Here is a 108,479-nt window from a genome sequence, read left to right as displayed (position 1 = left end):
GAATTCAGACATCATCGAGGTGCAACATCATATTATCCAAAAATGATGTTAAAAGTAGTTCTATATGTTTACACACAATCTGTATTTTCTGGTATAAAAATTGATGTGGAGCTTGTTTTTGGATTTATGAAGCTTATTTTGGGTTCCACTTGTATGTCCGTTCGAAAGAGAACTAGGATTTGTGCTAATGACACTTAATATAATAAAAGTAACAGCTCAACGAGCTGAGAATACTCAAAAAAGTTATAGAAAAGACAATTTCTATATTAATTCAATAGAAATTGTCTTTATTTACTTATCCTAGAACTTTATGTCGCAGCCTCTTTTATTTGTAGACAATATATAAAGTGAAACATCTTTTGAGCTTAGGTCATAAGTGATTGGATTAGGCATATTTTTTAGACAGTCTAATACAGAATTGAGAATATCTTTATAGCAATTTCCAATTTAAACACTTGATTCAATAAGAAAATGTCACTGAGAAATTTCACTTGTTATATAAGTTGTGTCGAACTCATATTAGGATAAAGAATTCAAAATGAATACCCTCGTCCTCCAACTGTTAATTCATATTAATTTTCAATATTGACACCTTTTCTTCATTTTATCTCTTTTATTTATTTCATTTTTTATTTATCAAGCCTATTACATTCTAATAAAACTCTTTCATTTTTATAATTATAAATAAAAATCATTTTGATTTAATTCTTTTTTAAATGTAGTTAAGAAACAGTTAATGGTTATGTTCACGTATTCCGATTAAACTATTCTTAAATAAAAACAGAAAAGAGGAATACATTATGAATACAAAATATTTATTAGCAGTCGGAGCAATTGTTACATCACTTACGTTAGGCGCATGTGGAAATTCTAACTCAGAAAGTGATCACGCTAATCACAAAGATAAACAACAAGAAGAGAGTAATGTAAAAACAGACACAACGAAAAAATTATCTGGTAATTTTGAATCTAAAAACGGAGAAAAAGTAGAAGGTAAAGCTAAAATTGAAAATGGCAAACTTATGTTAGAGAATTACAAATCTTCTAAAGGTCCAGACCTATATGTTTACCTAACTAAAAACGGAGATATTAAATCCGGTAAAAAGATTTCAACAGTAGACTACAATAAATCCAAACAAACTTTTGATTTAAAAAATGTAGATTTAGAAAAATACAATGAAGTAACAATTTATTGCGAAAAAGCACATGTCATTTTTGGTGGCGCTAAATTAAAATAATTTAGCTATTAAATGTAGACGTTTTTAACTATAGAAAGAGAGTGTTAATCATGAAGAAAATAAGTTTATTTATAATATTTTTAATTCGTGTAATTTCAGGCATTGTTATTTTCAGACAAGGATGGGAGAAATTTACAGGTGATTTTACATTAAACGGGCTAGTTCCAGTAATTAGAGATAACACAGACTCTCCACAATGGTATAAATGGTTTTTTGAACATATTGTTGCACACACAACAGGATTATTTAATATAATCGTGCCTTTAGGGGAAATGGCCATTGGTTTAGGTTTAATTTTAGGTATATTTGCATACGCTGCAAGTTTCTTTGGAGCCTTCGTTATGATAAATTATATTTTAGCAGATATGATTTTTACGTACCCTCTACAATTAGCTTTCTTTATTATTTTACTCATGAGCCACTCTTTATTGGCTAAGGTATCACTTAAAGAAATCATCGCTTATTTTAGAGACCGTAATAACCGAGGTGAAGATAAGCATGACCCACTTACTAATCGTGGATGATGAAAAAGATATTGTAGACATTTGTCAAACGTATTTCGAATATGAGGGATATCAGGTTACGACAACAACATGTGGTAAAGAAGCACTAAAATTATTATCTTCAGATATTGATATTATGATTTTAGACATTATGATGCCTGAAGTTAATGGATACGATATTGTCAAAAAAATGAAAGATATGCAACTTGATATACCTTTCATATATCTAACAGCAAAAACTCAAGAACATGACACGATATACGCACTGACATTAGGTGCTGATGACAATATTAAAAAACCCTTTAGCCCAAGAGAACTAGTATTACGTACTAATAACCTTCTCGCTAGATTGAGCAAATCAAATTATTCTAATAAAATTGAACAATTAGAATTTGATGGTTTAGTTTTAAAAAATTTAAGCAAGACGCTTACCATTAACAATATAGAGATACCTATGCGCATTAAAGAATTTGAATTGCTTTGGTATCTTGCTTCTAGAGAAGGTGAAGTTATTTCTAAATCCGAACTTCTAGAAAAAGTATGGGGGTATGACTACTACGAAGATGCTAACACTGTCAATGTCCACATACATAGAATTCGCGAGAAATTAGAAAAACATGATTTTTTACCCTACACTATTACAACTGTATGGGGACTTGGTTATAAGTTTGAAAGGAGCCGATAACTATTTTTTCAATAAGAAGTCAAATCATTATCGGTGTCATTTCAAGCGTTATTTTAACAACAATTATACTGGTTATTGCATATAAGCTCATGTGGTTTAATGGTCACATGACACTCACTTTAGCCATCACTACTATGATAACAAGCTGTTTAACACTTTCGATTTGTAGTATTTTTATTAATCCTTTAATTCAGAAGATTAAGCAATTCAACATTAAGACTAAGCAATTTATAAATCACGAAAAATTCATCGATGATGAAACATTCCAGTCTCCTAGAGAAATTAAAGAGTTGAATGATTCATTTAATAAAATGGCATATGAAATTAATAATCAAATGAATATGATAAAAAACGAGCAACAAGAAAAAACTGAAATTATACAAAACCTTGCACATGATTTAAAAACACCTTTAGCTGGTATTCGATCATATTCTGAAGGTCTACGAGATGGTGTCATTAGTAATCCTCAAGAAGTTCATGAAGCATATGAAACATTAATCAAACAAGCAAATCGTTTATCAATTTTATTTGATGACATTACACATGTGATTAATTTAAATACTGGACGTTCTTATCCTTTGGAATTAATACAGCTCGATCAATTACTTGTTAATATATTACAACCATACGAACAACACATAAAACAAGAAAATCGTACGCTTGAAGTTAATTTCTGCACAGATATTGATGCATTCTACCAGTATCGACCTCCAATCGAACGTATTTTGACTAATTTACTAGATAATGCATTAAAATTTTCTAATTCTGGTAGCCGTATTGATATTATTATTTCTGAGTGTAAAGAAAACGACGCCATTAGTATTGCAATAAAAGATGAGGGGATAGGTATCGTTCCAGAACTTCAATCACGTATCTTTGAAAGAACGTTTAGAGTTGAAGACTCTCGAAATACTAAGACTGGTGGTTCGGGGTTAGGGTTATACATTGCAAATGAGTTAGCACAACAAATTGACGCCTCTATCACAGTCCAAAGTGATTTAGACATTGGAACCACGATGACACTTACCTTAAAAAAATTTCAATTTAAAAAGTAATTTGTACTGTATAAAAAACCGAATGTAGCTGGAATGAGTTTGAACATTCCAGCTACATTCGGTTTTCATTAATGTACACGCTCTTTAAAGCCTTCTTCTTGAGAATAATTTGATGCATACGTATCACTATATGTTTTAACTTTATAAAAAGAACTTAATTTATATAAATCATTACTACGCTTGTTATTTCTATTTTTATTCAGGTTTAAAGCATTATATCTCATGTCGAGATTCTCAGTCTGAATATTAGAATTTTCAACAATATACTTCGGTCTATGTTTAACTTCATAATAAATACGACCGATATATTCTCCTACTACGCCAATAGACATTAATTGAATACCACCCAACAATAATATAGCGGCAATCGTAGTAAAATAACCAGGTATATTTATACCATTAATCAAAATATTTATTAACAAATAAATTATATATAAAATACTGATAGAAAACGTGAACATACCTAGGTATATCATCATGCGTAAAGGCTTATTGTTAAAAGAGATGAGTCCATCTATACCATAGTTGAGTAACTTTCTAAAAGTCCACTTAGATTCTCCATCTTCTCGGGTCACATTTTCATATTGAAATACTTTTGTTTCATAACCTATCCATTCAAATAGACCTTTAGAGAAACGATTATATTCATCAAGGGTTGTTAAAGCTTGAACTGCACGTCGACTGAGTAATCTAAAATCACCAACGCCGTCTTCAAATTGGATATCCTCTACAAATGCATTAATTAACTTATAATAACATCGAGACAACGTTTTACGTACAAAATTCTCTCCCTGACGATTCCTCTTAGCAATCACTTGATCGTAACCTTCAATGTAACCCTCTATCATTTGTGGAATATATTCAGGCGGATGTTGTAAATCTCCATCAATCATAATCACCGCGTCGTGCATTGTGCTATGCTCATAGCCAGCAATCATTGCAGCTTCTTTGCCAAAGTTTCGACTGAACGAAAGATATTTAACATGGTTATCATACGCAACAATATTCTTGATATGATGTATTGTTGTATCTATACTACCATCGTTAATAAAGAGTAAATCGTATTCATAGTTTTTGATTAAACTATCTTTCTTCATTATTTCAGTTAATTTGTCATAAGTTTTCAAAACGACTTCGCCTTCATTATAGCAAGGGACGATGACTCTGATTTTCATTAAATGACATCCTTTTCTCTGAACTATTTGCTATCATTTTATCAATTTCCTTGTCATACATTCTAGTTAAATACTGTGTATTTACATAATCTTAAATTAAGCTTAATAGTTTTAAACATTATCATTTATGAGGAACACATTAACTTTTAGTAAAAAGTATTTAATTATCTTTTAAAAGTTAACGCTAACTGGTTAATTATATTTATTTCAAATCTCCAATACTGACATCATCAGGATCTTTTCCTTGTCTAGCATTTTTATTTAAACTATCTATTTCTGCAACATCTGTTAACTCAAGATTAAAATCAAAAATATCAAAATTTTCTTTAATACGTTGAGGTGTTTGTGATTTAGGAATGATAATACGATTATGTGCGAGATGCCAACGTAAGACAATTTGTGCAGGTGTTTTATCATAACGATGAGCAATATCTGTAATAACAGGATCATCAAGCAATCCTTTATTACGCATTAAAGGCATCCAAGCTGTTACTTTAATATCATGTTCATCACAAAAGTCTTGTACATCTTGTTGGTTAAAGTACGGATGCAACTCAATTTGATTCACCTGTGGTGTAATTTTAGTTTCTCTCATTAACTTTTCTAAATGATGTATCTTAAAGTTACATACACCAATGGCTTTTATTTTACCTTCTTCATATAAATGTTCTAAGGCTTTATATGATTCAATATACAATTGATCATTTTCGCAAGGCCAATGAATTAAAAATAAATCTAAATAGTCTAACCCTAAATTGTCCAATGATTTATTAAAGTACTCTATTGTTTGGTCATAACCTTGATAATCATTCCAAAGTTTAGATGTTATGAATAGCTCGTCCCTCTCAATATTTGATTGTTTTAATGCACTACCTAACGCTTTTTCATTTCCATAAAAGTAAGCCGTATCAAATGCGCGATATCCTGCATCTAAAGCTGTACGAACAACCTCTTCCATCTGGTCATCCGCTATCTTATAAACTCCTAACCCAACTGCAGGCATTGGATAACCGTTATTTAAAATTTGAACATCATTTGTCATAGTACATTAACTCTCCTTATTTACATAAATATTATTCGCTTATTATCATTTTAATACCTTTTTTATTTACTGATAAAACAAACTTGATCTATTCATTTTGTTATTTTAATACAATGCAATTTATTGCTCCTTAAATGATGAGTATCTTCGTTACCCTCTACATTTTAATTATCCTTTTTCAAAACAAAAAGTGGGATAGAACTCACTTGGCATTCTATCCCACAACTTATCTTTTTAAGTATTAATCACGTTCGTCATCTTCTTGTTCTTCATCAACAGAAGGACGTCCACTATTAAATTCATAATTCAAATTGACCCAAATAATTTGATGATTGTCGATTTCTGTAATCGTCCAACGATCATATTCAGTATCAACGAAGTCATCTTTTTGCAAATTAGTATTTTGTGATTGTAACCAACCACCAATAGTATCAATATCCTCAGAATCTTCAAACTCTATGTCAAATTTTTCATTTAAATCATCAAGTAAAACACGACCATTAATTTGATAAGTATGATCATCAAGTTTAACTATATCGTTAACTTCATCATCATCAAATTCGTCTCTGATTTCACCAACAATTTCTTCTAAAATATCTTCCATTGTTAAAATACCTGCTGTCCCACCATATTCATCTATAATCAAACTAATATGTACATGCTCTCTTTGCATTCTTACAAGAGCATCACTTATTCTAGTTGTTTCTGAAATCATGGGTAATTCATGAATATAATTGGCGATTTTAATCGGTTTACCTGACGCATATTCTGTTAAAAACTCTTTAACATTTATAAATCCTTTTACATGGTCTTTATCACCATCTTCAGTGATTGGATATCTTGTAAACTGATGTTCTTTGATAGTATCTAATAATTCATCTACGTTAAATGGTTCGTTGAGCGTAACCATTTGTGTACGTGGCACCATAATATCTTTTGCATGACGTTCATCAAATGAAAAAATATTTTGCATATACGCAAGCTCGGTTTGGTTAATCTCTCCACCATTATAACTATTGTTTATAATAATTTTTATTTCTTCTTCTGACATTGCATCAGTTTGAGCATCTGGATCAAATCCAAACATTCTGACAATCACACGAGAAGAACCATTCATTAACCATATAAGTGGTTTCATAAAATTACCAAAATAAAATAGTGGTCTTGAATATAAAAGTGCAAGTTGTTCTGTATGTTGAATAGCAAATGATTTAGGTGCCAATTCGCCTAATACAACATGTAAATATGTCACAACAATGAATGAAACAACAAATGAAATCGTCGTTGTTAAAGGACTCGGTAAATGTAATAACTCGAATAGTGGGTGCATCATCTTTTCAAATGTTGGTTCACCTAACCAACCTAAGCCTAAAGACGTTACTGTGATACCTAATTGACAGGCAGATAAGTAATAGTCAAGATTGTCTATCATCTTTTTGACAATTTTTGCACTCTTATTACCCTCATCTACTAATTGTTCAATACGCGTTGATCTCACTTTTACTAATGCAAATTCTGACCCAACGAATACTGTTGTTAATGCAATCAAAAGAAAAAATATAACTAAACTAATTATGGTCGAAGTTTCCAATTAATTCCCTATTTCTAGGGATTCACCTCCATATATATTGTGTCACGCTTAGGTAACACGTATTTAAATCATCATGAATCAATAAGTGACAACTACATGCTAAGACCTTCCCATCGTGACACTCCCCGTAAAAAATGTGATTGGCTTCATTCTATCATAAATCTTTTGTTATATGTTAAACATATGCCAATGCTATATTGTAGACAAAATAATTTTTTTGTTCAACCAATGATAAATCATTTGAAAGCATGATATTTTCCATTTTTAATCGTCGTTTCAACATTACATGCATCATCTATGATAACAATATCTGCATCTTTCCCGATTTTAATACTACCTTTTACGTCATCTATGCCTAATGTCACCGCTTGATTTAAACTTGTTACTCTCCATAAATGCTCAATCGTGTCACCTGTAAATTGTATTAAGTTTTTAAGTCCTTCGTTCATTTTGAGTATACTTCCAGCTAAAGCCCCAGAAGACAGACGTGCTTCACTTCCCTTTACAATCACATCCTGACCACCTAAATCATAATGTCCTTCTGGCATTCCTTTAGCTCTCATCGCATCTGTAATTAAATAACAACTTTGATTCCCCTTAAGCCTATATGCAAGTGCGATGGATGCCGGATGTGAATGAATACCGTCCACAATCATTTCAGTATGCAATCCTTGATTTAACCAGGCTGCACCAAATACGCCCGGTTCTCGATGTTGAAAGCCGGTCGCTGCATTATACAAATGAGTGATATGTTTGGCACCATGACTTACAGCTGCATTCGCTTGATCAAACGTTGCCACCGTATGTCCGATTGAAAAAATGATATCATTTTTCATTGTCTTTAAAGTTTCTGTTGCTCCATCAACTTCAGGAGCGTACGTAATAATCTTAATTAGTCCATTCGCTACTTTCTGAAACGACTTTATTTTATCAACCGTAGGACGTTGTACGAATTGAGGGTGTTGTGCGCCTACTTTATGTTCTGAAATAAATGGACCTTCAAGATGTACTCCGACAATTTCGGCAGCATTTGTAACATCTTGTTGTTGAGTATATTTAGCAATAGTTTGAAGAGCCCGCTCAATGTTGACCGTTGACTGTGTCATTGTTGTTGCTAAAAAAGATGTTGTCCCCTCAGAAAGGAGTGATTCTGCTAAATGTTGTAAACCCTGTTCAGATGCATCCATGGCATCTTCACCATACCCCCCATGAATGTGAATATCTATAAACCCAGGCAGTATATGTCGTTTTTTTACATCAATAATGTCAATTGTATTATGAGACGATGACGGATGAAAAGGACACTTACCAACGTCCAAAATTTTCCCATCTTTAATATGAACATATCCATTGTTAATCATTTCATTTTCTGTATATACGATGCCATTCGTTAAAACATATTCTGACATGATTGAACCCTTCTTTTCTTTAAATTAATAGTAGTTGATTGAACTATTTTATTATATCTTTCTTCGTATTGAATATCACTTTTTCAATATTTTACTGGTTAACAGATGAATTTTACTATATATTCTTAATTTAATAACTGTATTTTTAATTTAAGATATTATTTTCATACACAATAACTATTTAATTATTAAACTTCTTAGTCTTTATTACAACGATAACATTCAATCTAACCAATGCAACATAAATTTCTATTAAAAAAACGGCAATTCCCATTTATTTTGAAATGGAAATCACCGTTTAATTCAATTAATTTTCTAAATATTTAAAGCATTGTTATTACTAATTATATGATTACTATTCATCCATAGCTTGAGATGCTTGAATTTCATTGTCTGTTACTTTTGGTTTCAAGAAACCATAAAGTAAAGCTGAAACTAACGTACCTACAACTAAAGCAATAAGAGTTTGAAGTATATGGCTAAAATCAGTACCAACAATGACGAAAATTCCACCGTGAGGGGCTTTGATACTTGATCCTAAACCTAAAGCTATTGCTCCAGCCACACCTGAACCAACCATCATTGAAGGAATCACACGTAATGGATCGGCAGCTGCGAATGGGATGGCACCTTCAGTAATAAATGATAATCCCATAACATAGTTTGGTACAATTGAGCCTCTTTGCTCTTTAGTGAATTTTCTTCTAAAGATTAACATTGCTGTAGCGATAGCTAATGGAGGAATCATACCACCAATCATCGCTGCAGTAATAGGAGCTGCATTACCTTCAGTTAGTGCAGCAGTAGCAAATACATAAGCTGCTTTATTAAATGGACCGCCCATGTCAATTGCCATCATAGCTCCAATCACAAGACCAAGTAACATAATATTAGAGCCTGACAAACTATTTAAACCATTTAATAACAAATGATTTAACCAAGCTGCTGGCGGATTAAAGACATACACCATTAATAATCCAGTAATTGAAACAGAAAGCAATGGATAGATTAAAGTAGGTTTCAAGCCTTCAATTGCTTGTGGCAATTTACGTGTAATATATTTAATTCCTTGAGTTAAATAACCTGCTAAGAAACCTGCAATAATTCCACCAATAAATCCAGAACCTCCAGAAATAGCTAACATACCACCAACTAAACCAGCTGCAAAACCTGGTTTATCTGCAATACTACGTGCAATGAAACCAGCTAAAATCGGAATAATTAAAGCAAAGGCACTATTTTTACCGATATTCCATAATTGTTCAGCAAATGCATTATATTCTGAACTATCAGGTTTAAATGAGTTTGCGCCGAATAAGAATACAATTGCCATTAAGATACCACCCGAAATAACAAGTGGTAACATATTAGAAACACCATTCATTAAGTGTTTATAGAATGCTTTTCCTGGACTTAACTTTTCTTCATTATCGTCATGTTTTTTCGATCCACCTTGCGCTACGAATGGTTTACGATTTGTATCTAATGCTGTATTAATTAGTTCTTCGGGGCGTTTAATACCATCAGCAACAGGAACCTCAACCACATTTTTTCCATCAAAACGATCAGTTTCTACATGGACATCTGCTGCAACAATTATTCCAGTTGCACGTTCTATGTCTTGTTCAGTTAAATGATTTTTAATACCACTAGAACCATTTGTTTCAACTTTAATTTTGATGTTCATCTTCTCAGCTTGCTTTTTCAAAGCATCACGTGCCATATATGTGTGGGCTATACCAGTTGGGCATGCTGTAACTGCTAAAACATAAGGCTCATTATTATCTTGATTTGAGTTGTCAGTTGAAACAGTTGCATTTTCATTCGCTTCTGCTTCTTCTTCTTTTGTTGCCTCATCATCCGCTTCATCGATAATGTTTAACACTTCTTCAGGAGATTCAGCATGAATTAATTTTTCACGTATTTTCTCATCCATTAATATTCCGGAAAGTTTCGCAAGTGCATCTAAGTGCGTTTGTGCTCCACCTTCAGGCGCTGCAATCATAAAGAATAAGTGTGCAGGTTGCATGTCTAAACTCTGATAATCCACACCTTCTTTAGATTTACCGAATGCAATTGCAGGTGTTTTAACTGCTGCAACTTTAGCATGTGGTATAGCAATACCTTCACCAATCCCTGTTGTACTCTGAGATTCACGATTATGAATTGCCTCTTTAAACGATACAGGGTCACTTAACTTACCTGCTTTATCCAATTGATTAACTAGCTCAGTAATCACCCCACTCTTATCAGAAGCATCTAAATCCATCGCTATTGTTTCTTTAGTTAACAGTTCAGTAATTCTCATCTTTTTCACTCCCCATCAAGTACAGAAATTGTCACTTGAGATTTAATATTTTCTATAGCATCTCTTGTCGCTAAATCTTCTGAAAAAGCAGTCGCTGTTCCTGAAGCTACGGCCTGTTGAAAAGCTTCATCTACATTAAGACCCATGGACAACCCTGCTACCATACCTGCCACTGTACTATCACCAGATCCTACTGTATTAACTACATGTCCTTGTGGATTCACAGCTTTAATACTTTGATGTTGATCAACATATATCGCACCATCGCCACCAAGTGAAATGATGACTGATTGTGCCCCCTTTTTTAAAATTTCTTTACCATATTTTATAACATCTTCATCACTCTTGACTGTAGTGTTAAACATTACTTCTAATTCATCTTTGTTTGGTTTAATAAATAATGGTCGATATGGTAATACTGTTTCAACAAGATCTTTTTCTGCATCAACAACTAGTTGCGCACCAGTTTTTTCAGTGATTTGTGCGATTTGTGCATAAGCATCACTTGGAATACTGTTCGGTACACTTCCAGCTACAATAACAATATCGTCTTTTGTAGTGCGACGTATTTGTGATAAAAGTTGTTCAAATTGCGCGTGTGTCACTTTAGGTCCGGGTGCATTGATTTCTGTTTCTTGACCTGATTTTAGTTTCACATTAATACGCGTATCCTCATCTACTTGAACAAAATCTGATTGAATATTACTGTCCTCAAGTGTTTGAGTAATAAAATCCCCAGGGAAACCTCCTGAAAATCCTAAGGCTGTAGAATCAACATCTAAAGTTTTAAGTACTCTTGATACATTGATCCCCTTACCTCCAGCAAATTTATACGTTGCTTTTGCCCGATTTAATCCTGCTATTTCAAATCCATCAGTAAAAATGATGTAATCGATTGAAGGATTGAAAGTAACTGTATATATCATGATTTCCCTCCTATAAAATTAAATTCATTCATGTAAGCTTCAGTCATCTTGCTTTGCATTGCCTTTTGCGAAGTTATGATGCTAAGCCCATCTAAAATTGGAACTCTTGCAAAATAAATTTGATTAAACTTTGATTGATCGACAAGCACATATTTATGATTTGATAGTTTCATAGCTGTTTCTTTAATCAAAGCTTCTTGTTCATCAGGGGTTGTTAATCCATATTTTAAATCAATACCGTTCATTCCTATAAAAGCGCGATCAAAACAATAACGTCTTAATGTTTCTAACGCGTTAGCACCAACTGTAGCCATTGTCGTAGGTTTAACTTGGCCACCAACCATTAAAGTTTTAATACCGTGCTTTAATAGTTCTTCAACATGTGTCATTCCGTTTGTTACAACAGTAATATCCTTTGCCTCAATATATTGAATTAACTCAAAAGTTGAGGAACCCGCATCTAGAAATATACATTCATGATCTTGTATATCACATGCAGCACGTTTAGCGATTTCTTGTTTTTCACGTAAATTCTGAGTTCTTTTTTCAGATAACTTAGGTTCCTTAACTCGATTTTGATGAATTGTAGCACCACCATGTACACGTTGTAATTTACCCATATTTTGTAACTTAGATAAATCTCTTCGTATAGTTGATGCACTACATCCTGTTCTATCAACTAAATCTTGAAGTGTTAAAAAGTCCTTTTGAGTTAATTCTTGTAAAATTAAATTCTGTCGTTTTTCTGATATCACTGCTATACCTCCCCTAACTCACTTATATTGTAATGGCTACGCTTACATATTTCAATCAAAATCTTCCATTTTCAATCAAAAACAATCATTTTGTGACAAAAATAAAAACACCTTTCCGATTAGGTGTTTAAAATGAATTACATCATCACAATTTAAGTCGTACATTTTAATTTTCAGAGATCATTTTCTAAGTATTTAACAATGTCTTTACAAATTTATTCAAATAATGTTGAAACATTAAATGTCTATACACGATTAATTCTGTGTAATAGATTCTACTTGAGCCTTCGTCATGTCAATTAAATCATTCACATGAATGATAATTTGCATTCCTCTTTGACCTCCGCTAATATAAACTTTTTCTAAATTTCTAGCAGAAGCATCAATCGTCGTTTTAAAGGAATGTTTCATACCGATAGGGGAACACCCTCCTCTAACATACCCTGTTACTTGTTTTAATTGATCGAGAGGCATTAAGTTCAATTTCTTTTCATTAACAACATGAGCAGCCTTTTTCATATCTAACGTTTCATTAACTGGAATGACAAAAACATAGTGTTCATGATTAGAATTCTCTAGTACAAGTGTTTTAAAGACTTCTTCTATTTTAGCACCTACGAGTTGAGCAATTTCTTCTCCATGTTGATGCTTGTCAGTAACTTCGTAAGTATTCATTTGATAATTAATTTTAGCTCTATCTAAAATCCGCATAGCATTTGTTTTTTTAGTTTTAGACATATACTCACCCTTTATAATGATCATTCACATTTCATTTTAACATGAAAACTTTATTTCATTTACTCTAACACTATTAAAAAACACCCTTTCTTATATAGTAGAAAGCGTGTTAATTAATGATAATTGATGTTTGATGCATGTACAGTCCCACTTTTATTGACTTTAACCTTAGTTTGATGAAGTTTATTTTCACTAGAAAATACATATACTGAATGAAGCGACTCGTTGAAGGTACGCTCTATATTATATTTTTTACTTAAATGATTCTCAGCGTAATTCAAAGCAATTACTTTACATTCTTGTGGATTGAAATCATAAGATGTTTGCGTTCTTACACTTTGTTGATTTGTTTTATTAACATTCTTTTGATAATCAGAGTTTTTTTCTGAAGCTTCAGCAACATGATTCATATTTAAGTTAGGGAATATATTGTTATGAGAAACTGTTTTTACTTTAGTAAAAGTGCAAATTGTTTTATGGACTTTCGCTAATGCATTTTGGTTTGTAGCTAAAAATAATAAAAGTACTAAACAAATTGACAAAATAATTGCAACAGAACTTAAAAATAAGTTTTTCAATTTCATCTCCTTACCCACATTTCTTTTAAGATTTATTCTATCTTAACACAACAACTTTTAATAAAAGATATGTAGATTACAATTTAAATAGATTGTAATATTTGTAACAATAACATTAATGTAGTTGTTATTTTTGTTACATAAACCACTAATAATTCATAATCTTTTAAAACTTATATTTAAGGTAAGATCAACTTTGCATTACAAGTTATAAAACAAAAGAAGTGGGGCACAGATTCCGTCTTGAACACTGTGTCCCACCTCGTCCGCCCAAACTTGCCTTGTCCGTAGAATTTCTCGGTGAAATTCTTTTTGTTGGGGCCCCACATTTCATATTGAGTATTAATTTGCTTCTTTACGACGTGACTTAAGTCCTTTTTCAATAAAAATAATGATAATTCCACTTAATGAAACCGCAATAGCCATATATAAAGGAAACTCTAAATTAACATCGAATAATGCACCAGCTACAAGAGGACCTATAAAGTTACCCATACTGGTAAAAGTTGAATTCAATCCACCTGCAAAACCTTGCCGTTTACCTGCTATATTTGAGAAGTAATTAGTTAAAGCCGGTCTAATCATATCAAAACCTATAAAAACAACAAAGCTAATCATCATAATCGTCCAATAACCATTTGCAAGCACTAACATAACGAGAACAATAGCTGAATATAGTAATGACCATGCAATAAAATTAAGTTCACTCATATGTTTCATAAATTTATCAAAGAAGAATACCTGGAATAATGCGCCAAACACGCCTCCACCGATAATAGCTATCGAAATATCTTTAGGAGTATAATTTACTTTGTCAGCTGTATATAAAGAAAACAATGTTTCAAAAGCAGATAAACCAAATGCTAATACAAGTGTTAATATAACTGGCGTAATAAATACTTTCCAATTAATTTTAGTGAATAATTCTGGTTGATATTGGTGGAATCCATCTGTGGTTGCTTTGTGAGGATTATGAATTAATAAAACTGACATAATGAATGCAACAACACCTAATGTTCCAGCAACATAGAAAGGTAATCTATGTGAAATTTCAGCTAAAAACCCTCCAAATCCAGGCCCTAATATGAAACCTGAATTAATAATTGCCGACATATAACCAAAGTTTTTAGCTTTATCAGCTCCTGGAGAAATATCTGCAATCATACCTGTTACACCAGGCATGACCATGCCTGCACTAAAACCACCTAAAACACGTGAAATGATTAAAATGGTAAAACTTTGACCGGCTGCGAACATAAATTCAGAGACAGAAAAGAATACTAAACCGATACATATAATTAATTTTTTCCCCAATTTATCAGCTAGTGTACCACCAAATGGTGAAATAATCATTTGTGATAATGCAAAGGCAGCAACTAGCATTCCTAAGTCACTACCTTTTAATCCTAAATCCTTTAAATATACAGGAAGTACAGGAATAACTAACCCAATTCCTAAAAATATAAGAAATATATTAAAATAAAGAATAAATAATTGCTTTTTCATAGGACACCCCCTTTTTCTAATATAGTAAGCATACCAATCATTTTGAATTTTATCGCAAGTTTATTTTTTAATTTTAATGTCCCGCATAAAAACTTTACTTTACTAAAAGTTTCTACATTGTATAACAATTTAACGTGGCATGACAATCATTTTGAAAAACTTTAATATTTAAATTTCACTAAACTCTATTTTTTAGTTAAAAATTTAACATATAATTAAACGAAACTGTATCTTCCTAAACTTTCGACAAAATCTTAATCAAATTTACCAAAGTCTAATGAATGTACGGAGTAATTTTTCTTCGCTTTCTCATCTGTATAAACAGAAAGCACCTCAAATTGTTTGAAATGCCTCACTGTAAAAGTTATCATTAACTCTCGACTATCAAACTCTATAGAAAGTAGTGCGTGGTTATGCAATCTCGTTACTTTGCAAGAATATATTTCATTATCTTATTTGCTATATCTATGACTGAATCACATATTTTTAACTTTATGACATTAAATTTATTTTTAGCATACGTGCCTTTTGAACTTTGTCTACTTTTAAAATTATTCAAACCAGTCAAAGCTTTTGAATGGCCCTTATTTATTGTTTTCGGACTCATATTTCTATTATTAGTTCCAAACACATTTTATATGATTACCGATCTCATACACTTAAACCAATTTCAATTTAACTTTTTAGCTGGATTAAACATCACAGAATGGATTTATTTCACCTATCTAATACTTGGCGTACTCTTAGCAATATACCTCACAATTCTTATATTTTTAGAAATTGCACATTTTACGTCTTATGTATGGTTAAATCGACTATTGATAGTTATATTAATGTTCTTAAATGGATTAGGTATTTACATCGGTCGATTCTTAAGATTACATACTGTCTATTTATTAAATGCACCTTTAAAAATTGTGAAAGAGGTTTTTTTAATCATAGATGTTAAAGCGTTACTATTTGTCATTCTAATGGTGCTCATACAAGCAACAGTCATATTGTTTGTTAAAGGGGTGAGATTTTACCAATGATGATTGAAGTAATATTAATGGTATGTCTCATCATGATTCAACTCATGATAGGTCATTTATGGCATCAAATAGGATGGAGCTATACTAAAGCTATTTTATTAATGTGTTTACCGTTGGGGATAGGATTATATTTGATGCAATTATTTTATTATGAGACCCGTTATACAAATTGGGAAGTCCCTTTTAAAACTAAATTAAACCTTAAATATATGTATATTTTAACTTTGTTAGAATATATTTTAATCTATGTTTGTTTTTTTATGTAACTAGATAAAGATCTGAACGCACGTATACTGTTGTTCAGATCTTTTTTCTTTAATCTAATGCTTTGAATTCTGACATTACACGTTGTCTACTTTCTTTGTGATCAATCATTTGTTTAGGATAGTCTTTACCTATTTCAACACCTTGACCCTTTATTTGTTGCTCGAATTTATGGGTATCGTGTAAATACTTAGCATCTATCTGATTTAATTTTGGAATGTAAGTTTTAATATATCGAGCATTATTATCAAAACGCTCGCTTTGTCTTATAGGATTAAACATTCTAAAGTATGGTACAGCATCTGTTCCAGTAGAAGCCGACCATTGCCATCCGTGAACATTTGAAGCTGCATCATAATCTATTAATTTTTGTTTGAAAAATGACTCACCCCAAATCCAGTCAATAAACAAATCCTTAGTTAAAAATTGAGAAACTACCATTCTCATGCGATTATGCATAAATCCAGTTGTTTTAAGTTCCTCCATTGCTGCATCAATAATGGGAAAACCAGTATTCCCATCTTTCCACAATTTAAAATTCTCTTCATTATAAGACCATTTCAATTGTTGGTATTTTTCTTTAAAAGCAACATGAGCTGTTTCGGGATAATTGGTCATTAATACATAATAAAACTCTCTAAAAATCAATTCACGTATAAAAGCTTCGTAATTTTGTTCATTTTTATCATAATTTTGAAGTAAATCGTTGAAAACTTGTATAATATCTATCATTCCATAAGCTAAGTAAATACTTAATTGGCTTGTTAATACTTCAGGCAAATATTCCCTGTTTTCTTTATAATTTTCGATATCTTGAGATAAAAATTCAGACCAACGATTTTGAACATCACGTTCACTTATGCCATATGAATGATAATCTTCTTTAATTTTATGTTGAGATTTCACTGCAACCTTTGTAATATCTTCTAAATGATAGTCATATTCATCTCTAATCATTAAGTAAGGACGCCATTTTCTATAAAAACTGGTAAATACTTTATATGGTTCACCTTGTTTATTATGTGTTTTGCAAGGTTTAAAATAATGGTTTGCCCTTAATGATATTACTTGAATATCAGCTTGTTTAAACCGTTTTCTTTGATGTAAAATATCATATTCTTCGTGATGATAACTCATAATATCACCTGCAACAACAACCTTGTCTATAGTTTGTTTTTTACAAAAATCTATTAATTTATCATAAGACATCAAAAAGGGTTCTATATCATATCGTTGTAGTTCATACATAAACTTCTGTATGGACCCATAATAGTATTGTGCTTTCTTTTTTGCTTCTTCTTCAAACTCTTCAGTTGGAATAATAAAATAACATTGATTTATAGATTCTTTATTTCTATATATATAATCAAATAAGGGATTATTATTTATCCTAAAAACTCTATTTAATATGACACCTATAGCCATTAGAAATTACCACCTAACATTAATTTTTTGTTATACCCTAATACTAAATTCTATTTACATTCATATATTTTTATACGCTTCATTTCAACTATTAAGATTAACTTGCCACGAATTTATAAAATATGTCTCGTAAAGTTAAAATATTAAACTTTACGAGACATTTATAATTATCATTTAAATACCTAAATCTTTTACTTACACTAAACCAAGCCATTTCCAATACGTCAAACTAAATACGATAACTAAAATATAACCTACTATCGTTAAAGGTATACCTGTCTTTAAAAAATCCTTTACAGTAAAAGTCCCAGTACCATATGCAAGCATATTTTGTGGTGCACTAACAGGTAGCAGGAAACCAAAACTAATCACAAATTGTTGTATTAATACAAAACCAATAGCATGATCACCTAAATTTAGCGTTGAAGTCAAAGAAATAAACACAGGTATTAACGCAGAGGCTAAGCTCGTTGCACTTGCAAAACCTAAATGTATTAATATATTAAATAAGGTAATTAACGCAATAGTTGCTATGATTGGTAAATGTTTAAGCCCCATTAAACCAAATGTTTGATCGCTTAACCATTGAGCGGCTCCTGTTTTAAGTAATACATTACCAAGTGAGATTCCTACACCAAATACTATAATCGTTCCCCACGGAATCTTCTTTTCAACACCTTTCCAAGTAATAACACCAATCTTTGGCATCAGCATAATACCTAGAGCAACTAGTGTAATCGAAGCTGAATCAATCGGATGTAATACTTTCTCAGTCGACCAGAAGAATAATAAAAGCACTGAAATCACAATTAGTCGCCATTCTCTATGACTGACTGGTCCTAATTTATTAAGTTCCTTTTTAATTAACTCTTTGCCACCTTCAATTTCATCATGTTCAGGTGGCATAAACTTAATCATTATAAAATAAAGAGCTATAGACATAATGATTGACCACGGCGCAGCATATAAAAACCACTCTCCCCATGATACATCATGTCCTAAATTTTGGTTAATAAAATTGATGGCTACAATATTTTGTGCTGCAGCCGTTTTAATACCTATATTCCATATCGAAACTGCTTGTACAGCAGTAATAATTAATAATGAAGCAAGTCTACTATCCTTACTCACATTAAATGCAGCAATCATTCCCAGTAATATTGGGACAACTGCACCAGCACGCGCTGTAGCTGATGGTACAAAAAATGCTAGAACAATAGATACTAAAATAGCACCAATGACTATATTTCTAGTTTTATTTCCTACAATTGATAGCACAAGTAATGCAAGTCGTTTATGTAAATTGGTTTCCTGCATTGCTGCTGCTAAAAATAATGCTGCAGCTACAAGTGCTACGGCTGACGTTGAAAAACCACTGAAAGCGTGACTAAGCGCGTTATTCGTTCCTAAAATATCGCTACCTTTTAGTATTATGTCGCCACTTTTAGGGTTTCCAAGTTTTTCGGATAAATCTTGAACTGGACTTAAACCTAGTAAAAGTATCATTAATCCTAAAATTAATGTTGCAGAAACTGGATAAGTAACTGCTTCTGTAACCCACATAACTACAGCGAAAGCTAAAATAGCTAATGCTGCTTTAGCCATTACAGGCAATCCTGCTGGTGTCGGTAATAACAAGATAGTAATTAAAATAATAAAACTAATGATAATCCACACAGGTTTATAATTTTTTTTAGACTTTTTATCATGATATTTTTCAGTATGCGCTTGATATTGGTCCCCTTTAGCCATTATCATCGTCTCCTTATTCTATGAATATATGTTCATTATATCAAGAAAGCGCTTTTATATATATCAACGACAAATACCCTTCACACAATTTTCACAAAAATCTAACAACTTCCGATGAAGGATTTCCTAGTTATTTATTTGAATTTTAATGAGTTTTTGACTTCACTCACAGCTTGCGCAGAGTGTTGTAGTTGTTGATATTCATCATTATTCATATCTACCTCTATAATCTTTTCTATTCCTTGATATCCTATTATAGTAGGAACACCAAAACAAATATCTGAGCATCCGTATTCTCCTTCTAGATAAGCAATACTTGGTAATAAACGTTTCCGATCATTAAAAATTGCATCTATAGTTTCATATATGGCAGTTGCTGGTGCATAATAAGCTGAGCCTTGACCTAATAATTCAACAATTTCTGCACCACCCTTACGTGTACGTTCAACAATTTGATCAATCTTTTCTTTAGAAATAAGATGTTTAACGGGAATCCCATTAATGTGTGTTGTATTTACCAAAGGTAACATCGTATCACCGTGTCCTCCTAACACAAACCCATTTACATCTTTGACAGACACGTTAAGTTCTTGAGCGATAAAAGTTCGATATCTTGCAGCGTCTAAAATTCCAGATTGACCAATAATACGTTCTTTAGGAAAACCTGATGCTTTAAATGCTGTATATGTCATAACATCAACCGGATTAGTCAGTACAATAATTATTGACTGAGGTGCATACGTTGCAATTTGTAGTGCAGTTTCTCGTACTATTTGTTCATTAGTTTGAACTAAGTCTTCTCTTGTCATTCCTGATTTCCTAGGTATACCTGCAGTCATCACCACTACGTCTGAGTCTTTAATATCTTCTATATTTACTGAACCATGTATAGGTGTGTCAAACCCCCAAATGGGTCCGCTTTCTAAAATATCTAACGCCTTTCCTTTAGCCATCCCCTCTGATTGCTGGCGTTCAATCAACACAATTTCTGCTAATTCCTTTTGTGCAAGAATGAATGCTAGAGTCCCTCCTGTATGTCCCGCACCAATAATTGATATCTTTCTTCTATTGACCATAAGCAATGCCCCCTTGTTTAATTTTCTCTTTAAAAATCAAAAAGCTTTGCCAATTCATGTTAATTATAACATTGAAATGACAAAGCGCTTGAAGACTTATGTGAAATAAATATTTATATAATGACTGACTATCCAAAAATATCATGATTTAATCCAAAAACATAAAGCAGTACAAAAAATGCTATACCACTTAATATTGTTAGTATTAAGGTTAATATAAGTGTACGTTTAAAATGTCTTATGAAGGCAATAAAAAGCATTCCTAAATTGTAAGCAAAGAATAGACCAAATAAGACCATTGTAATTTTTACATCGGTATAAAAGATATTAAATAATAAGACAACAAAGGCAAAACCTAAATATGGAAAAGTGATTAGGTTTCTTTCAAATTTAATTTGTTTGTTACGGTTATCTTCATTCATTTTTATCATACTCTCCTTATTTATGAGAATTGCAACATATCGAGTTTATTTTTTAATCTGTTAACATCAAGTTGTTCACCAATCAATACTATTGTTAACGGATAATCCCTATTAATAACTTCATAATCTGGCATACCAAATGAATATTGAAACTCATATGTCACATTGGGTTCATCTTTAAATTGTACATATCCCTTTAATCTTAAAACATTATCAGGCATACGCAAAATAAATTGGTAAAATAATTGTCGATCAATGGCTGTTGTAAATGTGTATTGCATACTATTTATACCATGGTGATGAGAATGTGTGTGTGTCATTACTAATTGATCACGAAATTGTGACATCTCATCGATATTAACTTGTCCATAAGTAGTATATATTTTTGAACTATATTTGTTTACTTCGTTAAGTTGTTTTTTTAAAGTATGTCTGTCTTCAACAGTTATTAAATCTAATTTATTAACGACGAGCACATCGCTTACCTCGAGTTGTTCTTCCATGAGACGCTTTGTGGAGTCAGTATACTGTTGTCTTTGTAAAAAGCGAAGTGCATCAACAATACTAACAACATGGGGACGTTCAACAAACTGAACTATGCGAGGATCTTGACACGCCATGATCAATTCAATAGGATGCGCGATACCAGTTGCTTCTATTATAATATGGTCCGTTTCATGGTTGTGACTGAGCATCTCAATTTGTTGAACTAAATCTGATTTCATATCACAACAAACACAACCATTCAATAATGGATATACTTTGACTAATTCACTCAAATGGTTACCATCTACATCAAATGATCCAAATTCGTTCATAATTACTGTTATTTTCTCATCAATTTTTAATAATTCATTAATATAATGTGTCAGGAACGTAGTTTTACCACTGCCTAAGAAACCGCTAACGATTGTGATTTTCAACTTTTCATTTTTATTATTTTTCATTTTAATATATCCTTTACTATTACAAACATTTTAATATATGATAACATAAATATTTAATTATCTTTTTACTTGATTTAATGTAAGATATCTTCTAAACTTTAAACATACTTTAATTTTAGCATGACATTGAATCATAGTGTTGTATATAAAACAAGCAACATAGATGGATTCCAATCCGAAAAAAAGAGAATACGGATAGAATGTCTGGAGGAGAACTTTAATGTCTGAACAACATAATTTAAAAGAGCAGCTATGCTTTAGTTTGTACAACGCTCAAAGACAAGTTAATCGCTACTATTCAAACAAAGTCTTTAAAAAGTACAATCTAACATACCCACAATTTCTTGTTTTAACAATATTATGGGATGAATCACCTGTTAACGTCAAAAAGGTCGTTACAGAATTAGCACTTGATACTGGAACTGTATCACCATTACTCAAGAGAATGGAACAAGTTGATTTAATCAAACGTGAACGTTCTGAAGTAGATCAACGTGAAGTATTTATTCACTTAACAGACAAAAGTGAAATGATTAGGCCCGAATTAAGCAACGCATCTGAGAAAGTTGCAACTGCTTCTTCTTTATCTAAAGATGAGGTCAAAGAACTTAATCGTTTATTAGGTAAAGTCATCGATGCATTTATCGAAACAAAAGAAAAGTAATGTGTTGCTGTCATGAAACTAAAGTTAAAGGTTAAGTTTTAAATACATTGTACACTCAAACATATTATATAATAAAGGTGTGGACAGAATTTGAATTAAATTCATGTTCTTCCTGTGGTAACGAGAACTATGACTGAGAAGACTGAATACAAGTTCTTTTTCATCTTAGTCATCGACTACCAATATATAACAAAATCCTGAGACAAAACTTAGTGTCTCAGGATTTTGTTATATATGATTTAATTAAAAAATTTCATTTCGTTTCTATTCATTTCTATTACTTTTTTTAAATAACCGTCATGCTGCATTAATTCTTGATATGAGCCATTTTCTATTATTTCTCCATCATTCATGACTATAATTTTATTAAATCTTGGAAGTATTTCTAAATCATGTGTAGCTATGATGAGTGTTTGGGATAAGGATTCAATCAAATTTATAATTTTTTGGGTATTATTAATATCTAGTGCTGTAGTAGGTTCATCTAATATCCAAAAATCGGCCGAAGGTCTTAATAGCAATCTCGCTAAACTTAGACGTTGAGCTTCCCCACCTGATAAATTATGACCGTCTAACGTAACTATTCTATCTAAATTTAAATATTCTAATCCAACATCTCCGAGAACCTTTTTGAGGTTATCATCTGATTGCTCAGAAAATAAATTATCACGAATTGTACCATCAAAAATATATTGAGATTGAAGCATTGCATTAAATGTTTGATATTTTTCATTGTCATTGATACTGTTCATATCTTTACCATTTAATCTCACTTTCCCCTCTTCTATTTGATATAGCCCAAGTAATACTTGAAGTAAAGTACTTTTACCTGATCCTGAAGGACCGATGATTGCTACCTTATCACCATATTCAACGGTTAGATTAATCTGTTTTAGAATAGAGTGATGTTGATGTTCATATTTAAATGTGACATTTTTAATTTCTAATAAATGATTTTGCGAACGCTTTAAGTTAGTACGTTCTGAAGGAATTTTATAATTAGGTACAATAACCTCGTGTATCTCTTCAAGTGCCTGGTCTGTATCCGCTTTATAATATGCCACATTGCTCATAGGTACTGCTTGTTCAAATAAAGTTAATATCATCAATATAATACTTGTAATATAAATAGCATTGAGCTGACCATCATGAATCTGTTGCGCGCCTAACACTAAACACATAAATATTGAGAACATTGCAATTAAGTTTAACAAGTAGTCATAAATTGAAAGAAATCGGCGTTCTTTAAGTTGCATATCATCAAATTGTCGTAAAGCATGGGAAACTGTATTTTTGAAGTCATCGCTACGATTGAAACGTTTTAATTCTTCATGACCTTCTTTATAATCATAATATCTTTTAAGAAATATTTTTTGCGTTTGAGTCACTTGTTGCTTTAATTTACGTGCTTTCTTAGCGCTTAACCAAGGAACAATCCATAAAGTTAATAACATACTTAAAGTAATCACTAATGCATGTAGAGGAGATAAAAACAACATAGTCATTACTGAAACAATTGCAGTTAATCCGATTACAATCGGTGGGTAATATACTCTCAGATATATGTTTTGTAAAGCTTCTACACGGCTTATCATTTTTGTAATAAGATCACTTGAATTAAATTTTCTATAGATATCTGGAACGACTGGATATAGCATTTTTAAAAATTGAACTCGTACATTACGTAACATTGTAAATGTCGTCTTGTGTGAAAGTAATCTTTCTATATAGCGTGTGATTGCTCTTAAAAATCCAAACAATTTAACAGATACAACTAAAATCATTAATGCATAGAGTGGCGCACCTAGCGCACTTTGAGTAATCATATAACCACTTAAAAAGAACATTGCTAATGCTATAATTCCACCTAAAACACCTACCATGATAGCGCATATTAAATCTCTATCTATACTAAAATGAATACGTGATTTCATTGATCTATCGTCACCTCACTACGCGAAACAGAAATGATCGAGTCATCTTTTATAAGATGACCACTTTCGAGATATATACGCCGTGCTGAACTTCGAATGGTTGAATCACGGTGTGCAATAATAAACACTGTCGTTGTAGAAAAATGATGCTCTAATACTTGTTGTATGACCTTTTCAGTTTCAATATCTAATCCTATCGCTGGTTCATCAAAAATAACAATATCAGGTTTCAATAATAATAAACGACTTAACTCAATACGTCTCATTTGTCCACCTGATAACATTTCCCCACCTTCACCAATAGAAGTATAGATACCATATTTCAATGAAAGTACTTTCTCTTTTAACCCCACTTCATCAAGCACTTGAATCACTTGTGCATCACATATCTCATCATCATACATTGCAATATTATTTTTGATAGAATCTGCAAATATATATGGGCACTGACTTAGAAATCCAATATTTAATGATGCTTGGTTAAATGAAAGTGTTCCATGTGTGGGTGTTACTGATTGACTAAGCAACTTAGCTAAAGTGGATTTCCCTGCACCACTCGGTCCCACAATAGCGACCTTTTCTCCTTTATTTACCGAAAATGAAATGTTTTTCAATGCCATATGATTACTATTAGCGTATTGAAAATCAACATGTTTGATTAAAACTTGTTCAAACTGTTTCTCATCCACTTTTAATGTAGGAGAGTCAGCTTTATCTTCAGATTCTAAAAATGAAAACACCACATCGCTAGAACCTTCACTTTGCTTACCTGTATGAAATGCTTGACCTAAGTCTTTAATCGCATTATAAAATTCAGGAGCTAAAATAATCGCAATCGCTGCAGTCACAAAGTTGATATGGTTAAACACAACTAAGCTTAAAGCCACTTCCAATGCGACCAATCCAATCCCTAACATACTTATGAACTCAAGCATAAGTCCTGATAAAAAGGCACTTTTCAAAATACGCATTGTTAAATCTCTAAAACGTGTACTGTCTTTATAAAGTTGTTGCTCAGAATGTTTCGTTTGATTTAAAAGTTTAAATGTAATAAGACCTTTAGCAGTATTTAAAAAACGTTGACTAAACTGGTTTAAATATGTCATTTGATCCTTCGACTCATCTCTTGTTTTAAGTCCAAAAATAACATAAAACAATGGAATAAAAGGTGCGGTAACTATCATAATAATAGCAGTAGGTAAATGAACAAAACACATGGTAATAATAATAACGATGGGAATTAACATTGATTTAAAGACTTGAGGTAAATAACTCTGAAAGAACGGACCGATACCATCAATACTTTCAGTTAAAATATTTATTTCTTCACCAATTGAACGGACACTTTTCTTCAAAATCATTTGTTCTCTAAGCATATGTTTTATTTTAAATGCCAAATGATCTCCTAAAAATTGAATCAGCATATTAAATGTTGCCCTTAAAATAAGGGAGATAAAAATAACTGATAACAATAATAATAAAGATTGTTGTTGGTAATACAGTAAGTGATTTAAAAAGTGTGAAATTGAAATGTTTTGCACAACGACCGTAAAAGATAAAAAAACGCTCATGATTAACATGAGTGCGGGGTATAATTTATAACTTAAAACCATTTTTGTTAGTTTTTTCACAATAATCTCACCTACATATATTATAGAGTGTTTACAAAAAATTAAAATCATTTCGCTCACAGAATAATTCTAGTCATAACTTAATACATTTATAAGACTTTGGTCTAGTATTTAGATTGTAAACACCATCAATATGATTTTCTATGCTATGATAATATGGTATTTTGAGTACTAGTAATAAATTAATAGAGATAAGAAAGTGGGTAAAGTATGTTTTTACTTGAATTAATAAAAGGCATCATCTTAGGTATCGTAGAAGGACTTACCGAATTCGCCCCTGTTTCTTCTACTGGGCACATGATACTTGTCGATGATATGTGGTTAAAGTCAACTAATTTTCTCGGTTCTCAATCAGCATTCACATTTAAAGTTGTTATACAGTTAGGTTCGGTATTTGCGGCTGCTTGGGTATTTAGAGAACGCTTCTTAGAAATTTTACACATTGGTCAACATAAACCTGAACCTTCCACTGCGGGAGATAGACGTTCAAAACCACGACGTCTGAATTTAATACATGTATTAGTAGGTATGGTCCCAGCAGGGATTTTAGGATTTTTATTTGATGATTTAATTGAAAAATACTTATTTAGTGTACCAACAGTCTTAATTGGTTTATTTATAGGTGCCATTTATATGATTATAGCTGATAAATATTCTAAAACTGTTCAGCATCCTCAAACAGTAGATCAAATTAATTATTTCCAAGCATTTGTCATTGGTATCTCTCAAGCAATAGCTATGTGGCCTGGATTTAGTAGATCTGGTTCAACGATTTCAACTGGTGTTCTTATGAAATTGAATCATAAAGCTGCATCTGATTTCACTTTTATTATGTCGGTACCTATTATGTTAGCTGCAAGTGGGTTATCTTTACTAAAACATTATGAGTACATTCATTTAGCACATATACCATTCTACATTTTAGGATTTTTAGCGGCATTTATTGTTGGATTAATTGCAATTAAAACATTCTTACACTTAATTAATAAAGTTAAGTTAGTCCCTTTTGCCATTTATAGAATTGTCTTAGTTATTTTTATAGCAATCCTATACTTCGGATTCGGTATTGGCAAAGGAATTTAATAAAACACACGTATGAAATACATTAGTCTATTTCAACAATGTAGAAATGGTTGTATATCAACTTATTTTCAGTATGTTTACCATCATTACGTATAAAATTGAAATATTGTAAGATGTTTAAGGTTTTACTAGGTAATGAAAGTTACCTATCATTAAACTCTCGCCAGACAGGTGAGAGTTTTTTATTAAACTTATTGTTCCTTATATTTTCTTTATTATAAATAAAATGTACTTTGTTGCTATAAAGGTTTTTTAGTATGAGTACTAAAAAATATCGAATTTGTCTATTTTTTTAATTTACTTCATAGATAGGCACTAACATTTCACACACTTTATCTGTTCCCTCTTCCTCAATGTATCTCTCTATAATTGGTTCATTTCTCATACGCAAATGAGTTTCATTTAAAATATTTTCTAAATGACTAAAGAAATTCTCTATATTTCTTTTTGTATGACTAATTTTAAACACAGCATAGATGCCACCTATAAAATTTCTTTTAGATATTGTCTGATCATTTACTGTTTCATCTATTCTCAAAACAACGTCATATCTACATTGATTACTTTGAACGTGAAGAGGATTATCTAATGCTATACCTAACACACCGTATTTCTCAACATATTTCCAATAATGATTAGTATGAATCCAATGCTTAAAGGTCTTCATCATTTCAAAGTTTTCATCACTTTGATAAGTACCTATCATTCTCATATAAACGACGCTACTGTCATCCAATTTTTCAATCTTATATTTCATATTATCGCCTCCACTGAGAAAGTAACCCGAGTTAAAATTTTTTGCAATATGAATTTTAAAATTTTGTTATACAAAAAACGCTTTATGATGTTAATATGAAAAATTCATTTTCAACCATACAACTAGTATCAATCGTTTATTTTCATGTATCATAGGGTATGAAAAAGAATAGTAAAAGTTATGGAGGCAACGTGTATGGACAAAAAGAAACTCATTAAAACACTTATCAATGTATTACCAATCGTTATCGTACCATTAGTAACTGAACGTAAGCGTATTAAAAAACATCCAGATGTACAGAAAGTAACTAATGCTACATCTAAAGCAACTTCAAAAACAACATCTGCAATTTCAAATAAAGCTTCAGACGTCAAAGAGTACGTAGGAGATAAAAAGCAAGAATTTGATAATAAGCGTGAATTGAAGAAAATTGCGAAGGAAAATGATCCAGCTTACATTGAGAAAAAAGGCGAAAAATTAGCTAAACAAAATCGTAAAGAAGCAGACAAAATGGATAAAAAGCTTCAAAAGAATATTGAAAAACGTCATAAAGAAGAACAAAAACAACGTGAAGCTAATCAGAAACAACGTATTAAAGACATGAAAAAATCTCAAAAATACGAAGAGCAAGTTGGCTTAACTCCTGGTAAAATAGATCACGAAATTGAGAAAAAAGGCGAAAAACTAGAAAAAGATAATCGTAAAGATATTAAAAAACTAGACAAAAAGCTTCAAAAGAATATTGAAAAACGTCATAAAGAAGAACAAAAACAGCGTGAAGAAGCAGAAAAAGCTAGAAAAAAAGAATTTAAAAAATATGAAAATTACGTGGCTGACAGTGTCGTAAAACAACATAAGGAATCAAATCATTCTTAACCATGAAGACTAACGTAATTATAGATGGAGATGCTTGTCCTGTTGTTAATTCTGTCATTGAATTGACGAAAGGGACAGGCATTTTTGTTACGATTTTAAGAAGTTTTAGCCATTTTTCACAACAAATACAACCCGAACATGTAAAAACTGTATATGTTGATGACGGTCCCGATGCGGTAGACTATAAAATAGTCGAACTTGCTAGCAATAATGATATCGTCATCACACAAGATTATGGACTTGCCAGTCTACTGATAGATAAAGTACATACCGTCATGCATCATAAAGGAAATATTTATCACTCAGACAACATCCAAAGCTTATTAGATCAAAGATATCTAAATGCTCAAATAAGAAGACGAGGTGGTCGTCACAAAGGCCCTCCTCCCTTCACAACAGAAGATAGACTTAAATTCGAGCAGGCTTTTAGAAAAATCATTAATCAAATCTAGGAGGCATAATATGAAAAGAATTGCTGTTTATTGTGGTGCAAGTAAAGGAAAAGACCCGTCTTACGTTAAAGAGGCATACGAATTAGGAAAATATATGGCTGAACAAGGATACGAGCTTGTATTCGGAGCAGGATCAGTCGGCATTATGGGAGCGATTCAAGATGGCGTACTTGATCATGGTGGTAAAGCTATCGGCGTCATGCCTAAAATGTTAGATGAACGAGAAATAACAAGTCAAAAAGTAAGTGAGCTTATATTAGTAGATTCTATGCATGAGCGAAAAAATAAAATGACTGAACTTGCCGATGCTTTTATTATGGCTCCAGGTGGCGCTGGTTCATTAGAAGAATTTTTTGAAATGTATAGTTGGGCTCAAATTGGTATACACCAAAAGCCTATTGGTGTATTTAATTTAAATGGTTTTTTTGAGCCACTACAACACTTAATCGACCATATGATTAAAGAAGGATTTATTGATGAGAAATATCAAAAACTTGCCCCATTATATGATACTAAAGAATCACTCATCGAAGGACTTAAACATTACAAACCGTTAGGTGTACGTACATACGATTAATAACGTAAAAAGTAGAGAACCCACAAATGATTTCCTCTAAAGAAACATTTGTGGGTATTTTTCAATAAAATTATCAAACTCTTTCATCTTTATTAAAATTTATCTTAAAATTAAGTATCAAATAAACATAATCGTATCTTATTTAAGTAGAAATTTGGTAATTAATAACTTTGTAGTTTATATTATTAACTTATTATTCTTCAGTTCTTTATTATATGGATGATCATTTTCAATTATACAAAAACTACAAATCCCATTTCATGTAGGCGCTTTTATGAATCATAATTTTCATTTTTACAAGAACTACTAACTTTCCTTTCAAGAAGGAAGTAGCTCTTTATAATATCTTACATGACGTTTAAGGGGATGGTATTTACTAAGATTCGGATATTCAAAATTGTCTAAAAAAGTCATTCCTAATTTTTCCATGACTTTTCTAGAGGGCAAATTATTTTCAGAAGTAAAACTATATAATTCTTTAATTCCTTTATCTCTAGCATATTTCATTACGGCTTCCGCCCCTTCTGTAGCTAGACCATTTCCCCATACTTCTGGAATTAGCCTCCACCCTATTTCATAAAACGGTAACTCTTTAAAAGGGTAATGGCTATCTTTTGATACGTAATTCACACCTATAAAACCTAACCATTCTCCCGTCTCTTTCAACTCGACAGCAAATAAACCTAGGCCACTTTCTTGTATTATGCTATCCATATTTTCCATGTCTATCTCAGAACGACGATAACTAAGTAAACTAGGGAAGTATCTACGTACTTGCGTATTAGCATTCATTTTTTGAAAGGGTAATAAATCTTCGGTTTTCCAATCTCTTAAGTTTAAACGTTCAGTTTCAATATAAATAACCATCTTAAACACTCCATTTAATCGAAAATGTTTATTTTGCCTATATTTTAATATAAAATTAACGCGTTATGAAGTTTTTAACTCTACTCATATCGCGTTATTTAAACATATATTCTTTTTTATATTTATTAGTTTTTAGAAATATAACTAATCAGTTTAATGTGTACCGGTATTTCTTTCAAACGATCACTTTGATTTTTAGGTGCAACAAACGTCGCATCAATAAAATCATTTTGGTGATTAAGGTGGTATGTTGCCACAAATGTATCTGTATCTGATTCAAAGTTAGGCAAATGTGCAATGACTCGTTTAATATCACCTGTTGTATCTTTAATAGTTCGACCAGTCAGATTCTCTAACTCACGACCTAACTCTACTAATGTCATCTTTTTACCTTCTAAAATATTAAAATCTTGTTCATGCATCGTTCTTCTCTCCTCTTAAAGCTATCAACTATTCGCTATCTTCCAATCTAAATGTTTGTTAAACTCACTAATACCTATTCGCCACATATAATACCCTTCTCATTTCGTATTCAAACGTTAGGAATAACTACTATCATTCTTGTCGATGATTATTTTTTCTATTATCCTCTGATGGCTTCTGCTGTGTATGTGGTTTAGAGGATTGACCGTCATGTTCATCTTGATTGCTTTTTATTTTGTTAGTTTGATCATCATGATTAGCAGATGTTGATTGATTATTTGAAGACTTTTCTTTTGCATCATGATTATCTTTATTTTTCTTATCTCGGGATGTGCTTTTAGCAGGTAATTCGTTTACATCTTCTTGGAGACTATCCTGTTTGTGTTTAAGCTTATCCTTTTGCTCTTGTAACTTTTTCTTCTGCTTTTTTAAATCTTTATTTTCTTTTTTTAATTGGTCAATGCTTTTTTCTAAAGAAGCTTTTTCGTTACTTTTACCACATGCAGTTAACACCAATGTTGTAATTAATAGTAAGGTTAACCATTTTTTCATGATAGACTCCTTTGTAGTTACTTATCGATACACTTTATTTTAACATGGTTTTTTGATTTAATCATTTTTTAACATAAAATATCAATTCATTTCATTACATTTAATTTCACAAAGTAACATATATATTTAATGGGAAATTATTTACTCTTTATTTATAAAAGTTTACTTTTATTAAAGCTATATTTTTAGTTATGATATCATTCGCGCTTTTTTATCAAAATTAAACGATATTTGTGTGAAATAGAAAAAAGATTTACAATTCTTATCATTTTGTGCAATAGCCGTTTGAACTTGTATAAGAGTAATGATATACAGGTAATAATTATGATATGATTGTGTTTATCATACTAATCATCATGTTTTTAAATGATAATTTAGCTTAGTTATCCTTTTTAAAGTAGTATTTATTTATGAATTTAAAATTTAAGGGAGTATTTTATTATGAAATCCACTGCGCAATTAACAAAGGAGAATAATGTCAAAGCTTTACGACTGAACAATACCGATCGTGAAATATTTGAAAATTACATGACATATGTGCGTGCTGACTTACGTGTTAACCCTCATGATTCAGAATTAATGTTAAACCGTACTTTGAAACACTTAATTCGTGCAGGTGACACTGGAATGCTTGCGATGGAGTTTTTCAACCATGATCCTAAAGCACATGCTAAAAAAGAGATAAGAGCACTCCCAAATGAAACATTTAAAAACATTTTTAAATATATAAGTCATAACTTCATTCTTTTAATAGGTATTTTTTGTTTTCTCAAAGGATTGATTGGCTTTTTTATAGGGGGCGATAGTAATTTACTATATTTTTATACGTTTCCCCTAACTGTCATTATTGGTTTAGTAATTATATTTTTATTTATTTGGATGAACTTTAAAACGGTACAATTACAGTGCTTTAACAACTCTTATTGGACCTGGTGGCTCACTTATGGTGTCATTGCATTATTATTAATCACTCTTTTTTATGTTTTTTTTATACCACAATCCTTTTTAGCGTTTGGACCATATATTAAAGTTAGTAATTGGACTTTCATCATTATTGCGATAATAATCATCCCTATTTCATTTTATGTGAATCATCACTTTTATAATAAAGAAGCAAATACACGCATATAAAAAGACTTACACTCAAAACGTTTATTTTGAGTGTAAGTCTTTATTTAATCTCAATTTAATTTATTAGAAAGACATCTAAAAAGAACCAAATAATCATCACAATCATTATTAGACCTTGAGCAACTGTACTCGCTAAAAATGCAATCACTGAGCCAAAACTCACCTTTATAGCTTGTTGAAAGTTAAATCCTTGAACCAATTCAACAATGAACACAGCAACAAAAGGAATAATGATAATACCAAAGGGAGGAAAAACGAAACACCCTACAATCACACCTATGAGCGCTGTGTATTCACCTATTTTACTTCCTCCAAAACGATTGACGAAATATTTATTCATCACAAAATCGGCTACTAATATCATAATGGTAAAGATGATCATTGCAACATAAAAAATCCACGATAATCTTCCATCATGAAAACCAAATTGATAAATTAAAAACCCAATCCATAGCATTAAAAGTGATGGTATCACCGGTTTAATTAAACCAATAAATGCTAATGCAAAGGCTATAATAATTAAAATCCATAATATCGCTGTCATCTCTATCTACTCCACATCTTCTATTGTAATTTTTTGATCTTTCGTAAACAAGATGAGTATCATCCCTACGAAGATAGAACTTGCTGAGACAAAGAATACATTTTCCAAACCAACCCAATGACTCATCACACCACCTAGCAAATTACCACCAAGTTGTCCTATTACCATGGCATTGGCAAAAAGTGTTGATGCATAACCTGGAAAATCAGGAAGAATATCTTGAAAATAACTAATCCCAAGACCTAGTAATATTGCTAGAAAGATGGCTAAACATATTTGTCCAACAAGCATCATATGAAAATTTTTAAATACACCAATACTAAAGTAAAATGCGCCACCAAATACAGAGCCAATGATTAATAAAGTTCGAGTTGGCAATTTAGCAGATAATATACCTAAAATAACCATAAACGGCACTTCTAAACCCGCACATAAACTCGCTAAATAGCCTACATATCTTTCCTTTTCATTTAAATAATCTGTCACAAAAAGTGGCATATTCATCGTATACATCCATTGCCCAATATGAAGTAATATAAACGCTATAAATGGAATAAATAATGATTTATCTTTAAACATATTTGGTGCAATTTTCTCAATATGCTGTTGTTCAGAAATTTGATTTTTCACCGGTAAATTTTTATAAAAAAACACTTGTAAAATTAAAGTAAATAAAATAATAGCTATTGTGCCACCAAATAATCCAGAATAACCTTTTAACTCAATAAGTTGCGCACCTATAAATGGCCCAAATAAAAAACCAAGTGAAAACATTGAACGTAAAACAGTATTAGCAAACTTAGCACGATCACGTGAACTTGAAGCATTGATTGATTCCCTGGCAGAGGCATACAATTGTGGCATTGCTGGTGCAAATAAACCTTGAAACAGCGCATATAGCACGATGAACAACCATATTTGATGAACGTAGAAATAAATTGAAAAGCTCACTGCCCCCATAAACAAAGCAGTGATGATTAGAATCTTTCTATTAAGGTGATGTGTATCAGAAAACCTTGCAATAATGGAATTGACTATAAACTGACTTATCGCAGCAAGTGCAAGTAGCAGTCCATATTGTGTCGTCGTCATCCCCAAATCTTTTGTAGCAAATAAAATTAAATAAGGTACAGTCACTGCTATTCCCATACCTAGTAACAACATATTGACCACAAACAATTTATAATTCTTTATTTGCAATAATGCTGTAAACATCTTCTCGACCTCTATCCTATTTTTAGATTGCAGTTACACAACAAAATTTAGCCTCAATTACCTAATAAAGTTCAACATTAAATTTACGAATGCGTCTACTTGAGGAAGTTGTAGCATACTTGCGTCATAACTCATGTATGTTGACCGAATAAGCGGCTTTTTATCAATAGTGACTTTTTCAAATTCAAACATGTTCTTGTCGATATTTTTTATCATAATTTTTGGTAGTATTGTTACCCCTACACCACTAAGCAACATTTCTTTACATGTGGCAACTTGATCAACTGTGATCGTCGCGTGATAATCATGTCCCAAATGATTGTTATACCATTGTTTAATTTGATTAATATAAATTGGATCTGCTTGAAATTCAATAAAAGGCAGTTTAGTTACATCTTCCTTACGATCCTTAGGATATATAAAATAATGCTCATCGTTAAATAAATGTGTATTCGATAAATTCATTACTTTATTTCCACGTGTAATCATCACATGGTAGTCTCGATGATGCGCTTTTATTTGTTCAGTAGATCCTACTTGAACCTGAATCTCCACATTAGGAAATTGCGAATTATAAAGACTCAATACTTCAGGAAGTAATGTTTGTCCAATAAGCGAAGAGCAACCGATTGAAATTGTACCGTTCACTTCACCGATATGTGCTTGTATTTTATCAAAAAATAAACGCTCACGTTTGAGCATATCACGCGCATGTTCAATAATCATTGAACCTTCAGTCGTAGTAATGAGCTGTTTTTTGGTACGAATAAAAATCTCAACTCCAAATGCTGCCTCAATTGCTTTTAAACGTTGAGTAACTGCAGGTTGAGATATATATAGAATTTCTGCTGCTTTGCGCAAAGTTTTTGTCTCATCTAAAGTAATGAGCAAATGATAATCATCTATTTTCATAGCGTCCCCCTACATATGTTTATACTTTAATCTTAGTGAAACGACTTAACTTACCATCATCGATAAATTGATTAAAATAGTTAATGTCGTCGATGTGATTTCTTTTTAGCTTTATAGGGACGTTTATGTTTCATTTTCTGTGCTTTATGATTGATTTTATGATAACAACGCATAACCTTATCTTGTATTTCTGAAAAATTATCTTCTATTTCAATCATTAATTGATGGGCGATAATATAAGCCTCATGATATTGCTTCTTTGAAATTTGTTTATTTTGTAGTGCGTACATTAAATCATCTTCATCTACAAGTTCATACTCACCATTAGGTAGAACGAGAACGTCTAAACATAAATCGATGGTACGTGCATTTCCTTTTTGAGTAATGTTCTTTATATTAATGTCAAAATAATATTCTAATGGATTACCTTTATTATCAAACATGACAGTTATACTATACCGCTTCTTATCCGGTAGTATCTGTAACCATTTATAATTGTCATCTGCAACTATTATGTTTTGTCCAACTACCGTCACCTCTAAAGGCTCACGAACCTTTTTCATCGTGACCAAGCCTATAATACCTTTAAATCTATTATTATTAACTTTAACCTCTGTATATTCTCTCTCTACCAGGCGACGCCAGTGACGTTTGTCTATATATTTTACTTTCACAGTCACCAACTCCTTGCTTTTATTATATTAAACTAGGGTGTCAATGTCATCTTAAGTCTCAGATAAATGCTGTTTACATAAATGTTCTTATTAAATCATTAAGACTATTCTACTATAAATAGATGTATTTTACTTAAAATAGATAGAAATACTAGGTTTTATCACATGAATATTGAAATTAAAAAAACAAATGTGAACATAAAAATAAGCAACGAGTGACAGAGTCATAAACACTGTTACTCGTTGCTTGATAAAATACCTATTTTATATAATGGTAAAACAATCATTAAAATTCTATTGCGCTTGATGTTGTTTTTTCTTAATAGTTAAGTACTTTAACCCTAATGCAAATAAACCATAACCTAAAATGCCTTGCATTAATGTTTTGCACAAAGATTTCTTCGTCGTTAAGCGATCAGAAATAAATGTACTTACTAAATAAAGAAAAAACACTTTGACATATCTTGGATTCATTTTCATTATATGACCTTCTTTAAAACTATACTTGAACACTTAAACGAGGAATAAATGTTTCAAAATGAACATGATTCATATCATAATTTAATTCTTTAAGGGAATTTATAATTGAATGTAAGAAATTCGTACCACCGCAAATATAAATTTCAGGTTGTTCACTTAAATATTGTTCTAATTCTTTAGCTTCTAAATAACCTTCTTTATCTTTCACGTGTAAATGTAACTGTGCTTGCTCATGATTAGCTGTAATACTATCAAGTTTTTGAGCAAATGGTCGTTCATCTTCTGTTACAACCGCTTGAATCATTTGAGTTGGAACGTTTAATGAAGCAACTTTTTTAAACATTGAAACTAATGGTGTCATACCTACGCCAGAACCAATAAACAATTGCGGTCTTTCAGTATTTTCTATTGAAAAACCACCAACAGGAGCAGATAGATTAATCATGTCACCTTCTGATATTTCATCATGTAAAATTGTTGAAACTTCACCTTCATGTTCAGTAGTCACATCACGTTTCACACCAAATATTAAGTGATTTTCATCTCCATCTATGATTGAATAATGACGTTTAGCTCTATATGGTAACTTTTCACTAGAAACATCTACGGTAATGTATTGACCCGGTTCGAATTGACTTAAATCATATTCGTCAGATTCAACTGTGAAAGATTTGATGTCACTTGTTTCTTGTGTAATGTTTGTGATTTTAAATGGTTTAAAACCTTTCCATAACATATGGTTGTATATTTCTTGCTCTAATTTGATAAATACATCTGCAATTTCTCCATATGCTTTTGCCCACGTTTGAATTACTGGGTCGTCACTTTCTAACCCTGTCACATCTTGAATTGCAGCAAGTAAATTTTCACCTACAATTGGATAATGTTCGGGATAAACTTGTAAAGCACAGTGCTTATGTGCCACAGGCATAATTGCTGGCTTAATTGCACCTAAATTATTAATGTTCATTGCTGCAGCTAGTACTGCTTGTGCTAATGCAGCAGATTGCATACCTTTCTTTTGGTTTGTTTGGTTAAACATATTTAATAATTCTGGGTTAGCCTCAAACATCTTTGGATAAAAAATTGAAGTAATCTCAGTTCCTTTATCTTGTAATAATGGTACAGTTTGTTTAATAATATCTTGCTCTTTTTCAGTTAGCATGATTCATTCCTCCCTCATTTCTAATTATGATAGTTATTATGCTATTTTTCAAAGTATAAATTTATGAATTGTAAACTTTTTATTATTATTTGAATATTTTATGAAGTTTATCTTTATGATTGATTCAATTTTTTACTTTTCATTTATACTAAATATTAAGGAGGAGTTTTTATGATTAAAAAAGAAGATATTGTTGCAGATGTTGTAACAGATTTTCCTAAAAGTGCAGATATATTTAGAAATGCCGGAATAGATTTTTGTTGTGGCGGGCAAGAGAGTATCGCTTCAGCTGTCAATCATAAACCAAATATTGACTTAAATTCCTTGTTAAATAAGTTGAATCATATTGATAATACAGAAGGTAACAGTACCATTAATCCTAAATTTTTAAATGTTGAATCTCTTATACAATATATACAATCAGCTTATCACGAAACGCTTAAAGAAGAATTTAAGAACCTTACACCTTACGTGACTAAATTGGCAAAAGTACATAGTCCTAGTCACCCATACTTATTAAAATTACAAGACTTATATCGCGAGTTTCGTGATAGTATGTTGGATCATATACGTAAAGAAGATGAGGAGGACTTTCCTAAACTCATTCAATATAGTCAAGGACAAGATGTACAAAATATTAAAATCATATTAGAAGATTTAATTAATGACCACGAAGATACTGGACAATTATTAAAGGTTATGAATCAACTAACCTCTGATTATCAAGCACCAGAAGAAGCATGTGGAACATGGAAGCTTGTTTACCAAAGATTACAAAATATCGAACATCAAACACACCAACATGTACATCTTGAAAACCATGTGTTATTTAAAAAGGTAAGTTAATTAATTAAGACTTAGACTTCATTTAATTAACTGCGTGCACATGTCAAAATTCAAATTGAATTCGTTGCCACACGTCCAGAAGCCCGAACCCCAACTTGCTTTGCTTGTTGAATTTCCCGATGAAATTCTCTGTGTTGGGGCCCCGAACCCCAACTTGCTTTGCTTGTTGAATTTCCCGGTGAAATTCTCTATGTTGGGTTCTAAAAAAATTGAAATTGTCATATTTTAATTTAGTTATCGACTGTCAATATATTAAAAAACCTGAGACTATTACCGATGTCTCAGGTTCTTCTACTTAATACATATTCTATTAATCATCTTGAGATATAGCTAATCTTTTTATTATGTTTTCATATTGCGGATATTGAGGAATCAAAGATTCTTGTGTTAAAAGTTCAAAATGCTCGTATTCAAATCCAGGTTGACACATACATCCAACTAAACTATATCCTTCTGCGTTATCTAATGTAGAGGCAAAAATTGTCCCTTTAGGCACACAGTATTGTAAACACTCACCACAATCTATATCTCTACCTAATTTAACAGTTTGATATTCACCTTTTGGGGTTATCATATGAATCTTCAACGTCTGGCCAGCATGATAATACCATACTTCATCTGCATCTATTCTATGAAAATGTGATATATCGTGCTGTGTTAATAGAAAATAAATACTGCTAAAAGACGCTCTTCCATTACTGTCGCCTCTCATTGTCTCTTTAAAATATCCGCCTTCTGGATGCGAAATTAATCCCAACCGATTTATCCAATCATTAGCAGTCATCATTATTTTAAATCTACATTATGGAAAACATTTTGAACATCTTCCAAGTCTTCAAGTGCATCGATTAATTTTTCAAAAGTAGCTTGATCCTCTTCAGACAACTCAATATCAGTTTGAGGTAACATTTCAAACTCTGCTACTTTGAATTCCTCAACGCCAGCTTCACGTAATGCATCCTGAACTTGTGCAAACTGATCTGGTTCTGCGTAAACAATAGTCAAGCCATTGTCATCAATTACATCTCTGACATCAATATCTTGCTCCATTAGTGTTTCTAAGACTTCATCTACAGATTTGCCTTCTACACCAAAGGTTGCAGTATGGTCAAACATATAAGCTACAGAACCAGATACCCCCATATTTCCTCCATTTTTACCGAACGCAGCACGTACATCTGATGCTGTACGATTTACATTGTTTGTTAATGCGTCAACAATAAGCATTGAGCCATTCGGACCAAAACCTTCGTATCTTAAGTGATCGTAGTTTTCATCACCAGCGCCTTTAGCCTTATCAATAGCTCTATCAATAATATGATTAGGTACTGAATATGTTTTTGCACGTTCTAATACTAATCTTAAAGTTTGATTTGACTCTGGATTAGGCTCACCTGATTTTGCAGCTACATATATTTCTTTACCAAATTTGGCATATATTCTACTAGTATTTTTATCTTTTTGGGCTTTTTTCTCTTTAATGTTGTTCCATTTACGTCCCATAATGTCATCTCACTTTCATCATCTATGTACCATATTATATATTTAGCTACCGCCTTTGTAAAATCTGTGAATATGTTACAAACATTGTTAAATCAATCATTATAGATACCTATTGTTCAGCATAATACAATAAACATTCTTAATAAAAAAACTGTCATCAAAATAAAACTTTTGACGACAGCAAACTCATTTTATGTAGCTTGATTCATTTCGACACATCTCTATACATTTTGTATAGTGATTAAAATGTCGTTAACAACTTAAGAATTTTTCAACATCTTCAAATAAAGCATCAAATTCACTCATATTATTTTCATCCATATATAGAAAAATTTTTCTTTCATCTCTATTCGATCTTACTTTATTTAACTTTTCTTTGTCTATCAATCTTCTAATAGACATCAAAATCTTAGTTCTACTAATATCTAACTCTCCAGTAGCCAGTTTTAGAAAAGTTTGCATAAGAATTCGCTCATCTAAGCAATATTTTTTAGCTAAATATAGTACAGCAAGATCGTTTAACGTCAACTTATATTTTTTATCTATATATCCAGATAATGCTTTATATTGTTTGTAAAATTCTAGTAATTTAATTAATTTCTGCTCATTCAAAATCTGCACCTCCAAATATAAGTGACAATGCATATATCATTATCTTAAATATTTGGATAATTATCTTTGACATTTGTTTTTAAACAATTGTCAAAATTACGAATAAACACAATTTAAGTTGTGCTACGCCTTTTATTTATTTTACCTTTTTTATATATTTCAACTAAATATACTGCATTATATTTCATTCTGATTTTCAACGGGCCCTTTTTGAAGTCATGTTCCATAATGTTCATGTATGGTCTAAAGTTCTCCTCAACTCTCATCAAGAACGGTGTAGACCAAACATATTTATGACGTAAATTTTGAGAAATCATATGATTAATATTGCCACCTTCATCATCAACTTTAGCAATCACACAAATATATTCATCTATTAACGCTTCATCTTCAAAATTAATCCATATATCAACATCTTTAAAGTCGCTCTCATTCGATTCACTTTCAATCACACGCCAATCATATAAGTAGAGATAATATTGATCAGTATTTTCAATAATATTATAGAATCGTTTTTGAATTTGATTTTGATTAACCATCCAACTCAAATGATTAAAAATCAGGCCAAAAGTTGTTTTAAACCCATTCTCATCAAATAAATGTACAGCGTTAAAGACTTTAGGATTTGAAAATACATTTAATCCGTAGCCTTTAAAATGTTTTTTTAGTTTTGAAATTGCTTGAAATAGTAATGGTGCACTATTACTTAAATCAATTTCATTATTATTCAGTAATTGATGATTGTATAAATTTAGAAAAATTAAATTTTCACTACTAAAGTCAAACTGCTTTAAATCATCTATTAAATGCTTAAGTTGCAGGATATTTTTGAGTAATAAACCTTCCTCATTATCAAGTAAATAGGGTGACTTTAATCTAGCATTATCAATATAAAGATAGTCAAATTTTAAACGCTTTATTTGTGAAGCTAATGATTTAAATTGTGCAGTGTCATTAAACATACAACTAATATCTAAACCTATTTTATATTCCAATTTGATGTTTTGTATCTTCAATATATTACGATAAATTTCTCGAATACTTTTTTCGTCCAAATTAAATATAAATTGCACATTGTAATCTGAAACAAAACGTTTATTCATATTTTTTAAGTTGTCATATTGATATGTAAAAAGTTGATTGAGTTCATATATTTGCTCGATTTTATCGATGCTAAATGCAACGTGCAAGTGATATTCAATAATAATTTTAATGATATCATTCATCTCTTCTTGAGAGAACGTATTTTTATATTGGCATAAGTTAGGCATAATACAAAAAATAATTTTTGAACCTTCATACCCTATTTTTTTATGAATACCTTGCAAAAACAACATTTTAATTTCGTCAATTGAATTAATTTGAACGACAGAATAAAACGTTGAAACATTAGAAGTTGGATATTGGTCAATAACAATTTCATCATAATTATCTAACTCATTCGTTGGCATTTTAGAACATATTAATGATTGGACACGTGATTTTAAGTGTTCTGAAACATCATCATCAGAACATCCATTATACTTATCATATTTTTTCATTGCACGATATGCATTGGGTGTTACACTTAAATAATTTTTGAATTGTCTGGAATATGTAGATGCATTACTAAATCCTAACGTTTCACTAATTTGGCTTATCGTTTTAGTTGTCGTAAGTAGCATCTCTATAGATTTACTAATTTTAAGTGTATCTATATATTTTTTAAATCCCATACCTAATAACAAATGAAACTGCGTAGAAAGATTGGACTTAGAAACATACAACTTATTAGAAATATCTTTTAGGGTAAGTCTTTCTTCGATGTGATTATATATATAATTCAATTCATCCTTTAACTCACCATAATAATCATACATATATTGGTCTTCAGCAATTTTTTTGTCAATAATAGCTTCATTAGCAAGAATATGAACAATTTTATTGATAATATCTTGTTCTTTATCCACATCACCATCTAAAAAATTCAACGTAAGTTGAGCAACTAGTTCTTTAATTTCGTTCTTAGATTGTATTAAATCCGAAGTATAATGGTAATTGAAAAAAGAATAGCCTAACTCTGTAAACCAATCACTAGAAATATATACTTCTAGTGTGATGCCATTGTCACTGATACTAAACACATCCATATTATTCACAATATATAACTCATCTGTGAGTATCCTTTCTTTCATAAATTGTTGAAAGTACATACTCCCTTCGATAGGCCAAAATAATAAAATGCCGTCTTGACATCGTGTTGCCGTATATTCTTTTTTTGAAAGTATATGCAAACAAGAATTTGCCATATCTTTACCTCTTTCCCTCAGTCTTTTATGCCCATACCAATTCATGTAAATTTTCACAAGTATCAGAAAACAATCTAACACAACATAAAAAATAAATCAAAAAGAAAAATGATGTATTTAATCATTTTTTTATTTTTGTTCTTTACCTTTTCTAATTAGATACAAAAAAGATGTGTCGTGTTGAGAGTTCAACATTAAATGAAAAACTCAGAAACTCTCTGATAGAGAAACACGATCACATCTTTTAATTCCTTCATGATCTCTTTAGTTTTTAAAGCGATTTGCTAAACTAAGTATATCTTCGATGATATTTAATAAGTTGATAAACAAATTAAATCCCATTTCTCTTGGTGAGAATTGACCTCTTTTCATTCTATTAAAATCGTATAAAGTATAAAGGAGAAACAATAATAAGCTCACTATTGTAATAACAGTATGAAAAATTGGATTATTAATAAATATCCCTATAATCCCAGCTATAATTAGCGCAATTAATGTCACAAACAGATATTTTCCCATACTCGAAGCGTCTTTTATTAAAAAGTAACCCACAATACCAAAAGCTATAAATGCACCAATAGCAAGAATAATATTTTTATAGAATACTTCTGCTCCTAAATTTTGTAAGTAAGTCGTAAAAAGAGCATACGAAAGCAACCCTACAATAATGGCGTATATATGGGAGATCACTAAACCATATTTTCGCGCACGTTTAATAAATAACGTTGCTAATATCAGAATTAACAATCCTAGAGACAATGGTTTTCTCCATGACATGGGAAGATATTGTCCAAAATAACAACCAATCCCAAAAATTATCCAATAATACATAAAATATAACCATACTTTTGCATAGGCATGTGTTTGGTTCTTATCTTGAGATTGTCTTTTATGATCAGTTGATTGGTGTGTCGATTGTGACATTATAATAACTCCTTTTCTATATTAAATAATTGGGTAATAAAAATTTTACAATACTATAAAGAATTACAAAAGTATTTAAGTTCATAAATTCTAAATATATAGAAGTTTTAGAAAACTCATTACAATGAACTTTACTTTATTACAATTTATCTAATAAATATTAAGAAAAGTAAAGAAATATGTCTTATAAATAGCGATATATCAACTTTCTTTAATAAATGTTCAGAACAATACATTATTTTAACAATGTTACAAGATAATAACAAAGCCCACAAAGTCAAATATTTTTGTTAGTATGGGGTACGTAATAAAAAAACAAAAAGTTAATGTACGGAGACTTGTCGGGACAATTATCTAAATCATTAAACTTAAATCAATTAAATCTTTGTTATATTTAAGGAGGAGTTACTTTGAAAAAGTTAGCCTTTGCAATTACAGCCGCTTCAGGCGCAGCAGCAGTTCTATCACATCATGATGCTGAAGCTTCTACACAACATAAGGTTCAATCTGGAGAATCTTTATGGACTATTGCTCAACAATACAATACTTCAGTAGAAAGCATTAAGCAGAATAATAATCTTAGCAACAATATGGTATTCCCAGGACAAGTTATTAATGTAGGTGGAAGTGCTTCACAAAGTACTAGTTCAAACACTTCTTCAAGTTCAGCATCTTCACATACTGTAGTAGCAGGTGAGTCATTAAATATCATAGCTAATAAATATGGTGTTTCAGTTGATGCATTAATGCAAGCAAATCATCTAAATGGTTATTTAATTATGCCTAACCAAACATTAACTATCCCTAATGGTGGTTCTGGTTCAGGATCAGGTGGTACAGCAACTCAAACTAGCGGTAATTATACTTCACCTTCATTCAATCATCAAAACTTATACACTGAAGGTCAATGCACATGGTATGTGTTCGATAAACGTTCTCAAGCTGGTAAACCTATCAGTACTTACTGGTCTGATGCAAAATATTGGGCATCAAATGCAGCGAATGATGGTTATCAAGTTGATAACACACCATCTGTTGGTGCAATTATGCAAAGTACACCTGGACCATATGGCCATGTAGCATACGTGGAACGTATTAATGGTGATGGTAGTATTTTAATTTCAGAAATGAATTATACAAATGGTCCATACAATATGAACTATCGTACTATCCCAGCTTCAGAAGTATCTTCATATGCATTTATCCACTAATCATTGATGATTAATGATTTTACTACAAGGTAAAGGAGCATACCTTGTAGTTTTTTTATTTTATATTTTAGGCAATTCAAATAAAAAGGCCACACAAAGTTGACTAAAAATGTCAGTCTTTGTGTGGCCTTTAGCTATATGTACTTACCTATTATACAAGTCTTTTTTATTTTAAGAACAGATGAATAACAAAATAAATAATTGCTGCTAAAATAGCTGAGATAGGTAAAGTAATCACCCATGTTACAACCATACGTTGAGCAGTGCTCCATTTAACACCTTTCGCACGATTTGAAGCACCTACACCTAGAATAGATGAAGACACAACGTGTGTAGTAGATAATGGGAAATGTAATGATGACGCTACGAAAATCGTTAATGCTGAAGAAATATCAGCGGCTGCTCCGTTAGCAGGTCTAATTTTCATAATATTTCCGCCGACAGTTTTGATGATTTTCCAACCACCTACCGCTGTACCTAATCCCATAGCTGTTGCACATGCAACTTTAACCCATACTTGAGGTTCAACATTATTACCATCTTGTAAATTACCTACAATTAAAGCTAATGTAATAATCCCCATAGATTTCTGAGCATCATTTGTACCATGTGAGAATGATTGTAATGCTGCAGTAAAGATTTGGAAAAACCTAAAATTACGATTAGTACGTGTTAAATTTGAATTTTTAAAAACGATTTTAACAATCGTATACATCATATAACCTACACAAAAAGCTATGATTGGTGAAATGATTAATACGATAATAATCTTTGTAAAACCTTGATAGTGTAATACTGCAAATGAACCTTGCGATGCAATGGCTGCACCTGCTATAGATCCTATTAGTGCGTGAGAAGATGAACTTGGTATTCCATACAACCAAGTGATTAAGTTCCAAATAATGGCAGCAATAATAGCTGCTAACACAACAACTAAACCATGTTGTAACTTGAATGGATCAACGATATCTTTTGTAATAGTTCCAGCAACACCTGTGAAGGTCAATGCCCCAATAAAGTTCATGACTGCTGCTAATAAAATAGCTCTTCTTGGTGTTAATGCTCGAGTGGAAACCGCAGTAGCTACAGCATTAGCTGTATCATGGAAACCATTGATAAAGTCAAATATTAATGAAAATATAACTATAGCTATCGTGACAATTAAAATATATGACATAAATAAAGACTCCCTTAGCTATTTTTCATGATTATAGTTTCAAAATTATTAGCAACAGCTTGACACTTATCTGCTATTTCTTCCATGCTTTGATAAATATCTTTTATTTTAATTAATGTGATTGGATCTGTTTCACTGTTGAAGATGTGTTTCATCGACTGTCTTAAGATACCGTCGCAATTTGTCTCAAATTCTTTAATATTAATAGAATGAATGCGCATGTGAGATAACTTTTTGTCTACAAGTAATCCTACAGCTAGCTTCATTTCGGCAACTGCTTTTTGTATGTTTTCTACAAATTCAGCCATGTACTCATCCGTATATTCAATTGAATACATTTCAAACATTGCTGATGTCTCTTCCATAGCATCTAAAACATCATCTATTGCATTGCATAAAGATAAGATATCTTCACGTTCAATTGGTGTAATGAATGTTTGGTTGAGATCAGAAATAACTTGATGCATAAGTTCGTCACCATGTGACTCATACGTTTTAATATTATCAGAATAAGCTTTCAAATCTAAGTGTGTATTGAAATCCATTTTGCCGAATTCAATAGCTGCACGGTCTAGATTGAATACCATTTCTTCTAATTGAACCATGAACTTATCCTTTTTCTTACTAAACATTAAAAATCCTCCATTTTGAGCGATTGTCATCAATCACATTATTAAATTTTATTTGCGTAAGACAAGTGGTTGAGGAACTGATTTACAATTATTATAAAAAGTAACTAGCAATTCTCATATTGTAAAAATTGTGTAAATTTAATATATAGTTATCATTTATTGATGTTCGCCAACATCCAGTTTTGTCCCTACTTGAAAATATCACAAAATTTACATAACCACAATTCTATTTACAAATTCTTAACAAACTAGATATTAAATTTTTACATAAGCGTCTCATGGCTTATTAAAAAATGATGGGCGATAAAATTATGGAAACACTTTTATCCACTACAACTTTAAAATAACGATTTATTAAATCAATTTCAAATATTAATTGTAATTTTTATTCAATTTAATAAAGCGACACTTTAATCACTTGTTATTTTCAATGATTAAAGTGTCGCTTCGTATTGTTCGTTGGAGTTTTGAAAATATATTAAAGTCTATAAATTAAATAACACAAATTCAATAAGTATAAATTTATATCGAATGTTTAATTGTTCTTTTAGAATGATTATAAGCTATAATAGCAAATACTGCATAAGTTGCTGTATAAACCGCCATAACTATAAAAATAGGTATTTGATTTGTCACATTCATTAAATGCATATAAGCAAGTGAAGCAAAATATGCATGCAGTAATGCAATAATTAAAGGTAAACCAAAATTAAATATTACCTTAAGTTTCAAACCTTTAGACATATCTTGATGCGTAAATCCTAGCTTACGAAGAATCGTGTAATTCTCAAGTTCGTCTTCCGTTTCATCAATCTGTTTAATGTAAATTATACATCCTGCTGCGATTAAAAATGTAATTCCTAAAAACGATGTCACGAATAATAAAATACCAGTTAAACTAGAAATTTCACTTGCCGCTTCACTTCTTGTTTCTATATCTTCATTGATACTACTAACTAATTTTTCTAATTCTGGTAAATCATTTTTATTTTTAAGATCAAAACCATATTGGGAAACAATATTCTTTTCTTTTATATGTTCTCTAATTTTTTGATAATCTTCATCATTTAAAATAAGTGTCGGTCTACCACGATCGACATCAGACATAAAATAGACTTTATTTATCCCTTTTCTCAAACTTACTTTTAAACGAAACTTCTTACTTCCTACATAAGCCGTCCCTTTTTTGTCTGTTTTAACAACATCTTTGAGAGATCCTCTAGGTATAATAATATCTGTCTGCCCTTTTTTCGTACTTACATTTGGAATATATTTATCACTCGTTACTGTGATTTCTTTCGGTCTATATACGCCTTCGCTAAAAAGATGATCTTTATAAACTTTTGCATATACGACCTCTTTATAATTATAGTAATGTTCAATATTACGATTATTTAATTTAAAAGCAAGTTCATTTGCTTGTTTCTGATTCTTTAACGTAACATCATGTGGTGAACTCAGTAACACTTCATTTGTTAACGTACTACGACTTAACGCCGCAAAACATAAAACAGAAACGGTTATTGCTGACACAACAGTCATTATAGTTAAAGAAAATGCATTCTTCTTTACACGATATATAATAGGTGATGTGAACATAACATCTGTGACACTTACCGTTCCATTTCTCAACCGCTGTATCGCTTTAAATATCAATGAAACTGTACTTCTAAAGAAAAAATATGATCCTATAACAGTTAAAAATAAAATAGCAAACGGTTGAATAATTGTTTCTACGTTATCTACTAATTTAGTCGACATTATATAACCACTAACTATCATAATAATCCCTAGCACACCTAATACAACTTCACCAAGTGTTGTGCGCGTATGACTGAACTCTTTTTTGTTTACATCAGATGCTAACTCTTTAATAGAACGTTTAAGCAAATATACATAGCTTTGAAAGACTATAAGTACGTATGACACAGCTATTAATAATAATGTTTCTAAAATGGCATGATAATTAAAGATAATAGAAACACTCACGTTGATTCCTAATAATCGCAATACAATCATGAGTAAAATTTTCGAACCAAAGATTCCCAATATGATACCTATAATAGTTGTCATCATAAATGTCATCAATTGCTCCAACATAATCATTTTCATGATATCTTTCTTTGTTAGACCAATGATTTGTAATAACGATAGTTCACGCCCTCGTCTTTTCAAAAATAAAAAATTAGCATAAAGCAAAAAGACCACAATAATGATAAATAAAAAATAACTTCCTACTTGTGAGCCTTCTTTGATGACAGGGAACGATTGATTACCGTGTAAATGGTGTGCATATTTTAAAGTTACAAAACTAAAATATAATACAACGCTGATAACAAGAGATAATAAATAAATAGCATAGTGCGTCACATTTTGTTTAAAGTTTTTGAAGATAATTTCATTAAAGTTCATAATTGATGCCACCAAGTACACTTTGCGTTCTTATAATTTCTTTATAAAACGTTTGTTTATCATCATCACCTTGATACAACTCAGTAAAGATTTGTCCATCCTTTAACATCACAACACGGTTTGAAAAACTAGCCGCTACTGGATCATGTGTCACCATAAGTATAGTTGTGTTAAATTCCTCATTCATATATTTAAGACGCTTAAGTAAATCTAGTGTACTTTTAGAATCTAAAGCACCTGTAGGCTCATCAGCAAATATAATTGAAGGTAAATTAATAAATGCCCTTGCGGCTGAGGTACGTTGACGCTGTCCACCTGATAACTCTGATGGATATTTATCACTAATATCACTAATATTCAAAGCCTCTACTATACGTTGATAACGTTCATGCATGATTTGTTTATCTAACTTTTGAACTGATAGTGGAAGCATGATATTTTCTTTAACTGTTAAGGTATTTAAAATATTATAATCTTGAAAAATAAATCCAATATCTTTTTTTCTAATATCAGATAATTGCTTATTAGATAACTTCTCAAGTTGTTTCCCATTGATTGTAATAGATCCTTTAGTCATATAATCAATCGAACTGAGTACATTTAATAAAGTTGTCTTTCCTGAACCAGAAGGTCCCATGATTGATATAAACTCACCTTCATCAACATCTAAATTAATTTCTTTCAAAACTTCTTGGAAAGCTTGCTTATCACCATAAACTTTTGACAACTGCCTTACCTCTAATATCGACAAATAATCACTCCTGTCATACTTCAATCAAATTATCTTTTACGAAGACAAACTTAATGTAGACTATCATATCTTCTTTAATTTACATCATTTATTATATCGATTATTAATTACACTTGTGATAATAGTAAGTAACAAAACGCACGTTTAAAATGACAATCTTGTCACCTTAGACATGCGCTCAATGATTTCATTTTGTTGTGGGAAAATGAAATAAAACGTTGTTCCTTTCCCCACTATTGAATCAACTTTAACTTCAATCCCAAGTTGTTCTTTCACGCTTTGTACAAGGTATAATCCCATACCAGAAGACGCTGTGTCGTTGCGGTCTGTTGTAGAAGTAAATCCTCTATCAAATATACGTGGTAAATCTCTCTGACTAATTCCACGACCGTAGTCTTTAATTTTTAAAACGACATGTCCTTCTATGGTATAACCGCTCAAATTTATTGTAGAATTATCACTATATTTTAAAGAGTTAGACAGAACTTGTCTAATCATCATACGGCACCATTTAACATCTGTATAAACCTTTTGTTCGTCTTTAAAGTCTAATTCAAAACCTATCCCTTTTGCCTGACTGATATGTCGAGTAACTTGTATTTCATCTATAACCATTCTTTTTAATGAAATATAATCAAAATACATATCACGATGCTGTGATTCAAGCCTTGTTAAATATAATTGCTTATCTAACATTTCATTAATACGAGACCATTCAAATAATAACGCTCGCTTACGCTGATCATCACTTTCTTGATCTATCAATAATTTCATAGCCGTAACAGGTGTTTTTATATCATGAACAAACTCTGTAATTGTTTGTTCATGATTTTTAATTTGTAATTGTTGTTCGACTACTTTCTCTTTTTGAGCGGTTATATGACGATATAGATAATCTATGACTTGTTGTTGGAATGGGGTTTCTGCCAAATCTTTATGCTTAATTTCTTCAATTTCTTTATCTTCATAAAAATGTTTAGATAGACGGACTTCTTTAACAAACGTAAATAATAAGAAAAGTATACTCGAGCCTATGTTTAATATCACTATATAAAAAACACTCTCAACTGAAATCTCATAATCTATGTAGGCAACACCTAATAAAATAATGTTGAGAAATAATATCCACAAGATCCAGTTACTACGAGATTTTATAAAAAACCAAAACCATCGAAAATTATTCATGAGCTAAGTATCCTTTACCAACTTTGGTTTCTATTGCGCTATCCATGTCAATTTCTGATAATTTTTTTCTTAATCTATTAACATTAACTGTTAAAGTATTATCACTAACAAAAGCTTCATCATCCCACAAAGCAGTAATGAGAGTGTCTCGCGTCACGATTTGATTGCGTTTATTGATTAACATCTCTAAAATAATCATCTCTGTTTTAGACAAAAAGATAGTTTTATCATTTTTTTGAATACTATCTTTTGATAAATCCACAGTAGCGTCTTGCCAACTTAATGTCCGCTTTTCTTCAACTCCGAATTCATAAACACGTCTATATATAGCTTGTAACTTAGCAATTAAGACGTTTGTATAAAATGGTTTTTGCATATAATCGTCTGCCCCAAGTTCCATACTCATCACTTGATCCATTGGATTATCTCTTGATGATAAAAACAAAATAGGAACGTTCGACTGTTGTCTCATTTTTCGACACCAATAAAACCCATCGTATTTCGGTAATTGAACATCTAAAATAACAATTTCTGGATTAAATGTCTCAAATGTCTCCATCACATGACTAAAATCCTCGACACCAGCGACATTAAAATCCCATTGTTCTAATTCCTTTTTTAATTCTTGAAAAAGCGTATTATCGTCTTCGACTAATAATATTTGCATAACGAATCACCTAATATATTATTTAGTATATTTAATCTTCTCACCTGATTGAATGCGCCCTTGATAATGCTTAATTCTACAATCAATTTCAAAGCCTCTCATAAGAAGTCCTTGAATCGGTGCTTGTACGAAATAGTAAATTGGCCAAAATAATCTAGGGATATAATCGTATAAATGAACCATAATTAAACGTGTTCCTTTAAGAAGTCTAAATTCTAATTTTGCTTGCTTCTTTAATTTTGGTTTCATCAATTTACCACCAATAAGATGTAATGTAATTATATCTTCTGTTGTATTAATCATTTTGAAAATAGCTAAAGGGCTTTTAATGTTCTTATTGTAAATGATGTAGTGATGACCTTGTTTTTGAGTATGTACAAAAGTTCCTTTTGTCTCATCTAACCATCTACTAAAATAATCTACAAGTTGATTGAGCGTCCATTTCTTCGGTAAAATCATCTTCATCGCTGTTCGAACATCATCATATTTAGCTGTTTGTAATTCTACGTTAATATGAGGACGTTTCACTTCAACATCCGTACAATCAACTGGTACTCCATAAGCGCCTAAACGTTCAATGGCTTCATTATCATGACGGCTCCCCGGAATATACAAAATCTTTTTCAGCTTATTTATTGATGCAGCTCTACCAAAATTATCTGCCGCTATAAAGTTTAAATCTCGTGCTGTTGCATGTGTTAATTTAGCAGAATGTTTAGTTGGATCTAAATAATATACCGCAATGTCTATACCTTCCATAGCTTCAACTACATCTTTGTAATTATATATATCACGTTTTAACCATGTGATTTTGTTCGTAGATCCTTTATCAGGTTTGGGATATTTAGATAAAGCATATAATTGAGCATCATGTTCAATGACTCGACTTAAATATCTACCAATATAGCCGGTGCCACCTGCTAACAATACTTTAGGCTTCATAAATATCAGCTCCTAAACTTTCTTTTAGATAATTTTATATCAAGCGTAATTAAGTAAAGTGTATTATAATAAGGAAGACAATTGATTTAACAAAACAGGAGTGTTGATATGACACATCTCATTCGTGAAATTAGTATTAAAGACGTTGAAAACTTTATCAGTCTATTAAGCCAAATATATGATGAATCAGAATTTACATTCTACAATCCAGGTGAATATTCACCAACGATATCTTCCGCAAGTCAACACTTAGAAAAATACATCACCTCACCTACCAAAGCGATATATGTCGCTGAAAGTGATGAGCAACTTGTTGGATACGTATTTGTTAATACTGAAACCTATGAACGTACACAGCACGAAGCTGTCGTGTACCTTGGAGTTAGAGAATATTACCAACATCAAGGTATTGGACAAGCACTTATCAATAGAATTGAAGCATGGGCTTTAAATCATCATATTCGACGTATTGAAGCTACGGTTGTTACAGAAAACATTAACGCAATAGAATTGTTTAAAGGCATGGGCTTTCAAATCGAAGGTGAACTTAAAGATAAGCTTTTTATAAACCAAAAATATTATAACGAATATGTAATGGCTAAAATATTAAATTAACTAAGTATGTCACTATAAATTTTACCACATATTTAAAATATTAAATAATATCATCATACGTCTTTCATATTGAGGCGTATTTTAATTATCTTTACTACTTATAAGTTTAAGATTATTTATTCTTTATTTATTATGAATCTACTGCATCATCGCTTCGTATATCTTTGAATTATTCTTAAACTACTTTAATTTTAAAATCAAATTTATACTGTTTAGTCATAAAAACGCACCCCAAAAGCTAAATTTAGTCTTGCTTTTGGGGTGAACATTATTGTCTTGAGAATTTCAATATGTTATGCGTCGATGACTGAATTAAAAATGTAATTATATCAAGCTTACTTTATCAATAATTCAGAGTAGAATTTCTTACAGAAATTACAAAGATAACAACTTTAGGATTGTTTGATGCTGATAGTGATTGTACATTAAATATGAATGATATCTCTTTAATATAGTTATGATATTTAATTATGCAATCGTATTCTTCCAACATATACAGTACTTCTCGCAATGACGTACCTTAATGCACAAAGCATTAATAAACTTAAGAATCAAAAGGGTATAAGGATACTTCATTAGTATTTTGAGTTGGCTGATTTTGTGATGACTCGTTACTCTCCACTCCAGAAGATGATGTGTTTCGACTTAAAAATAACAGCACTTTTTTGATATTTTCTTTTGATTCCGGTTTATCTAGATGAAATTGATATTGATGATGTAAGTGGTGCGAACCATCATAGAATAATGTATCTACTGGTATATTTTCTGCTTTCAAACCTTGCGCAAATTCTTTATTTTGACTGTAAAATGGATCAGCATCACCAACCGAAAGAAATGTCGGCGGGTATTCATGAGTCACTTGATTGAGCGTTGACATTTGAGATAAGTTTTTAAAATCTGTTTCCCAATGACTTGTTCCGGTATAACTTTTCATAAATAATTGTATTCTTGGAAACTCGGTTGCTCTAACCGTTTTCATATTATAAAAACCACCAAAAAATACGGCAGCCTTTATTTGTGAAGGCTTGAACTGCTGTTCAAAATGCATTTCATCTCTTAAGTCTTCATTGGTTTGCATAGCTACATATTGACTGGTTAACTGAGCACCAGCAGAGTCTCCCCCAATAACAACTTGATCAAAATCAATAGGTAACTCATGCTTATTCTCTTTTACAAACTTTACAGCTTGATTGAGTTGTACTAGCGGCGTGGGATATTTATATTGTGGAGCTAGCGCATAATTTACGTTGACAATGATGTATCCTTGTTCTGCAATTCTTGACAATAATTGATTTTTATATTGTTTGTCTCCAGCGATAAATCCTCCACCATGCATCCAAAAAATTACCGGTAATTTCGTATCATTGCTCATATCTGCTGGGGTAATAATGTCTAATTTGCTGTTGGGCATACCTTTACCATATGAGATATCTCTATATAATTTTACATTTTTGTTATTAATTTGAACATTTGTCTTGCTCTTCTGTTTATCATGAACATGGTTATAATGACTCTTCAAATTAAAAGCCAATATAAGTGAGACAACAAGTATGATTAGTGTTGTTATCCATATCCATTTTAGCTTTTTTTTCATCATGGCTAACCCTTTCAAATAATTACTCTTCTTGTCTTGCTATTAATATAATAAAACAAATATCGATATAATTAAACAAAGGGGTAGGACAGAATCCATTTTGATGAATTCGAAGTCCCACCCCTCAAAGCTGACTCAATTTAGAAATATTTTATATAAGCGTGCATCTTTAACTTAGTCAACTCGGATGAACATATTTACTTGTGCATGTATTTTTTAACCTTAACCTTTTCACGATTAAAATAAACTTTTTAATCATAAAAGTGTGAAGCAATGACTACGCGATATGCTCTTCATCATCTTTTTTACGTTTATAATATTTAATCAACACTGCTACTACAATAAATAATCCGACAATACCCATAAATTTGTATAAAACATTGATTAAATCAGCGAATCCTACGAAACTTAAAATAAATGCCATCACCATCATGATAACAATGAATATATGGTATTTTTTACTATAAGGTTCTGTGAAACGCGCTGCAAAAGAATAACAAAGACCTAAAATTGTGTTGTACATCACAGCTAACATAATGACTGTGAGTACAAGACCTAACCAAGGATGTATACCTTTCGCTAGGTTAAGCGTAGGTATTGCTACATCTTTAATTTTTGAATATTCTGTTTGAAGTGAGAAGTTAATTAAAGCAAGTAAGATAGCGTATAGCACACCACCAAACATTGCTCCTGCACCTGAAACTCTTCGCTTAGAAGCATCACCGCCGATAGCTACTATCGTACTAAATCCTACAGCAAATGCTAATCCGCCGTATACTAATCCCCAAAAGATACCTTTCCAAGCACTCGTTTCAGGCATAGCACTGTTTACTTCCCCTAATGAAATACTACCTGTAAATAGGTAGAACACAGCAATAAGAATAACCATTATGATTAAAAATGGTGTAACTATTCCTAAAGCTCTTACAATTTTATTAAAATCTAATAATAATGTTAAGTAAATCAAAACTGTCATGATTAATGCGCCTAACCAAGTAGGAATTCCAAAACTTTGCTCAAAAGTAGAACCTGATCCGGCTATCATAGTGACAGCTATACCAAATAAGAAAAAGACAAGAATATAATCAAAAACTTTACTAAATTTTTTTCCAAAAACATATTGCAATGTGGACTCGTGATTTTTCGCTTCAAATGCAGTACCTATCTTAGCTACTTGTCTTCCTATGAACCCAAGTATAAATCCTGAGATAATCACTCCAATATATGACCATAAACCAAATGGTGTGAAAAATTGCATCACTTCTTGTCCTGTTGAAAATCCTGCGCCGACAACAATGCCGACATAGGCAAAACCAATTTTTATAGCTTCTTTATTCAGCCCCATGTGAATATTTACCTCCTTAGAGTTTGCACAGTGAGCATTATAACGTACTGACTTTTTATTGCAACCCTAAAAAATGTATAAATTTAGCTATTATGTATTTTTAATCATTTTAAGAAACGATTTTTCGGAAATCAATATAAACAAAATGCATAATCAATCGTAATCATGTATAAAAAAATAGTCGCAAAAGTTTCAATAAACTTGAGCGACTATAACTCATTTTTTAGCGTGCATCTCTGTGATTATTCAATTCATTAATGTCTACAACTACATTATCCATACGTTTTGCTGTATCTTTAAGTACATTTCGTGCAACATTATTACTTGGATCGAGTTTTAGAATACGCTTAGCGACATCAAACGCCTTTTTATCCGAAATAACTGGCTCAGGAATAGCATGAAGTAATAACATTTGTAATAAACTCTTCACTTCATTTCCGTCAGTAAGTTTTATGGAAGAATCTGCATGATAATATGCTGAATCTAGTGCGCCCTCATATTCACTTAAAGGATAAACAAGTAAAAGGAATGCTAAATCATGTAATTCTGATGATTCTTCTACCTTAATCATATCTAGAATACATGTATAAAACATCATACTCTCTACTTCATGAGCACTAGAGATGTATGCTTCTTCAAATTCCATAAAATCTGTTTCGGACATTAACTGTCTAACTAGTTCAAACTCGCCATTCAATACATGTTTTTTTATAAGATGTTGCATGGCAATGTCCTCCTATTGTCCAGATTTTATATAACAATTATTATTATAATACCATAATTACCTTTAAATTTCATTTAAAAAATGATTCTCAACGTTTTGGACCGTAAAATTACAATATATTTTCAAACACTTTTTCTTTATATGTATACGTCTTATAATAGCAATAATAAATGTATAAATGGTGAACTTTAAAAATCATTGTGGTTCACGTGTTAAATTTTTTTCAAACTATGGTTATGATACTAAAATACTCTATAGGCTTATTAATATAAAAAATGCTCAAAACAATTATCATTTTGAGCATTTTTTATTATAATCATATTTTATCAATAAGACTGTATTCATTTAATCATGAATAGGTCTGACAGAATAAATCATAAGTAACTAAAATTGGTTTCCCTGTTCTCGGATCTATATCTAAAACACCATCAATATTAAATACCTTTTCTAGAATGTCCTTAGTTAACACTTCCTCAGTTTGACCAGTCGCAACAATATCTCCAGCTTTCATCGTAATGAGATGATCTGAGAAGCGTATTGCTTGATTAATGTCATGTAAAACCATGACAATAGTGCAACCTTCTTCTTCGTTGAGCTTTTTGACTAAATTTAATATTTCTAATTGATGACAAATATCTAAATAAGTTGTAGGTTCATCTAAGAAAATAATATCAGTACGTTGAGCTAGTGCCATTGCAATCCACACGCGTTGTCTTTGTCCACCACTTAAATCATTTATAGTACGATGACGAAATTCACTTGTACCTGTAACTGACAGTGCCCAGTCAATTTCTTTTTTATCTTCTGCAGTTAAACGACCAAATCCTTTTTGATGTGGAAAACGTCCGTAAGAAACAAGTTCTCCCACAGTAAGTCCATCTGGGACCTCTGGTGATTGTGGTAAAATCGCTATTTTTTTAGCTATTTCTTTCGTAGATGTGGCATGAATACTCTTACCATCCAAATTAATTCTACCTTCTTTAATTGACAACAGTCTAGATAACGCTTTCAATAAAGTTGATTTCCCACACCCGTTAGGTCCAATAATAGAAGTAACCTTTCCATCAGGAATTGCGACATCCAAATTATTAATAATCGTAGAATCACCATAGCCAATTTTCACTTGTTCACCACTTAAACGACTCATAATAATTCCCCTACTTTCATTCTCTAAAATCTTGCTTTATATATAGTAAAAACATTGTTATTGATTAAGTTATTCACTCATTATCAGTCACAAACTGGTAATTGATAATCATTATCACAGTTTTTATTATAACATCTCTTCTATATTATGACTAACAATTATTTTCACTAGGTTATATATCATACTCGTAAATGAGCAGCAGTAAATTAAGTGAGTAGTATTGGCCATAATAGATAAGTAGGGAACTGTATAATAATAAAAAGCCCAAAATGGCTTTAACTAAGTAACCATTTTAGGCTTCACTTTAAAAAGTGTCTTACATTTTAGCAACTTTCTAACTTTATAACATATTGAAATTTTACTCATCTAACAAAAAACCATTACCATATACATCACGAACGTCATGAATAACTAAAAAGGCATTTTCGTCAATATTTTTGATAATTCGTTTAGCACGGGAAACTTGTGTTTTAGAGATGACGACGTAAAGTACATCTTTTTCTTCTCTAGTGTAATAACCGTGTCCATTTAATATTGTTAATCCTCTTCCAACTTGCTGATCAATAGCTTTTGCTACCTCATTCGGGCAACTAGATATAATAGTCATTGCTTTTTTAGTATTTAATCCTTCTATAACAAATTCCATCACTTTTGTACCTATATATAAAGACATAACTGTAACTAAGCACTTCGCCAAAGGAATTTCTGTCAATGAAATAAGCACAACGATAAGGTCAAAGAATAACAAAGCGTATGGCGTACTAATATCTAAATATTTATTAACAATTCTCGCAAGAATAACCGTTCCAGCAGTTGTTCCCCCTGCTAGAACGATAATACCAATTCCTAAACCAACACAAGTCCCACCAAACACAGCATTAATTACAACATTCCCAGTTTCTACATGCCATGTTTCAGTTAAACTTAGAAAGATTGAAATGAGTACTGTAGCAAAAATAGTTAAATATGTACTACGTTTGCTCAAATATTTATAACCCACAATAATTAAAATAGCATTTAAAACAAAATTGGTTATTGCCGGTGAAATATGAAAAGCATAATATAATACGATGGCTATACCAGTGACACCACCCTCACCCAAATTCCCTGAAATAACAAATGCATTGATACCTGCAGAGAAAATAAATGAACCTATAATAACTAAAATGATATCTCTGATAGTTTTATTCACTCAATCACCCCTAAAACTTTGTTTAATTATTAAAATGTTAGCATAAGGTAACTACTTACTACAATAAAATTTCAAATAAATATATGATTTAAAAAAACAACTTCACATATCATAATATTCGTAATTATAAAAATATGTCATATTAAACGTACTAAAATAGAAATTCAACACATCCGCTTTCGAACAAGTTTAAATATTCTGAATTTTTAATTTACTTATACGCCTAGGTCTGCTATAATAACTTTAACTTCTTGAAAGAGAAGTTATCTCCTTTGTGTTGTTTATAGTAACAAAACAAATTTTGCTCGAAGTACTGTGACAGTACCTAGTCCTTACCGTTACAAGTACATTAATATTCATTTCCCATAAAAGCCAAGTATAAAAAGTGTCTCCTCACTTTTATGCTTGGTTTTTATCATTTTAGAAATTCGTAAATCAATTCGTCAGCTTTCTGCAAAATTAAAAAGCACACGACTCATCTAATTACAAAATAGAATGAGTAGCGTGCCTATATAAATTAAAAATCTAAAAAGTAAATTACCAAGCAAATATTCCAACAAATGCAGCAGTAAGTAAGGATACTAAAATTCCTGCTAACAACATCATCGGTACATATTTGGAAACAAAATCAGACGTTTTCTTATCAACAATACCTTTCAATGTACCTATAATCATTCCAATAGTTGAAAAGTTTGCAAAAGAAACTAAAAATGTTGATATAACTGCTCTATGATGAGGCGTCATTGCATTGACTTGATTAGAAATTTCACCCATCACAACAAATTCGTTTGTTACAATTTTCTTCGCCATTTGTTGTGCTACTTCCCACGCTTCATTAAACGGTAAACCTAATAGTAAAGCAAATGGATACATGAAAACGCCTAAGATTTGATCAAGACCAAAGCTACCTTTGACACCAATACCATTTGCAATAAGATGTGTGATTAAATGAATCAATCTATCAATTAAGTCAGCCAAAGCTACAAAACTAATGACAAATGCAATGATAATTAATACAAGCTTTCCAGCTGCTAAAACTGAATCTCCAAGAAATGAGAAAAATGGTTGTCTTTCAGTTTGGTGATCTCTTATGCTATACACGACATCTTCTTGTTCTTCAACTGATACAGGATTCAAAATACAAGAAACTATAATTGCGTTAATAATATTTAGTGGAATTGCCGTCAATACAAGTTCTCCAGGTATCATTTGCACATAAGCGCCCACAATTGCTCCTGAAACTGAACTCATAGACATCATTGCAATAGTTAGTACCCGCATCTCATTCATGCGTTTAAGCTGTTCACTAGAAACAGCAAGAGCCTCAGTATTACCTAAGAACATCATTTCAACACCAAAAAATGATTCAAACTTAGGTTGGCGTGTAACTTTAGCAAGTACCCAACCAATACCGCCAATGATTTTTGGAAGTATATTAAAGTACATAAGAATGTCAAATAATGGTACAACTAATAAAATAGGGAAGAGCGCGCTTACTGCCATGTCCATCATTTTATTAGACGTGAAGCTTTTAAATGCAAATCCAGTACCCTCATGTGCGGATTCTATAACCCATGCTATACCGTTAGCTGCTCCTTTAACCCCTGTTCTTCCCCATGGAAAATATATAAAGAACCAAGCTAAAAACAAATTTAAAATAACCAAAATAAAAATAGATTTCCATTGTATATTCTTCCTATTTCTAGAGAAAATAACTCCTATACCTAGGAAAATAAATAACCCAATGATATTAACTAATAAAAACATTTGGCACCTACCTATATGTATTTTTATACTTTCATGCATTGATTATGCAATCCTGTAAGACTATCAATATGTCATTCTATGTATTTTGTTAATGGTGAACAATGATGAACAACAAAAAAATGAAAGCGTTTGTTTTACGTACTATGTTTCTATACAAACCCCAAAAGTTCTTTTAATCTTACAAAAGTTATTATACCACGTGAAAAATAGGGTTAAAATGACATTTTTACAAAACTTACATAAAAAAACACGCCCTTCCACTCATTTATTAGGGCGTGATTAATATTAATCTGATAATTTTTGAGATGTAACAAAATGTCTGTATTTATCATGACTTGCCATCAATTCATGATGTGTTCCTTTACCGGTAACTTCACCTTTATCAATAAATACAATTTGACCAGCTTTTTTTATAGTCGAAAGTCGATGAGCAATAACTACAGTAGTTCTGCCTTCCATAAGGGTTTCAAGTGCTTCTTGAATTTTTAATTCACTTTCGCTATCTAGGTTCGCTGTCGCCTCGTCTAATAACAAAATATCAGGATTTTTAACAAAACTTCTAGCGATATCTATTCTTTGTCGTTGACCACCTGATAATTTGAGTCCACGCTCACCAACCATCGTGTCGTAACCTTCGTCAAACTGCATAATAAAATCATGACAATTAGCAAGCTTAGCATACTCTATTAACTCTTCATCATCAACTTTTCTATTAATACCATATAAAATATTATCTCTTATCGTTCCACTCATCATCGAATTAGATTGCATAACATAACCAATTTTTGTACGCCACTTTGAAAGTGGAATATCAAAAATACTTTGATTACCGTATTTAATATCTCCACGTTCAATATCATACATGCGCTCAATTAAATTAAAAATCGTACTTTTACCTGAACCAGAAGGTCCTACAAACGCGCTCACTTCACCTTGTGGAATACTAAATGACACATCTTCCAAAATCTTTTTAACGTCATATTTAAAATCCACGTGCTCAAATACTAATTCGCCGTCGATGATCGTAACGTCTTTAGATTCTGACAAAGCTTCAGTAGGTTCAATAGGCTCTTGCATAATTTCATATATACGACTGCTCGCACCCACAGCTTTTTTATAATCCGTAACTAGTGTCGATAAGTTAATCAGTGGCATAGATAACTGGATTACATAAAATATCATAGCAATAAGAGTTCCGGGAGTAATTGCTCCAGTACCTATTTCTAATGCACCGAAACCTAAAATAATCGCAATAGTTAATAGCATAACAACACCAGAAATGGGCTGCACGACTGCTGATATTTTAGCCTGTTTTAATCCTAATCTATATATTTTTTTAAGATTTGTATGCGCATTATCTAACTCTAAACGCTCAGTATTAGATACTTTAACTAAACGCATTTCGGTAAGCACTCTACCTAATAATCCACTGAAGTTCGCAATTTCAGATTGCGTATTGGTAGATATTTTTTGCATCACACGTCCGAGAGGAACGATGATTAAAATAAATACAGGAATAGTAATAAATGTTAATAAAGTTAATTTCCAATCCATGATAAATAGCATGACTAATGAACCTATTAAAGTTAAAACAGAAGGCAATAAATTAGGTAGCTTTTGTGAAATAAATTCATTAATCACTTTTGTATCATCTGTTAGACGACTCATTAATTGGCCACTTTCATTTTTATCAAAGAACGGCATTTTTAATTGAATAATATGTTCCCACAATAATGAACGAATCGCATAAATAATCTTTTCACCAATTTTACTTAACAAATATAGGCCTATACCGCTAAGTAATGCATTAACTAAGAAAATCGAGCCAAATATAGCTATCATTCCCCAATTAATGCTACTGACGGAAAATTTATCAACTAAACGTCCAGTGAATAATGGTACTAATAAACCACTTAAACTTCCCAACGAAGTAATGATAACCGCTGCAATGATTAACCCATATGGCCATGAGAGTTTTTTAAATAAGAAAAACAAAGGGTTTTGTTCTTTCATAGTTATACCTCGTCTTTATATTCATATTTGATCTTGCTTAATCTTGTAAAAGTTCATTTCATCCCAAATCACAAGATATATAACGATTGCTTATTTATCAGTCTTTTAAGCAAATTTATATGATACCCAAAATGTTGCAAACTATGTAATTTTAACATTCAACTTCTCATGTACGTAACTATGTTCTTCGTAGTTGATATTATAACATTTTTTATCAGAACACACGCAAAAGATTATTTAATAGTACAAAAAATTGCACGTCATCTTATTTTTATTTTCTGTCACCGTTCTGTGTTGAAAAGTACTAACGAAATATTTACTATGGTTCAATATTTCTACGAATAATCGATTTTATCCGAATCAGCTACACATAAGATCTAAAAATATTAAAATATATGTGATGAAATTTAACAATATTTAAAAATGATAATACGTGATACCAATATGAGGATTCAATTTATCAAACTCACTATCATGTATATGTTTTATGACTTTATTGATACAAAATTAACTGTCGTTTGATGTATTCTAAAAGAATTTCTATTCATTATATAATAGCTGTCAAACCACACCTTAAAACATAATCTTTGCCATAAAAATTTTGCATAGCAGCATCTAACAAATGCAATGCACTTACATCCACACACATTCGAGAAAGATGAGGTTGATATATTATCAATATAGAAAAAAGTAGCAAGATATTTTCTCATTAAATAATATCTTACTACTGTTCTCATAGATTTAGATTTATGTCTTCAACTTTATTAAATAATATATAAGCATCTCGAATTACAGAATGTTTGATTTTAAATATAAAACCTGAGACATCTATCATTATCTCAGGTTTCATTTACATATTAGCAATCGATGACTAGATAAAAATAAGTTTATATCAACCTTTTCCAACTCTAGTTCACATTAATTTAAAGAACAATTCTTTCTTATCTCTCTTTTCGAGATTAAATGTTCAATAGTGTCATAAATACTCTTAGTTATTTTGTATCTTTTCCGTATAATTCTTGCTTGATTTTGGTAGTTGAGATGCCTTCTGTGCGGTTAAGATAAATGACTTCACACTTATCTTTAAGGAAATCAAATTCCCCTTCCCAATCATGACCCATCACAAAAACATCAACATCAAAACGATCAACATCTTTTTCTTTCTGTCCCCATCCTTCTTCAGGGATAACTAAGTCTACGTATCTAATAGACTCTAACATCATCTTACGTTGTTCATAATCGTAATATGATTTTTTGTTTTTGATTTGGTTGAATTCATCAGTAGAAAGCGCAACGATAAGATAATCCCCCATCTCACGAGCTCTTCTAAGTAATTCAATATGACCATAATGAAGCAAGTCATATGTACCATAAGTAATGACTCTTTTCATGATACGAAATTCTCCTTAACTAAAAATTTAATAAAAATTTATAATCTTAATGTATCATAAATATTTTGAGCATGCCATTAATACTATATTAGATACTAAACATAAATAAATTTAAAACTTACTTCAAAGAAAAGTTATTTTTTAAAAATTCTTTTTAGTGATTCTTTACCAGAAAATGATAACTTTTTAGGTATAACTTGAAGTTTAAAACGAATTAAGCCTGGTCTGCCAATTCCAACCTCACTAAGTGCCTTTTTCCATTGTAAGTATAAAGGCTTTGTCCAATGCGTTGCACTCTGTTCAACAGCTCTAACAATTCGAAACATAGCCTCTCCCGAGTAATGTGTATGCTGCATAGCTTTCATATAAGCTATAACACTTTCAAGCAAAGATTGCGTCATTTTGTTATTTTTCTTTAAATGCGCCTGTATTAAGTAACTTACTATGAGGTTATCCATTCGATAACTATAGTAGATTTTTTCATCTAATAATAATAGTAATTCCATCACGCGTTGACGAACTTTTAACGCATCACTCATATAAGGTAAAAATGTATCAGCACGTTGCGCTGTTACTGATCCTTCTCTCTCATTATAGCCATATACAATGTTAGGTATAAGTTGAATATCTCGCGCTTTAGAGAACGCTTTGACAATAAAGGTATGTTCTTCACAGAAAACGACATCTTCATCAAAACGTAATCCGGCATACTTCGTGCTAAATAATTTTGCTCCAGGTCCTATCGATTGTAAAATATCCGGTTTACGATCAAGTGTGACAATCGCATCTTTCACCATAGATTGATGGGTCGAAATGACTTGCCATTCGCCGTTAACTTCTCTGGCCATTTGACCGATAACAATATCGGTTTCTTTGTTTTTCTTAAAAGCATCCACCATTAAATCAATCCTACTAGGTAAAAACTCATCATCTGCGTCTAAAAATAAAAATGCATCAACATCTTCAGACATAGCTTCTAAGCCAACATTTCTACTTCGAGCTGCTCCTTGATTACTCTGATGAATGACTTTGATGTGAGGATGTTTTTGTTGTAGTTCTGTTAGTACATGTTGTGTTTGATCAGTTGAACCATCATTGATACAAATAATCTCATAAGGCACACTAGTATCAACTGAGAGTATGGCCCGTTTAATCGTTTCTTCAGCGTTATACACTGGAATAATTATTGCTAATTTCATTATTTCACCAACTTATTAATAAAATGGACTAACTGGTTAAGACTATCTTTTGAATTATATTGATGCCAATCATTAAATAAAGATTGAAATTGCTCATCGTTATCATGTATCGCTTGTATAATTGACTCTTCATTACTCATTTTATACCGTTCAGGAATTGCATAATAAAATTCATTCAATCCTCTTACTTTTTCATATTGTTGTTCATCATAATTATAAATAAGTGTCGGTTTATTAAGTGCACTTGCTTCAATAGGTAATGAGCTATAATCACTTATAATAATATCCGCCATAATTAACAATGAGGTGACATCGATTGAATGAGCAGTTTGACAATCAACAGTCGAAGGATGCAAATGACTCAATAACGTATAATTCGGCAAGTGCCGTTCAAAGTTTTCTTTATCAATAGTACGTTGTGCTACTTGACCTTCTCTATAGGTCGGAACATATACTGCGAGTTTATTTGTAATATGATATTTCTTTTTTAATCGTTGTTGTTCTAACTTAAGATTACTTCTAAAGTATTGGGTCAGTCTTGGAAGTCCAAACTTTAACATTTGCGATGGTGATGCATCAAACGATTGTATAAAACATTGAGCCATTTTCTCCCCACCTATCAAATAATAATCGGTAGCATCATAAACTTTTTTGTATTGTCTTACCATAGCCTTGTTTTTTAAATCAACTTGATGATCAGTTAAACCAAAATTTTTAAGAGCACCGGCAGCATGCCATGTTTGAATAACAGTTTGCCCTTTTTTCTTCTGATAGCCACCCATCATTAAATAATACGTATCTAAAATAATAACCTTTGCTTTACTTAATACTTTCATATGTTTCATAATATATTTATTTCCGGCGGGTATAAAATATGCATGATTAATGTTATTAATATCTTTCTGGTATATTTTTTTACCAATAACCGTTACATGGTATCCTTCACTACATAAGGCCTCTATAATAGGCAAAACATCTTGCTTAAAGGTCATCATTATCACAATGTGCTTCGAATTAACATTAAACGGTTTAAAAATCATATTTAAAAGCACAATAGCTAAGATATAAATCTTTTTAATTATCAATCTCATTTTTTCACCATCTTTAAATTTCCAATCATTATATCAAATTATAAACGATACTTACTTTCAAAGAAAATAAAAGCAAATAATTTTTAATTTACTCAAAAATTCTACTAAAAGTCTCGATATTATTAAAAAAGTAGGACTACGAATTCATCTTGAATCCATTGTCCTACCTCATAATGTCAATATGGCATATATTAAATTTGAACTATTTCTAACAACCAGTTATTTAAAAATTTCTTTTTATAAAAAACTAAATCTTTAATAATAAGCTAAATATTAATTCATTTTATGGTAAACCGTTAATAGAACTCTCTTGATTGACACTTTTACAAGAAGTCCGCAAAGTGATCTCTATAGCGTCTATGTAAAATAGAACCTACTATAAAGAATAAGAGAATGATAATAACGTTATATAGCATTAACTTCCAATGATCTATGAAATACCATTGATGGAACAATATTGCTGCTCGGTATGATTCTGCGATAAAATATACTGGATTAAATAACATAATTTGATGAATCAAACCACTTACGCCATGATTTTTTGGCACCCATAAAATCGGAGACATATAAAACAATATTCTCATTAATGCTTGCATAATCATCTGCGTATCTCTAATTAAAATCCCCAAAGTTGATGTTAAAAGTGCCACCGACGATGTTAGTAAATATGCAAAAGGTACATATATAAGTAATTGTACAATGTGAATTGAAGGGATAATTCCATTGCACATACAAGCTATTATAATAATTGCTAATAATCCTAAATGACCATAGAACCTACTTGTTACAATATAAGTAGGAATGATTGAAAGTGGGAAATTCATCTTTGCCACTTGATTGAATTTCTGAGAGATTGATTTAGTCCCTTCTAACACACCTTGATTAATAAAGAACCACATACTTATACCAACTAACAACCAAAATACAAACGGAATGCCATGTATTGGTGCATTGCTTCTAATTCCTAAACCAAAAACAAGCCAGTACACCATGATTTGTAAAGCAGGGTTCAATACTTCCCATGCAATACCCAGATAGTTATTATGATTGGTAATTTTAATTTGGAATTGTGCTAGTCTTTGAATTAAATAGAAGTTTTTGATATGTTCTTTTAAAACCGTTCCAACTGCGAACATTAAACTTAACCACGCTTTCTCCTATAATAGATTATCTATCTATTGTAAATCATTAATAGTTTCTCTTTAATTTGATTCATTGAGTCCATTCTTAAATAATAACATTTAACTGTTTATCATAAGCTCATTATATTATACAATCAATTCAGTTAAAAATTGTTAGAAATTTCGTGTAAGATTGAATTTTAGAAAATGAACCACTTTCTTAACTCACTGTGTTAAATTTATTTTCAATAAAATCTTCTATTCACTTTACACTAGGTTAATAAATTTAACAACTGATGTGTTGTATATTATAATCTATATAAATGTTTATAAGGATGGTACAAAATGAGCGTTTCGGTAAATATTGAAAATTTGACAAAAGAATACCGTATCTATAGAAATAATAAAGATAGAATTAAAGATGCATTAATACCTAAAAACAAAAATAAAACATTTTACGCTCTGGATAACGTAAGTTTAACAGCGCATGAGGGAGATGTGATAGGCTTAGTCGGCATCAACGGTTCAGGTAAGTCTACTTTAAGTAATATGATTGGTGGCTCAATTTCACCAAGTTCCGGTGAAATAACAAGACATGGTGATGTGAGTGTCATCGCTATTAATGCAGGTTTAAACGGACAATTGACAGGTGTAGAAAATATTGAATTTAAAATGCTCTGCATGGGCTTTAAAAGGAAAGAAATTAAAAAATTAATGCCGGAAATTATAGAATTTAGTGAACTCGGCGAATTTATTTATCAACCTGTTAAAAAATATTCAAGTGGTATGCGTGCAAAACTTGGATTTTCAATTAATATTACTGTTAATCCTGACATATTAGTTATTGACGAAGCATTATCAGTAGGCGATCAAACATTTACTCAAAAATGTTTAGATAAAATTTATGAATTTAAAGCGGCTAAAAAAACAATATTTTTTGTTAGTCATAATATTAGACAAGTGCGCGAATTTTGTACAAAAATCGCTTGGATAGAGGGCGGTAAACTAAAAGAATTCGGCGAACTTGAAGAAGTATTACCTGATTATGAGGCATTTCTTAAAACTTTTAAGAAAAAATCTAAAGCAGAACAAAAGGAATTTAGAAATAAATTAGATGAGTCACGTTTTGTCGTAAAATAAATTTGAAGAAAGTAAAACTAAAACATTAAGGGAGTGCAATAAAATTCATCCGAATTGATTGCCTCCCTTTTTTACACTTATTTTGATTTCATTTTATATTTTTGTATTGCTACCTTTAACATAAATTTAGGAATACTTATCATTCTCCCAATGCGTTTCCAATCGATAAGTACACGGTATACCCACTCAATATTTAACTTTCTAAATATTTGAGGTGCCCTTTTCTTTGAGCCACTGAATACTTCAAACGACCCACCTACGCCCATCATTACAGTGTGTTTAAATTTGTCCTTATGCTTTTGAATCCATTGTTCTTGCTTTGGAAATCCCATTCCTACAAAAATGTAATCAGGATTAAAACTTGTTATACGCTTTATGACTGTTTCATCTTCTAGATGAATATAGCCATGATGATGTGCAAAGTGAATATTAGGATATTGAGATTGAAGCTTTTTCTCTGTTGTCTCAATAATTTCATTTTTAGATCCAAGCAGATATACACGCTGATGGCTGACATGTGCTATTTTCAAACATTCTTCAAGAAGTTCTATTCCTGGCACACGCCGTTTTAATGGCTGTTTTAATCGCTTTGAAGCTTTTACTATTCCTGTACCATCTGGAACTACATAATCAGCTTGATTAATTAAATTCCTATATTGCTCATGTTCAGTTGCATAATCCACGATTTCAGGATTAGCAGTCACTATAAATAAATTATCATCTGTATTACTAGATATGAACTGTTTAATATTTTCTACCATTTCCAACATTGTAGTATTATCAAAATTTACACCTAATATGTTAATTTTATTTTTTATTCTTTGGTTTTGATACATATCCAATCCCCACTTTACAACACGTTTAAAATGCATGAATATTTTAACACATGAAAATTTAAACAAAAAATATTTTCTAATCATTTACATCTAAAGTCTAAAGGATATCCATAGTCTTTTCATATATAATTAAATAAAGATGATTTTAACTTTTAAAAATACGAGGTCCACTTATGATTCATATACAAAATTTTATTACTACAACTATCCAATTAAATATCTATCTTATTTTAGTTATTGGACTGCTTTACTTAATCATACACTATTATAGATATAAAGGCTTTAACGCTTTCTTAGATATTTATTTAAATTATATACCGGTACTTACACACGAATTTGGACACGTCTTATTTAACAAACTCGTTGGTGGGAAGGCCAAAGATCTTGTCATTGTGACAAGCCCTCGAGAAAGAAACGTCACTTCACAACAAGGCTATGCCATTACACAATCTAAAGGATACTTAGGTCAGTTCATTACAACTATAGGCGGTTATCTTATGCCACCATTGATGTTTTTAACTGGATTGGTATCTATTCACTATCAATATCCAAGTATATTTATCACTATATATTTACTTATTTTTATATATTATTTCTTTATTACTTCCCGTAAACTATCACCTTTGATTGTCATTATACTCATCTCAAGTTTACTCTATTTAGTATTTAGGCAAGACCATCAATGGTTCATTTATGACATCGTCACATTAAGTTACCATTTTATTTTAGGCGTACTTTTAGGTGAAATATTACAATCATCATGGACGATTTTTCGTCTTACCTTTCAACGACCTAAACCTTCTTGGGATGGCAGTGCTTTAACGGAGATTACTCGAGTACCCACCTTTATCTTTAGTTTGGTATGGATATTATTCAATTTCTATACTGTGTATTTATTAATCAAATACACAATACTATAAATACGATACATAAATTTCATCATTCTATACATTGAATTGGTAATCACATTCTAACAACGAGGCAATGACTTAAAACGCTTATTACAAACACATTTAAATTTTTTCACGAAATTCCAATACCTTAAAAATGCCTAGGAAATTAATCCTAGGCTCTTTTTATCGTTTATTTTTCTGCAAAAATATTCATCGCATTTTCATAGCTTAAAATTGTTACAATATCATTCCTCTTAAGAATAATAACCTTATTGGTATCATCTTTGGATACAACTTCAACTGTATTTCCAATATAAATATCCTTACTTGATAAGTAAACTAACAACTCTGTCTTATCACGAACTCGTCGTACAGTAACACATTCTCCAGGTTCAAAATTGAGAATTGACGTAGTAAAAATTTCTTTATATTGATCACCTCTAGGAATGACGCCTCCATGAGGGCATGTTTTCGGAAAGTTTAAAATCTTATCTAAACGTTCTACAAATAAATCTGATATCCGATGTTCAAGTATTTCAGCTTCTTGATGAACTTCTTCCCAATTATATTGTAAAATTTCTATTAAAAATAATTCTAGTAATCGATGTCGCTTAATGATGTCTAACGTTTGCTTTAATCCTTCTTCAGTTAAACGGGCACCTTTATAGTGTTTTGTTTCAACATAGCCTTCCTTTTCTAAACGACCCACCATTTCACTTACTGATGGTGGTTTGATATTTAAAAATTGTGATAGTTTTTTATTTGATACAAAGGACACGTCGCCATCATTAGTCAAAATTGCTTTCAAATAATCCTCTTTTTCTTCAGTTAACATCGTTTCACCTCACACATTCACTTTATTGTACCATGAATTAACTTGACATGTTAAAACTTCAGGGTATATTATAAAATAAATTAGGTTAACCTAAACTTTTTATTAGGAGGTTTTAATTATTGCTCGAAGTGAATCATTTGAATTTATTTTTGGGAAAAAAGCACATTCTTAAAGATATTACATTCTCATTACCTATAAATGGTGAAATCATTGGTATTGTAGGACCTAATGGTGCCGGTAAATCATCTCTTCTCAAAGCATTTATTGGAGAATTTAAAGCGACTGGTAAACATACATTATATGATCACCCTATACATACACAGCTTAGATATATTACATATATCCCACAAAAAGCACATATTGATTTAGATTTTCCTATAAAAGTGGATCAAGTGATACTATCAGGATGTTATGAAGACATTGGATGGTTTAAAAAAGCAAGTGTAGTTGAAAAAACGAAACTTAACCAATTACTGAATGATTTAGAACTCGACCATATACGCCATCGGCAAATTGCAGAATTAAGTGGTGGACAATTACAACGTGTTCTTGTTGCAAGAGCACTTATGAGTAATAGTGATATTTATTGTTTAGACGAACCTTTTGTTGGCATCGACATTTACAGCGAACAACTGATTATGAAGAAAATTAAACATTTAAGACATATGGGTAAATTGATTTTAATTGTTCATCATGATTTATCAAAAGCAGATCAATATTTTGATCGCATTTTATTATTAAATCAATCGTTGCAATTTTTGGGGCCAACAAAAGAAGCCCTATCATCTAAACGATTAAATGCAACTTTCATTAATTACAAAGATGATTCGCTTTTAACACTATCCTCACAAGGGAGTACGAATTAGATGTTAGATTTCTTTAACCATTTACTTAGTTATCAATTTTTAAACCGTGCATTAATCACATCTATTTTAGTTGGGATTGTATGTGGGACGATGGGTAGCATTATTGTTTTACGCGGTCTTTCTTTAATGGGTGATGCCATGAGTCATGCTGTTTTACCAGGTGTTGCTTTATCTTTCTTATTTAATATTCCAATGTTTATCGGGGCACTTGTAACAGGAATGCTTGCAAGTTTGTTTATTGGTTTTATTACTTCAAACAGTAAAACAAAACCAGATGCTGCAATAGGAATTAGTTTCACTGCATTCCTAGCATCTGGCGTCATAATTATTAGTTTAATCAATAGTACAACAGATTTATATCACATTTTATTTGGTAATTTATTAGCAATTACGCATCAATCATTTTGGACAACAATTGTCATTACTGTATTAGTTATTTTACTTATTATTATCTTTTATAGACCTTTAATGATTTCAACATTTGATTCAACTTTTAGTCGTATGAGCGGTCTGAACACAACAATAATTCACTACTTTGTCATGTTATTACTCGCACTTGTGACTGTTGCGAGCATACAAACAGTTGGAATCATCCTTGTAGTTGCTTTACTAATTACTCCAGCATCTACAGCTTTTTTAATCAGTAAACAACTTTATACCATGATGGTAATTGCAAGCATAATCAGCGTGATAAGTTCGATTATCGGTCTATATTTTAGTTATATATATAATATTCCAAGTGGAGCAACTATTGTAATCTGTACCTTTATGATTTATATTGTAACGCTATCAATCACTAGAATTAAAAATAAACAAAAAAGGAGCGCTTTAACGTGAAAAAAATTCTCGCTTTAGTAATAGCATTTTTAATTATCCTTGCCGCGTGTGGGAATCAAAGTAACCATGAACATCACTCACATGAAGGAAAATTAAAAGTTGTAACTACAAACTCTATTCTCTATGACATGGTTAAACGTGTCGGTGGAAATAAAGTCGATGTTCATAGCATCGTTCCAGTAGGACAAGACCCACATGAATATGAGGTTAAGCCTAAAGATATTAAAGCATTAACAGATGCTGACGTTGTATTTTATAATGGTTTAAACCTAGAAACTGGAAATGGTTGGTTTGAAAAAGCACTTGACCAAGCAGGAAAATCAACAAAAGATAAAAGTGTGATAGCAGCATCAAATAATGTTAAACCAATATACTTAAATGGTGAGGAAGGTAACAAAAACAAACAAGATCCTCATGCATGGTTAAGTTTAGATAATGGAATTAAATACGTAAAAACAATACAAAAATCACTAGAACATCATGATAAAAAAGATAAGTCTACATATGAAAAGCAAGGGAATGCATATATATCAAAATTAGAAGAACTTAATAAAGATAGTAAAAATAAATTTGATGACATACCCCAAAATCAACGTGCCATGATGACAAGTGAAGGTGCATTTAAATATTTTGCTCAACAATTCGATGTTAAACCAGGTTATATTTGGGAGATAAACACAGAAAAACAAGGTACACCTGGTCAAATGAAACAAGCTATTAAATTTGTTAAAGATCATCATTTAAAACATTTATTAGTTGAAACGAGCGTAGATAAAAAAGCTATGCAAAGTTTATCAGAAGAAACTAAGAAAGATATTTATGGTGAAGTATTTACCGACTCTATAGGTAAGAAAGGTACTAAAGGGGATTCATACTATAAAATGATGAAATCTAATATTGATACAATACATGGTAGTATGAAATAACATGGTAAAAATAGCCCTAAATGATATGTTAATAAGACCGGATTCGTTTTGAATTCAGTCGCTAATGGCAACGAAGACTATAGTTGAAACAACTTATTTCAAGCCAACTTTCAACTCAGTCATCGTCTGCCATTATATTTAAACATTTTGAGCAGAGGATTACTTCTTTATACTCATCATACTATATAACTAGTAGTCCCATATCGTGTGGTTTTATATTACCCTCCTATAATATAAACAACATCTTTTACACACGATATGGTGGTATTAGTTAGCTGTACATTATCATAAATAAACTGAAGCCCCACCCTCTCCGTAAATGGTGCTTTAAATAATGATGATGTACCAATACATTACTTCATATTTTTGAGCGATAAGTATGAATAATGTATATACAATGAATATCTAATTACTTGTGTCATTAATTGTAATTAATATTTATAAGTTCTATTCAATTTTTGAATAGTTACTAAAGCCACAAATAATCACTCAGTTATCTCCGTGGTATCCATTATCCTCCCCATGGAGACGTTAGTTGCACTAATCAATTGATATTAGTGCAACTTTTTCATTTTAAATAAAATTTCAAACTACATGAATGCGATCTATACAAATATGTTTAACCGAACAATATATTCTAAGCAACCATATCATTTAAAATGATAAAAGCTTCCAAATCAACTTTAGTTTAAGAAGTCATTTGGAAGCTTTGCTTATATATTATTTTTTATTCATTATGTCATACTATCTACAATAACCATTTCATCATAATTAATGGATTCTCTTAATTTTAATGCAGTACCTTCTGTTATCTCATCATTTTCAATTAGTTCTCTTAGAATACGACGTTGTTCTCTTAAAGCATTTAATTTAATTTTGGTAAGTGTATCTTCATGTCTGGAATTAAAGAAGTTGTTCGGTGTTAAGTTATCTATTCTCATCAGATATCCATCGCAAATCATACCTACTTCTAGTTTATTATCAGTAGTAGCTTCTTGGGCTAAACGACTTACGACGTTATAATGAACAAGCTTATTGATTTTACCCAATTCTAATAAGTTATCAGTAACACTAAGAGATGATGCTGAATTAATTTTTGTTTTTACACGACGTTTCAATAGCATTCCTCTTAAACCAACAATAATACGTCTTAATAACGAAGCTTGTTTATACACTTCTGTTCGTTCAGCATAACGCATATAGTTTTCAAGAACACTCTCAGTAATTTCGCCATCATCAACCAATTTCTCTAGCGTTTTTGTTTCTACGTTAAATGCAATCTTTTGAAGTCGTTCTAGTTCTTTGGAGTTTTCATCTTCCTTTTCAACCGTTTTTAAAAATGTGAGTTTATCGTGGTAATCTTTAATGACGTTTCCATAACGGTAACTCGTTTCAAACGTCGATTTTTGATTTAGATAATCGATAACATGTTCTAAAATGTAGATTCTCGCCTCTTTAAATGACATATTACCTATCTTCACTTTAGGGCTATCAGGCGTTACTAAAGGAAGAATGACTTGTGCAATAATTAAACTTAATATTACCATTCCGGAAGCAATAAATAATAAATCATTTCGATAAGCAAATGTTTCATGATTTGCTAATAAATATGGCAAGGTTAAGGCGATTGCGAGTGAAATTGTTCCATGCACACCACATAGAGTCATGATTAGTGCATATAAGCTACGCTTAGGTTTACTCTCAGTAACTTTATCTTCATCATTTTTAGAAATCATTTTTTGGAATGGACTGACAGATAAATAGAAATAAGGATAAAGTACATATACCCACACAAATCTAAAGAGATACACCGCAAGAGCGACTAGCAATGTGATGACGATTAAGAATAATAAATTATGCGGTTCAGTTTTAATAATTTTCACTATTACCTCTGGTACTAAAAAACCTAAAATTGAAAACACAAAACCATTTAAAACGTAGCCTAAAATACTCCATGTGTGATTATAGCTCATCTGTAGTTGTGTTCTCGTTTGAGCTATACGGTCACGTTCAAATCCATGCACGAGTCCCGCAACTACTGCTGCAATAATCCCTGATGCATGGAATAATTCAGCAATCAAATAAGTGACAAACGGCGTCAGCAATTGTATAAATGTAAACATGTTAATGTTCTCAATGCCACGTCTCATTAATGTTAAACGAAATCTAACTAAAGCCATACCTATAAGTAGGCCGACAATAGCACCTCCGATAGAGGCAATCAAAAATTGTTGAATCGCATCAAAAATGGAAAAAGTTCCAGTAATCAATACACCAACGGCAATTTTAAATGAAATGATACCTGCAGCATCATTAAGTAAAGATTCACCTTCAAGAATGGTCATTGAACCTTTTGGTAAAACCTTACCATTCGTGATTGCTTGTACAGCAACAGCGTCTGTAGGACAAAGGATAGCTGCAATTGCGAAAGCAGCACCTATAGGTAATTCAGGCCAAATCCAATGAATAAACAGTCCTACGCCTATAACAGTAGTTATAACAAGACCTAGAGCCATCATCATAACAGGTTTGATATACTTCCTTAAATGTACTCTTGAAACATTAACACCCTCAACGAATAGTAATGGTGCGATCAATGTAACCATAAATAATTCAGAATCAAAATTGAATTCAACTGGAATGGGAGTGAGGTATAAAATCATCCCAAGAAAAATTTGGATAAATGCAAGAGGTACTTTAGGTATGAAAGTATGTACAAAGGAGCTCACAATAACTAGTGCGACAAATATGAGTAGAGTTTCAAATATCTCCACACTTTCACCTCTTTATTAATTTTTAATTGCAAACTTAGTCATCAAAACAATAAAAAGTTGCGAGGTTATCTACTGCAACACTGAAGAAGTGAAATAATAACAATAAAGTCATTCCTATAAGGACATAACTATTAACACTCAATCATGCCACAAACATACTATTCAAAACTCAATCATTTTCTTTATCAGTGAAATCAAACATGAACATTTAAATTATAAAGCTCGCTTCTTCGAACGAGAAAATGCTTATGTGTAATTTCATTGAAAAATTAGTGACAACTGTCATTCACAATTATTCTTGATTATAATTTTATCATTTATTAACCAGATTCTTAAATAAATAGCTTTTATATCATTAATATCTTCACCTCAGATATACAAAAACTACTAGTATATAAGATATATCTTTTATATGCTAGTAGTTTAAAAGCTTAAACAATCAATCGTCTATTTTATTAATATATTCTTTTTCTTTATAGTATAATTTTTCTCGTCTTTCTTCTCGTAGTTTTGCACGTTTTTTTAATTCTTCTGGCGTATTAAACTCTTTTTGACTTAACAAGATAGTTGATTGTCTAGGTGCATCGTCTTTCCTGTACATATATGCACCATTACGGTAGGCTGCTCTACTTATCAAATGCATTCCAACCGGAGAGGTAAGATTGATAAAGACTAGTGATAATAATAATCTGACACTGAAAAAACCTGAATTCACAATAAAATAGATTAGTACACCAACTACAGTTAGTAATACTGACAATGTAGAACTTTTCGTTGAGGCGTGACTTCTTAGAAAGACATCTTGAAATTTTACAATCCCTATTGCACTAATTAATGCAATAATACTTCCTAAGAAAATAAATATCGCAGCAATGAGACTAACGATGTCTTTTATGATTTCCATTGAAGACACGTCCTTCCCCGATGAATCTTGAAATTGAGACCGAACTGACAAACGAAATAATTGCAATTAACATGATTGAGTCTAAATAAGATACCGAATTAAAAATAACGCTCATCACGCCAACAATAGACATAACAACAGCACTTGAGGCATCAAATGATACAACTCTATCAGCAGTAGTGGGACCTTTAATTAATCTGACTAGACAAACAAGTAGTGCCATACCAAAAATCACCAATGCACTTATAATAAATATTTGAGTGAACATTTCAATCATCGTGTCACCTCCAAAATTAAATCCTCATACTGCTTAATACTTTTTAGAAGATGTTCTTTATCCTTTTCTGACACATCAATACTGTGAATAAAAAATTTATTAGTATTTTTAGAAATTCGAATAACTGTCGATCCTGGAGTAATAATAATTAAAATCGTTAAAAAAGTAATAGCCCAATTACTTTTTAATGAAGTTTCATATGTGAGCAAACCTGGATTAACTTCATTCGTCTTAAATAAGATGTAATTTATGGTACTTATACTAGAAGTAATAAGCTGGTATAGGTATACAGCTAAAAATTTAATAGCCACCCATATCTTTTTCAAATAAAATTCTTCACCAAAAAAGCGATGTAGAATATAAATCACAATTAAACCAATTAAAAATCCAGCAAAGAAGGTTGTAAATTTAAATTCATCTTCATCTTGAAAGAGTACCCAAAGGAACGCGATAACAATATTTAAAACAACTTGCTTCACTTACGATTAACCTCCTTCAAATGTGTATTTACATTCTTTTGAAAGACATCTTCTTTCATATTAAGATTTGTTGCATCCTCTGTTACTTTTAGAACAACAGGGGCTGCAATACCCATCGCTAATATCACAACAACTAAAACACTAAGTAAACCTTTACGATAAATAGGTAGTGGTCTAAATTGTACCTGTTCTCCATCAGCATCACCAAAATACATTATAAACATCACTCTAAAAAGACTATACATAGCTATTAAACTTGTCACAATCATAAGTGCTAAACCAATATAATTACCATTTGTAATAGCCCCTTGGAATATTAAGACTTTACCCGGAAAACCACTAAATGGAGGCACGCCACCTATAGCAAAAATTACCACGACAAATGCAACACCAAAGAATGGTTCTCTTTTTGCCAGTCCACTTAAATACTGATAATTTCGATAGCCCGACATATAAACAAGACTACCAATTACAAAAAACAATAATGTCTTAACGATAATATCATTGGCTAAGTAGAAGATAGCACCATTTACACCTGGTATAGTATGAGAACCTAAACCTAAAATAATGAATCCGATAGACAAAATAACTTGATAAGCCGCAATTTTCTTAATATCTTTGTAAGCGATGACACCAAACGCACCGATAATCATTGTGATACAAGCCATAAACACGAGCAATGTATGCGTAACGCTTGGATGATGATCGAATAGTAAGGTAAAAAAACGAATAAGTGCATAAGCCCCAACTTTTGTCATCAATGCTGCAAATAACGCCGCAAGTTCCGTATTAAGCACTGCATATGCTTTAGGTAACCACATGAAAATTACTAGTGCTGCCTTTGAACTAAAAGCAACTAAAAATACTAAAGATATTATCGTTATTGTTTGATTATTTTCCATATGATTCAATCGCATCGCTAAATGTGAGAAATTAAGTGTTCCGACTGTCTTATATAACATGCCAATTCCTAATAAAAGCAACCACGAACCTAAAATATTCAGAACAACATATACTATCGCTGCACGTAATTGCTCAACAGATTGTCCTAATGTAACAAGTACAAACGAAGCAAGAAGCATAATTTCAAACATCACGTATAGGTTAAATAAATCAGAAGTTAAAAACGAACCAATAACACCCACTGTTAATAAAAGGATAAATGTAGGAAGGTGAAATCGATTGACTCGCTTCTCTCCTCTACCAAAGCCGTATGCCATTATTAGCGTAACAACAAAAGATGATACTGACACCATAAGCAAACTCAATGAATCACCTAGAAATTGAATGCCGAAAGGTGCTTTCCATCCCCCAAAATCAAGTGTTATCGGTTTATGATTAACAACATAAATAAGTAAAGCAATTGAAATAATTGTATTAACAATCATAGTTGTAATGGATAGGATTTTTGAAATTTGATTTTTATTTTTAGTGAAGACTAAAATTAAAGCACATACAAAAGGCAACAACATAGGCAATATTATTAAATTACTCATCATCTTCATCACCTTTCAATGCACTTATTTCATCTTCTTTAGTTACTCTGTAAGTTCTATATATTAACACCAATAAAAACGCAGTCATGCCAAATCCAATCACAATGGCTGTTAAAACGATGGCTTGTAATAAAGGATCAACAAAGTTTTGAGCATGACCTTGAATAAGCGGTTCAGACATATGAGGTCCATATTTCCCCATACTCATAATAATTAAATTACCGGCGTGTGTATAAATAGAAATACCAATAACAATACGAATTAAATTAATAGATAAAATCATATAAGTTCCAATAAATACTAAAAATCCTATCACAAGGAGTAATATTAAATTCATGATCTACCCCCACTTATAGATAGCATAACTGTAACAATCACACCCACTACTGTTAATAAGATGCCAAGCTCAAATAAAGTCACAGTAGTTACATGAACATGTCCTAGTAATGGAAACGCTACATTTGCTTCAGTCTGATATAAAAATGGCTTTCCAAAAAACATAGGCACTGATGCAGTTGCAACAGATATGAGTGAACCTATAATCATTAATTTTTTAAAATCAATTGGCAAGCTTTTCAACACTTCATTTACATCAAAGGCAAGGAACATTAAGATAAATGCCGAGCTAAAAATCAAGCCACCAATAAAGCCACCACCTGGATTATTATGGCCAGCAAAAAATACATAAAATCCAAATGTTAACAAAATAAACACTACAATTTTTGTAACTGATTTAAGTACTACATCATTCTCTTTCATCTTGTCCCCTCCTATCTTTGTAATTAAGTAACGTATAAATACCTAATCCAGCTATGATTAACACTAGTCCTTCAAACATAGTATCTAAAGCTCTGAAGTCACCAAGTATCGCATTGACAATATTTTTTCCACCTGTAAGTTCATATGCATCTTCATAAAATTTAGCAATTGAAGGCATACCATCTGCTTGTTGAGCAACAAAAATAAGTGATACCACCGTCAATGCCATAACAAGTGACACAATGATTTTGAAGGTCTCTTTTTTTAAATTTGCCTTAGCTCGAGGGATGTTAGGTAGTCTCGAAAAACTAACAATAAATAAGATTGTCGTAATCGTTTCAACAACTAACTGTGTTAAAGCTAAATCCGGAGCTTTCATTGTAATAAAATATAATGTAACTGCGAATCCAATCATTCCATTCAATACCACCATCGTTAGTCGTTGACGAATAAAGATTAATGAAATGCCGATAATCAATGTTACAACTGATAGGATAACTTCCAACGGTCCGAAAGAACTAACATGAAGCTGATGTACATGTGGAAAACCCACAGTCAAATATCCATAAACTACAATAGCTACAAAAATAAATAATGTAATCATGATGTAATAATTCAATTTATTATTCATCAATGCACGTATACCACGAGCTGAGTATAATTCAAATTCTCTATAAATTTTCCGATAGCCATCTGTAATCGAAGCTCTTTTGATTATTTGATGCGTAACCTCTTTCCAATTCACAACTAGAGCTAAAATAAGTCCAATAATAATAACAACTATACTTAAAATTAATGGAAGATTCACACCATGCCACTGAGAAATATGTGGTACAAATGCATCAACTTCCGCTCCTATCCCAGATACAGATCTGGTTGCGGGCAAAATAATAAAGTTGCCAAAAACGTTTGGAACAAAGAAGATAACTGGAATAAGTAACATTAAAATCACAGCTGGTAAACTAAATAGCCATGGTTCATGTATTTGTTTACGTTTAAACTTTTCTATATTGTATTTTCCCCAGAATGTTTCTTTTATCATGTAAAGTGCATAAGTAAAGGTCAAGATACTCGCGATGACACCTATTGAAACAATCACAAATGTTAATACGAAGCCATATTGATCAAGTTCATTTGCTTTAGTTAACGAATCTAAAAACATTTCCTTACTTAAGAATCCGTTTAAAAAAGGCACACCTGCCATAGATAATGCAGCGAGCAACATGACAATATGCATTTTAGGGAAGACTTTACGCATACCATTTAGCAAACGAATATCACGTGTTCCGGACTCGTGATCAATGATACCAACGCCCATAAATAATGCACATTTAAAAACCGCATGATTCATTAAATGGAATAAGCCAGCAAATAACACTAAAATATAAAACTTAGACAATTCATCTGATGTGTGCTGAGCATAACCTCCACCTAGACCTACCATTGTCATAATCATACCTAATTGACTTATTGTAGAATAAGCGAGTATCCCTTTTAAGTCGTATTGACGTAAAGCAGTTAAAGATCCAAATAACATAGTTATTAGACCAATAAATGTCACTGTATAAATATAAACATTACTAAGTCCCAATAAAGGTGTAAATCTAAATAGTAAAAAGATACCAGCCTTTACCATTGTTGCTGAATGAAGATAAGCACTTACTGGTGTAGGTGCTGCCATGGCCTTTGGTAACCAAATATGAAACGGAAATTGTGCAGATTTAGTAAAAGCACCTAATAAAAGCATCAAAATCATTGGTATAAATAATGGATGTCGTGAAATTGCATTGCGTTGATTAAGAATATCAGTAATTGTGTTTGTTCCCGTAATGATATATAAAATGATAAATCCTGTTAATAACGCTAGCCCACCAAACACTGTAATCATGAATGATTGAATGGCGCCTAATTGACTTTCACCATTATTGTACCAATAGGATATAAGCAAGAATGAGGAAATACTTGTGAGTTCCCAAAATACATACATTAAAATGGTATTATTAGCTATTACAATGCCAATCATACTGAACATAAATAATAGTAAATAGATGAAAAATCTAGGAAGATTGTCCGTACTGTGAGATAAATATTGCGTGGCATAGAAAAATACACCCACACCTATTAGTGAAATAATTAAACCGAACATTAAACTTAAACCATCTAATCTTAAATCTAAATTAATATCAATTGAAGGCATCCATGGTAATTGAACAGCAATAAATTTATTTCGAATCACATCTGGTATTTTCATAATAAAATATGTAGATGTCACAATAGGAGCTATTAATGCAACATAGCCCGCAATCTTTCTAAGTTGACGATGACTCAGAGTGAATAAAACTATGAACATGACTAATAAATTAGTCGCCATAAGATAGACTAAACTCATTTAACCCCTCCTTTTCTTTTTTCATTTATATTAAGTGTAATCATTGGGTGACGATTTGAAACACATCGTATTTCAATAAACCTCAATATTTCTAAAGTTATCTGATATCCAAAATATAGTTAAATGATAGAAATTGATATTCCCGATTGAAAGAAATGATAATCAAATATTTTTTATTAAATTAGTTAAATCAGCAAGTTTTAATCCTTATTATAGTGCAACATGATTTATGATTTGATATTGATAGTTGATTTGAATGCGTTTATTGAGCATACATTGATTCAAGCACTAACGCGTTCTCCCTATATGGTCATATCACAAAAGGTAACCTATTCTTATTTATATCCAAAAGGTAATAAAACTTTTATTTATATAAGAAAGAATCCATGAGGCTATCATTTTTCATTCATCTATAAACTTGAACTAATTCATTCTCATATTAAGAGTTCTTAATATTTTAATACTATATAAATAGCAAGTTTAGACACTGATCAATCTTTTAAGTTGGTTATTTTAAATATCAATTTCCACTTTTCTCTTTTACTATTTAACAATTCTACTTAACTCATATACCTTCAAAAACGGGTTTCATAATTAATGATAAATGACGCATGTATCACATCAAAGGCATTTGCCTAAATTTTTCAAAAAAAGTGACCTTTTTTTCAATCTATTTCGATATATATAGTGAAAGGAGGTTTTATTATGAATGAAGTCAATCAAGTGACGATTATCTTTACTCAAATCAAACATAATTCTGAGGGTAAAGTAGTCGAACATAAGCGTCGTTTTTCTAACATTAATCCGCTTGTTTCTAATGATCAAATCAAATCTTTTCGTTCCATCATTGAACGTATTAGTGGCGAAGAGTATGACAAAGTCGAGATCGTTAAAACAGAATCTTTAATTTAAGGAGGATACATCAGTATGTCAAAAACTTTGGAACTCATATTCAAATCAAATCTTAATAAACCCGTCAAACTACTATTACCCGATTTTAATGCTATTACTACAGAACAATTAATTAAAGAAAGTATGAACCAACTTTTAGAATTAGACATTTTAAGATTTAGTTTGGGAAAGCCTGTCAAAATTTATGCTGCACAACTTATTGATAAAAGTACAACTGTTATATTTGAAGATAAAAATTAATTCATAAAACACTATTTTTGACATTTTATTAAAAGTACTAAAATCATAAATAAGACTTTATGAAAGAACAAATTTTTTAAAATTGTCCAAGTCTAAAAATATAGAAAAAAAGAACTTAATTTACAATATTCTTTTATTAATATGAAGCGAGATATCAAATTCAAAATGATGTCTCGCTTTTTTAGTTCTAAAACTTGTTTAATGTGTATTTTATTATAATGATTCATCAAAATAGTATCGGCTGTATGACACCTTGGAACATTCACAACTTATTTCTATACTTTGCTTATGGCTCAATCATTTTAGAAACATGATTATGAATGGTATGATAATCATATTAAATTGAGAAAGTTGGTTTTTATCATTGTTTTTTCTATATCTTTTAGGAATTTTTGTTGGTATGTTACTTCCTATTCAAACTTCAATCAACTCAAGGCTAAGCCAATTTACCCGTTCATCTTTTTATGCTTCAACCATATCTTTTGCTGTCGGAACAATATGCTTACTTGTGCTTAATCTTATTGTTCATCCACAAGTATTAACACCAGAATTCTTTTCTAAACAAACACTTAACTATACTTGGGTCCTAGGAGGACTATTAGGTGTTATCTATTTAACTGGAAACTTATTATTATTACCAAGATTAGGCGCAGCACTTACTGTTGTTATTACGGTTACAGGGCAAATTATTATGGGTGTAATCATTGATACATTTGGATTATTGGGCGCCCATCAACAATCTTTTACAATATTTAAAGGTGTTGGAATTATATTTTTAATTACTGGAATTATATTTATGAATTATGTTCGTAGACATCCTGTTAATAGACATAAGAATACACCAATAGTATTCTGGTTGCTTATTGGATTCGTATTTGGTTTCGCTCCACCAATCCAAACAACAATTAACAGCACACTAGCTCAACACACACACTCATCCATATTTGCTTCGCTCATATCATTTAGCGTGGGTACAATAGCGTTATTTATATTAACATTAGTATTTAATCGTAGTCTGAAAATATCATCTACTCATAAAACACTAGGTAAGATTAAGCCTATTTATTTTATTGGAGGGATACTAGGAATGGCATTTGTAACATCTAATATTATTTTAATGCCTTTCTTAGGAGCAGCTTTAACTACTATAATTGCTATGATGGGCCAAATGATTATGGGGATTATTATCGATCATTTCGGTTTGTTGGGTTCACCTAAAAACAAAATAACATCACGTAAGTTAGGCGGATTATTATGTATAGCTATAGGTATTATTTTATTACGATTATTTTAATCCTCTTATTCTGAATAAAAATTTTCCGCTTATATTAATGTATATTCATCACACAAATAGATTTCTATTTCAAACTGCCAGCAAAGGTTTTGTCTTTGTTGGCAGTTTTTATGAGTGATTCTTCTTATAGTAACATTTATGTAGAACCTTATATTTTAAAATTAAAGATGGCCTTCTATTTTTCATTTTATTAAATTTATTCACTTTATTTTTCGAAATAAAACAATATATAAACATAAACTAATGCATATTTTAAAATTAATATATTTTTATTTAAAACAATCGTGTATAATAGCATTACAATAATATCAAGAGGTGAACATCCATGACCAAGCAACGCATCGTTATTTCTTCATTACTATTCATTTTTATTGTCACAACTTGTAGTTTTGGTTACATTACCTTCTCTAAATTGACTTCTGAAACAGAAGATATTAAAAATATAAAAACTATAAAAGCAAAGCCCAAAATACTCCTTTCAACAACTGGTATACAAACCCCTCTTAACAGCTACACTTTCTACTACACTCCCACTTTAGGACAACTCCAAAAGCTTTTAGTAAAAAATCATAGCAAAGTATCAAAAAACGCTCCAGTGTTAGAATATTACAATTATGAGAAAGATCATTTATATAAGCAACTCCAAAATACACTTAGTAATGAACGTAACAACAAAACTTTCAATTCTAAAAATGATTTACATTATTATTCATTCAATAATCAACTTAAATTACAAATGATTCAAACTAAATCCTCAATTAAGTCCACTTTATTTTCACCAATTAACGGAAATATTTCATATATTAATTCTATCCCTTCAAAACCAAACGAAAAGATACTGCAAATTAATAGCGACGAACGTATTATTCGTGCTAATATATCAGAATCTGAGCTAAATTTATTAAAAATTAATCAAAATATTTCTGTAACATCTAGTGACCACACTCAATTCACAAGTAAAATTAAAGAAATTTCGAATATACCATCAAAAATAAAAAATGGCGTCTCATATTACGATATTTCACTTTCTACACAACCCAATTATCGAATTGGAACACACTTTAAAATCAAATTAGCCTCAAATGACATAGAGTTACCTACGACAGCTATTATTCAAAAACGCTATGTTTTAATTCTAAAAAACGGGAAAATTAAAAAAAGAGAAGTAACATACAAAAAGAGTTTAAAAAGTGGGTATATCAATATAACTAAAGGCTTATTGATAGATGAAAAAGTTGTTAAAAATCCTACTTCTAAATTAATAAACATTTATATATAAAAATGTTAGTAAAATTCTTTCCAAAAAGTATTCTTTTTAGTATAATTTTTATTAAATTAAGGGAAATTAGAAACAATCTTATTTTTTTTGAATATAGCAAATGCTACATTGCTAATTCAAGTATAATCTTTAAAAGATAATTTGTTTTATAAACACTTATTTGTTTACTTCTTATTTTTATTTAGTTATAATTAACTAAATAATATAGCATTAAATATATTCTTTAAATTTAAATTAATACTATATTATGACAGACACTTTCGTATTTTCATAAGAAAAATAGATATAAATTAATAAATTACGGTATAGTATCCAAGTAATCTTAATTCAATAATATAATTAACTATCTTTAAATTTAAAAGGATGGGTTTTAAGATTTATGGATATGATATAAATAGGGAGGTTTCATTAATGGCTATTTCAAAAATCAATGACTGCTTTGAATTATTAGCTATGGTCACTTATGCTGACAGATTAAAAGGTATAATTAAAAAAGAATTCTCAATCAGCTTTGAAGAATTTGCAGTATTAACTTATATTAGTGAGAATAAAGAAGATGAATATTATCTTAAAGATATTATCAATCACTTAAATTATAAACAACCTCAAGTTGTTAAAGCTGTTAAAAATTTATCTCAAGAAAATTACTTTAATAAAAAACGTAATGAACACGATGAAAGAACTGTTTTAATCTTAGTAGATTCTAAGCAGCGTAAAAAAATCGATGATTTACTTAAACGAGTAAACAACCGTATCAAAGAAGCAAATAATGAAAATGAAGTATAATGGCTAGGGAGTAAAACAGATATTTCTTTCACTTATGAAAGATAAGACTGTTTTACTCTTTTATTAAGTTAATACGATAGTGATCTGAGTCCAAACTTTACTGCTACTACAAAACCCTCAAATGATTTTCCGACAATAATCATTTAAGGGTTTTTATTTATGTTCTTATTTTTTAACTAACAAAATCTAAATAGAGTTTCAGGAATTTTTCTGGTTCCTCGATATGTGGTGCATGTCCTGAATTATCAAATACAATTTTTGTAACTTGATCATAATATTGATCCATATCATAATGACTTTTATTTTGTATGAGTGGGTCGTACTTACCATTCACAATTAAAGTAGGTATTGACACATTATGATGAACACGAGTTAAATCTTTAATATTATGCAATGCACGTACTGCAATTGCACTTTCTTCCGGAGTTGGTCTATTGTATAATTTTTGGCTTTGATACCATTTCATTGCTTTATCTTTCTCTTTAAATAATTTAGAGAATAAAATAATCATTGCCTCAGATTTATTAAACCCTGCTAATTCTTCTTGGTAATCAACCATTAATTTGTTGAAACCATTTGCAATGTCCTCACTTTTAGCCGAAACAATTGTCAATGTAATCACTTTATATTGATATTTTTCAGTAAATTCACTTGCAATGATGCCCCCCATATCATGTCCTAAAATATGTGCAGAATCGATGTTTAATGCTCTCATTAAATCATTTAAATCTTCAACATGATCTTTTAATTCATATGATTCTGTTCGTGAAGATTTCCCATGACCTCTGACATCATAAGTAATTACTCTATACTGCTTCTTGAGTTCATTTTTTAAATCCTTAAATCCTGCCAAATTTCCATCTAATCCATGAATTAAAATGATGGGGATGCCTTCGCCTTCATCAATATAGTTAAGTTCAATCTGATTACAAATTTGAATTTTATTCATCTTGGCACCTCCCTTTAGTCATTTATATACCCATATTAAAATAGTGTTACGCTTTCAGGTTATTTTCAGTTTAATTAAATTATTTTTAGATTAAAATGGTGATTCATTTTCTAAAACAAGCTTTATGGTAAACAAATGATATATTTTAATAAATTAAAAAACTCAGAAAGATATGTCTAGCATATTTTCTGAGTTAAAATCTTTGTATTATGATGATTTAGTACGTGCAGATAAACGTATCGTATAAAAAATGATTAGCACAACAAGTATAATCCATATTGCTAAAGAGAAAAACTGTGCAATTTCCGGATTAGTTACCATTGCATCTATTGTTTTTTGACAAAATAGTAAGCCAACTCCAACAAATTCTATACGTTTAAAGAATATACCAACAAGACTTAGAATGATTCCAGCGAAAAATACAAACTGATGACCGTAGATAGAAATAGGAATAATAGCCCAATTAAAGTGAAATCCTTGCATAATTACTAGAATTAAAACAATAATACCAATGATTATTCCAGTTCTCATTTCATACTTATTACTGTATAAATAGTTTTTTTTGGCAATACGCACATATAATATGAGTGTTATTGGAAATATGACTAAGCAATAAAATAAGCTTATACCGGTAATTGCTTGAAAAGGTACATATTGTTTATCGTACAAATATGAAATAAGAATAAAGTTAATGATAAAGAAAATCATTGGATTGAGTTGTAATGCAAACAAATTACGCTGAATTGTTAATATTAATTGCGCAGGTGATTTACCTCTATATTCAATGTAATCTTGATCTTTTTCTTCAGACTTTTTAATATCTTGTCGATATTTTTCTTTTATATCATCAATTAAGTGTGGTGACATTCCTTTGTGACTAAAATAATCATTAATATTTTCGAGTAATACTTTATCATTCGTACGCATGATTTACTCCTTTTCATTTAAATCTTGATGTAAATTGTAGATTTCATAAGTTAATTATTTTCAAATTAAAATTTTATCATACATCTTACAATTTTACTTGAACATAATGATTAATCATATCATCATTAGCAACTAAAATAAAAAGAAGAGCTAAAGTGAAATCCATTTTACAAATTATGATTTCATCTTTAAACTCTTCAAATTTCAAACTATTTTATCTTATAAAACGTATATCCAATTCTTCTTACTTATTTAAGTCTATACGATATAACTTCACATTTTTATCTTTTGGTGAATTTGAACTGAATTGATAACTTGCTTGGCCTTTTTGAATATAGCCAAAGTTACCTGTAACATTATTATAATGTACACGACTTATAGCTTTATGACCAAGTTGTTGTTTTACGGCTTTGTATGAAGGGCCGTTTGCATTATTATACGTCATTGATACGCGTGTAACATTTCCTCTTTCTTTTTTACCGTTAGCTGTTACTAACAAAACACCTTTATCAGTTCTAAATTCGTAATACTTTTCATTACTATTTGGGTTATAAGAATAGATAGGATGACTATACTTTTTTAATACACTCTTCATTGATTCGCCTATCTTAACGTTTTCTAATGATTTATCACCTTTGTTTAATTGTTGTACTGTTTTCATTGAATTACCAGTTGCCGCTTCAACGTTGTTTCCAACGCTTACTCCTGTTAAAACTAATCCTAAAACAAGTAATGATGTTATTAGTTTTTTCATAAGCACTCACTCCTTTGATTCTTTATGTCTTCTGTGCTCATGTTAATTGTACTATAAATATTACTAAAATAACAATAATATTACAAAATGATTACGTAAATTGTGTAGATAACTTTCTTTTAACAACTGTTTCAGCGCTTATAGTAAAACATATCTTGCTTAATTCATTGATTATTACCTTACAAAATTTCAGTATGAACTCTTTTATTTAGGTGCATATTGGTGAATGAAGTTTGTTGACTCTTGAGTAAATTGAGCCTGTTCTTCAACAAAAGGATATACACTTGAATGTTGATAGACGTTAAATTCACTGTGTTGAATCAAATCTGCGACTTCTTTAGCTTCTAGTGTAGTTGTACGTTCTCCGTGTTCTCCAGCAACAATAAGCGTAGGAACTTGAACATGCTTGAAAACATCTGCAATACCTTCGGATTTGAAAACATCTTTAACAGCTTGAATTTCTTCTTTAGTAGAAATACTATTTGTATCAACGACATGCTTTAAAAATTTATTCATCTTACGTGCTTTATAATATCTACGTTTATCCAAAAATTTTTCTTGCTTATCATCTTCCCAGTTACGTATTTTATGTGCATATTTTCTGAACAAGCGTTCTTCAGGCAATTCACCTTCTATTGAAGTAGGATTAACTAATATGATTGAGGATACATAGCCTGGATTTCTAACAGACATATCAGCAGCAATAAGTGCCCCCATCTCATGGCCAATAAATGCTGCTTCATCAATATATATAGCATCTAATAAAAATTTTATATCGTCAGCAAAGTCATAAAACTCTATATTTCTAGGCTTATCAGAATAACCATGTCCTCTCAGATCGATGAGCACAACCTGAAAAGACTTTGCTAATACCTTAGCTAAATCATTAAAAACAGCATAATTATCAAAAGCGGTATGCACGAGTACGACAGGATAACCTTGCCCCATAGTACTATAGTGTAATGTTGTACCGTCTTGTTTAGTAATTAAATCCATTGCCATGTTGTTCTTCTCCTTCTGTTTCAAAATTATCTGGTAAAATTTTAAGCAATTCCTCTATGGTAGTAATCGTATAATCTACTTCTTCTGTTAATGGCTCCAATTCTGCATCTTCTTGTTTATACCACACACTTACCATCCCCATTGCACGTGCAGGAGCAACATCGTTTAATGCATCATCTCCGACATACATTATTTCATATGGTTTAACCCCCAATTGATCAATCATATCTTCAAAGATTTTAGGATGCGGCTTACGATAACCTACAGTTTCAGAAGTAGTTAAATAATTAATAACGTGCATAATACCCAATGAATGCAATCTAAATTGTTTAATTTTGGATTTTCCATTTGCAATCACACCAATCATGTAATGATGTTTCGATAACTTTTCTAATGTATACAAAGTATCATAGTAAGGGAAAACGTAACGATAGAAATGCATTTCAAAGTCATTAAATAAATCTCTCCATTTAAGACGGTCGATATGAAATTGTTTAATGATTTCCTTATATAGATCAGGTTTATCGTTGTCTTCATCATCGTCTAATTCAATAAATTTATTCTTATAATCTGCTAGTTGCACATGAATAAAATAATCATGAAACCGTTCATATTGCTCTTCTATAAACTTTTCACGCGATTTAACTCTATCTAATAGCGTGCCTTCTAAATCAAAGACGATAGCCTTAATGCAGTTTAAATTCATTTTCAATGACCTCTTAACTTTTTAATAATACTATTGTAGCAAAAGAGTAGTGTGAACGTCATATGTTAGTCTGTTTAACTAAAATATAAAATAGGACTGGTACGCCGAGCAATGCCATCACGATGCCTACAGGAATTTGAATAGGTTGTATCATTGTACTTCCTATAAAATCTGCCATTATCATGACTACAGCACCTATGATTATATTCAATAACATTTGTAATCCTATTTGATAACGCCAATAAAATTTTCTAATCAGTTGTGGAATAATCATGCCTATAAAACCAATAACTCCAACGTATGCGACCACAACTGCTGTCATGATGGAAGCTACTATAAGAACAATATACGTTACTTGTTGTACATTTAATCCTAAAGACTGACTTTTCAATTCACCAACTTGCAATAATTTAATTCCTTTTTGCATTAAAAATAATACTATGATTGCGACAGATGCTATCATGCTAATAATCATAACGTCCTGATATTCAGCTGATGAAAACCCACCGAACAGATAACTAGCAATTGGATTCATCTTCTTAGGATTAATCAAAACAAGCAAATACAATAATGCATTCAATAGTGCACCAAGTAGTAATCCCGTTAATATAAGCATTTGAACAGGATATCCTTTGGCTAGCATCGCTGAAACACTTAAAACAAGTAACAGTGTGATTAAACTAAAAATAATGGAGAATATAGGGAACCATAAAAAACTAAGTCCCAAAAATAAAGCAATTCCAGATCCTAATGATGCACCACTAGCTAATCCCAATGTAAAACTATCTGCAAGTGGATTATTTAACACGATTTGATACACTTGGCCAGCTAATGTAAGTACTGCACCAGTGAGCATGGCTTCAAGCAATCTAGGTAAACGAACCTGGAATAATATGGTTTGATTAAAAACATCATCAAGTTTTCCTACATCCCAGCATAAACTTAAGCTCATGCTTAATATTAAAATAAATAACCATATAATAACACTTCTATATTTATTCATAACTCTCTCTTTCAATACTTTCTTAATCACTATATTAACAAAACAATACTTAAAAAGTGTAAAACGACTGTCTTCCATTCGTTGGACGATTTAGTCATCGAGTAATGAGGTTGAATCAAAGGGCATTTGCATCAGTTTAATTCAATCCCCGTTTATCATAAATATTAAAAATACCTGAGACAATAACTACTGTCCCAGGCGTTTGAAATACATCTTTGTCAGCTTATTAAGAAAAATAATTATCTAAGCAAAATACAATACATCGTATTCAAATAATTATTTTTTATATATTTCGTCTCTTAAATCCTTTAGCCCTTCATCAATACGAGGACCTGGTCGAGAAACTTCATCCCCATCTACTGTTTCAATACGTGTATTTTTTACAGCATTAATTTTATCAAAACCACCACGTTTTTTTATCATTTCTATGTAGTCTGATTTTGATTTACCTTCTGTGGAAATCAGAATATCAGGATTACGTTTAATAATGCTTTCTTTACTTACTGATTTCCAACCTTTAACATCATCAAAACTATTTTTAGCATCTAGTTTCTCTAACATATCGTTAAAGAATGTATCTTTTCCGGCAGTGTAAATGTCTGGTTTAGATGATACTTCCATAAACACTTCTTGTTTCTTATGATGTTTAGGAATGGAGTTAATGATTTTATCTACATTATGTTTTGTTTCATCAACAAGTTCTTTAGCTTGTTTTTCACGATCCGTTAATTTTCCAATTGATTTAAAGGTATCATAAGTTTCATCAATCGATTGTGCATCTTTCACATAAACGACTTTTACTCCCTTATCTTTAAGTGACTTTAGCACTTTACCTGCAGAATTTTTCTGTGACTCATGCGCTAAAATCAAATCCGGTTTAGCTTTTATTAATTCTTCTTTATTTAAATTCATCGCATCGAATTGTTTTTTACCTTTTTTTACATCTTTAGGATAATCATCCACAGTGGATACACCTACTATATCTTCTCCGATTCCTAAGCGATATAAAATTTCTGTGTTACTAGGAATGAGCGAAACAATTCTATGATATTTTTTATCGCTTTTTTCAGTGTCTTTATTATTAGATGAGTGGTTGGCATCTTGACTACATGCAGCCAGTACTACAATCAATGCGCATATAACTATCCATAGTTTACTTTTCATTTGGAGCATCACCCTTTCACAAATTATTTTTAATGTTCCTATTCATCATATCAAAATATACCAATATTTGTAGATACAATTTTATTTGATTTTCACAAAATATGAGAAAAAGACAACTTTGAATTAAATCAATTAATATATTTAACCCCAACTTGCTTTGTCTGTAGAATTTCTCGTTGAATTTCTCTGTATTGGTATCAGTTTTACAATGTAAGTATCAATCGGTAAAATGCTAAAAATGTCTGAGACAATCAACGATGTCCCAGACACATCATATTTTATAATTTAATAAACGTTTTTATCGCATCAGAAATGTATAAATTCAAACCACGTTCACGTTGCTTGTTAATAAACTTTACAAATCGCTCGTCTTCAATATAAATCTGAGCTATATATTCTAAAAATTGATTGTCACAATTAGGAACTTGTTCTTTCAAAATACATTGTAATTTCTTAATTTTTCCACTTGCTTCAAGTATAGAAACTTTGTTTAAATATAGCTGATTCATATCGTCAAAAAACATATTTAATTGCTTATTAATTTCCTCAAAATGATTTTGCTGTTCTGATTCATCCTTACTTTTTTGTTTATCTTTATATGCTTGATAATAATGGGTATCTCCATACTTACTTGCTGCTTCTTTTTCATACTGTTCATTTAAATTGAAATTTTGCATTGTAGTTACCTCAATCTCTTCATTATCTTGGTGAAAATGATGTTCTAACGTACAGATAATATCATTTAAGCGATCTCTTTTTTTAACAATGTGATAAAAATTATCATGTAATATTTTAGTTCTAAAATCACTATCACCTTCAAAATATATCTGTATTTGTTTTAGTGTTAAATCTAATTCCTTTAAAAAGAGAATATATTGTAACTTTGAAATATCTTGAACATTATAATATCGGTACCCATTAGCACTCATTTGTTGTGGTACGAGTAACCCCTTTTCATGATAATAATGAAGCGTACGTATACTAACTCCGGTAATGTCAGAAAGCATTTTGGGACTGAAGCGTTCTTTCATCATTTCACCTCCTGAATTAAAGTATGAGGTATGACGTTACGTTAAGGTCAATACTTATTTTTTAAAATAGGTATCTAAAAAGGTATAGCGTTGTTTCCCTTTACCATTAAAATAATTTTTTCCAAAATTATCTAATAAAGCGTGAAACTCATTTGCATCTTGATTTGAAAATGATTCAGGAAGTGTTAATTCCTGCTTCAATTGATGATAACTTTCTGTATGTTGATATCCCAATTTTCTAAAAATACGTCTAGTATAACTATCAGGTATAAATTCTTTACCTTTAAAAATATATACTATTAAGACGTCAGCGGTCTCTTCACCTATGCCACGGATGGTGAGTAACTCTTTTCTTAAGTTATCACTGTATAACTTAGCTATACTACTATAATCAAAGTGATGTTCATTTAACCATAGTAACAATGCTTGTATAGCCTTAGCTTTATTTTTATAGAAACCACTCGAACGTATCACTTGCTGCAACGATTCTAAAGGCATTTTCAATATTGTCTGTGCATTAAAAGAAGTTTCTTCCTTTAATCTTGATAACGCTATATCTGCATTATTCCAATTAGTATTTTGGACTAGAATTGCCCCAAGCATCATTTCTATTGGTGTTTCTGCTGGCCACCAATATTGAGGGCCCATATTTTGATATAGAATTTGATATAATTTCTCTATTGATAACATGATTTCTTCCCCCGCAAAACTTCGAATGATTATTTTATCTCGCATGCTACATTATCCAATTTTCCCAAGAAGTCTGAGGTGTTGTCCTACCTAATTGTTGATATTCCTTTTATAACAAACTTTATGCTGTACCCCAATCTCGGTTTGCTATGCTTATTTTTTCTTTTGGGTATGCATATGTAAATGTAAGAGCCTGTACATATAAATATGTCAGGCTCTCGTGTATCTATTTTATGAAGTTTTACATAGATTCTGGTGCTGTGACACCTACTAATGCTAATGCATTGTGCAAGGTAATACGCACCGCTTCAATCATAGCTACATATGCTTTAGTTTTTTCTGTATCATCTGTAAGCACTTTTTCAGCATTGTAAAATTTATGGAATGCTGCAGCTAGATCTTGAATATAATTAGTTAGACGATGAGGTGCGCGATGTTCGGCTGCACTCTCTATCGTTGATTCAAATTCTGCTACTTTTTTTAATAAGTCTATTGCTTTATCATTATTTATTTTAGAAAAGTCTGCATCAGTAGACACTTCAATACCTTGTTCTTTAGCTTGCTTTAAAATAGAGCAAATTCGTGCATGTGCATATTGTGCGTAATAAATTGGATTGTCCTGAGATTGCTCTTTAGCTAACTCTAAATCAAAGTCAAAATGAGAATCAGGACTACGCATTGTTAAGAAATAACGTGCAGCATCGATACCGACTTCATCCATAATTTCACGTAAAGTAATCGCATTGCCTGTACGCTTACTCATCTTCACTTCTTCTCCATTTTGCATAAGGCGAACCATTTGCATAATTTGAATTTCAAGACGATCGCTGTCTACACCAAATGTTTCTAAGCTAGCTTTGAGACGATTAATATAACCGTGGTGATCAGCACCCATTAAATCAATTAAAATATCATTTCCTCTATTAATCTTATTGTAGTGATAAGCCGTATCTGGTGTGAAATAAGTATAATTACCGTCTTTTTTTATTAATACACGATCTTTATCGTCTTTGAAGTCACTTGTACGTAACCAAGTTGCACCATCTGCTTCATACGTATAGCCTAGTTCTTTCATTTTAGATAATGTATTTTCAATCGCGCCATTTTCATATAAAGATGTTTCACTAAACCAATTATCAAAGTGCACGTTAAAGTCAGATAAATCCTTTTTCAATTTTTCCATTTCATAATCGACACCAAGTTGTCTAAATGTTTTTAAGCGTTCTTCATCAGTGTAGTCTTTTATTTCTGGATGTTTAACAGCGAGGTCTTTCCCGATTTCAATAATGTCTTTACCATTATAACCATCCGCCGGCATCTCATAACTCGTATCACCTAAAGCTTCAAAGTATCGTGCTTCAATTGATCGTGCTAAATTAGTGATTTGATTACCTGCGTCATTAATATAATATTCACGTGTAACGTTGTAACCAGCCGCAATGAGAATATTAGCTAAAGAATCGCCTACAGCTGCATTTCTAGCATGACCAATATGTAAGTCTCCTGTTGGATTAGCTGATACATATTCTAATAAAATGTTAGTATTCTTAGATTGTGTTGCATATCCAAATCGATCACCTTTTGTGATAGCTTCTGGAATAATGGCTGTTAAATATTGATTATCCAGATAAAAGTTGATGAAACCTGGCCCAGCAATATCAACTTGTTTAACGTGTGCTTTACTTGTATCTAAATGATCGACAATAGCTTGCGCAATTTCACGGGGATTACGCTTAGCAATCTTTGTTAAAACCATAGCAATATTAGAAGAATAATCTCCATTTTTAGGATCTTTAGGTATTTCAATTTTGATTTCTGGAATATCTTCTGCGAGGTTAGCTTTTCTAATACTAACTTCTATTTCTTCTATTAGCGTTTGTTTAACCTGATCGATTATACTCATTCACTTATCTCCTTATAATTTATTTCATATTGATAAGAACCCATTTTTTGTTCATCTTGATATAACTCATAATGTATTTTTAGCTTACCGCCATTATGAGTGACGAAATGCTTAAGACTTAATGTTTTAACAGTTAAAGGTATTTTTCCGGCAGGTACATCATAGAGTGTTGTCGTCTCATGTCCTTCGACGAAATGTAAGTTCATATTAATGTCACCTTTACGAATTAACTTTACACCGGTATCTTCAATTTTAATCGTAACATTGACTTTAGCATCTTCAATTTGTTCTTCGTAACGTATAAAATCTGCAAATTTTTGTTGCCAAAAACCTTTTGTAGTAAACTCAAATCTCTGCTTTTCACCATTCTGTTTCAAAACTTGATGGGTTTGAATGTTAATATTTTTATTCAATTTACTACTCACCTTAACCCTTACAATAATAAATGTCATTATAGCATAAAACTGCTATTGCTTGTAGTACTCAAGACATGTGTTCATGTCAAAAATTTACACAATATGAAAAGAACCTGAAACATCAATTTTGTCTCAGATTCTTTTTACATATTCACAATTCATAACTGATGTGAAAGTGGCACTTTCCTATTCTAGATATTGTTGCCACAGAGAACTCACACATTCAATATAAATGTCACCTATCACTTCAATCAGATTTGCTATTATTCAACATCAATAATGTCAGTTTTATATTTTTTTAATAAAAATCTATATTTATCGAAATATACGATGCCGAATATCATTGTTGCAATGATGAACATTGTCTTTTTCATCTTTTAACCTCATATTCCTCAAAATATTTTTAAATCTATAATATATTATAGCATTATCAAATTTCATTTCTATAAAATATTTAAGGTTCGAGTTAATTTTCATTCATATATTTTAGATGAAATGTCCATCTTCAAATATTACACGCTCTTTTTTATTTTGAATAAAGTGATTAAAATTATTATTTTGAAAATCACTTAAAAGAGCTTTAGATGTACTATAATTAAACATAAAATCCTCAGTCTCAATAAACATTTTTTTAAAAAGTAGTCCGTCTTTTAAAGTGATTTTTTTTATATCATTATAATCGACTTCATCTACTTTAATATATTCAAAAGTGTTAAAATTTACATTTAAAAGAGCCAAGAATTTTTCTCCAAAATAATAAACGTGTAATGGTTGTCTCTTATTTTGCCCAATTAGGAGACGCCCCTTTTCAAATGTTTGTTGTGGAAAATTTAAATCTAAAAACTCTAAAATTTTATCTTCTTTTAATTTAAATTGCATAATTAATCCCTTCCCTTTTTTACATTCACAAATTAAAAGATAATATAATTTCCAAATATTATATTATCTTTTATGTTCACTTTTAGTGCGAGCTTTTCATATCAATGACCATTCGACCTGTGATTGTTCCCTTTTCCATTTCATCAAAAATATCGTTAATTTCAGATAATTGTCTTAATTGGACTTTAGGAATAACTTTATTTTCGGCAGCAAATTGAAATGCTTCTCTTAAATCTTGTCTGGTACCAACTAATGAGCCAACGACTTCAATTCCATCAAGCACTAAACGTGGAATATCTAAATCCATTTTGTCTACTGGAAGTCCTACTGCTACCACACGTGCACCCGCCTTAACAACATCCACTGCTTGATTAAAAGGTGTTTTAGCTACAGCAGTAATCACCGTTGCATCTAATCCTTTATTATTCGTTAGACGATTAACTTCCTCAATAGGATCAACATTAGTTGAATTTATGATTGCATCAGCACCAAGCTCTTTAGCAAAATTTAATTTATCATCATTAATGTCGAATGCAACAACTTTCGCGCCCATTACGTTTTTGGCGTATTGCAATGCTAAATTACCTAATCCACCCACACCAAATACGCCTAACCATTGTCCTGGTTCGATGCCACTCACTTTTACTGCTTTATATGTTGTCACACCTGCACAGGTAATAGATGAAGCAGCCGCTGGATCAAGATTTTCGGGAACTTTAACTGCATAATTCGCATCAACAATGACTTCTTCAGCCATTGCCCCGTCAACAGTATATCCGGCATTAAGAACATCCCTGCATAATGTTTCTCTACCAGTTGTGCAATACTCACAATTACCGCATGCTGCATACATCCATGCTATAGATACACGATCCCCTACCTTTAATGAATCTACGTTATCAGCAACTTCAATGACACGTCCAATTCCCTCATGTCCTAGCGTTACACCTGTTACGTCACCGAAATCTGCATTTTTAACATGTAAATCAGTGTGACATACACCACAATATTCAGTCTTTACTAATGCTTCTCCAGGTTTTAATTCTCTTAAACGTTTTTCTTCAATACTTACTCTGTGATCTTTGGTTACTACAGCTGCTTTCATAAAAAGCCCTCCCTAGTATTAAAGTGTAATTCTATTACTTCCACCCTTATTTTACACTCTTTTGAAATCGTTTTCCAAAAGTCCTTTCATTTATACTGAATTTTTTGTAAATTGTATATAGAGCGACATAATATCGTCACTTTTATAGCATATTTTATGCTTTATTCATATATTTTAATTTTTTAACTATATATATCATGTTAGTGAAAAGTCATCGCTCTTAATCACACCTTATAATTCTGGGGATGAAGATGTGTATTTTAAAAATCTTAATCGGAGGGGATGAAAGTGAAGTCGCAAGTTTTATATGGAAAATCTGAAATTGAAATCAATGTGCCTGATGATAGCACAATCATAGAGCCTCAAAACATCAATGCTATTCAAGACTATGAATCAGCAATTAAAAATGTATTAAGAAACCCCACAAATTCTAAATCTTTAAAAGAAATGGTAAACAGTAATGATATTGTTTCTATTGTTATTAGTGATATAACACGTCCAACGCCTAACCATATTCTTGTACCTTTACTAATTGAGGAATTAAATCATGTTCCTCGTGAGAATTTCGTAATTATTAATGGTACAGGGACTCATCGAGATCAAACGCGAGATGAATTGATTCAAATGTTAGGTGAAGATATTGTAAATTCAGTAAAAATCGTTCACAATCATTGCTCAGAAAAAGAAAGTCTAGCTAAAGTGGGACACAGTCAATATGGATGTGATGTATATTTAAACAAAGCATATGTAGAATCCGATTTTAAAATTGTAACAGGTTTTATTGAACCTCACTTTTTTGCCGGATTTTCAGGGGGACCTAAAGGGATAATGCCTGGAATTGCAGGTTTAGAAACAATTCAAACTTTTCATAATGCAAAGATGATTGGCGATTCGAGATCAACGTGGGGAAATTTAGAAGATAATCCAGTTCAAGACATGGCACGGGAAGTTAACCGTATGTGTAAACCTGACTTTTTACTTAACGTTGCATTGAATAAAAGTAAAGAAATTACTGCAGCATTTGCTGGTGAAATCTTTGATACACACAAAGAAGGATGCGCATATGTAAAAGAACATGCAATGTTTAAATGTGATCAACACTTTGATATTGTTATCGCATCAAATTCTGGCTATCCTTTAGATCAAAATTTATATCAAACAGTAAAAGGGATGAGTGCAGCGAGTAAAATTGTAAAAAAAGACGGTCATATTATTATGGTATCTGAATGTGCAGATGGCTTTCCTGATCATGGTAAATTTGCCGAAATTTTCAAAATGGCAGACACACCTCAAGGTATTTTAGAACTTATTCACGATCCAAACTTTAAGGAAGTTGACCAATGGCAAGTACAAAAACAAGCAAGTATTCAAACTTTTGCCAATGTGCATGTTTATTCAGAACTTACTGACCAACAACTTAAAGACTCGATGTTAATCCCAACCTCTAACATTGAACATACAATACAAGAATTAGAACATCGATATGGTCGTAAATTAACCATTGGTGTTATGCCACAAGGTCCTTTAACGATACCGTACGTAGAAGACAAAGAATAATAAATGGAGGATGGAAACTATGACTGAATTAAATACTAAAGAAATGAAATTAGACGCACTATTGAAAGACATGCAGAGTGTAGTCATTGCCTTCTCAGGTGGAGTAGATAGTAGCTTGTTACTGAAAAAAGCGATTGATGTTTTAGGTGTTAATTATATTAAACCTGTTGTAGTAAAATCAGAATTATTTAGAAATGAAGAGTTTGAACTAGCGCTTAAACTTGGACAAAGTCTAGGTGTTGAAGTATTAGAAACTGAAATGTCTGAACTTCAAGATGCGAATATCGTTAAAAACACGCCCGAAAGTTGGTACTATAGCAAGCGCTTGATGTATAGTCAACTTGAGAATATTAAGAATAAACTAGGATTTAATTATGTGCTAGACGGTATGATTATGGATGACTTAGATGATTTTCGTCCCGGATTAAAAGCAAGAGACGACTTTGGTGTGCGTAGCGTTTTACAAGAAGCAAAACTATATAAATCTGAAGTTAGAGAATTAAGTCATCAACATGACTTGCCTGTATGGAATAAACCAGCCTTATGTAGTCTAGCATCAAGAATACCTTATGGTGAGGAATTAAGTTTCACAAAAGTTAACAAGGTCAACGAAGCAGAAAAATTCATTTTAAGCCTAGGTATCAACCACGTACGAGTACGCTATCATCACAACATAGCACGCATTGAAGTAACAGAAGATCAATTAACTAATCTTCTTAAATTGAAAGACAGTATCATATTACATTTGAAAGAATTAGGATTTGACTATGTAACAATGGATTTAGAAGGCTATCGTACAGGTAGTATGAATGAAATCATTGATACCAAATCTACAAGTTTTAAATAAGGATGTGAGTACCTATGAGCCATAGTTATAATTCTATAGAAGAGGTGCTCAAAGCTGTAAAATCAAATCAACTATCTATTAATGATGCTAAAGCCCAACTCAGTCATTATGACGAATTGGGCTTTGCTAAAATTGACTTACATAGAGCACAGCGTCAAGGGTTTCCCGAAGTTATCTTTGGGCAAGGAAAAACAAAAGAACAAATCACTAAAATCATCTCTAGTTTGATATTTCATAATGAAGTTATTCTAGTGACACGTGTTGATGAAATGAAAGCAAAATATATTTTACAACATTATCCAAAGTTGGAATATCATCAAACTGCACAGTTAATTAGCACGCCACTGAATGATATACCACAATCTAAATATTATGTTTCTGTACTTTGTGCTGGAACTTCTGATTTACCTATTGCAGAAGAAGCTGCGTTAACCGCTGAAATCATGGGAGTAAGTGTAAAACGATTTTATGATGTCGGGGTTTCAGGAATTCATCGCTTATTATCCAACATTCATGATATACGCAAAGGTAAAGTTTCAATCGTTATAGCTGGAATGGAAGGCGCTTTAGCAAGTGTTGTTGGAGGATTAGTCAACCACCCTATATATGCAGTACCAACGAGTATAGGTTATGGAGCAAACTTGAATGGGGTTACCACCCTATTATCAATGATAAATAGTTGTGCACCCGGAACCAGCGTATTAAATATCAATAATGGATTTGGTGGCGGTTACAACGCTGCACAGATTATCCATATGCTAGAAAATAAAGAGAGTGAGGTATCTTTATGACAAAAGCATTGTATTTAGATTGCCACGCAGGTATTGCCGGAGATATGCTACTTTCTGCTTTAGTTGATTTAGGCGCACACCCTGAAGACATTGAATCAGAACTAAAAAAGTTACCTTTAGATCAATTTAAGCTACATTTTCAAAAAAGAGTAAAACAAGGTATTCATGCAATGACATTAAACATTGATGTTAAAGAATCAAATCATCATCGTCACGTTAATGATATATTTAAAATGATAGATGACAGTACTCTTCCGGAAAGAGTTAAATATCGCAGTAAGAAAATTTTTGAAATTATTGGCCAAGCAGAAGCTAAAATTCATGGCATGTCGTTTGAAGAAGTTCACTTTCATGAAGTAGGGGCAATGGACTCTATTATCGATATTATTGGTGGGTGTATTGCTCTAGAACAACTAGGGATTAACACATTATACTGTTCAGCTATTCCAACAGGTCATGGTAAAATCCATATTGCTCATGGCATTTATCCAATCCCTGCACCTGCTACTGCTGAAATTCTTAAAGGTATCCCAATCGCACATTTTGATGTTCAAAGTGAACTCACAACCCCTACTGGTGCCGCATTTGCTAAGGGACTCGTTTCATCGTTTGGGCCATTTCCTTCAGCAACAATACAACATATAGGCTATGGTGCTGGCAGTAAGGATTTTAATTTCCCTAATATATTAAGGGTTATTCAATTTGACTCTGAATTCGAGCAACAAGATAGCGTTCAAGTAATAGAGTGTCAAATAGATGATATGACCCCTGAAGCATTAGGTGATTTTATGAATAATGCGTTAGAACAAGGTGCTTTAGATGCTTACTATACGCCTATATTTATGAAAAAAAGTCGCCCAAGCACGCAGTTAACGTTAATATGTAAATTACATGATAAGATATATTTCGAACAACTTATCTTACAAGAAACAAGTTCTTTAGGCGTCAGAAGTACTTCTGTTAATAGAAAGATCTTGAATCGCGCGTTTAAAATTCTTTCTACACAACACGGCACTGTTTCCATTAAATTTGGTCTACAAAATGGAAAAATTATGAAAATGAAACCCGAGTATGAAGATTTGAAGAAGATGGCTAAAACTACAAACCAACCGTTTCAAGTAATTCATAACGAGGTATTACAACAACTCTATCAAACATATCGTATAGGAGATATACTTCAATAAATTAAGTCTTATTCATTTAAATTTTGCACATCAAAAAAAGGATAGGGACAGTCATTCTACATAAAACTGTCATCTATCCTTTTATTCTATTCAAATGCTCGATATAGTTCTTCACTAGAATTATTCCACATTTCAACGTTATGATTCTGTAGAAATTCTTTTAAAATTTGTTTGTTATCATCACCGATTTGGTCAATGATAAATTGATGTTTCATGGACTTATCCATCATATTAACATGTTCTGGCATGCTCTTATAACCACGTCTAATACTTTTGTTAACTAATAAATAGCATGCAGTCACACCCGCATAATATGGTCCTTGTTCACTACGTTCGGTCGTCACCCAACATAGCCAGTATGCTTTAGCCTCCTCACCTTCAACTTGCGATTTGTCAGTAATCCACTTGACACCCTTTTCAACTTCAGCACGTGCATGCATACCACCAATATCAACAAATGCCTTCTGATTTTCAATATCTATAAAAACCGGGGCAATATTATCTAAACTAATTGAACCAATATTAGTTCCTTTATGACCATCTAGTGGATCATTTTTTATAATATTGAAATTGAAACCTTTTTTCTCAGACAAACGAGACACCTCCTAATAAGTCATTAAATAAAAACGATATATCTTATTCTTAACAGTTAGTTTAATTCATTAAGCAAGTTAATAATAGAACCTTTAATTTGATAATCTTTAATCTTTAAAATCATTTCTTTAGGATAATATAATTTATGGTCTTCTCTATTAATCCCTGTAATACTATTGATTACCAATGATTGATTACTTATTTCTGTAATTCCACCATTACTTTTTAATAAATGAATCGGTTTACGATTTGATCCCGGGCGATCATAATCATAAGGTAAATCTGAAAATGCTTCACTTACAAAGTAATAATCAGGATTAATACCACCCGCTTCAAATAATTCTTGCAATTCAGAAATGGTAATAATTGAACCGTCGAAAGGAATATATTTAAATAAATCTCTATTGATAAACCGTCTTGATAAATCACTTAATATTGGATCATTTTCATGAATCCATTTCTTCAAGTAATACAATACAACTGCTTCATCAAGTTCCACATATTGTTCAATCGTCATTGTTCCTTCAAAGAATGGTATGAAGTCTTTTGGATACATTTTAAATTCATATCCTTCATTATAAAGCTGCTTAGCTCGTTTTAAACAATTGTTTAATAAAACTTCTCCACCACGGCTTACTGGATGAAAATATATTTGCCAATACATTTGATAACGACTCATAATGAAATTTTCGACAGCATGCATACCACTATCTTTAATTAACACTTCTTCTTTAGATGGTCTCATCAACCTTAAAATACGCTCCATATCAAATGAGCCATACGTTACGCCTGTAAAATATGCATCTCTTTGTAAATAGTCCATTCGATCAGCATCAATTTGTGAGGAAATCATAGAAATAACAAGCTTATTATCGTGCGTTTTATTAATTACATCAGCTACTTGTTTAGGAAAGTTATCAGAGACTCGACTTAGTACACCATTAACCTCAGTATTTCCTGTAATAATAGCTTGTGTAAATGCTTCATGGTCTGTATTAAATATTTTTTCAAAACTATGAGAGAAAGGACCATGACCTAAATCATGTAACAACGCAGCACACAACGCGAGTGGCCGATCTGTATTATCCCACGCGTCTTGTCCTATAAATGTCTCATCAATCATTCGACGCACAATTTCATAAACACCCAAAGAGTGTCCAAAACGACTGTGTTCGGCTGTATGAAAAGATAAATATAAAGTACCTAGTTGTTTAATACGTCTCAAACGTTGGAATTCTTTTGTTTTAATTAAATCCCAAATCAATTGATCCTGTACGTGGATAAATCGATGAATTGGATCTTTAAATACCTTTTCTTCTGTTAATTTACTCGTTGCATATGATGATAGCGTCATACTTTCCCTCCTATCCTATATATTCCAAAAAATATTTACTTTTTATTTCTCATATCTCTAGACGAAACAATCTTAATTATTTATGTGATTGTTAAAATGATTTCTTCATTAAAGCTAAATCCATGATTTCACCATACATTTCAGGTTGATATGAGCGAATAATCTCGAATCCATGATTCTGATAATATTCGATGCCATTGCTATTATTGTTATCAACTTCTAGATAAACTGTTTCATACTGGTCTTTAAACCTTTTTAACCCCGCTTCTAGCAAACGAGTTCCATAACCTTTATGCTGAGATTCAGGTCTAACATAGTGTGCAGATAAATAAAGCTCTTCACCATAAATGAAATTTGCAAAACCAACAATCTCACTATCTTCTTCTGCCACTAAAAATAATTGCTCATTTAATCTCTTTTTTAAATGCGTTTCATTATATGAAGCGGCCAACAGTTCATTAACTGTTGAAGCAGCATAAATATTTAAATATGTGTTATACCAAGCTTTTGTCGCAACATCTCTTATCGCTACAGCATCTTTTTCAGTTGCTTGTCTGACACTATACATGTGACTTCTCCCCTAACTATTTACTTGACTATTAATATAGGCATTATACCACATGTATGATACCTTAATTCAATCTAGACATTCAAAAAGCTTCACAAAATTTATTTTAGAACTATTAATAACTACAACTTTTTAAATATGATTATTTGACACAATATTTTTTATACACATATTTCTAATTATTTAAAATTTTAAAGCAATCATTAAATAATCACTCAATACTATAATTTCATACTAACCTTCTTAAAATCATGATTTGGTTATTTCCCCATTCCATTCTTTTACATGATTAAATGCTTACTTTATGAATTGCACTACGTTAGCTTTTGGACGATTTCTACCAAAAATAATGTTATCAATGTCGTCTATCTTCCTACTTATAAATAATTTGGTTCTGTTGCAAAGTAAAAAATATAGCTAA

At 31.2% G+C, this 108,479-nt stretch carries 105 protein-coding genes and 1 pseudogene; 30 read left to right on the top strand and 76 right to left on the bottom strand.

Annotated elements, in window-relative coordinates; translation table 11 throughout:
• Positions 1 to 87: 87 nt before the first annotated feature.
• The 5 genes and pseudogenes from HMPREF2663_RS12535 to HMPREF2663_RS10710 form a co-directional block, all read left to right on the top strand.
• Positions 88 to 351: pseudogene (locus tag HMPREF2663_RS12535) on the top strand (IS5/IS1182 family transposase); the annotation flags it as partial.
• 449 nt (positions 352 to 800) lie between these two features.
• Positions 801 to 1,238, top strand: a complete 438-nt coding sequence (locus HMPREF2663_RS10725; protein ID WP_002475954.1) for a DM13 domain-containing protein — start codon at positions 801 to 803, stop codon at positions 1,236 to 1,238.
• Between the two features lie 50 nt (positions 1,239 to 1,288).
• Positions 1,289 to 1,762: a DoxX family protein gene (locus HMPREF2663_RS10720; RefSeq protein ID WP_001830332.1), complete on the top strand. Its 474-nt coding sequence runs from the start codon at positions 1,289 to 1,291 to the stop codon at positions 1,760 to 1,762.
• Entirely contained in the window at positions 1,737 to 2,426 is a 690-nt protein-coding gene (saeR, locus tag HMPREF2663_RS10715; protein WP_070846395.1) for a response regulator transcription factor SaeR, read from the top strand. The genes HMPREF2663_RS10720 and saeR overlap by 26 nt, the downstream gene beginning before the upstream one ends.
• A 2-nt stretch (positions 2,427 to 2,428) precedes the next feature.
• Positions 2,429 to 3,481 carry a sensor histidine kinase gene (locus HMPREF2663_RS10710; protein ID WP_032602599.1) on the top strand — a complete coding sequence of 351 codons (1,053 nt, stop codon included), beginning with the start codon at positions 2,429 to 2,431 and terminating at the stop codon, positions 3,479 to 3,481.
• Between the two features lie 68 nt (positions 3,482 to 3,549).
• On the opposite strand, the gene HMPREF2663_RS10705 is transcribed toward HMPREF2663_RS10710, so the two are convergent.
• The 10 genes from HMPREF2663_RS10705 to norA all read right to left on the bottom strand — a co-directional run bounded on the left by HMPREF2663_RS10705 (position 3,550) and on the right by norA (position 15,509).
• Positions 3,550 to 4,656: a glycosyltransferase family 2 protein gene (locus HMPREF2663_RS10705; protein ID WP_002445896.1), complete on the bottom strand. Its 1,107-nt coding sequence runs from the start codon at positions 4,654 to 4,656 to the stop codon at positions 3,550 to 3,552.
• 202 nt (positions 4,657 to 4,858) lie between these two features.
• Positions 4,859 to 5,698, bottom strand: coding sequence for an aldo/keto reductase (locus tag HMPREF2663_RS10700; RefSeq protein ID WP_002457628.1), 840 nt, complete (start codon positions 5,696 to 5,698; stop codon positions 4,859 to 4,861).
• Between the two features lie 241 nt (positions 5,699 to 5,939).
• Positions 5,940 to 7,289, bottom strand: a complete 1,350-nt coding sequence (locus HMPREF2663_RS10695; protein WP_002445894.1) for a hemolysin family protein — start codon at positions 7,287 to 7,289, stop codon at positions 5,940 to 5,942.
• Positions 7,290 to 7,525: 236 nt separating this feature from the next.
• On the bottom strand, positions 7,526 to 8,698 hold the full coding sequence (nagA, locus tag HMPREF2663_RS10690; RefSeq protein ID WP_002445893.1) for an N-acetylglucosamine-6-phosphate deacetylase: 1,173 nt from the start codon (positions 8,696 to 8,698) through the stop codon (positions 7,526 to 7,528).
• Positions 8,699 to 9,053: 355 nt separating this feature from the next.
• Entirely contained in the window at positions 9,054 to 11,006 is a 1,953-nt protein-coding gene (locus HMPREF2663_RS10685) for a PTS fructose transporter subunit IIABC (RefSeq protein WP_002490751.1), read from the bottom strand.
• 5 nt (positions 11,007 to 11,011) lie between these two features.
• Positions 11,012 to 11,932 (bottom strand): 1-phosphofructokinase, encoded by a 921-nt coding sequence (pfkB, locus tag HMPREF2663_RS10680; RefSeq protein WP_002476306.1) that lies wholly within the window; start codon positions 11,930 to 11,932, stop codon positions 11,012 to 11,014.
• Positions 11,929 to 12,687: a DeoR/GlpR family DNA-binding transcription regulator gene (locus tag HMPREF2663_RS10675; RefSeq protein ID WP_002457633.1), complete on the bottom strand. Its 759-nt coding sequence runs from the start codon at positions 12,685 to 12,687 to the stop codon at positions 11,929 to 11,931. Before HMPREF2663_RS10675 ends, pfkB begins: the two co-directional genes overlap by 4 nt.
• A 255-nt stretch (positions 12,688 to 12,942) precedes the next feature.
• Complete coding sequence (gene ybaK / locus HMPREF2663_RS10670; RefSeq protein ID WP_002457634.1) at positions 12,943 to 13,425, bottom strand: Cys-tRNA(Pro) deacylase; 483 nt, start codon at positions 13,423 to 13,425, stop codon at positions 12,943 to 12,945.
• Positions 13,426 to 13,538: 113 nt separating this feature from the next.
• Positions 13,539 to 14,009 (bottom strand): hypothetical protein, encoded by a 471-nt coding sequence (locus HMPREF2663_RS10665; protein WP_002491431.1) that lies wholly within the window; start codon positions 14,007 to 14,009, stop codon positions 13,539 to 13,541.
• A 336-nt stretch (positions 14,010 to 14,345) separates the two neighbouring features.
• Positions 14,346 to 15,509, bottom strand: coding sequence for a multidrug efflux MFS transporter NorA (norA, locus tag HMPREF2663_RS10660; RefSeq protein WP_002476307.1), 1,164 nt, complete (start codon positions 15,507 to 15,509; stop codon positions 14,346 to 14,348).
• Between the two features lie 413 nt (positions 15,510 to 15,922).
• Between norA and HMPREF2663_RS10655 the strand changes: the two genes are divergently transcribed.
• Together HMPREF2663_RS10655 and HMPREF2663_RS10650 are read left to right on the top strand one after the other, a co-directional pair.
• Positions 15,923 to 16,540, top strand: coding sequence for a DUF1361 domain-containing protein (locus tag HMPREF2663_RS10655; RefSeq protein ID WP_002445880.1), 618 nt, complete (start codon positions 15,923 to 15,925; stop codon positions 16,538 to 16,540).
• On the top strand, positions 16,537 to 16,806 hold the full coding sequence (locus HMPREF2663_RS10650; protein ID WP_002445879.1) for a hypothetical protein: 270 nt from the start codon (positions 16,537 to 16,539) through the stop codon (positions 16,804 to 16,806). Before HMPREF2663_RS10655 ends, HMPREF2663_RS10650 begins: the two co-directional genes overlap by 4 nt.
• A gap of 49 nt (positions 16,807 to 16,855) precedes the next feature.
• Here the strand turns inward: HMPREF2663_RS10650 and HMPREF2663_RS10645 are convergent, their stop codons facing one another.
• From HMPREF2663_RS10645 to HMPREF2663_RS10625, 5 genes are all read right to left on the bottom strand, one after another.
• Entirely contained in the window at positions 16,856 to 18,229 is a 1,374-nt protein-coding gene (locus tag HMPREF2663_RS10645; protein ID WP_070846393.1) for a cryptochrome/photolyase family protein, read from the bottom strand.
• A gap of 195 nt (positions 18,230 to 18,424) precedes the next feature.
• Positions 18,425 to 19,981, bottom strand: coding sequence for an SLC13 family permease (locus tag HMPREF2663_RS10640; protein ID WP_002476304.1), 1,557 nt, complete (start codon positions 19,979 to 19,981; stop codon positions 18,425 to 18,427).
• Between the two features lie 134 nt (positions 19,982 to 20,115).
• Complete coding sequence (gene mdh / locus HMPREF2663_RS10635) at positions 20,116 to 21,057, bottom strand: malate dehydrogenase (RefSeq protein ID WP_002490753.1); 942 nt, start codon at positions 21,055 to 21,057, stop codon at positions 20,116 to 20,118.
• A gap of 128 nt (positions 21,058 to 21,185) precedes the next feature.
• The gene (locus tag HMPREF2663_RS10630; RefSeq protein WP_002457641.1) at positions 21,186 to 21,479 is read right to left on the bottom strand and encodes a hypothetical protein; all 294 of its coding nucleotides are present in this window, start codon (positions 21,477 to 21,479) and stop codon (positions 21,186 to 21,188) included.
• A 20-nt stretch (positions 21,480 to 21,499) separates the two neighbouring features.
• Positions 21,500 to 22,426 (bottom strand): CobW family GTP-binding protein, encoded by a 927-nt coding sequence (locus HMPREF2663_RS10625; protein ID WP_070846391.1) that lies wholly within the window; start codon positions 22,424 to 22,426, stop codon positions 21,500 to 21,502.
• A 220-nt stretch (positions 22,427 to 22,646) separates the two neighbouring features.
• Here HMPREF2663_RS10625 and mgrA point away from each other — a divergent pair, with 220 nt between their 5' ends.
• Positions 22,647 to 23,090 (top strand): global transcriptional regulator MgrA, encoded by a 444-nt coding sequence (mgrA, locus tag HMPREF2663_RS10620; protein ID WP_002445872.1) that lies wholly within the window; start codon positions 22,647 to 22,649, stop codon positions 23,088 to 23,090.
• 239 nt (positions 23,091 to 23,329) lie between these two features.
• Here the strand turns inward: mgrA and cydC are convergent, their stop codons facing one another.
• A complete protein-coding gene (gene cydC, locus HMPREF2663_RS10615) occupies positions 23,330 to 25,024 on the bottom strand; it encodes a thiol reductant ABC exporter subunit CydC (protein ID WP_070592868.1) in 1,695 nt (564 codons plus the stop codon).
• Complete coding sequence (locus HMPREF2663_RS10610) at positions 25,021 to 26,655, bottom strand: ABC transporter ATP-binding protein/permease (RefSeq protein ID WP_070592869.1); 1,635 nt, start codon at positions 26,653 to 26,655, stop codon at positions 25,021 to 25,023. Before HMPREF2663_RS10610 ends, cydC begins: the two co-directional genes overlap by 4 nt.
• A gap of 210 nt (positions 26,656 to 26,865) precedes the next feature.
• On the opposite strand from HMPREF2663_RS10610, the gene HMPREF2663_RS10605 reads away from it, so the two are divergent.
• Positions 26,866 to 27,738, top strand: coding sequence for an undecaprenyl-diphosphate phosphatase (locus HMPREF2663_RS10605; RefSeq protein ID WP_002445869.1), 873 nt, complete (start codon positions 26,866 to 26,868; stop codon positions 27,736 to 27,738).
• Positions 27,739 to 28,030: 292 nt separating this feature from the next.
• On the opposite strand, the gene HMPREF2663_RS10600 is transcribed toward HMPREF2663_RS10605, so the two are convergent.
• Positions 28,031 to 28,495 carry a GyrI-like domain-containing protein gene (locus HMPREF2663_RS10600; protein WP_002445868.1) on the bottom strand — a complete coding sequence of 155 codons (465 nt, stop codon included), beginning with the start codon at positions 28,493 to 28,495 and terminating at the stop codon, positions 28,031 to 28,033.
• Between the two features lie 195 nt (positions 28,496 to 28,690).
• On the opposite strand from HMPREF2663_RS10600, the gene HMPREF2663_RS10595 reads away from it, so the two are divergent.
• The 3 genes from HMPREF2663_RS10595 to HMPREF2663_RS10585 are packed head-to-tail and all read left to right on the top strand — an operon-like array spanning position 28,691 to position 30,400.
• Positions 28,691 to 29,371, top strand: a complete 681-nt coding sequence (locus tag HMPREF2663_RS10595; protein ID WP_002457518.1) for a hypothetical protein — start codon at positions 28,691 to 28,693, stop codon at positions 29,369 to 29,371.
• A gap of 2 nt (positions 29,372 to 29,373) precedes the next feature.
• Entirely contained in the window at positions 29,374 to 29,823 is a 450-nt protein-coding gene (locus HMPREF2663_RS10590) for a YaiI/YqxD family protein (RefSeq protein ID WP_002475907.1), read from the top strand.
• 10 nt (positions 29,824 to 29,833) lie between these two features.
• Positions 29,834 to 30,400: an LOG family protein gene (locus HMPREF2663_RS10585; RefSeq protein ID WP_070846389.1), complete on the top strand. Its 567-nt coding sequence runs from the start codon at positions 29,834 to 29,836 to the stop codon at positions 30,398 to 30,400.
• Positions 30,401 to 30,718: 318 nt separating this feature from the next.
• Here HMPREF2663_RS10585 and HMPREF2663_RS10580 read toward each other — a convergent pair whose 3' ends face one another.
• The 3 genes from HMPREF2663_RS10580 to HMPREF2663_RS10570 all read right to left on the bottom strand — a co-directional run bounded on the left by HMPREF2663_RS10580 (position 30,719) and on the right by HMPREF2663_RS10570 (position 32,242).
• Positions 30,719 to 31,267, bottom strand: coding sequence for a GNAT family N-acetyltransferase (locus HMPREF2663_RS10580; RefSeq protein WP_002496368.1), 549 nt, complete (start codon positions 31,265 to 31,267; stop codon positions 30,719 to 30,721).
• Positions 31,268 to 31,392: 125 nt separating this feature from the next.
• On the bottom strand, positions 31,393 to 31,689 hold the full coding sequence (locus tag HMPREF2663_RS10575) for a hypothetical protein (protein ID WP_002445863.1): 297 nt from the start codon (positions 31,687 to 31,689) through the stop codon (positions 31,393 to 31,395).
• Between the two features lie 133 nt (positions 31,690 to 31,822).
• Entirely contained in the window at positions 31,823 to 32,242 is a 420-nt protein-coding gene (locus HMPREF2663_RS10570) for an SA0632 family lipoprotein (protein WP_002499291.1), read from the bottom strand.
• A 441-nt stretch (positions 32,243 to 32,683) separates the two neighbouring features.
• On the opposite strand from HMPREF2663_RS10570, the gene HMPREF2663_RS10565 reads away from it, so the two are divergent.
• Complete coding sequence (locus HMPREF2663_RS10565; RefSeq protein WP_002490534.1) at positions 32,684 to 33,373, top strand: DUF1129 family protein; 690 nt, start codon at positions 32,684 to 32,686, stop codon at positions 33,371 to 33,373.
• A 55-nt stretch (positions 33,374 to 33,428) separates the two neighbouring features.
• Here HMPREF2663_RS10565 and HMPREF2663_RS10560 read toward each other — a convergent pair whose 3' ends face one another.
• The 6 genes from HMPREF2663_RS10560 to HMPREF2663_RS10535 form a co-directional block, all read right to left on the bottom strand.
• Positions 33,429 to 33,917: a DUF456 domain-containing protein gene (locus tag HMPREF2663_RS10560; protein WP_002490535.1), complete on the bottom strand. Its 489-nt coding sequence runs from the start codon at positions 33,915 to 33,917 to the stop codon at positions 33,429 to 33,431.
• A 6-nt stretch (positions 33,918 to 33,923) separates the two neighbouring features.
• Positions 33,924 to 35,132 (bottom strand): sugar efflux transporter, encoded by a 1,209-nt coding sequence (locus tag HMPREF2663_RS10555; protein WP_001832093.1) that lies wholly within the window; start codon positions 35,130 to 35,132, stop codon positions 33,924 to 33,926.
• A 57-nt stretch (positions 35,133 to 35,189) separates the two neighbouring features.
• A complete protein-coding gene (locus tag HMPREF2663_RS10550; protein WP_070846387.1) occupies positions 35,190 to 36,044 on the bottom strand; it encodes a LysR family transcriptional regulator in 855 nt (284 codons plus the stop codon).
• 80 nt (positions 36,045 to 36,124) lie between these two features.
• Complete coding sequence (locus HMPREF2663_RS10545; RefSeq protein WP_002475896.1) at positions 36,125 to 36,718, bottom strand: ribonuclease FAU-1 family protein; 594 nt, start codon at positions 36,716 to 36,718, stop codon at positions 36,125 to 36,127.
• A 294-nt stretch (positions 36,719 to 37,012) separates the two neighbouring features.
• The gene (locus tag HMPREF2663_RS10540) at positions 37,013 to 37,198 is read right to left on the bottom strand and encodes a hypothetical protein (protein WP_002457527.1); all 186 of its coding nucleotides are present in this window, start codon (positions 37,196 to 37,198) and stop codon (positions 37,013 to 37,015) included.
• 19 nt (positions 37,199 to 37,217) lie between these two features.
• Positions 37,218 to 38,363, bottom strand: coding sequence for a globin domain-containing protein (locus HMPREF2663_RS10535; protein WP_070846385.1), 1,146 nt, complete (start codon positions 38,361 to 38,363; stop codon positions 37,218 to 37,220).
• Between the two features lie 171 nt (positions 38,364 to 38,534).
• Here HMPREF2663_RS10535 and scdA point away from each other — a divergent pair, with 171 nt between their 5' ends.
• Positions 38,535 to 39,209 carry an iron-sulfur cluster repair di-iron protein ScdA gene (gene scdA, locus HMPREF2663_RS10530; RefSeq protein WP_002505657.1) on the top strand — a complete coding sequence of 225 codons (675 nt, stop codon included), beginning with the start codon at positions 38,535 to 38,537 and terminating at the stop codon, positions 39,207 to 39,209.
• A gap of 310 nt (positions 39,210 to 39,519) precedes the next feature.
• On the opposite strand, the gene HMPREF2663_RS10525 is transcribed toward scdA, so the two are convergent.
• From HMPREF2663_RS10525 to HMPREF2663_RS10505, 5 genes are all read right to left on the bottom strand, one after another.
• Positions 39,520 to 39,996 carry a cupin domain-containing protein gene (locus tag HMPREF2663_RS10525; RefSeq protein ID WP_002445854.1) on the bottom strand — a complete coding sequence of 159 codons (477 nt, stop codon included), beginning with the start codon at positions 39,994 to 39,996 and terminating at the stop codon, positions 39,520 to 39,522.
• On the bottom strand, positions 39,996 to 40,712 hold the full coding sequence (locus tag HMPREF2663_RS10520; RefSeq protein ID WP_002445853.1) for a YebC/PmpR family DNA-binding transcriptional regulator: 717 nt from the start codon (positions 40,710 to 40,712) through the stop codon (positions 39,996 to 39,998). Before HMPREF2663_RS10520 ends, HMPREF2663_RS10525 begins: the two co-directional genes overlap by 1 nt.
• 252 nt (positions 40,713 to 40,964) lie before the next feature.
• Positions 40,965 to 41,324 carry a transcriptional regulator, SarA/Rot family gene (locus HMPREF2663_RS10515; RefSeq protein ID WP_002457530.1) on the bottom strand — a complete coding sequence of 120 codons (360 nt, stop codon included), beginning with the start codon at positions 41,322 to 41,324 and terminating at the stop codon, positions 40,965 to 40,967.
• 113 nt (positions 41,325 to 41,437) lie between these two features.
• Positions 41,438 to 43,612 (bottom strand): helix-turn-helix transcriptional regulator, encoded by a 2,175-nt coding sequence (locus HMPREF2663_RS10510; protein ID WP_070846383.1) that lies wholly within the window; start codon positions 43,610 to 43,612, stop codon positions 41,438 to 41,440.
• A 264-nt stretch (positions 43,613 to 43,876) separates the two neighbouring features.
• Positions 43,877 to 44,536 (bottom strand): Bax inhibitor-1/YccA family protein, encoded by a 660-nt coding sequence (locus HMPREF2663_RS10505; RefSeq protein ID WP_002457532.1) that lies wholly within the window; start codon positions 44,534 to 44,536, stop codon positions 43,877 to 43,879.
• A 410-nt stretch (positions 44,537 to 44,946) separates the two neighbouring features.
• On the opposite strand from HMPREF2663_RS10505, the gene HMPREF2663_RS10500 reads away from it, so the two are divergent.
• Entirely contained in the window at positions 44,947 to 45,747 is an 801-nt protein-coding gene (locus HMPREF2663_RS10500; protein ID WP_002475913.1) for a LysM peptidoglycan-binding domain-containing protein, read from the top strand.
• Positions 45,748 to 45,913: 166 nt separating this feature from the next.
• Here HMPREF2663_RS10500 and HMPREF2663_RS10495 read toward each other — a convergent pair whose 3' ends face one another.
• The 7 genes from HMPREF2663_RS10495 to graX all read right to left on the bottom strand — a co-directional run bounded on the left by HMPREF2663_RS10495 (position 45,914) and on the right by graX (position 53,513).
• A complete protein-coding gene (locus tag HMPREF2663_RS10495) occupies positions 45,914 to 46,924 on the bottom strand; it encodes an inorganic phosphate transporter (protein WP_002475912.1) in 1,011 nt (336 codons plus the stop codon).
• Positions 46,925 to 46,938: 14 nt separating this feature from the next.
• Complete coding sequence (locus tag HMPREF2663_RS10490) at positions 46,939 to 47,556, bottom strand: DUF47 domain-containing protein (RefSeq protein WP_002457534.1); 618 nt, start codon at positions 47,554 to 47,556, stop codon at positions 46,939 to 46,941.
• Positions 47,557 to 48,078: 522 nt separating this feature from the next.
• Positions 48,079 to 49,968 carry an ABC transporter permease VraG gene (gene vraG / locus HMPREF2663_RS10485; RefSeq protein ID WP_002475910.1) on the bottom strand — a complete coding sequence of 630 codons (1,890 nt, stop codon included), beginning with the start codon at positions 49,966 to 49,968 and terminating at the stop codon, positions 48,079 to 48,081.
• Positions 49,958 to 50,719 carry an ABC transporter ATP-binding protein VraF gene (vraF, locus tag HMPREF2663_RS10480; protein ID WP_001833013.1) on the bottom strand — a complete coding sequence of 254 codons (762 nt, stop codon included), beginning with the start codon at positions 50,717 to 50,719 and terminating at the stop codon, positions 49,958 to 49,960. The genes vraG and vraF overlap by 11 nt, the downstream gene beginning before the upstream one ends.
• A 144-nt stretch (positions 50,720 to 50,863) precedes the next feature.
• Positions 50,864 to 51,904 (bottom strand): histidine kinase GraS/ApsS, encoded by a 1,041-nt coding sequence (gene graS, locus HMPREF2663_RS10475; protein ID WP_002445846.1) that lies wholly within the window; start codon positions 51,902 to 51,904, stop codon positions 50,864 to 50,866.
• Complete coding sequence (gene graR / locus HMPREF2663_RS10470) at positions 51,897 to 52,571, bottom strand: response regulator transcription factor GraR/ApsR (protein ID WP_002490533.1); 675 nt, start codon at positions 52,569 to 52,571, stop codon at positions 51,897 to 51,899. Before graR ends, graS begins: the two co-directional genes overlap by 8 nt.
• Before the next feature lie 18 nt (positions 52,572 to 52,589).
• Positions 52,590 to 53,513, bottom strand: a complete 924-nt coding sequence (gene graX / locus HMPREF2663_RS10465; protein ID WP_002490540.1) for an auxiliary protein GraX/ApsX — start codon at positions 53,511 to 53,513, stop codon at positions 52,590 to 52,592.
• 108 nt (positions 53,514 to 53,621) lie between these two features.
• Here graX and HMPREF2663_RS10460 point away from each other — a divergent pair, with 108 nt between their 5' ends.
• Positions 53,622 to 54,128, top strand: coding sequence for a GNAT family N-acetyltransferase (locus HMPREF2663_RS10460; protein WP_001832115.1), 507 nt, complete (start codon positions 53,622 to 53,624; stop codon positions 54,126 to 54,128).
• 544 nt (positions 54,129 to 54,672) lie between these two features.
• Here HMPREF2663_RS10460 and HMPREF2663_RS10455 read toward each other — a convergent pair.
• The 11 genes from HMPREF2663_RS10455 to HMPREF2663_RS10405 all read right to left on the bottom strand — a co-directional run bounded on the left by HMPREF2663_RS10455 (position 54,673) and on the right by HMPREF2663_RS10405 (position 68,727).
• Positions 54,673 to 55,722, bottom strand: coding sequence for an alpha/beta hydrolase (locus HMPREF2663_RS10455; protein ID WP_002499293.1), 1,050 nt, complete (start codon positions 55,720 to 55,722; stop codon positions 54,673 to 54,675).
• A gap of 277 nt (positions 55,723 to 55,999) precedes the next feature.
• Positions 56,000 to 57,067: a YkvI family membrane protein gene (locus HMPREF2663_RS10450; RefSeq protein WP_002474354.1), complete on the bottom strand. Its 1,068-nt coding sequence runs from the start codon at positions 57,065 to 57,067 to the stop codon at positions 56,000 to 56,002.
• Between the two features lie 223 nt (positions 57,068 to 57,290).
• Positions 57,291 to 57,791 (bottom strand): hypothetical protein, encoded by a 501-nt coding sequence (locus HMPREF2663_RS10445; protein WP_002490528.1) that lies wholly within the window; start codon positions 57,789 to 57,791, stop codon positions 57,291 to 57,293.
• Between the two features lie 349 nt (positions 57,792 to 58,140).
• The gene (locus HMPREF2663_RS10440; RefSeq protein WP_002445840.1) at positions 58,141 to 58,938 is read right to left on the bottom strand and encodes an ABC transporter ATP-binding protein; all 798 of its coding nucleotides are present in this window, start codon (positions 58,936 to 58,938) and stop codon (positions 58,141 to 58,143) included.
• A 358-nt stretch (positions 58,939 to 59,296) separates the two neighbouring features.
• On the bottom strand, positions 59,297 to 60,130 hold the full coding sequence (locus HMPREF2663_RS10435; RefSeq protein ID WP_002475340.1) for a YitT family protein: 834 nt from the start codon (positions 60,128 to 60,130) through the stop codon (positions 59,297 to 59,299).
• Between the two features lie 537 nt (positions 60,131 to 60,667).
• Positions 60,668 to 61,897, bottom strand: a complete 1,230-nt coding sequence (locus HMPREF2663_RS10430; RefSeq protein WP_020361346.1) for a NupC/NupG family nucleoside CNT transporter — start codon at positions 61,895 to 61,897, stop codon at positions 60,668 to 60,670.
• Positions 61,898 to 62,182: 285 nt separating this feature from the next.
• On the bottom strand, positions 62,183 to 63,910 hold the full coding sequence (locus HMPREF2663_RS10425) for an ABC transporter ATP-binding protein (RefSeq protein WP_002445837.1): 1,728 nt from the start codon (positions 63,908 to 63,910) through the stop codon (positions 62,183 to 62,185).
• Positions 63,911 to 64,902: 992 nt separating this feature from the next.
• Entirely contained in the window at positions 64,903 to 65,301 is a 399-nt protein-coding gene (gene tagD / locus HMPREF2663_RS10420) for a glycerol-3-phosphate cytidylyltransferase (RefSeq protein WP_001833002.1), read from the bottom strand.
• 134 nt (positions 65,302 to 65,435) lie between these two features.
• The gene (locus HMPREF2663_RS10415; RefSeq protein ID WP_002475344.1) at positions 65,436 to 66,500 is read right to left on the bottom strand and encodes a glycosyltransferase family 2 protein; all 1,065 of its coding nucleotides are present in this window, start codon (positions 66,498 to 66,500) and stop codon (positions 65,436 to 65,438) included.
• Positions 66,500 to 67,591 (bottom strand): teichoic acid glycerol-phosphate primase TarB, encoded by a 1,092-nt coding sequence (tarB, locus tag HMPREF2663_RS10410; protein WP_002445835.1) that lies wholly within the window; start codon positions 67,589 to 67,591, stop codon positions 66,500 to 66,502. The genes HMPREF2663_RS10415 and tarB overlap by 1 nt, the downstream gene beginning before the upstream one ends.
• 323 nt (positions 67,592 to 67,914) lie before the next feature.
• Positions 67,915 to 68,727 (bottom strand): ABC transporter permease, encoded by an 813-nt coding sequence (locus tag HMPREF2663_RS10405; protein ID WP_002445834.1) that lies wholly within the window; start codon positions 68,725 to 68,727, stop codon positions 67,915 to 67,917.
• A 330-nt stretch (positions 68,728 to 69,057) separates the two neighbouring features.
• On the opposite strand from HMPREF2663_RS10405, the gene tagH reads away from it, so the two are divergent.
• Positions 69,058 to 69,852, top strand: coding sequence for a teichoic acids export ABC transporter ATP-binding subunit TagH (gene tagH, locus HMPREF2663_RS10400; protein ID WP_001832071.1), 795 nt, complete (start codon positions 69,058 to 69,060; stop codon positions 69,850 to 69,852).
• A 77-nt stretch (positions 69,853 to 69,929) separates the two neighbouring features.
• On the opposite strand, the gene tarA is transcribed toward tagH, so the two are convergent.
• Complete coding sequence (gene tarA / locus HMPREF2663_RS10395) at positions 69,930 to 70,688, bottom strand: N-acetylglucosaminyldiphosphoundecaprenol N-acetyl-beta-D-mannosaminyltransferase TarA (RefSeq protein WP_020360340.1); 759 nt, start codon at positions 70,686 to 70,688, stop codon at positions 69,930 to 69,932.
• A gap of 173 nt (positions 70,689 to 70,861) precedes the next feature.
• On the opposite strand from tarA, the gene HMPREF2663_RS10390 reads away from it, so the two are divergent.
• Complete coding sequence (locus HMPREF2663_RS10390) at positions 70,862 to 71,608, top strand: M50 family metallopeptidase (protein ID WP_002445832.1); 747 nt, start codon at positions 70,862 to 70,864, stop codon at positions 71,606 to 71,608.
• 163 nt (positions 71,609 to 71,771) lie between these two features.
• On the opposite strand, the gene HMPREF2663_RS10385 is transcribed toward HMPREF2663_RS10390, so the two are convergent.
• Positions 71,772 to 72,416 (bottom strand): metal-dependent transcriptional regulator, encoded by a 645-nt coding sequence (locus HMPREF2663_RS10385; RefSeq protein WP_002445831.1) that lies wholly within the window; start codon positions 72,414 to 72,416, stop codon positions 71,772 to 71,774.
• Between the two features lie 119 nt (positions 72,417 to 72,535).
• Between HMPREF2663_RS10385 and HMPREF2663_RS10380 the strand changes: the two genes are divergently transcribed.
• From HMPREF2663_RS10380 to mntC, 3 genes are read left to right on the top strand one after another with little or no spacing between them, the layout of a single operon-like run.
• Positions 72,536 to 73,282, top strand: a complete 747-nt coding sequence (locus tag HMPREF2663_RS10380; RefSeq protein WP_002445830.1) for a metal ABC transporter ATP-binding protein — start codon at positions 72,536 to 72,538, stop codon at positions 73,280 to 73,282.
• Positions 73,283 to 74,119: a metal ABC transporter permease gene (locus HMPREF2663_RS10375; protein WP_002445829.1), complete on the top strand. Its 837-nt coding sequence runs from the start codon at positions 73,283 to 73,285 to the stop codon at positions 74,117 to 74,119.
• Complete coding sequence (mntC, locus tag HMPREF2663_RS10370) at positions 74,116 to 75,045, top strand: manganese ABC transporter substrate-binding lipoprotein MntC (RefSeq protein WP_002445828.1); 930 nt, start codon at positions 74,116 to 74,118, stop codon at positions 75,043 to 75,045. The genes HMPREF2663_RS10375 and mntC overlap by 4 nt, the downstream gene beginning before the upstream one ends.
• Positions 75,046 to 75,779: 734 nt before the next feature.
• Here the strand turns inward: mntC and HMPREF2663_RS10365 are convergent.
• The 8 genes from HMPREF2663_RS10365 to HMPREF2663_RS10330 all read right to left on the bottom strand — a co-directional run bounded on the left by HMPREF2663_RS10365 (position 75,780) and on the right by HMPREF2663_RS10330 (position 84,123).
• Positions 75,780 to 77,819 carry a cation:proton antiporter gene (locus HMPREF2663_RS10365; RefSeq protein WP_002475343.1) on the bottom strand — a complete coding sequence of 680 codons (2,040 nt, stop codon included), beginning with the start codon at positions 77,817 to 77,819 and terminating at the stop codon, positions 75,780 to 75,782.
• A gap of 439 nt (positions 77,820 to 78,258) precedes the next feature.
• Entirely contained in the window at positions 78,259 to 78,723 is a 465-nt protein-coding gene (gene mnhG2, locus HMPREF2663_RS10360; RefSeq protein WP_002445826.1) for a Na+/H+ antiporter Mnh2 subunit G, read from the bottom strand.
• The gene (gene mnhF2, locus HMPREF2663_RS10355) at positions 78,698 to 79,000 is read right to left on the bottom strand and encodes a Na+/H+ antiporter Mnh2 subunit F (protein WP_001832031.1); all 303 of its coding nucleotides are present in this window, start codon (positions 78,998 to 79,000) and stop codon (positions 78,698 to 78,700) included. Before mnhF2 ends, mnhG2 begins: the two co-directional genes overlap by 26 nt.
• Positions 78,997 to 79,479, bottom strand: a complete 483-nt coding sequence (gene mnhE2, locus HMPREF2663_RS10350; RefSeq protein WP_002445825.1) for a Na+/H+ antiporter Mnh2 subunit E — start codon at positions 79,477 to 79,479, stop codon at positions 78,997 to 78,999. Before mnhE2 ends, mnhF2 begins: the two co-directional genes overlap by 4 nt.
• Positions 79,476 to 80,978: a Na+/H+ antiporter Mnh2 subunit D gene (mnhD2, locus tag HMPREF2663_RS10345; RefSeq protein WP_083310223.1), complete on the bottom strand. Its 1,503-nt coding sequence runs from the start codon at positions 80,976 to 80,978 to the stop codon at positions 79,476 to 79,478. Before mnhD2 ends, mnhE2 begins: the two co-directional genes overlap by 4 nt.
• Positions 80,968 to 81,312, bottom strand: a complete 345-nt coding sequence (mnhC2, locus tag HMPREF2663_RS10340; RefSeq protein WP_001832057.1) for a Na+/H+ antiporter Mnh2 subunit C — start codon at positions 81,310 to 81,312, stop codon at positions 80,968 to 80,970. Before mnhC2 ends, mnhD2 begins: the two co-directional genes overlap by 11 nt.
• The gene (gene mnhB2, locus HMPREF2663_RS10335; RefSeq protein ID WP_002474372.1) at positions 81,309 to 81,734 is read right to left on the bottom strand and encodes a Na+/H+ antiporter Mnh2 subunit B; all 426 of its coding nucleotides are present in this window, start codon (positions 81,732 to 81,734) and stop codon (positions 81,309 to 81,311) included. The genes mnhC2 and mnhB2 overlap by 4 nt, the downstream gene beginning before the upstream one ends.
• Positions 81,721 to 84,123 (bottom strand): DUF4040 family protein, encoded by a 2,403-nt coding sequence (locus HMPREF2663_RS10330; protein WP_002445822.1) that lies wholly within the window; start codon positions 84,121 to 84,123, stop codon positions 81,721 to 81,723. Before HMPREF2663_RS10330 ends, mnhB2 begins: the two co-directional genes overlap by 14 nt.
• Positions 84,124 to 84,828: 705 nt before the next feature.
• On the opposite strand from HMPREF2663_RS10330, the gene HMPREF2663_RS10325 reads away from it, so the two are divergent.
• The 5 genes from HMPREF2663_RS10325 to sarA all read left to right on the top strand — a co-directional run bounded on the left by HMPREF2663_RS10325 (position 84,829) and on the right by sarA (position 88,634).
• Entirely contained in the window at positions 84,829 to 85,035 is a 207-nt protein-coding gene (locus tag HMPREF2663_RS10325) for a sigS mRNA-stabilizing protein SroA (RefSeq protein ID WP_001832147.1), read from the top strand.
• 15 nt (positions 85,036 to 85,050) lie between these two features.
• Positions 85,051 to 85,275 carry a DUF2922 domain-containing protein gene (locus HMPREF2663_RS10320; RefSeq protein WP_001832040.1) on the top strand — a complete coding sequence of 75 codons (225 nt, stop codon included), beginning with the start codon at positions 85,051 to 85,053 and terminating at the stop codon, positions 85,273 to 85,275.
• 364 nt (positions 85,276 to 85,639) lie between these two features.
• On the top strand, positions 85,640 to 86,569 hold the full coding sequence (locus HMPREF2663_RS10315) for a DMT family transporter (RefSeq protein ID WP_002487600.1): 930 nt from the start codon (positions 85,640 to 85,642) through the stop codon (positions 86,567 to 86,569).
• A 325-nt stretch (positions 86,570 to 86,894) separates the two neighbouring features.
• A complete protein-coding gene (locus HMPREF2663_RS10310) occupies positions 86,895 to 87,848 on the top strand; it encodes an efflux RND transporter periplasmic adaptor subunit (protein WP_002445819.1) in 954 nt (317 codons plus the stop codon).
• Positions 87,849 to 88,259: 411 nt separating this feature from the next.
• Positions 88,260 to 88,634: a global transcriptional regulator SarA gene (gene sarA / locus HMPREF2663_RS10305; RefSeq protein ID WP_002475867.1), complete on the top strand. Its 375-nt coding sequence runs from the start codon at positions 88,260 to 88,262 to the stop codon at positions 88,632 to 88,634.
• 172 nt (positions 88,635 to 88,806) lie between these two features.
• Here sarA and HMPREF2663_RS10300 read toward each other — a convergent pair whose 3' ends face one another.
• The 13 genes from HMPREF2663_RS10300 to adhP form a co-directional block, all read right to left on the bottom strand.
• The gene (locus HMPREF2663_RS10300) at positions 88,807 to 89,583 is read right to left on the bottom strand and encodes an alpha/beta fold hydrolase (RefSeq protein ID WP_002496395.1); all 777 of its coding nucleotides are present in this window, start codon (positions 89,581 to 89,583) and stop codon (positions 88,807 to 88,809) included.
• Positions 89,584 to 89,790: 207 nt separating this feature from the next.
• On the bottom strand, positions 89,791 to 90,510 hold the full coding sequence (locus HMPREF2663_RS10295) for a hypothetical protein (RefSeq protein WP_070846381.1): 720 nt from the start codon (positions 90,508 to 90,510) through the stop codon (positions 89,791 to 89,793).
• Between the two features lie 244 nt (positions 90,511 to 90,754).
• Positions 90,755 to 91,264, bottom strand: coding sequence for an SA0570 family protein (locus HMPREF2663_RS10290; protein ID WP_002445814.1), 510 nt, complete (start codon positions 91,262 to 91,264; stop codon positions 90,755 to 90,757).
• Positions 91,265 to 91,468: 204 nt separating this feature from the next.
• On the bottom strand, positions 91,469 to 92,266 hold the full coding sequence (locus HMPREF2663_RS10285) for an alpha/beta fold hydrolase (protein ID WP_002445813.1): 798 nt from the start codon (positions 92,264 to 92,266) through the stop codon (positions 91,469 to 91,471).
• The gene (locus HMPREF2663_RS10280; RefSeq protein ID WP_070846379.1) at positions 92,244 to 92,972 is read right to left on the bottom strand and encodes an HAD family hydrolase; all 729 of its coding nucleotides are present in this window, start codon (positions 92,970 to 92,972) and stop codon (positions 92,244 to 92,246) included. Before HMPREF2663_RS10280 ends, HMPREF2663_RS10285 begins: the two co-directional genes overlap by 23 nt.
• Before the next feature lie 58 nt (positions 92,973 to 93,030).
• Positions 93,031 to 93,975 carry a FecCD family ABC transporter permease gene (locus HMPREF2663_RS10275; protein ID WP_002469602.1) on the bottom strand — a complete coding sequence of 315 codons (945 nt, stop codon included), beginning with the start codon at positions 93,973 to 93,975 and terminating at the stop codon, positions 93,031 to 93,033.
• A 276-nt stretch (positions 93,976 to 94,251) separates the two neighbouring features.
• The gene (locus HMPREF2663_RS10270) at positions 94,252 to 95,139 is read right to left on the bottom strand and encodes an ABC transporter substrate-binding protein (RefSeq protein ID WP_070846377.1); all 888 of its coding nucleotides are present in this window, start codon (positions 95,137 to 95,139) and stop codon (positions 94,252 to 94,254) included.
• A gap of 278 nt (positions 95,140 to 95,417) precedes the next feature.
• On the bottom strand, positions 95,418 to 96,170 hold the full coding sequence (locus tag HMPREF2663_RS10265; RefSeq protein ID WP_002496397.1) for a MerR family transcriptional regulator: 753 nt from the start codon (positions 96,168 to 96,170) through the stop codon (positions 95,418 to 95,420).
• Between the two features lie 54 nt (positions 96,171 to 96,224).
• Positions 96,225 to 96,860, bottom strand: coding sequence for an endonuclease III domain-containing protein (locus tag HMPREF2663_RS10260; RefSeq protein WP_002470119.1), 636 nt, complete (start codon positions 96,858 to 96,860; stop codon positions 96,225 to 96,227).
• Between the two features lie 241 nt (positions 96,861 to 97,101).
• On the bottom strand, positions 97,102 to 98,763 hold the full coding sequence (argS, locus tag HMPREF2663_RS10255) for an arginine--tRNA ligase (protein ID WP_002445807.1): 1,662 nt from the start codon (positions 98,761 to 98,763) through the stop codon (positions 97,102 to 97,104).
• Complete coding sequence (locus tag HMPREF2663_RS10250; RefSeq protein ID WP_002445806.1) at positions 98,760 to 99,215, bottom strand: YwiB family protein; 456 nt, start codon at positions 99,213 to 99,215, stop codon at positions 98,760 to 98,762. Before HMPREF2663_RS10250 ends, argS begins: the two co-directional genes overlap by 4 nt.
• A 450-nt stretch (positions 99,216 to 99,665) precedes the next feature.
• Positions 99,666 to 100,058: a hypothetical protein gene (locus HMPREF2663_RS10245; RefSeq protein WP_002445784.1), complete on the bottom strand. Its 393-nt coding sequence runs from the start codon at positions 100,056 to 100,058 to the stop codon at positions 99,666 to 99,668.
• An 82-nt stretch (positions 100,059 to 100,140) separates the two neighbouring features.
• Positions 100,141 to 101,163 carry an alcohol dehydrogenase AdhP gene (gene adhP / locus HMPREF2663_RS10240; RefSeq protein WP_002445783.1) on the bottom strand — a complete coding sequence of 341 codons (1,023 nt, stop codon included), beginning with the start codon at positions 101,161 to 101,163 and terminating at the stop codon, positions 100,141 to 100,143.
• Positions 101,164 to 101,451: 288 nt separating this feature from the next.
• Between adhP and larA the strand changes: the two genes are divergently transcribed.
• From larA to larC, 4 genes are read left to right on the top strand one after another with little or no spacing between them, the layout of a single operon-like run.
• A complete protein-coding gene (gene larA / locus HMPREF2663_RS10235) occupies positions 101,452 to 102,720 on the top strand; it encodes a nickel-dependent lactate racemase (RefSeq protein ID WP_002495845.1) in 1,269 nt (422 codons plus the stop codon).
• A gap of 19 nt (positions 102,721 to 102,739) precedes the next feature.
• Positions 102,740 to 103,567 carry an ATP-dependent sacrificial sulfur transferase LarE gene (gene larE / locus HMPREF2663_RS10230; RefSeq protein ID WP_070846375.1) on the top strand — a complete coding sequence of 276 codons (828 nt, stop codon included), beginning with the start codon at positions 102,740 to 102,742 and terminating at the stop codon, positions 103,565 to 103,567.
• A 14-nt stretch (positions 103,568 to 103,581) separates the two neighbouring features.
• Positions 103,582 to 104,358 (top strand): nickel pincer cofactor biosynthesis protein LarB, encoded by a 777-nt coding sequence (larB, locus tag HMPREF2663_RS10225; RefSeq protein WP_001832104.1) that lies wholly within the window; start codon positions 103,582 to 103,584, stop codon positions 104,356 to 104,358.
• Positions 104,355 to 105,542, top strand: coding sequence for a nickel pincer cofactor biosynthesis protein LarC (gene larC, locus HMPREF2663_RS10220; protein ID WP_001832070.1), 1,188 nt, complete (start codon positions 104,355 to 104,357; stop codon positions 105,540 to 105,542). Before larB ends, larC begins: the two co-directional genes overlap by 4 nt.
• 86 nt (positions 105,543 to 105,628) lie before the next feature.
• Here larC and HMPREF2663_RS10215 read toward each other — a convergent pair whose 3' ends face one another.
• The 3 genes from HMPREF2663_RS10215 to HMPREF2663_RS10205 form a co-directional block, all read right to left on the bottom strand.
• Positions 105,629 to 106,135, bottom strand: coding sequence for a YwhD family protein (locus HMPREF2663_RS10215; protein WP_001832182.1), 507 nt, complete (start codon positions 106,133 to 106,135; stop codon positions 105,629 to 105,631).
• Positions 106,136 to 106,191: 56 nt separating this feature from the next.
• The gene (locus tag HMPREF2663_RS10210; RefSeq protein WP_001832138.1) at positions 106,192 to 107,490 is read right to left on the bottom strand and encodes an HD domain-containing protein; all 1,299 of its coding nucleotides are present in this window, start codon (positions 107,488 to 107,490) and stop codon (positions 106,192 to 106,194) included.
• 91 nt (positions 107,491 to 107,581) lie between these two features.
• Positions 107,582 to 108,058, bottom strand: a complete 477-nt coding sequence (locus tag HMPREF2663_RS10205; protein WP_001832180.1) for a GNAT family N-acetyltransferase — start codon at positions 108,056 to 108,058, stop codon at positions 107,582 to 107,584.
• Positions 108,059 to 108,479: the final 421 nt, after the last annotated feature.

Source organism: Staphylococcus sp. HMSC077D08, assembly GCF_001837945.1.
GTDB classification, from domain to species: domain Bacteria; phylum Bacillota; class Bacilli; order Staphylococcales; family Staphylococcaceae; genus Staphylococcus; species Staphylococcus epidermidis.
Note: the sequence above shows the minus strand (reverse complement) of the source record. Positions and strands in the feature narration are given on the sequence as shown.

Bases quoted from the DNA above. Each gene is read 5' to 3' on its own strand.
- HMPREF2663_RS10725 (WP_002475954.1), top strand. From the start codon at position 801: ATGAATACAAAATATTTATTAGCAGTCGGAGCAATTGTTACATCACTT.
- HMPREF2663_RS10720 (WP_001830332.1), top strand. From the start codon at position 1,289: ATGAAGAAAATAAGTTTATTTATAATATTTTTAATTCGTGTAATTTCA.
- saeR (WP_070846395.1), top strand. From the start codon at position 1,737: ATGACCCACTTACTAATCGTGGATGATGAAAAAGATATTGTAGACATT.
- HMPREF2663_RS10705 (WP_002445896.1), bottom strand. From the start codon at position 4,656: ATGAAAATCAGAGTCATCGTCCCTTGCTATAATGAAGGCGAAGTCGTT.
- HMPREF2663_RS10700 (WP_002457628.1), bottom strand. From the start codon at position 5,698: ATGACAAATGATGTTCAAATTTTAAATAACGGTTATCCAATGCCTGCA.
- nagA (WP_002445893.1), bottom strand. From the start codon at position 8,698: ATGTCAGAATATGTTTTAACGAATGGCATCGTATATACAGAAAATGAA.
- HMPREF2663_RS10685 (WP_002490751.1), bottom strand. From the start codon at position 11,006: ATGAGAATTACTGAACTGTTAACTAAAGAAACAATAGCGATGGATTTA.
- pfkB (WP_002476306.1), bottom strand. From the start codon at position 11,932: ATGATATATACAGTTACTTTCAATCCTTCAATCGATTACATCATTTTT.
- ybaK (WP_002457634.1), bottom strand. From the start codon at position 13,425: ATGTCTAAAACTAAAAAAACAAATGCTATGCGGATTTTAGATAGAGCT.
- HMPREF2663_RS10665 (WP_002491431.1), bottom strand. From the start codon at position 14,009: ATGAAATTGAAAAACTTATTTTTAAGTTCTGTTGCAATTATTTTGTCA.
- norA (WP_002476307.1), bottom strand. From the start codon at position 15,509: ATGAAAAAGCAATTATTTATTCTTTATTTTAATATATTTCTTATATTT.
- HMPREF2663_RS10655 (WP_002445880.1), top strand. From the start codon at position 15,923: ATGCAATCTCGTTACTTTGCAAGAATATATTTCATTATCTTATTTGCT.
- HMPREF2663_RS10650 (WP_002445879.1), top strand. From the start codon at position 16,537: ATGATGATTGAAGTAATATTAATGGTATGTCTCATCATGATTCAACTC.
- HMPREF2663_RS10645 (WP_070846393.1), bottom strand. From the start codon at position 18,229: ATGGCTATAGGTGTCATATTAAATAGAGTTTTTAGGATAAATAATAAT.
- HMPREF2663_RS10640 (WP_002476304.1), bottom strand. From the start codon at position 19,981: ATGGCTAAAGGGGACCAATATCAAGCGCATACTGAAAAATATCATGAT.
- mdh (WP_002490753.1), bottom strand. From the start codon at position 21,057: ATGGTCAATAGAAGAAAGATATCAATTATTGGTGCGGGACATACAGGA.
- HMPREF2663_RS10630 (WP_002457641.1), bottom strand. From the start codon at position 21,479: ATGAATGAAGATAACCGTAACAAACAAATTAAATTTGAAAGAAACCTA.
- HMPREF2663_RS10625 (WP_070846391.1), bottom strand. From the start codon at position 22,426: ATGAAAAATAATAAAAATGAAAAGTTGAAAATCACAATCGTTAGCGGT.
- mgrA (WP_002445872.1), top strand. From the start codon at position 22,647: ATGTCTGAACAACATAATTTAAAAGAGCAGCTATGCTTTAGTTTGTAC.
- cydC (WP_070592868.1), bottom strand. From the start codon at position 25,024: ATGAAATCACGTATTCATTTTAGTATAGATAGAGATTTAATATGCGCT.
- HMPREF2663_RS10605 (WP_002445869.1), top strand. From the start codon at position 26,866: ATGTTTTTACTTGAATTAATAAAAGGCATCATCTTAGGTATCGTAGAA.
- HMPREF2663_RS10600 (WP_002445868.1), bottom strand. From the start codon at position 28,495: ATGAAATATAAGATTGAAAAATTGGATGACAGTAGCGTCGTTTATATG.
- HMPREF2663_RS10595 (WP_002457518.1), top strand. From the start codon at position 28,691: ATGGACAAAAAGAAACTCATTAAAACACTTATCAATGTATTACCAATC.
- HMPREF2663_RS10590 (WP_002475907.1), top strand. From the start codon at position 29,374: ATGAAGACTAACGTAATTATAGATGGAGATGCTTGTCCTGTTGTTAAT.
- HMPREF2663_RS10585 (WP_070846389.1), top strand. From the start codon at position 29,834: ATGAAAAGAATTGCTGTTTATTGTGGTGCAAGTAAAGGAAAAGACCCG.
- HMPREF2663_RS10580 (WP_002496368.1), bottom strand. From the start codon at position 31,267: ATGGTTATTTATATTGAAACTGAACGTTTAAACTTAAGAGATTGGAAA.
- HMPREF2663_RS10575 (WP_002445863.1), bottom strand. From the start codon at position 31,689: ATGCATGAACAAGATTTTAATATTTTAGAAGGTAAAAAGATGACATTA.
- HMPREF2663_RS10570 (WP_002499291.1), bottom strand. From the start codon at position 32,242: ATGAAAAAATGGTTAACCTTACTATTAATTACAACATTGGTGTTAACT.
- HMPREF2663_RS10565 (WP_002490534.1), top strand. From the start codon at position 32,684: ATGAAATCCACTGCGCAATTAACAAAGGAGAATAATGTCAAAGCTTTA.
- HMPREF2663_RS10560 (WP_002490535.1), bottom strand. From the start codon at position 33,917: ATGACAGCGATATTATGGATTTTAATTATTATAGCCTTTGCATTAGCA.
- HMPREF2663_RS10555 (WP_001832093.1), bottom strand. From the start codon at position 35,132: ATGTTTACAGCATTATTGCAAATAAAGAATTATAAATTGTTTGTGGTC.
- HMPREF2663_RS10550 (WP_070846387.1), bottom strand. From the start codon at position 36,044: ATGAAAATAGATGATTATCATTTGCTCATTACTTTAGATGAGACAAAA.
- HMPREF2663_RS10540 (WP_002457527.1), bottom strand. From the start codon at position 37,198: ATGAAAATGAATCCAAGATATGTCAAAGTGTTTTTTCTTTATTTAGTA.
- HMPREF2663_RS10535 (WP_070846385.1), bottom strand. From the start codon at position 38,363: ATGCTAACTGAAAAAGAGCAAGATATTATTAAACAAACTGTACCATTA.
- scdA (WP_002505657.1), top strand. From the start codon at position 38,535: ATGATTAAAAAAGAAGATATTGTTGCAGATGTTGTAACAGATTTTCCT.
- HMPREF2663_RS10525 (WP_002445854.1), bottom strand. From the start codon at position 39,996: ATGATGACTGCTAATGATTGGATAAATCGGTTGGGATTAATTTCGCAT.
- HMPREF2663_RS10520 (WP_002445853.1), bottom strand. From the start codon at position 40,712: ATGGGACGTAAATGGAACAACATTAAAGAGAAAAAAGCCCAAAAAGAT.
- HMPREF2663_RS10510 (WP_070846383.1), bottom strand. From the start codon at position 43,612: ATGGCAAATTCTTGTTTGCATATACTTTCAAAAAAAGAATATACGGCA.
- HMPREF2663_RS10505 (WP_002457532.1), bottom strand. From the start codon at position 44,536: ATGTCACAATCGACACACCAATCAACTGATCATAAAAGACAATCTCAA.
- HMPREF2663_RS10495 (WP_002475912.1), bottom strand. From the start codon at position 46,924: ATGTCATATATTTTAATTGTCACGATAGCTATAGTTATATTTTCATTA.
- HMPREF2663_RS10490 (WP_002457534.1), bottom strand. From the start codon at position 47,556: ATGTTTAGTAAGAAAAAGGATAAGTTCATGGTTCAATTAGAAGAAATG.
- vraG (WP_002475910.1), bottom strand. From the start codon at position 49,968: ATGAACTTTAATGAAATTATCTTCAAAAACTTTAAACAAAATGTGACG.
- graS (WP_002445846.1), bottom strand. From the start codon at position 51,904: ATGAATAATTTTCGATGGTTTTGGTTTTTTATAAAATCTCGTAGTAAC.
- graR (WP_002490533.1), bottom strand. From the start codon at position 52,571: ATGCAAATATTATTAGTCGAAGACGATAATACGCTTTTTCAAGAATTA.
- graX (WP_002490540.1), bottom strand. From the start codon at position 53,513: ATGAAGCCTAAAGTATTGTTAGCAGGTGGCACCGGCTATATTGGTAGA.
- HMPREF2663_RS10460 (WP_001832115.1), top strand. From the start codon at position 53,622: ATGACACATCTCATTCGTGAAATTAGTATTAAAGACGTTGAAAACTTT.
- HMPREF2663_RS10455 (WP_002499293.1), bottom strand. From the start codon at position 55,722: ATGAAAAAAAAGCTAAAATGGATATGGATAACAACACTAATCATACTT.
- HMPREF2663_RS10450 (WP_002474354.1), bottom strand. From the start codon at position 57,067: ATGGGGCTGAATAAAGAAGCTATAAAAATTGGTTTTGCCTATGTCGGC.
- HMPREF2663_RS10445 (WP_002490528.1), bottom strand. From the start codon at position 57,791: ATGCAACATCTTATAAAAAAACATGTATTGAATGGCGAGTTTGAACTA.
- HMPREF2663_RS10440 (WP_002445840.1), bottom strand. From the start codon at position 58,938: ATGAGTCGTTTAAGTGGTGAACAAGTGAAAATTGGCTATGGTGATTCT.
- HMPREF2663_RS10430 (WP_020361346.1), bottom strand. From the start codon at position 61,897: ATGTTTTTATTAGTTAATATCATTGGGTTATTTATTTTCCTAGGTATA.
- HMPREF2663_RS10425 (WP_002445837.1), bottom strand. From the start codon at position 63,910: ATGAAAGAACAAAACCCTTTGTTTTTCTTATTTAAAAAACTCTCATGG.
- tagD (WP_001833002.1), bottom strand. From the start codon at position 65,301: ATGAAAAGAGTCATTACTTATGGTACATATGACTTGCTTCATTATGGT.
- HMPREF2663_RS10415 (WP_002475344.1), bottom strand. From the start codon at position 66,500: ATGAAATTAGCAATAATTATTCCAGTGTATAACGCTGAAGAAACGATT.
- tarB (WP_002445835.1), bottom strand. From the start codon at position 67,591: ATGAGATTGATAATTAAAAAGATTTATATCTTAGCTATTGTGCTTTTA.
- HMPREF2663_RS10405 (WP_002445834.1), bottom strand. From the start codon at position 68,727: ATGTTCGCAGTTGGAACGGTTTTAAAAGAACATATCAAAAACTTCTAT.
- tagH (WP_001832071.1), top strand. From the start codon at position 69,058: ATGAGCGTTTCGGTAAATATTGAAAATTTGACAAAAGAATACCGTATC.
- tarA (WP_020360340.1), bottom strand. From the start codon at position 70,688: ATGTATCAAAACCAAAGAATAAAAAATAAAATTAACATATTAGGTGTA.
- HMPREF2663_RS10390 (WP_002445832.1), top strand. From the start codon at position 70,862: ATGATTCATATACAAAATTTTATTACTACAACTATCCAATTAAATATC.
- HMPREF2663_RS10385 (WP_002445831.1), bottom strand. From the start codon at position 72,416: ATGTTAACTGAAGAAAAAGAGGATTATTTGAAAGCAATTTTGACTAAT.
- HMPREF2663_RS10375 (WP_002445829.1), top strand. From the start codon at position 73,283: ATGTTAGATTTCTTTAACCATTTACTTAGTTATCAATTTTTAAACCGT.
- mnhG2 (WP_002445826.1), bottom strand. From the start codon at position 78,723: ATGGAAATCATAAAAGACATCGTTAGTCTCATTGCTGCGATATTTATT.
- mnhF2 (WP_001832031.1), bottom strand. From the start codon at position 79,000: ATGATTGAAATGTTCACTCAAATATTTATTATAAGTGCATTGGTGATT.
- mnhD2 (WP_083310223.1), bottom strand. From the start codon at position 80,978: ATGATGAGTAATTTAATAATATTGCCTATGTTGTTGCCTTTTGTATGT.
- mnhC2 (WP_001832057.1), bottom strand. From the start codon at position 81,312: ATGAATTTAATATTACTCCTTGTGATAGGATTTTTAGTATTTATTGGA.
- mnhB2 (WP_002474372.1), bottom strand. From the start codon at position 81,734: ATGAAAGAGAATGATGTAGTACTTAAATCAGTTACAAAAATTGTAGTG.
- HMPREF2663_RS10330 (WP_002445822.1), bottom strand. From the start codon at position 84,123: ATGAGTTTAGTCTATCTTATGGCGACTAATTTATTAGTCATGTTCATA.
- HMPREF2663_RS10325 (WP_001832147.1), top strand. From the start codon at position 84,829: ATGAATGAAGTCAATCAAGTGACGATTATCTTTACTCAAATCAAACAT.
- HMPREF2663_RS10320 (WP_001832040.1), top strand. From the start codon at position 85,051: ATGTCAAAAACTTTGGAACTCATATTCAAATCAAATCTTAATAAACCC.
- HMPREF2663_RS10310 (WP_002445819.1), top strand. From the start codon at position 86,895: ATGACCAAGCAACGCATCGTTATTTCTTCATTACTATTCATTTTTATT.
- sarA (WP_002475867.1), top strand. From the start codon at position 88,260: ATGGCTATTTCAAAAATCAATGACTGCTTTGAATTATTAGCTATGGTC.
- HMPREF2663_RS10300 (WP_002496395.1), bottom strand. From the start codon at position 89,583: ATGAATAAAATTCAAATTTGTAATCAGATTGAACTTAACTATATTGAT.
- HMPREF2663_RS10295 (WP_070846381.1), bottom strand. From the start codon at position 90,510: ATGCGTACGAATGATAAAGTATTACTCGAAAATATTAATGATTATTTT.
- HMPREF2663_RS10290 (WP_002445814.1), bottom strand. From the start codon at position 91,264: ATGAAAAAACTAATAACATCATTACTTGTTTTAGGATTAGTTTTAACA.
- HMPREF2663_RS10285 (WP_002445813.1), bottom strand. From the start codon at position 92,266: ATGGCAATGGATTTAATTACTAAACAAGACGGTACAACATTACACTAT.
- HMPREF2663_RS10280 (WP_070846379.1), bottom strand. From the start codon at position 92,972: ATGAATTTAAACTGCATTAAGGCTATCGTCTTTGATTTAGAAGGCACG.
- HMPREF2663_RS10275 (WP_002469602.1), bottom strand. From the start codon at position 93,975: ATGAATAAATATAGAAGTGTTATTATATGGTTATTTATTTTAATATTA.
- HMPREF2663_RS10270 (WP_070846377.1), bottom strand. From the start codon at position 95,139: ATGAAAAGTAAACTATGGATAGTTATATGCGCATTGATTGTAGTACTG.
- HMPREF2663_RS10265 (WP_002496397.1), bottom strand. From the start codon at position 96,170: ATGAAAGAACGCTTCAGTCCCAAAATGCTTTCTGACATTACCGGAGTT.
- HMPREF2663_RS10260 (WP_002470119.1), bottom strand. From the start codon at position 96,860: ATGTTATCAATAGAGAAATTATATCAAATTCTATATCAAAATATGGGC.
- argS (WP_002445807.1), bottom strand. From the start codon at position 98,763: ATGAGTATAATCGATCAGGTTAAACAAACGCTAATAGAAGAAATAGAA.
- HMPREF2663_RS10250 (WP_002445806.1), bottom strand. From the start codon at position 99,215: ATGACATTTATTATTGTAAGGGTTAAGGTGAGTAGTAAATTGAATAAA.
- HMPREF2663_RS10245 (WP_002445784.1), bottom strand. From the start codon at position 100,058: ATGCAATTTAAATTAAAAGAAGATAAAATTTTAGAGTTTTTAGATTTA.
- adhP (WP_002445783.1), bottom strand. From the start codon at position 101,163: ATGAAAGCAGCTGTAGTAACCAAAGATCACAGAGTAAGTATTGAAGAA.
- larE (WP_070846375.1), top strand. From the start codon at position 102,740: ATGACTGAATTAAATACTAAAGAAATGAAATTAGACGCACTATTGAAA.
- larB (WP_001832104.1), top strand. From the start codon at position 103,582: ATGAGCCATAGTTATAATTCTATAGAAGAGGTGCTCAAAGCTGTAAAA.
- larC (WP_001832070.1), top strand. From the start codon at position 104,355: ATGACAAAAGCATTGTATTTAGATTGCCACGCAGGTATTGCCGGAGAT.
- HMPREF2663_RS10210 (WP_001832138.1), bottom strand. From the start codon at position 107,490: ATGACGCTATCATCATATGCAACGAGTAAATTAACAGAAGAAAAGGTA.
- HMPREF2663_RS10205 (WP_001832180.1), bottom strand. From the start codon at position 108,058: ATGTATAGTGTCAGACAAGCAACTGAAAAAGATGCTGTAGCGATAAGA.